The following is a 95,779-nucleotide window of genomic DNA, read 5'->3' on the forward strand; positions in this document are numbered from 1 at the left end:
AGCGGCTGCTGCCGCGTAACTGGTCACGCAGCCGCACCAGTACGGATCCACGACCGGTGAACTCGGCGTGCCGGGGACGTACGTTCCACACCGCGGGCACCGTGCCGGGGAACCGCGGGCCCCCGGGTGCGCCCTGGGCCGCATCGATGGCCTCGGGCCGGTCCAGCGCCGTCAGTACGGCGCCGATGGCCTCCCGTTCGTCCAGCCGCGCGACATCGACGATGCCCCGGCTGTTGAGCGGCATGGTCAGACGTACGTCACTGATCCGCACCGGAACGAGCTGGCGCCGGCTCCCCGAGGGGTCGAGCCCCAGGGCTGACTCCCACAGGCTCCGGGCGCGACGCGAGTTCTGGTAGGCCTGGGAGACGACAGGGACGACGCGGAAGGTGCCGGCGGCTGCCCACTCCGCGTCGTTCCAGGCCGTGTGGGAACTGCGCACGTCCACGGGCATGACGTGGAAACCGGCACGGGTCAGGACGGCCTCCAGCCAGTCCGCCCACATCTGGTCCTCGGCGACATGGGTGAGGACGATGTTGGACGGTGGGACGGGCCTGCGCCGGGTGTAGGCCGCCACGTAGGCCAGCCGTTCCGCTTCGTCCATCGCGGGCAGCGCGGTGACCCGGCCCTCGGTGAGCACCGCGGTCAGCCGTTCGCAGGAGGTGAGCATGGAGCTCGATATGTTCGGCGCGTCACCGAACGTGGCCAGGATCTCCTCATAGGCGTAGAAGGGCCGGTAGGGGATCTCCACCGTGCCCCAGTAGTTGGCCAGTTCGTCGTTGGCCAGACCGCTGGGGAAGCCGGGGAAGCTCTCCCTGGCCAGGGCGCGTCCCGCGTCGGCCTTCTCCTTCTCCCCGTCGTCGATGCGCATGGGCACAGGGAGGATCCGTATGTGCTTGTCGTGGAACCGTTCTTCGATGTCGCGGGCCACGGCGGACGCGCCCTCGATGCTCTGGTCGCTCAGAGTGAAGCAGACCACCAGCACCTGCGGCATCTGGACGGTGCAGATGTCGGCGATGTCGCTCAGGCCGGTCCGGCTGTCGATCAAGGTGAAGTCATAGTGTTTCTGCATGTCGGCCCGCATGGCGTCAAAGAACTGGCCGCCGCCGTAGCGTTCGTAGAAATCGTCCCAGTCCATCCGCCCGACGGTCGAGGAATAGTCCCGGTTGCGGCGACCGGCAGACAGGAAATCGAGGCTCCCACCCCGCTGGAACGCCCAGTTCAGGGAGGTGGCGTGCGGCCTCACGCGAGCGTATTCGCGATGCCATTCCGGATCACGCGCCGCAGGCCTGCGCGCCTCTTCCTGGTATTCGGTGATCAGGTTGATCAGGCCGGGAGTGGCGGCCAGGTCGGAAAGATCGAGAAACGGATGGAAGAACCGGTGCAGGCCGGGGGCTTCGAGGTCCCAGTCGACGGCGAGTACGCGATAGCCGTTCGCGGCGAGAATCCAGGCGGTATTGGCGAGCGCCATGGTGCGGCCGGTACCGCCTTTGTAGGAGTAGAAGGTGACGACGGTGCCGTCACGGTTCTCGGTCATCTGCTGGGTCCTCCCCCTCGGGGGCGTCACCGTCACCGGGATCGCCCGCGTCGTGGCCCGTACCGGTGACGGGTAGAGCGGAATTGCTGGTTCCGTAGCCCACGCCGTCGATCAGCAGTCGCGGCATCGCGCCGCTCGGGCCCTCGGGCGGGAATGTCTCGGCATGGGCGGCGTAGTGCCGCTCCGCGGCCTTCACCGCTCCCGGGAGTTCCTGACTGAAGGCCTCCAGGGTGGGGACACCGCCGCTGTGCGACCGGTGGCCGAACTCCCCCTCGGGCCCTGATTCGAGCACTCCCTCGAGTACGGCTCGGAGGTCGGCCTCCCGGTGTCCGGAGTCGGGGTCATCGCGGTTCCACGGGACCATGACACTGATCCAGGGCCGGCTGTTCTCGCTCAGCCGTCTCAGCAACTCCTGGCGTCGCGGAGTGTCCAGGGCCCACCGGTCCAGAAGCAGCAGGCCAGGAGCCTGGGGCCGCTCGGTGCCGAGCAGCCGCTCCGATTCCGCCTCGAACTCCCCCACCCTCACCTGGTAGTCGAGGTTGCGCACGAGGTCGACGGCGTGATCGGCCAGCGGCCGGGACGATTTGGGGTGGTACGGATTCCAGTCGCGCTGCGCGGGCCCGTAACAGTCCGGCGCACGGCCGGGCGGCAGATCGGAGCGGGAGCAGGCGAGCACGGAGATCTCCATCTGCCTGGCCCTGCCGGGCGGTCCGAAGGCGCTCGGCACCGCGGCATAGTCCTGCTGCGGGTCCCCTTCGGGCATCCGGCTCTGCTCCGCCACCTTCACTATGCGCTTGGCCAGCAGATATACGGCTCTTTCGTACTGGTCCCGCAGATAGCGCAGTTTGATCAGCCCGTAGAAACCCTCGTCGGCGTACTCCTCGCCGAAGGCCGCGTGATTGAACTGCAGCCGTTCCGCCGGCTGCGGCAGCTGCCTGGGCGGTACGGGCACCCAGAGCGCCGGCACGATGCCGGACATCTGGCCGCCGTTGCTGCGGGCCGCCTGGTAGTGGACCGCACGGCTGGAGAACGCGTACCACTCCCGGCCGCACTGCTCGCTCAGGAAATAGCGCGGTGAGTAGAGCGGCACGAAGACCTTGCAGTACGCCAGGGCTTCGGAGAGCCGCTCCTGCCACCCCTCCCCCGGCTGCATCTGCTGATCCAGGAAACCGGCCGGCACCCCGGCGGGCAAGGAGGTCAGTTGCAGAACGTGGGCGCACAGGTCCCGGTAGAATCTTTCGACCCAGAGATTCGGGTCTTTGTCCTTCGGATCGTTCCTGGGTGTATGCGCATAGCTGAGGAAGAAGTACGGTCTCGGCTCATCTCCCTGTGCTCCGGCACCTTCAAGATCCAACGTTTCCCCCGGTCCACGTGTGGGACCTCAGTCTAGGAAGTATCGAATCTTCGATGGAACGGCGGGAACGCGCCTAATTATCGACCCCGCCCCTCCGCTTTCGGTGCGGGGTAATCAATTACTGCCATAACCGTCAATTCCGAAGAGGGATCAAGAACCGAGCCGCGCGGCATGCGCGGGATTGCGAGCCGCCCAGTCGGCACGATGCCGTTCGGCCGAGCCGCGCGCGCGGGCCAGGGCACCGGCGGAGACGTCTTCACCCGCCCACTGCTCGACCGTATGCCGCATTCCGGCCACGAACCGTTCGCCCAGGGGGGTCAGCAGACCCGACCCGGCCAGCACCCCAACGGCTTCGGTCGTCTGCTCGCGCCATCGTGCGAACTGCGCCTCGGCCAGGTGCGCCGCCTTACCCTGCGCGGTGTGCCTGCGCACGCGCCAGAAGTCCGTGACCGCGATATGGGCGTACGTGCCCTGAAGCAGGCCGTCCAGCGGTCGCGGATCGGGGCGCCACGGCGCGTAGAAGAGTCGTCCGCCGTCGACGGGCCGATGCAGATCGAAGCTGTCCAGGACCGCCCCCAGCTTCACGTGCTGGAACTCGTGGACGATCAACAGCGCGAGCAGTTCGGGGGTTTCGGGCCGGGCTGCCCCGATCGCCCCGAAGGCGTCCCGGGAAGCCGCGCTGACATCACTGCCCCCCGGTGCGTGCAGCGGCGTGACGACTCGGAGACCGGCCGACACTCCCGGGGCGTAGCCGGGGAGTTCGTCCTGGATCAGCACCCACGCCTGGGCCAGGTCCTGCGCCCACAGCTTGGCCTCGCCCGCGGAGAGCCGCCCGGCGACCGGCCACTGATGGCGGTCGCGCAGGGGGTCGGTGTCCTCCAGCGCCACGGACCAACCGGGGGGTTCGACCACCCGCACCGGCTGCCAGTGCGGGGTGAGGCCGTCCACCCCTTCCTCGCGGTCGATCCGCACGTGGCGGCCCGCCGCCCGTACCGAGAACCCTTCGGCGTCCGCGGACACTTCGGCGAGTGCGGCGTCCCGGGGCAGGGTCACGGCACCCAGACCGGGCAGGCGGAGCAGCCCTTCCCTCACGGGGACGGCGACGGTGTCGCCGCGCCCGGCCCGCAGTGCGGCGGCGGCGGCGATCTCGGCCAGACCGGCAGCGGCGGACCACTGCGACCCGCCTTCGAGCACGCGCAGAGCCCAGGGCCGCATGTACGGGTGCGCCAGCACCGCGTCCAGTGCCTCGGGCGCTCCGGTGTCGAGGTCGATCAGCAACTCCCACGCCTGCATGGCGGTGCGATCACCGCGCGGGGCACGTTCGCCCACCGCGGCCAGCAGTTCGTGGTTGATCTCGGCCTGCGCAGCCACGAGCCGGTTCACGGTCGCGGCGCTGCCGAAGCCCGAGGCCAGTTCGTCGAGTCCGGCCGCGTCGAGCGGCTCCGTGCCGCTCCCCACCGGTGTCGCCGCCTCCCGGTCACGAATGTTCGTGATCATTTCCATCAGATCGGGACAGAAGACCGAAGGGTTGAGGAAGCCGCTTCCGGTCCGGTAGCGGTGCGCGTAGAGGCCGCCGCCGCAGGAGTTGACCACCGGACAGGCGCGGCACTCGTCACTGAGCTGCTCCAGCCCCTGCTGCCGGGCGAGCATGCCGGGGTGGGCGAGCACCTCGTCCAGGGTGTGGTCGACGAGGTTCATACCGGTGGCGGGAGCGGAGTCGTAGGCCGTCTTGAGACTGTCGGCCTGTTCGAACGTGCCGTCCGTCTCGATGACCACGAGGTCCGCCGGCGCCAGCCCCAAGGACTCGGTGAGGCTGCTCTCACCGCGCAGCGTCCGCAGCACGGAGTCGAAGATCCGCACCGGCACCGGCCTGCCTGCGGCGCTCCATCGCCGGTAGATCACATCGAGCCAGTCCGCATAGGGCGTCAGCGAGCCGTGCGGGCGGGGCGGGGGAACGTCCCAGGTCGCGTGCGGGAGGAGGAAGTCGATGCGCGGCGGGTCGAGGGCCACGAGGGCGTCGTACACGGCGACCGGATCGTTCTCGACATCGATGGTGCAGAGCAGCCCGGCGAAGAGTCTGCGGTAGCCCGGGCGGTTGAGCAGGGAGACGGCGCGCAGGACCTGGGGGTGACTGGTGCGTCCGTCCGCATAGCGGCGATGCCGGTCGTTGGAGGCCCTGTCTCCGTCGAGCGACACCCCGACCTTGATGCCGAGTTCGGCGAAGAGCTCGCAGAACTCCTCGTTGAGCAGGACGCCGTTGGTGTGAATGCGCAGATCCAGCGCGCTGATCCCGTCGAGCGCGCGGGTGAGCTCCTCGGCCGCGCACCGGATCCTCTCCGGCCCCGCAAGCAGTGGCTCCCCACCGTGCAGCACCACGTGGACCACGGGAAGACCATGTGCCAGGGCGTGTTCGGCAATGCGATCCGCCGCCCTGGCCAGGGTCTGCTTCGTCACGGCCCGGGGCCGGCCACGCCAGCTCGTGTCCGCGTGCTCGTACACATAGCAGTGATCGCAGGCGAGATCACAGCGGCTGTGCATCTTCAGCACGAATTGGCTCAAAGAAGGGGGTGGCCGGTCCATGACGGGTATCTGTTCGGCTACTCAGACGGACGACTGAAAGGCTGCGATCACCAACGGACTCGCCCCGGCGTCGGTCGACATGAGCCGACTGATCGATGCGGGCAGGGCCCCGCCGCCCTGGACAGCGGCTCGCTGAGCGAGCGGCACCCGGGGCACGGCCTGGCTGCGGGGAGAGATCCCCGGCCGGACGGCCGCCGAGACGAGTGTAGTTTTCATTTAAGGCCCTTCATGTTGAGGACGTTCATGATCGCCGCTAACCCGGCACGGACAGGGACGCGAGTCCCTGACTTTCCCTATAAATAGGACATAACTCCAGGAATGGCCACTTGGCACGCGGGGCGCCGCGCACCACAAACGCACAGGTCCGCCCCGCGGTTCCGGCCACACCCCCGCACGCCCCCCATCTGGTCTAAGGCATGACCCGCCGACCCCGGACGGGGCCGGGACCGGGGCACACCGGGCCCAGACTCCCGCAGAGCGGGGGCCGGTACCAGGAGATGCACAAAACGCATCGCGGTCCGAGACACGATTCGGTCAGACCCCGAGGCCTTCGACGACGACCGCGCCCGGCAGCGCCGCCAACGCCTTGCCCGGCATGATCAACTTGCCCCGGCGGGTGCCGCTGCCGATCAGGACCCATTCCTCGTCCACCACCGCAGAGTCGATCAACAGCGGCCAGTCGTCCGGGAGTCCGACGGGCGTGATGCCGCCGTACTCCATTCCCGTCTCACCGACCGCCGTGTCCATCGGAGCGAACGAGGCCTTGCGGGCACCGAGGTGCTTGCGGACAGCACCGTTCACATCGACGCGCGAGTGGGACAGGACGAGGCAGGCGGCAAGGGTGACCTCTCCGCCGCGCTTGCCCGCCACCACGACGCAGTTGGCGGACCGGCGCAGCAGTTCGGCCCCGTGATGCGCGACGAAGGCCGCCGTGTCGGCGATCTCCGGATCCGTGTCGACGTGGATGACCTGCTCGGCGGGGACGCCGCCCCAGCCCTCCCGGACCGCTCGGGCGACCGGGGCCGTGAGCAGTTCGAGACGGTCGGCGGCAGGACGGGCATCCTCGAAGGAGCCGATGGGGGCGCGCATGCGCGCAACGCTAACAGCCCCTAATCCTTTGCTGGTTGGGCGTCTCACCTGACGGGCGGGATCGAGACGGCCATGGTGACGGTGACGTGCTCGGAGCCCTCGTTGCGGTAGGCGTGCGGGTGGTGCGCCTCGAAAGTGGCGGAGGTGCCGGCGGGCACGGCGTACCGGGCGCCGTCGACGACCAGGGTGAGGGTGCCCGCGGTGACATGGAGGAGCTCGACGGTGCCTTCGGGGTGCGGGTCGGAGGCGCTGCCCTCGCCGGGCATCAGCGTCCAGGACCAGAGCTCCAGTGGGCCCCGCGCCTCCGTTCCGACCAGCAGGGTGGTGGAACTGCCCGCCTCGGTGGACCACATGCGGACGGCCTGACTCTCGGGGACCAGGCGAACCGGTGCGCCCTGTTCGTAGTCGAGCAGCGTCGTGATGCTGACCCCGAGGGCGTCGGCGAGCTTGACCGTGGTGCCGACGCTGGGGTTGGTGCGGGCCTGCTCGATCTGGATGATCATTCCGCGGCTGACCCCGGCGCGGGTGGCCAGTGCGTCCAGGGTGAAGCCCCGCTCACCGCGCCAGCGCTTGAGATTCCGGGCGAGGGACTGGGTCAGCTGGTCGAGGTCAGTCACGTTCCGTCCAATATTCTGGATAAGAGTCTAAGATATTGCACTACCGTGTGGTGACCCACCCGTTCATCGCACTGTACTGCGAGGCCCGCTCATGACAGCACTGTTCGCCCTGGCCACCAGCCTGCTCTGGGGGCTTGCCGACTTCGGCGGCGGGGTGCTGACCCGGCGTGCGCCCGCCCTCACCGTGGTCGTCGTCTCGCAGGTGGTCGCCGCAGCGGTGCTCGGCGTGATCGTGATCGCGACCGGGGGCTGGAGCGAGGCCGGCGGGCAGCTCTGGTTCGCCGTCGCGGCAGGTGCGGTCGGGCCGGTTGCGATGCTGAGCTTCTACAAGGCCCTGGCGCTCGGCCCGATGGGCGTGGTGTCGCCGCTCGGGTCGCTGGGGGTCGCCGTGCCCGTGAGCATCGGACTGGCCGTCGGCGAACGTCCGGGGCTGCTGCAGTGCGCGGGGGTGGCCGTCGCCGTGGCCGGCATCGTGATGGCGGGCGGGCCGCAGCTGCGCGGGGCACCGGTCCAGCGGCAGGCCGTCCTGCTGACCCTCGTGGCGGCGTTCGGCTTCGGGGCCGTGATGGCCCTCATCGCCGAGGCGTCCACCACGGTGACCGGACTGTTCCTCGCGCTCTTCGTCCAGCGGATCACCAATGTGGCGGTGGGCGGCACGGCGCTGTACGTCTCCGTGCGGCGCGGGGCCCGCGCCCTGCCCGAGGAGGGTGGCGCCTCGGTGGTGCTCGCCGCGTTGCCGGCGCTGACCTTCGTGGGGCTCGCGGACGTCGCGGCCAACGGCACCTACTCGGTCGCCGCCCAGCACGGACCGGTGACTGTCGCGGCCGTGCTGGCCTCGCTCTATCCGGTGGTCACGGCCCTGGCTGCGCGCGGGCTCCTCGGGGAACGGCTGCGCGGGGTGCAGGCAGCGGGAGCCGGGCTGGCGCTGCTGGGCACGGTGCTGCTCGCGACGGGATGACGGCCGCCGGTTCTCGCCCTGGTCCGACGCGACGGTGCGGGCATCAGCCCTCGTCGAGCTCCGCCACGGCCAGCAGCTGTTCCGGGGTCACGCCTGCCGGGATCGGTACCGGTGCCGGTGTCCGCAGAGGCGGCTGCCACCCCTTTTCGGGGTCCCAGCTCCGTACGACACGGGCCGGGGCCCCGGCGACCACCGCGTGGTCGGGCACCTCGCCGCGTACCACCGCGCCCGCGGCCACCACCACGTTGCGGCCGAGCCTGGCGCCCGGAAGGATCACCGCTCCCGTGCCGATCCAGCAGCCCGGGCCGATGGACACCGGCTCCATCCGTGGCCACTGCTTGCCGACCGGCTGCTGCGGGTCGTCGTAGCTGTGGTTGGTCGACGTGATGTAGACGTACGGCCCGCAGTACGTGTCCGAGCCGATCGTCACCGTGGTGTCGGCGACGACGTGGCTGCCGCGGCCCAGCACCACTCCGTCGCCGAGCTTCAGGACGGTGTCGGATCCGAGGTCCAGATCGGGCATGAGCCCCGCCGTCAGGGTGACCTGCTCACCGATGATGCAGTGGGCGCCCAGTTCGATCCACGGTTCGCCGAACACCGTGCCCTGCGGGAAGGCCAGCCGGGTGCCCTCTCCGATCCGGCGGAACCGCAGGCCGCCGGGGTGCGCCGCCGTGACCGCGCCCGTCTCCCGCACCCAGCGCCAGCAGCGGTGGACCGCTCCGGACAGGGCGCGCCGCCGCCAGGCGGTCAGGGAGGAGAACGTGTTTCTGTTCTTCGGCACTCGCACACGGTATAGGCCGGCCCGCGGGCGGTCCCCGCGCCGGCCTGTGATCTTCACCCCACCCGCCCGCGAAGCGGCCGACGCGTCGCATACCGTTTGCCGGGCGGGGCCGTCCGGCGGAGACCGGAGAACCCCACCCCACGGCACCGGAGCACGGGAGGACGCGCGATGGCAGAGCAGGCGTTGATCACGGCCATGGGCGGCAGGGCGCCGGTCATCGACGCGGATGCCTTCACCGCACCGACGTCCGTCGCGATCGGTGAGATCACGATGGCCGCGGGCTCCAGCCTCTGGTACCACGCGGTGCTGCGGGCCGACTGCGGCCCGATCGTCATCGGCGCCGGCTCCAACATCCAGGACAACTGCAGCGTCCACGTCGACCCCGGTTTCCCCGTCACGGTGGGCGAGCGCGTCTCGGTCGGGCACAACGCCGTACTGCACGGCTGCACCATCGAGGACGACGTCCTGGTCGGCATGGGTGCCACCGTGCTCAACGGCGCGCACATCGGTGCCGGTTCGCTGATCGCCGCCCAGGCCCTCGTTCCGCAGGGGTTGCGCGTGCCCCCGGGCTCGCTGGTCGCGGGCGTGCCGGCCAAGGTCAAGCGGCAGCTGACCGAGGAGGAGCTCGAAGGCATCAGGTTCAACGCGGTCGGTTACGTGGAACTGGCCAAGGCGCACCGTCAGGCGTACGAGGACTGAGCGCCGGAGCGGAGGCCGGGGCCCGGCCTCCGCTCGGCCGGCCACCCGGTCGTCGTCAGTCGGCGACCGGGACCGTCTCGGGTTCGGCCGCGGTCCCGGTGGACTGTGCGGCCGCCTTCTTGGCCCGGTTCTTGAGGATCAGCATCGAGGCGAGTCCGATCAGGACCGCGATCGCCAGCCCCAGGTACGAGAACCGCTTGAGCCAGGCCTCGGCGACCACGCCCACCGAGTAGATGACGGCCGTGGTGCCGCCGGCCCAGGCGATGCCGCCGAACACGTTGGCGATCAGGAACTTCCAGTACGGCATGTGCAGAACGCCCGCGAGCGGTCCGGCGAAGATGCGCAGCAGTGCGACGAAACGGCCGAAGAAGACCGCCCACATGCCCCACTTCTGGAACGAGCGCTCCGCCATGGCGATCTGGCTCTCGCCGAAGTGCCGGGGGAACTTCCCCCCGAGCCAGGCGAGCAGCGGCCGTCCGCCCTTGCGGCCGATGGCGTAGCCGATGGAGTCGCCGATCACCGCCCCGGCCGTGGCGCAGGCGCCCAGGATCCACGGATTGATGCCGTCGTGTCCCGCGGCCAGCAGTGCCGCGCTGATCAGCACGATCTCGCCGGGCAGCGGAATGCCCAGGCTCTCCAGCCCGATGACCACGCCCACCAGGACGTACACGCTGATCGCGGGGACGGTCTCCAGCCACTCCTGGATGTGCAACGCCGGTTCCTCCGTAGTGATGTCCTCATCGCCCGCCGGACAACTCCTCGGCGCACGGCGGAAGCCTACCGGTCGGCCCTCTCCGACCCGAAAGAGCGAAGGCCGGCCCGCCCCCGCATGCCCGGACGGGCCGCCCCGCCCCCATCCGGGCGCGGGGCGGCCCGTTTGGAGCATCCGGAGTCAGACGTGGGGGCGCAGTGTCCAGAGCACGGTCATCTCACCGGTCACGGCACCGTCGGCGCGCCGGATCTCGATGTCCACCGGGAACTCGGGGCGCTCCCCCGCGTCGAGTTCGGCGACGACGTCGGCGACGGGACGGCCGAGTGCGGCGGTCGCGGTGACCTCACCCATGGCCAGCTTCCTGTAGGCGATCCGGGCGTCCACGGCGAGCGGGACGGCCCGCGTCAGCTGGTCACCGAACGCGGCCATGACCACGGCCCCGCTCGCCGACTCCGCCAGCGTGAACATGGCGCCGGCATGCGGTCCGCCGACGTGGTTGTGGAAGTCGGCCTGGTCCGGCATGCGGACCACGGCGCGCTCGGCGGTCGACTCCAGGAATTCGAGGTTGAGGGTCCGGACCATCGGGACCGAGGCGGCCACCATGTCGCCCGCGGTCATCTGTTCAGCGTTCATGAACCAGAGGTTACTCACGAGTAGAGATGTTTGGCCACGCCACCGCGGCCGGGCCCCGCGCGCGCCCGCCGCATCCTTCACCGTCCGCTCACGGGGGCGGCCGTAGCCGCCCGGGCAGGGCCCCTCTATCGTTACTCGCCATGTGGCCAGGACAGCAGCCGCCCGGGGGCGAGCAAAACCCGCAGGACCAGAACCAGAACCCGTACCAGCAGCCGGGGTACCAGCAGCCGAACCCCTATCAGCAGCCGGGGTACCAGCAGCCTGGTCCCGAGCAGCAGCCGGGATACGGCTACCCGCAGCAGGGCGGGCCCGGGTACGGCTACCCGCAGCAGGGCCAGCCCGGACACCAGCAGCCCAATCCGTACCAGCAGCCGACCGTCCCGCAGTACGCGGTGTCCGGTCCGCCCGGCGGTCCCCAGCCGGGGAACGACAAGAAGAGGACGACCGTCGTCGCCATCGTCGCGGCGACCGCGGTCGTCGTGGCCGCGGCGGTCACCGGTGTCGTCGTGCTGAACAAGGACGACGACGAGAACGGCAAGAACGTCGCCGACGACAAGAAGTCGTCGGCGCCCGTCAAGCCCTCCGACAGCGCCTCCTCGCCCGAGGCGAACCCGCGCGGCACCGACGGCGACGCCAAGCCGCTGATCGCGGGCTGGAAGGTCGTGACCAACCCCAAGTGGGGCACACAGTTCGACGTGCCCGGCGACTGGGAGGTCGGGTCCCCCGGCACGTTCTCGTACTTCGAGGACGACGCGAAGGGTGACGGCTCGCCGCTCATCGGCTTCTCCGCTCCTGCGGACCTCAAGCAGAAGTGGTGCGTCGACGACGCCGACAAGGACGGCACCAAGGAGAACTACAGCCTCGCCGGCACCGGCACCCGCGGCGCCGAAGGCGCCACGGACGCCGCTCTGAACGCCAGGAACGAGGCGGGCACCTGGGCGTGGGGCGCGTACGCCCAGCACATGCCGAAGAAGACCATCAAGATCAGCAAGGCCAAGCAGTACACCACCAAGTCGGGCCTCACGGGCAGCCTGGTCACCGCCACCGCCCCGAACGTCACCAAGAAGAAGAAGTGTGACAGCGACGGCAAGACCATCGCCTTCACCTTCAAGAACAGCAGCGGCGCCTTCTCCTCCTGGGTGCTGTACGCCGCGGCCGGCGTCGAGGGCGAACTGCCGGACTCGACGGTCCAGAAGATCCTCAGCACGGTACGGCTGGTGAAGATCACCGAGTCCTGACCGGCGGGAATGCATTTGGCACAACGGGGCCACTGCCGCGATAGTCCCTGAGTGACTCACGCAGCCGACCCCGCACCCTCCTCGGACCGCCCCACCCCGGCGGGCCGCAACTACCGGCTGCTGACCGCCGCCGCGATCATCACGGGCCTGGGCACCCATGGCGCGCTGATCGCGGCGGCGTTCGCGGTTCTGCAGTCGGGCGGGGACGGCGGGGACGTCGGCCTGGTGGCCGCCGCCAGGACCGCGCCGCTCGTGCTCTTCCTGCTGATCGGCGGGGCGATAGCCGACCGGCTGCCGCGCCATCGCGTGATGGTCGCGGCCAACGCTCTGAACTGTGTCTCCCAGGCGGCCTTCGCCTGGCTGGTCCTGGCCGGGGAGCCGCAGCTCTGGCAGATGATGCTGCTGACCGCCCTGTGCGGCACCGGGCAGGCGTTCTTCAGCCCCGCGGCCGAGGGCATGCTGATGTCCAGCGTCAGCGGCGAACAGGCCAGCCGAGCCTTCGCCCTCTTCAGGATGTCCATGCAGGGCGCCGCCATCGGCGGCGCGGCGCTCGGCGGCGCCATGATCGCCGCGATGGACCCGGGCTGGGTGCTGGCCGTCGACGCCGCCGCCTTCGCCCTGGCGGGCGGACTGCGCGCCTTCCTGGACGTCAGTCACATCCCCTCCCGCCAACCGGGCGGCGGTCTGCTCGCCGATCTGCGGGACGGCTGGCAGGAGTTCATCGGGCGCACCTGGCTCTGGGCCGTCGTGGCGCAGTTCTCCGTCGTCGTCGCCGCCGTCGGGGCCGCGGAGGCCGTCTACGGGCCGCTGGTCGCCCAGGACGAGCTCGGAGGCGCCCGCCCGTGGGGTTTCGCGCTCGCCGCGTTCGGTGCCGGCACCGTGGCCGGGGGGCTGTTGATGGTGCGGTGGAAGCCGAGACGGCTGCTGCTCGCCGGAACGCTCTGCGTCTTCCCGCTGGCCCTGCCCTCGGCCGGCCTCGCGGTCCCCCTGCCGGTGGAGGGGCTCTGCCTGGTCATGTTCGTCAGCGGGGCGGCCATCGAGGTGTTCGGCGTCTCCTGGATGACGGCCATGCACCAGGAGATCCCGGAGGAGAAGCTGTCCCGGGTCGCGGCGTACGACTGGTTCGGCTCGGTCGCCATGGTGCCGGTCGCCACCGCGCTCGCGGGCCCCGTGGAGTCGATGGTCGGCCGCAGTCAGGCGCTGTGGGGCTGTGCGGGGCTGGTCGTCCTGGTCACCGCCGCGGTGCTGTTCGTGCCGGACGTGCGCAATCTGACCCGGCGGACCACGTCCACCGAGGTGCTGGCCAAGGTCCCGCCGGCGTCAGCCGATGCTGAAGGCGCCGTCGGGCGGCTCGGGTGAGGCGACCGCCTCCTCGTCGCCCACCGGCCGGGCACCCTTGAGGAGCACGGCAACCGCCTTGCCGTACTCGACCCGGGCCGGGAACGCGTCGGCGGCGCAGCGCCGGGTCAGGGCAGCCGTGTCGAAGGGGGACCGCGACGCGACGAGGACCACGTTCCCGAAGCGCCTCCCGCGCAGCACGGCGGGCTCGGCGATCAGTGCCAGCTCCCCGAAGACGGTCGCGAAGGTGGCCAGTTGCGAACGCAGGAATCCGAAGGGCGCCCCGTCCGCCAGGTTGGCCGCGTAGACACCGTCGGCGCGCAGAGCCCGTGCCGCGGCCTGGGCGTAGGGCACGGACGTCAGGTGGGCCGGCACCCGTGAGCCGCCGAAGACATCCGCGATCACCAGGTCCACCGAGCCGGGAGCGGTCTCCTCCAGCCGCCTCCGGGCATCCGCGGCGTGCACCGTGATCCCGCTGTCGTCCGGCAGTGGGAGATGTCCGGTGACGAGGTCCAGCAGGGCGCGGTCCGCCTCGGCTACCTCCTGCCGGGAGCCCGGGCGGGTGGCGGCGACGTAGCGGGGCAGGGTGAGGGCACCGCCGCCGAGGTGCAGGACGTCCAGCGGGGCGCCCGGACCGGCCGCGCAGTCCACGACATGGCCGAGCCGTCGCGCGTACTCGAACTCGAGGTGCTCCGGCGCGTCCAGGTCGACGTACGACTGGGGTGAGTCGTCGACCGTGAGCAGCCAGGCCCGCTCCCGGTCCACGTCGGGGAGCAGCCTGGCAGTGCCGTGGTCCACATCGCGCACGACGGGTATCGACTCGTTCACGCCACCATTGTGCGGCGTGCAGCCGGCCGGTCCCGACCGCGGTCCGCCCCCCGCGGGTGCGGGAGGCGGACCCTGGACCGTCGTACGTGTCAGAGCACCCCGGTGACCGTGCCCGCGCCGACGGTGCGGCCGCCTTCACGGATGGCGAAGCCCAGACCGGACTCCAACGGCACGTCGCGGCCCAGCTCGACGGTCATGGTGACCGTCTCGCCGGGGCGCGCCACGGCCGTCGTACCGAGGTCCACGTCGCCGACGACGTCGGCGGTGCGGATGTAGAACTGCGGCCGGTATCCGGTGGCGACCGGGGTGGTGCGGCCTCCCTCGCGCCCCGACAGGACGTAGACCTGCGCCGTGAAGCGCCGGCTCGGGGTGACGCTGCCGGGCGCGGCCACGACGTGGCCGCGTCGCACCCTGTCGCGCTCGACACCACGCAGGAGCAGCGCGACGTTGTCACCGGCCTCCGCGGACTCCATCGGCTTGCCGAAGGTCTCCAGACCGGTCACGACCGTCTCGATGTCCGCACCGAGCACGGACACCCGGTCGCCGACGCGCACGGTGCCGCGCTCCACGGCGCCGGTGACGACCGTGCCCCGGCCCGTGATGGTCAGGACGTTCTCCACGGACAGGAGGAACGGCGCGTCGGTGTAGCGCACCGGCATCGGTACGTACGTGTCGACGGCGTCGAGCAACGCCTCGACAGCCCCGGTCCAGCGTGGGTCACCCTCCAGCGCCCGCAGGCCCGACACCCGCACGACGGGCACGGTGTCGCCGCCGTACCCGTGCGCGGACAGCAGCTCGCGCACCTCCAGCTCGACCAGGTCGGTCAGCTCGGGGTCACCCGCGTCCGCCTTGTTCAGGGCGACGACGATGTGGTCGACACCCACCTGCCGGGCGAGCAGCACGTGCTCCGCGGTCTGCGGCATGATCCCGTCCAGCGCGGAGACGACGAGGATCGCCCCGTCGAGCTGGGCGGCACCGGTGACCATGTTCTTGATGTAGTCGGCGTGTCCGGGCATGTCGACGTGCGCGTAGTGACGGGTGCCGGTCTCGTACTCGACGTGCGAGATGTTGATGGTGATGCCGCGCTGCGCCTCCTCGGGCGCCCGGTCGATGCGGTCGAACGGGACGAACGTGCCGGTGCCCCGATCGCTGAGGACCTTGGTGATGGCGGCGGTCAGGGTGGTCTTGCCGTGGTCGACGTGGCCCATGGTGCCGATGTTGAGGTGCGGCTTGGTGCGCACGTATGCCGTCTTGGGCATGGTTCGTTCCTTGGATCGCGAAGCTGGAGAGGGGACCCCGGGGCCCGGCCGACCCTCCCCTTGCGGGGTCCGCCGGACAGTCGGGGGAGGGTCAGCTTCGGGCGCCGCCGAGGGGCGCTGCGGCAGCGGTGAACGCTGCTGCGACAACTGCTGCGAGGGGGCTCACGGCAGCCTTCGGCGTGTCCGCGACTGCGGACTGCGCTGCGAGGAAGGCGTACCGGAACATGGCTCGATCATGTCCGACGGCCGTCGGTCCGTCGAACGAATTTCTGCGGGCGGTAAGGGGATTGGGCGCGGCCTCGCCTCAGAGGTGTCTGGTGGCCTCGCGCACGGACAGCGGTGCCAGCCTGTCCCGGGCGTCGTCGACGAAGTCCCGTACGGCCGCCGGGTCCGTCTTGGCGTACTCCCGCAGGCACCAGCCGATCGCCTTGCGGACGAAGAAGTCGGGGTGGTCCGCGCGGCGCAGGCAGTACGCGAAGAGCCGGTGCGCGTCGGTGGCCTCCTTGAACCGGAGCTGGTGCAGCAGCGCGGTGCGGACGATCCAGAGGTCGTCGTCCTCGATCCACTCGTCCATGGTCCGCCGCAGCTCCGGGTCGGCGGCCACCAGCGGTCCCGCGACGTGGGCGGCCAGGGTGTCGACGGTGTCCCACCAGGGCACGGTGGTGACCAGATGACGCAGGACCGGAACGAATCCTGACGAGCAGCGCGCGATGTGGCGGCGCAGGTAGTCGGCGGCGAAGTAGTGGTACTCCCGCTCGGGCAGGGCCCAGCAGCGCAGCGCGACCGCCGTGCAGTCGCTCTCCCGGGGGCGTGCGGTGCCTTCGAGGACGATGCGGGACAGCGCCCGGCGCCGGGGCGTGGGAATGCCGAGGAACGGTGCGACGTGCTTCATGTACGCGGCGGCCGACCGGGCACGTACGGGGTCGGCCGCTGTGGGGTACAGCACGGTCAGCCGCTCCAGCACCGTGCCGGCGAGAACGCTGCGCGGCAGGCCGGCGGATGTTTCGGCGCCCTCCCGAGCCGGTTCGGCTCCATGGCTCATGGCGCTCACATTACGGCGATCAGCTACGCGTTTCGGTTACTCTCCCCGAATGCTCCCCGTCTCCGTCACCCGGCCCGCCGGTGGCCTCGCCGTGCGCTGCACACGGGTGTTGCTGTCGCCCTGGTCCCGGTTCGCCCTGCTCGTGGCGGTGCTGCTGGCCGCCTCCTCGACGATGCTGCTCCTGGAACCGCAGCGGCTCCTCGCCTCGGGCCGGCCCGCCCAGCTGAGCGACGGGGCCGCCGCGGCGGTCCTCTTCGGCCTCGCGTACGGCGTCTGCACGGTGGCCTTCGTACCGAGACCGCTGCTCAATCTCGCCGCCGGTGCGCTGTTCGGCTCTCAGGCGGGACTCGCGGCGGCCCTTGCGGGCACGGTGCTGGGCGCGGGCATCTCGTTCATGCTCGGCCGAGTGCTGGGCCAGGACGCGCTGCGCACGCTGTTGCGCGGACGCTGGATGCGGGCGGCGGACGGCCAGCTGAGCCGGCACGGTTTCCGCTCGATGCTGGCGCTGCGGCTGTTTCCCGGGGTGCCGTTCGCCGCAGCCAATTACTGCGCGGCCGTCTCGCGCATGGGGTACCCGCCGTTCCTCGTCGCGACCGGCCTCGGGTCGATCCCGAACACGGCCGCGTACGTCGTGGCGGGGAGCTCGGCCACCTCTCCGACCTCGCCGGCCTTCCTGGCCGCGATGGGCTTCATCGTGCTGACGGGTGCCGGAGGGGCCGTGGTCGCCTGGCGCAGGCGCCACCGGCTCGGCGCGGAGTGATGCGACGGGCTGCGCGGGGGTAGTCGTCCATCTGTTCATCCGGGGGCGATACGCTGCCCGCGACCGACCGACGATCTCCGGGCCCGGTGCGGCCCTGTCATCGCACGACCGCAATCCGCACGCCGCCGACGGCTCGACGCCGTGGGCCGATGCATGATCACTCCGGGATGGCCCAAGCCCCATGAGCTGGTTCGAATCGTTCGTCCTCGGCCTCGTTCAAGGACTGACCGAGTTCCTGCCGATCTCCTCCAGCGCGCATCTGCGGCTCACCGCGGCATTCGCCGGCTGGCACGATCCTGGCGCGGCCTTCACCGCGATCACCCAGATCGGCACGGAGGCGGCAGTCCTCATCTACTTCCGCAAGGACATCGTCCGCATCGTCTCGGCCTGGTTCAGGTCGCTGACGGACCGTTCGATGCGGGGCGATCACGACGCGCAGATGGGCTGGCTGGTCATCGTCGGCTCGATTCCCATCGGCGTGCTCGGAGTGACGTTCAAGGACCAGATCGAGGGCCCGTTCCGCGATCTGCGGCTGATCGCCACCACCCTGATCGTGATGGGCATCGTCCTCGGCATCGCCGACCGGCTGGCCGCGCGCGACGAGGCCGGCGGCAAGCACCGGGCCGTCAAGGAGCGCAAGTCGCTCAAGGAACTCGGTGTCAAGGACGGCCTGATCTTCGGCTTCTGCCAGGCCATGGCTCTCATCCCGGGTGTCTCCCGGTCGGGAGCGACGATCAGCGGTGGTCTGCTGATGGGGTACACCCGTGAAGCGGCGGCACGTTACTCGTTCCTGCTCGCCATCCCGGCCGTGCTCGCCTCCGGTGTCTTCGAGCTGAAGGACGCGGGCGAGGGGCATGTCTCCTGGGGCCCGACGATCTTCGCGACGTTCATCGCGTTCGGCGTGGGGTACGTGGTCATCGCCTGGTTCATGAAGTTCATCACGACCAAGAGCTTCATGCCGTTCGTGATCTACCGGATCATTCTGGGCATCGTGCTGTTCATCCTGGTGGGTGCCGGGTCCCTGAGCCCGCATGCGGGTGAGTCCGCCGGCTGACCCGCCTCGTGCGCCGGCCGTCAGTGACGGCTGCGCAGAGCCGCATCCAGATCGCGAAGCAGTTCCCCGACGCGCCCTCCACCAGGAGGCGCGGCGGGGTAGCGCGTGAGCACGTCGACGACGGCAGGTGCCGCGCGGCGGCGAGCCCGCTCGATGTGATCAGCGCCGACATCCCGGAGACCGCCCGCCAGAAGCTCGGCCGCTCTCGCCGCGTGGGCCGCTGCCCCCAGGATGTGCTTCACCTGGTGCGCGTCGGCCAGCGGGTGCAGATACGCAGCGGATGCCGCGCACATCGCCGCTCGCGCCGCATCGCCCGCGATCGCACTCTCCGCGTCCCGGGCCGCCCTGTGCGCTGCCCACCCGGTATCTCGCAGTGCCTTCCCGCGCTCGCCCCCGCGGGCGAACCTCCACGCGGCATCGATCGCCTCGCGGGGCCGCGGGTCGGCCGGGTGCGCGCTCTCGAAGAGTTCCAGGACTTCCTGCGCGCTCTCGGCGGAGTATCCGGTGACCTCACGAAGGTCCTGCTTGCTCAGAGTCATCCCGCTGGGTTCGTCGGCCACGGGGTGCATCCTCGTCCAGCACACCGGCATGCCGCCACTGAGTACCTGGCATCGGGCCGGTTCGGTGCACGGCCCGCGAGGCGGTTCACCGGCTCGCGCCCACCGGCGTGGGGAGGAGTACCGCCGTGCCCTCGCCCGGCGCCCGCACCCGAACCGGATGCGGGCGCGCCCGGCTGGGGCCACGCTGGATGTATGGCTACTCCCCCGATCGTGATCCACCGACCGACACCCTCAGGCGCCCGGCTCGTGACCGTGCACATCGCCGGCCGCGAGGAGAGACTCGGGCTCGCGCACAGCGATCACGACGTCATCGTGTTCCTCGCCGACGCAGGCATGGCGGACCCGGCACGGGCCCTCGACACCCCGTCCCTCGTCGAGTGGCAGGGTGCCGCCGCCCACGACTTCGCAGCGGCCTGAGCGCGCCGGGCCGGACGGCCGCGGTTCCCTGCCGCCTGTCTCCCCCGCCCCCACCGAAGTGGGTACGGGGGCAGCGCGGGCCCCTCGATGCGGGTGGGGTCACTCGGTCTCGACGAAGGGCGGAAGATCGGGTTCGACGAACAGCCCCTGGTAGCGCGGTGTCGGCACGGCCTCGACACGGCCCGGGGCCTCGGACGCCGAGCCCGCCGCGCTCTCGTCCGAGCGCCGCTGAACCTGGCGGGGCGGGGTATCAGCCATCGGGTCTCCTGTTACTTCGCAGTTGCTTGTGAGGGCCCCGGGACGCCGTCCGGTCCTCGGAACACGGCGGCGACGGGGTGTGGCACCGTCCCGGCCCCACACCCACCAGGGCACCGGTATCCGACGAGGCCTGCTGAGACTATCCGTTGTCCCGGGCGCCCTTGTCGGCACCGTCGCCCGGTCCGCTCGACTTTCGCCTGCACAGCCGCGTCAGCGGCCGTCGCGGTCCTCCTGCCACTGGGCGTACGGGACGCGGGAGATCTCCCGTACACCCCCGAAGGTGCCCCACTCGTCCTTTCCCAGCCGGGTCAGCGGGTTCAGCGCGGTGACTTCCGGATGCCCGTCCGCCATGACGTCCTCGTCGACCGCGGCATGCACCACCCGGCCGAACACGACGGTGGAGTCACCGAGCAGGACCGTGCTGTGCAGCTCGCACTCCAGCGCGACCGGCGACCCCGCCACACGCGGCGGCTTCACCCGGAGGCTGGGCTCCGGCTCGACGCCCACGGCCTCGAACTCGCTGATGCCGCGCGGAAAGTCGGTCGCCGTGGCGTTGATCTGCTCGAAGAGGTGTTCCGGGGCGAAGTTCACCACGAAGGCACCCGTCGCCTCGATGTTGCGCAGTGTGTCCTTGCGCCCGACCGAGGTGAACTGCACGACGGGCGGGCTGACGCAGGCGATCGTGAAGAAGGAGTGGGGGGCCAGATTGGCCGTCTCGCCGTCCGGGGTGACGGTGGAGACCCACGCGATGGGCCGGGGGACGACCACGGCGGTGAGCAGCCGGTAGAACGTGCCCGTGTCGGTGGCCCCGGGATCGAAGTCGATACGCATGACGCCGAGTATGGCGTCATGCACCCCCTCTCCTACACTTCGGTGTCCCCCGGTCCTCCCGGGCCCTCCGAACCGAACTGCTCGGCCCGCAGGGCGAGGTCCTGGAGGACGTCCGCGGACGAGACGTCCGTCTGCCCCGCGTCGTGCACCTGCGCCAGCATCGCGAACGCCAGGGTGAACGCGCCGACGAGTTGTTCCACCGCGCCGCCGACCTCCCGGCCGACCAGGACCACCACGTCCTCGATCGTGGCGTCCTCGGGGATCGCGATCCGTGGCATCGTCTCGTTGAGGAGGGCGGTCACCACGGTCGAATCGGTGCTGGGGTCGTCACGGTCCGGGTCCTCCTCCAGAAGACGGCGCATCTCGCCCGCTTCGGTGAGGATGCCGATCACACGTTTCACGACTTCGCTCTGCTCCATCCCGCGAGCATAGGCGCAGGCGCACCGGCCGACGAGGACAACAGGCGTCCGCCGTCCGCCGTGCCGGGCCCTCGTACGACGGCTCCCGCGGTGCCTCCCCTGCGGCGGGCGCCGGCCGGCCGTAGCGTACGAGGAAGGTCCGCTCGCGCTGCCGGGCCCGGCAACCCGGGCGGGGGCCCGACGGGTGGCAGGTACACGTACTGGCGCGGGGCGCACACCGACGCATTCAGGAGGCATCCATGACCGGCACCGAGCTTCCCGTGATCGCAGCGGTCGACGGGTCCACGCACAGCAGCGACGCGCTGGACTGGGCGGCCCGTGAGGCGTCCGGGCGGGGGCTCCCCCTGATGGTCGTGCATGTGCGCCTCCTGACCCGGCGCACCGGCCAGGACGCGCAGCAGCGCGAGGCGGAGGAACTCCTCGAGCGGTCCGTACGGCGTGTGAACCGGATCGCTCCCGGGCTGCGCCCCACGACGCTCGCACCGCTCGACTTCCCTTCGGCCGCGCTGGTCTCGCTCAGCCGCGACGCTTCGCTGGTGGTGGTCGGTTCACGCGGGCTGGGCGGGTTCCGCTCCCTGATGCTGGGCTCCAACAGCCTGGCGACCGCCTCGATGGCCAAGTGCCCCGTGGTCGTCATCAACGGCGGGCAGCCGGACGAGGAGCGGGACGAGAGCACTCCGGAGGTCTTCCGGGACGTCGTCGCCGGAGTGGCCGCGGACGAGAGCAGCGAGGGGGTGCTGGCGTTCGCCTTCGAGACAGCGGCGGCCCGGCCCGGTGCGCGGCTGCGGGTCGTACACGGCTGGACCATGTTCTCGTCCATGCTCTCCGGTGGCCCCGTCTTCGACCGGGACGCGGCAGCCGACTCCGCCGAGCGGTCACTCGCCGAGCTGACGGCGGGATGGCGCGAGAAGTATCCACAGGTCGAAGTCACGAAGGAGCCCGTCAACGGCTCCGCGTCGCGCACCCTGGTGACCGCGTCCGCGACCGCGGCCCTCACCGTGATCGGCCGGCGCAAGGGCGGCGAGTCCCTCGGGCTCGGGCTCTCCCCCGTCGCGCAGACGACGCTCACGCATGCGCTCGGACCGGTGGCCGTGGTCCCCTGCTGATCTGATTGCGGCGCCGTCGCCGCCGGCCCCGCGGGGGTCCTCCCCGGCCGGTTCCGGCCGTTCGCGGACCGACGTGGGCGCACGGCCCTTGGCCCCTGACCCCCGTGGGCCCACACTGACCCGATGACGCAGCGCGTGGATCTCTCGACCGTGATGGACCGGCTCTCCATCGATGCAGTGATCACCGGCTACGCGGTGGCGGTGGACGACGGTGCGTGGACGGACTACAGGGCCCTGTTCACCGCGGACGGCCGCGCCGACTACCGCACCGCGGGCGGCATCGAGGGCCCCGCGGCCGAGGTCGCGGACTGGCTCTCCGAAACCATGCTGCTCTTTCCCGTACGGCAGCATCTGATCGTCAACCGGCGCCTGGAGCTTCAGGACCTCGGCGGCTATCCGGGCGACCGCGCCCGGCTGCAGGCCGACTACATGAACCCGATGCGGCTCGTGGGCGGGCCGGAGGGGGAGGCCGGTTCCGCGGACCGGGCGACCACCCCGAACTTCGTCTCCGGCGGGCGTTACGCCTTCGAGCTGCTGCGTACCGACGCCGGCTGGCGGATCCAGTGCGTGACGGTCCACGAGAAGTGGCGGAACCTGTCGGGCGCCCTCACCGCCGGATGATCCGCCGGATGACGCGCCGGGCGAACCGCCCCGTCCGCTTCCGCTGCCCCACACTGGGAACAACAGGGGGAACCGTTGGCGGACGATGCCTGCCCCCTGGCAGGACGAGGAGGGGCGGTATGCCGAGCGGGGCCGTGGGGCGGATGCGGGGCGACCGGATACTCGGCTCACCCCTGTGGCGCGGCGGAGCCGCGCTCCTGGCAGGTGCGTTGCCGGCGCTCGCCTTCCCCGCACCGGGACTGTGGTGGTTCGCGTACGTGGCGCTGGTCCCGTTGCTGCTGCTGATCCGGTCAGCCGGTACGGGGCGCCGGGCGGCGCTCGACAGCTGGCTCGGCGGGACGGGCTACATGCTGGCGGTCCACCACTGGCTCATGCCGAGCCTGCATGTGTTCATCGTGGTGCTGGCGGCCCTGCTCGGTCTGCTGTGGGCCCCGTGGGGGCTGCTGGTCTCCCGGCTCCTCCGTGGGCGGGTGTCCGGCGTGCGGGCCGTGGCGGCCGTGACCGTGGTCCCGTGCGGCTGGTTGATGATCGAGACGGTCCGGTCCTGGGAGGGGCTCGGCGGCCCCTGGGGGCTCCTCGGCGCGAGCCAGTGGCAGGTTCCGCCGGCGCTCAGGCTGGCGTCGGTGGGCGGGGTGTGGCTGGTGAGTCTGCTGGTGGTCGGGGTGAATACGGCGCTCGCCCTGCTGTTCACCGCGCCTTCCGCCCGAGTGCCCGCGGTCGTCGCGCTCGTGGCGGGTGCCGTGGCCGTGGGGGCGGTGTGGGTGTGGGCGCCGCAGCCCGAGCGGGCCGGGACGGTGCGGATCGCCGTCGTGCAGCCCGGTGTCGTCGAAGGCCCCGGCAGCGTGCAGCGACGCCTCGCGCGCAGCGAGGAGCTGACGCGCTCGCTCGCGGGCCGGGACCTCGACCTGGTCGTGTGGGGTGAGAGCAGCGTCGGCGTCGATCCGGCCAGGCGGCCCGATGTCACCGCCCGGCTCGCGGCGCTGTCGCGCCTGGTGGGTGCCGATGTGCTGGTGAACGTGGACGCCCGGCAGACCGACGGGGCGGGCCGGACCGGGATCTTCAAGAGCGCGGTGCTGGTGGGCCCGCAGGGGCTGACCGGGGACCGTTACGACAAGATGCGCCTGGTCCCCTTCGGGGAGTACGTCCCCGCCCGTTCGGCGCTCGGCTGGGCCACTTCGATGGGCAAGGCGGCGGGCGAGGACCGCCTGCGCGGCACGGGCCCGGTGACGATGGCGCCGCCCGGTGCTCACGGCCTGCGCATCGGCCCTTTGGTCTGCTTCGAGTCCGCTTTCCCCGACATGAGCCGGCGGCTGACCCGTGACGGCGCCCTGGTCCTGATCGCGCAGTCGTCCACGTCGTCCTTCCAGCACGGCTGGGCGCCCGGTCAGCATGCCTCGCTGGGGGCGCTGCGGGCCGCCGAGAACGGCCGCCCGATGGTGCACGCCACCCTCACGGGCGTCAGCGCGGTGTACGGCCCGCAGGGGCAGCGCCTCGGGGCTCCGCTCGGTACGGACACGAGCGGGGCGGCGGTGTACGGCGTGCCGCTGGCCCGGGGCACGACGCTGTACGTCCGGCTGGGCGACTGGCCCCTGTACGGCGCGCTGGGCGTGCTGGCCGCCTTCTGTGCCTTCGCGGGCATTCGGGATGTGCGCCCGCGCGAGCGCACGGCGCCGTCGGGGGCGGTGGCCGCGGTGGTCCCGGCAGATGCGGGCTCGGTGGGCTCCGCCCGTACGGCCGAAGAGGAGCCGAGGAAGTCGGCACCCCAGTGAGTCCGGGTCTCAGAGGATGCTGCGGCCCGGCCCGTGCACGGTGACGATGTCGCCCATGGCGTCGACGGTGAGCGCGACCCGTTCGACCTTGCTCGTCACACCCAGGACCAGCCAGACCACGCCCCACAGGAAGCAGGTGAGGGCGGTCAGCACGGCGTGCAGCACGTGGTTCGGCAGCTTGCCCCTGACCATGACGATCTGGGTCTCGGAGCGGGACTCCACACTCCAGCCGCGCGCGATCCGCTGGTTGACCGCCCAGTCGAGGATCAGGGCACGCTGCACGGCGTCGGGCGGCCGCCCGTCCGCCGAGTAGTACCCCGGAGGCGGCTGGAGCGCACCCCAGCCCTCTGGCTCGCGGTGGCGCTTCACGAGGTCACCTCCACGGGCCGGCGGTCCATCCACCCAGCCTGCATCGGGCCCGTACCGCACGCATCCGGAACGTCGCGGTGCGGCCGGGCCGCATGCACTACGCGCAGTCGAGGTCCATCAGGACGCGCTCACACAGCTCGTGCGTCTCCAGGGCGTCCCGGGCGCTGCGCAGCTTTCCGGCCCGGACGGCGTCCAGGAATGACAGGACGCTCTGTTCGATGCCGCGCTGGCGGGCCACCGGTACCCAGTCGCCGCGTCGCCGCAGGCTCGGCTGGCCCTTGTGGTCGATGACTTCGGCGAGGTTGACCACTTCGCGCTTGGAGTCCTGGCCCGAGACCTCGAGCCGCTCCTCGGTCGAGCCGCTGAGGCGGTTCATCGCCCCGACGGCGGTGAAGCCGTCCCCGGAGAGCTGGAGCACGACGTGATGCATCAGGCCGTCGCGGATCCTGCCCCGGACGACCGTGTGCTCGACGGGCCCGGGCACCAGGAACCGCAGGGTGTCGACGACGTGGATGAAGTCGTCGAGGACCATGGTCCTCGGTTCCTCCGGCAGCCCGACCCGGTTCTTCTGCATGAGGATCAGGTCGCGCGGGTGCTCGACGCACTGCGCGTAGCCGGGCGCCACCCGGCGGTTGAAGCCGACCGTGAGCGAGACACCGCGTGCCTCGGCGAGCTCCACCAGGCGCGCGGACTCGGCGAGTTCGTAGGCCAGCGGCTTGTCGACGTAGGTGGGGACACCGGCTTCGAGCAGCCGGCGGGTGATCTCCGGGTGCACGGCCGTCGGTGCGTGTACGAAGGCAGCGTCCAGGCCCTGGGCGAGCAGGGAGTCGAGGTCGGTGTGGCACTGCCCGGCCGGGATGCGGTGCGCGGCGGCAACGGAGGACAGGGTGGCTGGGGTGCGGGTCTGCAGATGCAGTTCGACCCCCGGCAGGGTGGTGAGTACCGGCAGGTACGCCTTCTGCGCAATGTCGCCGAGCCCGATGCAGCCGACCTTCACAGGGTCTCCCTCTCGCTGTTCAGCGCGGCACGTCGCGGGCCTCCTCCGTGGAGGCCGGCCGCGGCCGGGCCTGCGCGTCCTTGGTCCGGGCAGCATACGTGTGCTGCGGCGGCCGCCAGTCGGCGATGCCGTCGAAGGTGCGCAGGACGAGCCCCGGCCCGAGCCGGGAGAGCGTGGACATCACGAAGTCCCTCGCGGCGACGGCGGGGGCGGAGGTCAGCCGCATGAGCCGGGTGACCTGTGCGGCCTTGCGGACGACGGCGGTCGTCCGCGGGAGCCGGTCGGCGGTGTAGCCGGCCAGACCCGCACCGAGGTCCCCGCCCGGTGCCACGTGGTGGGCGAGCACGATCCCGTCCTCGATGGCCTGGTTGCCGCCCTGCCCCAAGGTGGGGGCCATCGCGTGGGCGGAGTCGCCCACGAGGACCGTGCGGCCGCGGTGGAAGGCGGGCAGCGGTTCGGTCATCTGGTACACGTCGTTGCGCAGCACACCCTCGGGCAGGGCGGCTGCGATGATCCCCGGGAGCGGGGCGTGCCAGTCGCCGAAGCGGCGCAGCAGTTCCGCCCGTTCGTCGCCGGCCCGCTCCCCGGCGGGGGCGGCGGCCGCCGCGTACGCGTAGACACGGCCGTCCTTGAGCGGCTGGGTGCCCCAGAGGGCGCCGCGACCCCACGTCTCGTGCGGGGCGAACGGCTCGGGGGGTGCGGAGACGACGACACGCCAGGTGGTGAGACCGGCGTAGGACGGCCCGGGGTGATCCGGGAAGAGCGCGCCGCGTACGGCGGAGTGGATGCCGTCGGCGCCGACGACGAGATCCGCCTCGATCGTCCCGTCCGATGTGCGGATCATGGCCTGCCTGCCCCCTGCGACCCCCGGATCCACGAGGTACGCCTGGCAGTTGGTGCGGATGGCTGTCGCGGGCAGTCCGGCGGCGAGACAGTCGATGAGGGTGGCCCGGTGGACCAGCACGAGCGGGCCGCCGAACCGTTCGGCGGCGGCGGTGCTGTCGGTCCGGGAGAGCCAGCGGCCGTCCGGGCTGCGCATGCCTCCCTCCCCCTGCCAGGCCGCCAGGGCCCTGATGTCGTCGCCGAGCCCGATGACGTCGAGTGCGCGCTGAGCATTGGGGGCGAGGCCGATACCGGCCCCGACGGGCTCCAGCGAAGCGGCCCGCTCCAGGACCGTGACCTGCCAGCCGGAGCGGTGCAGCGCCACCGCTGCCGTGAGGCCACCGATTCCGCTGCCGATGACGACCGCGCGGGGAGTGTCCATGGCTCCTCCTCATCTCTCAGGAACTACGCCTGTAGTGACACGGTGACATTACTACAGGTGTAGTTTCAGCGGTAGGTTGACCCCATGGCCACACGCACCGCCGCCGCCTCCTCACGGGCCGCGCTCATCGCCGACGCCGCACTCGCGCTCCTCGCCGAACGCGGCATGCGCGGACTGACCCACCGCGCCGTGGACGAGCGCGCGGGGCTGCCCCAGGGGTCGACGTCCAATTACGCCCGCACCCGGCAGTCCCTGCTGGAGGCGGCGGTGCGCCGACTGGCCGAACGTGAGGCCCGGGTGCTCGCACCGGGAGATCTTCCGGTGCCCGGCCCGGGGCCCGGCGGCCCCGTGGAAGGCACGCCGGGGCCCGTCGCCGCAGCTGCCGCACCGGGCGAGGGCTCCGGACCGGCCCTGGGCCCCGACGCGCTGATCGCAGGCCTCGCGGCGGCCCTCCACCGCTACCTGACCGGCCACCCCGACCTGCTCGTCTGCCGGTACGAACTCGCCCTGGAGGCCACCCGCCGCCCTGAACTGCGTGCGTTCTACGACGCGACGGGCCGGCAGTTCCGCGAACCGCTGGAGGCCCTGATGGCGGCGGCCGGATCGCCGGAGCCGGGACGGCACACCCTGTCCCTGGTGGCCTGGTGCGAGGGGCTGATGTTCTCGTGCGCGGCGGGTTCCCACCACCGCTCCGTCCCGACCGAGGCGGAGCTGCGCACCGGCTTCGGCGAACTGTTGCGCGGGATGCTGGGCGACCTCTGAGGAACCCCGCCCGGCGACACCCGGGGCGTCGTGCTGACCGGGTCACTCGTGCGGGCCAATCCGGGCTTTCCGACTCCCCCGGCGGCCCGTCCGCACCCCAGAGTTGATCAGGTGCATCGAACCAGAACCACCGTGAAACTCCTGGTCGGCGTGGCTGTCACGGCCCTGTCCGGGTGCGTGTCCGTACAACCGGATCCGAGCGCACCGACGCGCCCGCCGAGCAGTCGGCCGGCGCAGGACCTGGCCCCGCAGATCGTCCGGCCCCCGGTACGCGACACGCTGGAGGCGCTGCCGGATCCGAAGCCCTCGCCCCCGGCTTCCCGCCGGGCGGCTCCGGCGCCCCCGGCAGCGCGCCGCGACGGCCCGCCGCCCCCGCAGCAGCACCGGCCCCGCCCGGCGCGCCCGCAGCCTCGCCGGGCCGCTCCGCCCGCGCCCGCTCCCGCATTGCCGGCGCCGGTCACCGGGGCGGACGTATGTGCGCTCGGCCGGGGCTACGGGCACTGGCCCGCGGGCAGTCCGCAGTCGCGGATCTGCGACGACACCTACGGCCGCTGACGCGACGGCAGGGCGTGGTCCGGCGCCCGGCACCGGCGGGCCACCGGACCTCGCCCTCCCTCGCACGGGCCCCGTCCGCGACGCACCGGTCAGAGCTCCCGCAGCCGCCGCTCCAGCCGCCCGATGGCCGCCCGGACACCGCCTCCGTAGCCGTCGTCCACGCCGTCGTCCGCAAGGACGCCCGACGCCTCTCGGGCCCGGTCCAGATGGATCCGGGCGGCGGCGGGACGCCGGAGCTTCACGTAGTCCGCTGCGAGGTTGAGGTGCAGCGAGGGACGGAAGGCACGTACCGCGAGCGCGTCCCGGTGCCGCGCCGCACCCTCGCCGCTCAGCGTCTGGGCGGCGGAGAGGGCCCGCAGGTCCCAGGCCAGTTCGTCGCCTGGGTCGTCCTGGGTGTCGGCCATGTAGTGGGCGAGGGTGCACCGGTGCAGCGCGTCGCCGCTCTCACCGATCTCCGCCCAGAGCGCACCGAAGCGGTTGCGCGCCTCCTCCCGGTCACCGCCGTGGAGCAACATGATCGCCTGGCCGATTCTGGTCATGACGACGTCCTGCGACGCCTCCTGCTGCTCCGTCACCGCGGTCTCCCTCGCACCTGTCCGCCCACGCCCGGCCGATCGATTTCGGCACACTCGGACCGCTTCCTGATGGATCCCTGCCATATCTTCCGGATCCGTCCGGTTGCAGCCGGTTCGACGCTAGTCGTCGTGGCGGACATTCGCACTCAGGCTCCGGCGCGCCCTCAGCCCAGGTCGGGGATGCGCCAGTCGATGGGCCGGTGCCCCTGCGCCGCGACCGCCTCGTTGATCTGCGTGAACGGGCGCGAGCCGAAAAACTTCTTCGCCGAGAGCGGTGAGGGGTGCGCGCCCTTCACCACCACGTGGCGCTCCTCGTCGATCAGCGGCAGCTTCTTCTGCGCGTAATTGCCCCAGAGCACGAAGACCGCCGGGTCGGGCCGTGCGGCGACGGCACGGATCACGGCGTCGGTGACCTTCTCCCAGCCCTTGCCCTTGTGGGAGTTGGCCTCACCCGCACGCACGGTCAGCACCGCGTTGAGGAGGAGAACACCCTGCTCGGCCCATGGCATCAGATATCCGTTGTCCGGGACCGGCAGGCCGAGCTCCTCCTTCATCTCCTTGTAGATGTTGCGCAGGGAAGGCGGCGTCTTCACACCCGGCCGCACGGAGAAGCACAGACCGTGGCCCTGGCCCTCGCCGTGGTACGGATCCTGGCCGAGGACCAGGACCTTCACCTTGTCGTACGGGGTCGCCTCCAGGGCAGCGAACACCTGCTCCCGGGGCGGATAGACCGGCCCGTCGGCCCGCTCCTTCTCGACGAATTCGGTGAGCTCCCTGAAGTAGGGGCTCGCGAGCTCCTCGCCGAGGACGCCGCGCCAGGACTCGGGCAGCGGGTAGGTGTCGGTCACGTCAACAACCTCCGGTAAGCAATCGGTTCTTGATCCCAGAACCTACCGGGGGCCACTGACAACGGGCTCCGGGGAGCCCTCCGGGGGCCGGGACGCCGGCCCCCGGGGCCCGCTACCAGCTGGCCTTGCGGTACAGCTCCCACATCTGCATGACCGTCTGCGGGTCCAGCGCGCGCTCGCCGCCGCCGATGTCCTCGCCCGCGGCGACGTAGAGCTTGCCCTGCCACAGCGGCAGCAGCCGGACATCGTCGACCAGGATCTTCTGGGCCCGCTCGAACTGCTTGCTGACCGCGCCGCGGTCGCTCTCCTTGCGGGACTGGGGCAGCAGCTCGTTCGTGATCTCGTTCTTCAGGTAGGGCATGCCGGTGACGCTTTCCTTGCCGACAAACGGGGCGATGAAGTTGTCGGGGTCCGGGAAGTCCGGGAACCAGCCTCGGCCGAAGACGGGGTACTCGCCCTTGGTGAAGCCCTCCTGGAAGGTCTTCCAGGGCTTGCTCTTCAGGGTGATCCTGAACAGCCCGGAGGCTTCCAGCTGGCGCTTGAGCTCGGTGAACTCGGGGGCCGTCGAGGATCCGTACCGGTCGGTCGTGAACCAGAACGTCATCGCGACCGGCTCGGTGATGCCCGCGTCGGTGAGGATCTTCCTGGCCTTCTTGCGGTCCGGGTCGCCGAACGTGTCGAAGAAGCTGGTCGCGTGGGCCGCGATGCCCTTGGGGACCATGGAGTAGAGCGGTTCGGCGGTACCCCGGTAGACCTTCGCCACCAGGGCGTCACGGTCCACCAGCTGGGCTATGGCGCGCCGGACGGCCGGGTTCCCGGCTGCCGGGTCCTCCGGGTTGAAGACCAGGAAGCGGATGTCGGCGCCGACCGACTCGACGATCTGCAGGTCGCTGTTCGCTTCCTTGTTGTCCTCGAGGTTCACGACCTCCTCGGCCCCCAGGCCGCGGTACGTGGCATCGATCTCGTTCTTCCTGAGCGCCGCGACCATGGCACCGGACTCCTTGAAGTACCGGATGGTCACCGCGTCGTTCTTGCGATCGGCGAAGCCCTTGTAATCGGGGTTGCGCACCAGCTCGGAACGGTCCCCCTGCTTGTAGCCGTCCAGCAGGTAGGGGCCGGAACCGGTCACCGTGCCGTCGTCGCGGATCTTGTGCTCCGAGTACGCGCTGGGCGCCACCAGCGACATGGCCGGCGTGGCCAGCACGAACGGGAAGGTGGCGTCCGGCTTGCTCAGGTGGAAGATGACGACGTCGTCGCCCTTGGTCTCCACCCGGTCGAGCGAGCCGAGCATGCCCACCGGGCCGCCCTTCACCGCGATGGTCCTGATCCGGTCGATGGAGTACTTCACGGCCTCGGCGTCGAGCTTGTCCCCGTTGGAGAACTTCAGCCCCGCGCGGAGCTCGCAGCGGTAGGCGGTGCTGGTGTTGTCGGTGAACCGGCAGTTGTCCGCGGCGTCCGGCACGGGGCTCGTGCTGCCGGTGGGAAAGCTCACCAGGGTCTGGAACACGTTGCGCATCAGCTCCCAGGAGCCGTCCCAGGCCGCGGCGGGATCAAGGGTCGACGGCGAACTGGTGGTCCCGACCGACAGCTTCTGTTCCACGTCCGAATCGCCGCCGGGGAGCAGACCGCAGCCGGCCAGCAAAGACAGGGAAGCAAGGGCTGCAGCAGCCTGCAGACTGGCCCGGTAGAACACGTGCACGCTCCTCGATCAGCCATGGGTCGGCAGACCATACCGCAGCGCCCCGCCGGGTCAATCCGCTGGTCCGGCGGGGCACTTGAGGCAATCAGGGCCAAACCGGCCCAGGCCGTTCTCAGCTCACGCCGGCATTCAGGAAAATCCCGCCGTCGACCACGAGGGTCTGCCCGGTGATCCAGTCGGACTGGCTCGACGTGAGGAAGGCAGCTGCCCCGCCGATGTCCTCGGGGACACCGAGCCGGCCCAGCGGGTACGCTGCCGCCGCCTCCGCCTCGCGGCCCTCGTACAGGGCCTGGGCGAACCTGGTCTTCACGACCGCGGGTGCGATCGAGTTGACCCGGACGACCGGCGCGAACTCGTGGGCGAGCTGCAGGGTCAGATTGACCATGGCCGCCTTGCTCATGCCGTACGCGCCGATGAAGGGCGAGGCGGAGACACCCGCGACGGAGGCGATGTTGACGATCGCCCCGCCGTTCTCCTTCTGCCACGCCTTCCAGGTCTGCTGGGCGAAGCCGAGCGCCGAGATCACGTTCGTCTCGAAGACCTTGCGGGCCACATCGAGGTCGAGTTCCGCGATCGGCCCGAAGACCGGGTTCGTACCGGCGTTGTTGACCAGGAAGTCGACCCTGCCGAACGCCTCCATCGTGCGCTCGACGGCCGCCGCCTGGTGCGCCTCGTCGTGCGCCTTGCCCGCGACTGCGATGACCCGGTCGGAACCGAGTGCCTCGACGGCCTCCTTCAGCGCGTCCTCGCCACGTCCGGTGATGCACACCCGGTCGCCGCGGGCGACGAGCGCCTCGGCGATGCCGTAGCCGATGCCCCGGCTCGCCCCGGTGATCAGCGCGACCTTGCCACTGTCCTGCACAGTCATGATGTCCGTAGCCCTTCGGGTCAGTTGAGCGGTCCGCCGGCGACGTACATGACCTGGCCCGAGACGAAGCCCGCGTCGTCGCCCGAGAAGAAGGCGATGGCGTTGGCGATGTCCTCGGGGAAGCCGACACGCTGTACCGGGATCTGAGTGGCGGCGGCGGCCTGGAACTCCTCGAAGCCCATGCCGACGCGCTCCGCCGTCTGCGCGGTCATCTCGGTGACGATGAATCCCGGAGCCACGGCGTTGGCCGTGATGCCGAACTTGCCGAGCTCCTTGGCGAGCGTCTTGGTGAAGCCCTGCAGACCCGCCTTGACGGCGGCGTAGTTGGCCTGGCCGCGGTTGCCGAGGGCCGAGGAGGAGGACAGCGAGACGATCCGGCCGAACTTGGCGTCCACCATGTGCTTCTGGACGGCCTTGGCCATCAGGAACGCGCCCTTGAGGTGCACGTTCATCACGATGTCCCAGTCGGACTCGCTCATCTTGAAGAGCAGGTTGTCGCGGAGCACGCCCGCGTTGTTGACGAGGATCGTCGGGGCACCGAGCTCGGCGGCGACCCGGGCGACAGCGGCCTCCACCTGGGCGCTGTCCGACACGTCGCAGCCGACGGCGAGGGCGCGGCCGCCCGCGGCGGTGATCTTCTCGACGGTGTCCTTGCAGGCCGCCTCGTCGAGGTCGAGTACGGCGACGGCGCGGCCCTCGGCCGCCAGGCGGACCGCGGTGGCGGCACCGATGCCCCGTGCGGCTCCCGTCACGATGGCTACGCGCTGCTCGGTGGTGGACATGCTTGGCTCTCCTCGCCCTTGGGTCGCGGCTCAGCGGACGTCGGGACCGTTCCCGCGCGTCATGCCCGCGGGAACGTTCGCGATAACTGAGCAACCGCTTAGTACCTTCAGCAGACGAGACGCTAGAAGCCCTGGCACCCGGTGTCAACGGCCCACGGACGCAGCGGCGCATGTCACACCGGACGGCGCCGTCCCCGCGGCGGACGGGGGCGGCGCCGCAGCGGCCCGTATCAGCGCACCAGCAGGTCGAGAAGCCGTTCGACCTCGGCGGCGGGGTCCGTGGTGAGACCGCTGTGCACCGGGCTCGGCTGGATGACGGTCGAGCGCGGCGCGATGAGCCAGCGGAAGCGTCGGCCTGCGTCGTCCCCCGCCGCCTGCCCCGCGTCCGTACCGCCGCGGCAGACGCCCTCGACGGCGTGCAGGGCGGCCCGCACGCCGGTCACGTCGGCGCCGGGGTCCAGGGCCCGGAGCTTGCCCTCGTCGAGTTCGGTGCGGGCGGCGACGAACCCCTTGGCGCGGCAGTAGACCACCACCCCTGCGTTGAAGAACTCACCGCGCTGGACCCGTGGCACCACACGCAGGAGGGCGTACTCGAAGACATCGCGCTTGCTCACGGCCGGCCGCCCTTCTCGCTGTTCTCGTCGTCGTGCCGCGGGGCGAGGCGCTCGGAGAGCCATCCCGGGGCCTGTGAGGGCTTGGAAGCGGTCGGCGCGTCCAGGGTGATCCGCTCGTGGATCGTGGCGGCGCGCGGCAGCAGCGCCTCCACGTAGGCGCGCCGCAGCTGGTCGGTCGACTCGAAGCCCGGCTCGTCCACCAGCCACTCGTCCGGCACGTCTGCCGCGACCTCGGTGAGCAGTTCCCTGGTGACCAGCGGGGCGAGTTCGGCCGCGGCCGCCGCGATGTCGGGGGCGAACGGCGCGAGCGCGTGGTCGGACGCGTTGTACGGCTTGGCTGCGGACGCCTGGACACCCGGCCAGTTGTGGTGCCAGATCATGGTGGCGCCGTGGTCGATGAGCCACAGGTCGCCGTGCCAGATCAGCATGTTCGGGTTGCGCCAGGAGCGGTCGACGTTGTTGATCAGCGCATCGAACCAGACGACGCGTCCGGCCTCACGGGGATCCACCTCGTAGGCGAGCGCGTCGAACCCGAGGGAGCCGGGCAGGAAGTCCATCCCCAGGTTGAGCCCGCCGCTGGCTTTGAGCAGCTCCTGCACCTCCTGGTCGGGTTCGGCGAGACCGATCACCGGGTCCAGCTGGATCTGCACGAGATCGGGCACGCGCAGCCCGAGCCGCCGCCCGAGCTGTCCGCAGATCACCTCCGCGACGAGCGTCTTGCGGCCCTGTCCGGCTCCGGTGAACTTCATGACGTACGTACCCAGGTCGTCGGCCTCGACGATCCCGGGGAGCGAGCCGCCCTCACGCAGGGGCGTGACATAGCGGGTCGCGGTGACTTCTGTCAGCATTTCGCCAGGCTATACGGCGCCGCTTCCTGCAGTTCCATGACCGGCGCCGGGGCGATGGAACCGGCGGGAGCACTCCGCGGCTCGACCCACCCGGGGCGCGGCGGCCCGTCGGCTCGACCGAGCCGCTCACCCGCATCCTCCACGCCACCTCCCGCCCCCGCCTGCCGCCCTCGCCGCACACCGGGCCGGCTGCGCACCGTTCAGGAGGCGCCGTACACCGGCTGCGGGATCACGGCCGCGGCCAGCAGACCGGTCACCGCCTCGCCGGCCTCGGCCGGGGTCCAGCGGGCGCCCTTGTCGGCGGTGGGGCCGGGCCGCCAGCCCTCCATCACCGTGATCCGTCCGGCCTCGGTCTCGAAGACGCGGCCGCTCACCCCGGCGGACGCGGCGGAACCCAGCCATACGACGAGCGGCGAGACGTTCTCCGGCGCCATCGCGTCGAATGCCCCCTCCCCGGGGGCCGCCATCGTCTCGGCGAAGGCGGCCTCGGTCATCCGGGTCCTGGCGGCCGGGGCGATCGCGTTGACCTGGACGCCGTAGCGGCCCATCTCGGCGGCGGCCACCAGGGTCAGCCCCACGATGCCCGCCTTGGCGGCCGCGTAGTTGCCCTGGCCGACACTGCCCAGCAGCCCTGCCCCGGAAGCGGTGTTGACGACCCGGGCCGACGGCGTCCGGCCGGCCTTCGCCTCGGCACGCCAGTACGCCGCCGCGTGCTTGAGCGGCAGGAAGTGCCCCTTGAGGTGGACACGCATCACCGCGTCCCAGTCGTCCTCGTCCAGGTTGACCAGCATCCGGTCACGGAGGAATCCGGCGTTGTTGACGAGCGTGTCGAGCCGGCCGAAGGAGTCGAGCGCGGTGGCGACGAGGGAGGCAGCGCCCTCGGAGGTGGCGACGTCTGCGTGGTGGGCGACCGCCTCGCCCCCGGCCGCCCGGATCTCCGTCACGACCTGCTGGGCGGGGCCGGCGCCCGGGCCCGAGCCGTCGAGGCCCACCCCCAGGTCGTTGACGACGACTTTCGCGCCCTCGGCGGCGAGGGCCAGGGCGTGCGCACGGCCGAGTCCACGGCCGGCGCCGGTGACGACGGCGACGCGTCCGGCACACAGGGCGGTCGGTGAGGTCATGGCGAGTGTCCTTTCGAGGGGCGGGAGCAACGAGCGATGTGTGGGGGCGCCGGTAGCGCCGAGTGTCATGACGCCCTCCCGCGCCGTTCGTATCGCTGCTACCTTTTGGACCTAACAAACGTTTGGTGGAAAGGTAGCTGATCCGCTCATGGGTGTCTCCACCTCCGTCCCCCGCGAGGGCGTCGCTCTCGTCACGGTGGACTTCCCTCCGGTCAACGCCCTGCCCGTACAGGGCTGGTACGACCTGGCAGCGGCGGTGCGCGCCGCCGGGGCCGACCCGGACATCCGCTGCGTGGTGCTCACCTCCCAGGGACGTGGCTTCAATGCGGGCGTGGACATCAAGGAGATGCAGCGCGCCGAGGGGCCCGAGGCCCTGATCGGCGCCAACCGGGGCTGCTTCGAGGCGTTCGCGGCGGTCTACGAGTGCGAGGTCCCGGTCGTCGCCGCCGTGCACGGCTTCTGCCTGGGCGGCGGCATCGGCCTGGTCGGCAACGCGGACGTGATCGTGGCAGCCGAGGACGCGACCTTCGGCCTGCCGGAGCTGGACCGCGGCGCGCTCGGCGCTGCCACGCACCTGGCGCGGCTGGTGCCGCAGCACCTGATGCGGACCCTCTACTACACCTCGCGCACCGTGACGGCGGAGGAACTGCACCGGCACGGCTCGGTGTTCGGCGTCGTGCCGCGCGAGGGGCTGACCGGGGCCGCCCTGGACCTGGCCGGGGAGATCGCCACGAAGAACGGCGTTCTGATCCGGCTGGCCAAGGCCGCCATCAACGGCATCGACCCCGTCGACGTACGCCGCAGCTACCGCTTCGAGCAGGGCTTCACCTTCGAGGCCAACCTCAGCGGCGTCGCCGGCCGGGTGCGCGACACCTTCGGCACGGACAAGGAGCAGCGGTCGTGACACAGGACAAGACGATGGCGGCCGACGACGTCGTCGGCCGGCTGGAGAGCGGCATGACGGTCGGCATCGGCGGCTGGGGTTCGCGCCGCAAGCCGATGGCACTGGTGCGGGCGCTCCTGCGCTCCGGCATCACCGACCTGACCGTGGTGTCGTACGGCGGCCCCGACGTGGGGCTGCTCGCGGCGGCCGGGAAGATCCGCAAGCTGGTCGCGGCCTTCGGGACGCTCGACTCGATCCCGCTGGAGCCGCACTTCACGGCGGCCCGGCAGCGCGGCGCCTTCGAGATGGTCGAGATGGACGAGGCGATGATGATGTGGGGCCTGACGGCGGGCGCACAGCGACTGCCGTTCATGCCGGTACGCGCCGGCCTCGGCTCGGACCTGATGGAGGTCAACCCGGCCCTGCGGACGGTCACGTCGCCGTACGAGGACGGGGAGAAGCTGGTCGCCGCTCCGGCGCTGCGGCTGGACGCCGCTCTGGTCCACCTCAACCGCTGCGATGTGCAGGGCAACGGCCAGTACCTGGGCCCCGACCCGTACTTCGACGATCTGTTCTGCGAGGCGGCCGATCAGGGATTCGTCTCCTGCGAGCGGATCGTGGAGACGGCCGACCTGCTGAAGGAGCACGGACCGCAGACGCTGCTGATCAAGCGGATGTTCGTGGACGGTGTCGTCGAGACACCCAACGGGGCGCATTTCACCTCCTGCGCACCCGACCACGACCGGGACGAGGCCTTCCAGCGCGCCTACGTCCGGGCCGCCCGCGATCCCGAGGCCTGGCCCGCCTTCGTCGAGCGGTTCCTGTCCGGGGACGAGGCCGCCTACCAGGCCGCCGTCACCGCGTTCCACCAGGAGGAAGCATGAGCGGCACCGGGACCACCGGCATCGGGTCGGCGAGCCGCGCCGAGTACTGCGTGGTGGCGTGCGCCGAGGCGTGGCGGGGCGCGGGCGAGGTCCTCGCCAGCCCCATGGGCACCGTCCCGGCCATCGGGGCACGCCTGGCGAGGCTCACCTTCTCTCCCGAACTGCTGCTGACCGACGGGGAGGCGCTCCTGATGAGCGACACCCCGGCGGTGGGGGTGAGGCCGGGGAGCGTCGAGGGCTGGCTGCCGTATCGCCAGCACCTGACGCTCACCGCCACGGGACGCCGGCACGTGATGATGGGCGCCAGCCAGATCGACCGGCACGGCAACCAGAACATCTCCTGTATCGGCGACTGGGCCAGGCCCACCCGCCAACTGCTCGGGGTGCGCGGCGCCCCCGTCAACACCCTCAACAACCCTACGAGTTACTGGGTGCCCAAGCACTCTTCGCGGGTGTTCGTGGAGCACGTCGACATGGTCAGCGGCGTCGGGTACGACCGTGCGGCAGTGGCCGGTCCCTCGGCCACCCGCTACCACCGCATCCCCGAAGTCGTGAGCAATCTGGGCGTCTTCGACTTCGAGACCCCCGACCGCACGATGCGGCTGCGCTCCCTGCACCCCGGTGTGAGCGTCCAGCAGGTCACCGAGGCCACCGGTTTCACCCTCGCCGTGCCCGGCGAGGTGCCGTTCACCCGGGAGCCCACGGAGGACGAACTCCGCCTCATCCGCGAGGTCATCGACCCCAGGGGGCTCCGCGAACGCGAGGTCCCGGCGTGAGCGGGCCTGTGCCGTTTACGACCGCGCTCACCGAGCTGACCGGGGTGCGCTACCCGATCGTGCAGACCGGCATGGGCTGGGTGGCCGGCCCCCGGCTGGTGTCGGCCTCCGCGAACGCGGGGGCGCTCGGCATCCTGGCCTCCGCGACGATGACGGCCGGGCAGCTCCGCGCGGCGGTCCGCGAGGTCAAGTCCCGTACGGACGAGCCGTTCGGCGTCAACCTCCGGGCGGACGCGGGCGACGCGGGCGAGCGGGTCCGGATCATCATCGCCGAAGGGGTACGGGTGGCGTCCTTCGCGCTCGCCCCCTCCAAGGATCTGATCGCCCGCCTCAAGGACGCCGGCGTCGTCGTCATCCCGTCCATCGGCGCCCGCCGGCACGCGGAGAAGGTCGCGGCATGGGGAGCCGACGCGGTGATGGTGCAGGGCGGCGAGGGCGGCGGCCACACAGGCGACGTGGCCACGAGCGTGCTGCTCCCCCAGGTGGTGGACGCCGTCGGCATACCGGTGATCGCCGCGGGCGGCTTCCACGACGGCCGCGGACTGGTCGCCGCGCTCGCCTACGGAGCGGCCGGGATCGGCATGGGCACGCGGTTCCTGCTCACCTCCGACAGCCCTGTCCCCGAGGCGGTGAAGGCGAAGTACCTGGCCGCCACGGTCAAGGACGTCACGGTGACGGACCAGTTGGACGGCCTGCCGCACCGCATGCTGCGTACCGCCATGGTCGACTCGCTGGAGCGCTCGGGTCGCGCCACCTCCCTGCTGCGGGCGCTGCGGCACGCCTCGGCCTTCCGGAAGGAATCCGGTACGAGCTGGCCCCAGCTGGTCCGCGACGGCGTGGCGATGAAGCACGGCAAGGAGCTCACCTGGAGCCAGGTACTGCTGGCCGCCAATACCCCCATGCTCCTGAAGGCTTCGCTGGTCGAGGGGCGTACGGACATCGGGGTGATGGCCTCGGGGCAGGTGGCTGGGCTGATCGACGATCTGCCGTCCTGCACGGAGCTGGTCGAGCGGATCATGGACGAGGCGCGGGCGGCGCTGAAGTCGCTGCCGGGGGCGGACTGACGTTCCTGGTGTACGTGGGTGGAGTGGGCGGTCCGAATCCGCGGGCCGCTCCACCGCGAGGCAATGGATGAGGTCATGCACGCCCCTGCGCCATGGTCCGGCACACCCGGACACCGCAGCGGGACGCACCCCGGAGGCGTGCACGCCCGTGAGCGCCCGTCCGGACCCGGCGCGACCGGTTCGTGGCGTGCGTCGGCCGGTGCTGGGCCGGGCGGGACACGGACGACGACGCCCGCGCACCGGGCTCGACGGCCGGACCCCGGGCTTCCGCGACGCCTTCGGCATCAGGCCCAGGGTGCGAACGGCGGCGGGGCGGGGGCGGGGCCAAGGGTGGTGGTGCCCGGTTCGGCGCGGTGTCCGAGGCCGGTCCGGTAGGCGTTCAGTGCCGCTTCCGTGCGGCCCTCGCGGCGCAGCAGGTCCCCGAGCAGCCGGCAGATGTCGGCGAGGTCTCCGGCGGCTCCCGTCTGTTCGAGCAGGGAGAGCGCGGTGGCGTAGTGCAGTTCGGCCGCCTCGACGTTGCCGGCCTCCTCGGCGATCAGCCCGAGGAGCCGGCGCGCGCCACCGGCGTGCAACGCCCCGCGGCCCGGTTTGAGCCCGGCCAGCAGGCTCTCCAGCAGCTCCGCGGCCTCCCCCGACTTCCCGCTCCGGCGAAGGACGTCGGCGAGTTCGACCTCCACCTGTGAGACGTACAGGGCCGCCCGCTTGGACACCAGCATCGAACGCGCGGTGCGCAGTTCCGCCTCCGCCTGCGCCAGGTCGTCGTGCTGGGCGCAGACGTATCCCCGCATCCAGTGGCAGTGAGCCAGTTCGGTACGGATCTGGAGCTGCTGATACAGCTCGGTGGCCCGCGCCAGGGAGGCCTGTGCGGCGTCGGCCTTGCCTTCGGCGAGCAGGGTACGGGCCACTGTCCGGTGCATCGTGGCGACCAGGGCGGGGTCGGACACCTGCGACACGAGGGCGAGGGCGAGTTCGGCGGCCTGCGCGGCGCGGGCGTGGGCGCCCATGTCCATGTACGGGGCGATCGAGGCCGTGTAGAGCTGGAGCAGGGCGCCCGGGTCGTGCAGCCCGGACGTGTTCAGCTCGTCGATCGCGCTTTCCAGCAGGTAGCACGCGTAGCGGAGTTCACCGGCCAGGTAGTGGGCGACCGACCTGCCCCGGACCGCCCGCGCCCGGGCGGGGAGCGGCTCGTGGGCCAGCGCGTGTTCGGCCGCCTCGAAACGGGCCAGGGCTTCCGCCGGTTCGCCCGTCTCCAGCGCGCATTCCCCGAGGCCCACGAGTGCCGCCGCCCGTTCCGGGGCGAGCCCGTACTCCTCGGCCCGGCCGAGGATCTGTTCATAGGCGGCCCGCGCGTCGGCGGCGTCCTCGGCGGCCAGTATCCGCTGGGCGTCGGCCAGTTCCATCCGGAGCGCCGTGATGAGGTGGGCGGGCCTGCCGGTGGTGAGTTCCTCGAGGCCGACGCCGAGCCGTTCGGCGATGTGCCGGAGGGCGGCTTCGGAGGGCCGCACCTTGCCGGCTTCCAGGGTGGAGACGTACGCGGCGGTGTAGGCGGGCTCGGCGAGTTGCCGCTGCGTCAGTTCGCGCGCCTTGCGGAGCCGCTTCACCCGGCGGCCGATCGCAGCCGCTGTCTCCTGCTCCTGCGGCTGTTCCCGGTTCGGCCGGTCGGGAGCTTCGCCGTCGGCCGTGCGCTGCGGTTCGCCGGTCGCCCTGCTGATTCCCACCATGGCTGCCCCTCGTCCTGCGTCTGCCGGTGGTCACCGGCTGGATCATTCTGCGTTCGGGACACCGTCGCGGACACCGCAGGGCCGCGCCCCCCGCTCCCCCGAGGCCTGCGGGACTGTTGCCAACGGATCGTCGCCAGCCTAGGTTGTGCGGGCAGTTAAGCATATTTACATGGCCGCTTTACTTCACTTCCGGCTGGACAGCAGAGCGAGGCTTGGCATGCGCACATCCAGAGCAGCCGCTATATCCGTGGGCGTCGCGCTCACCGCCATCATGGGGGCGGCTCTCGCCACTCCCGCCGTCGCAATGGACCCGGAGCCCGCCCAGGAACCGGGTGTCACCGTGGAGTACTTCCCCGAGCCCGGCGGCGAGGGCCGACGGACCGAGGTGCCCGTCAACACGCCTGCGGTGAGCGGTCGTTCCGCCGCCCGGAGCGCGGCGCCCTCCGTGGAGACGACGGACGGAGAGGTCGGGAAGCTGTCGGTGACCGGCCCCTCGGCCGACCGGCTCGACGTGGTGATCGTCGGCGACGGCTACACCGCCGACCAGCAGGACGCCTTCCACACCGCGGCGGCCTCGAAGTGGGCGGACATCACAGGCATCGAGCCCTACTCGAGTTACCAGGGCCTGATGAACGTGTGGACCGTCGACGCGGTGTCGGCCGAGTCCGGCATCACCGGCGACCCCACCGCCGACGTCACCAAGGACACCGCCCTCGGCAGCTACTTCTGGTGCTCGCAGACCGAGCGCCTGATCTGCGCCGACATCGACAAGGTCGCCTCCTACGCCGCCAAGGCCCCCGAGGCCGACCTGGTCATCGTCGTCTCCAACTCCACCAAGTACGGCGGCGCCGGCTACTCGGGCCTCGAGGCGGAGGGCTACCCGTTCGACGGCGTCTCGACCCTCTCCTCGGACAACGCGCAGTCGAGCATGATCGCCGCCCACGAGATCGCCCACTCGGTCGGGCTCCTGGCGGACGAGTACACCTACGACAGCTACGGCACCTGGTCGGGTGGCGAGCTCCCCGACATCAACTCCAGCACCTTCACCGCGCAGCAGATGGCCGCCGACCGGACCAAGTGGTACCGCTGGCTGGGCGAGACCGACCCCACGGGCGGCACCGTCGGTACGTACGAGGGCAGCAGCTACTACCCGTTCGGGATCTACCGCCCTACGTCCAACTCCCTCATGCGCGCCCTGAACATCAGCGAGTTCAACCTGCCCGGTCGCGAGGCCATGATCGCCGGCTTCTACCGCGAGGCCAACGCACTGAGCAGCAAGGCCGGCACGCGAAGCGCGATCCTCAGGACGAGCCGCATCAAGGTCTCCCAGGCCGAGCTGACCGGCCTGGCCGCGCCGGAGCTGCGCTGGTACGTCGACGGCGTCCAGGTGGAGCGGGCGCGGGGTCTCACCAGCGTCCTCCCCGCCGCGCTGGGCGTTCGCGCGGACGGCAGGACGCACACCGTCACGGTCGAGTCCCGGGACCGGACCGATTCGGTCCGCGACCCGCTGGTCCGGGCCGAGGCGACGGAGCGCCTGACCTGGACGGTCAAGGCCTCAGGGCGCCAGGCCCCCAAGCACCACTGACGGCCTGCCGGCGCCGCACCCGCCCTCCCTCGCAGCCCGGGCGGGTGCGGCGCCGGGGTGACAGGCGTCCGGCAGCGCGATCCGGGCGAACGGCGGGTCGAAAAGGCCCGCACCTACCCGGAATTATGGCTTCCATCACAGCGCCCGCACATACGTTCTGGTCAGATCAGCGGATGCTCGGTCTCCTCCTGCGCCGCCTGCCCTTCTGGGTCCGCGAGCCCGTATTCATCCTGGTCGGGTCCGTTTTCGGGGTACGCATCATGTATCTCGCCTTCCATGATCACTCCTGGGTCGAGGCCGGCATCGGCCTGGCCTTCCTCGTCGGCACCGCGTTTCGCATCCGGACGGTGGTCCGTACGCTGCGCGCACGCCGGAGCCGGACGGTCGCCGCGGTCGACGCACCGGCCGACGCGATGCCGCAGCAGCAGCCCGGAGTGGGGTCGGCACCGTCGAGGAAGGAGCCCAACGCCTGGGGGCAGGCCTTCGCGGCCGTGGCCGTGTTCGGGGCACTCGCAGCCGCCCTGTGGGTGGTTCCTGACATGACGTCGGGCGACAACGGCATCCCGGAGCCCGCCTCCTGCTCGGACAGCGAACACGAAAAGCTGTCGCAGGCGTATGCCGGGACGCCTAAGGCCGTGACCGGTGACGAACTGTGCACGGCGCTCAACCGGCCCGACCTGCCAGAGATCCTCGGAAGGCCTGACGAGTTGGCGACCACGGCTTACGGCACCAGCGGCACCGCACCCTTGACCGGGGGAAAGATCGCCCAGCCGGAAGCCGAGGTCCAGTTCGCCACGTACACCGTGCACTTCTCGGCGACGTACAACCAGCTGTCGATCGCCCAGTACGTGAAGATGCTGAAGACCGGAGGCGAGGAGTTCAAGACCCACGAGGTCCTGGGGCGGCCCGCGGTCTTCTCCTCGGATCACACCATGCAGTTCGACCTCAGCCGCAAGAGCGGACCTGTCGAGGAAGGCCCCCTGGCCAGGACGCTGTCCGTCGCCTTCGACCGGCAGGACGAGGGCGGCTATTACGACATCACCGTATGGAGCAGCTTCACTTCGCCCCCCGCCGACAGCCTGCTCCTCGACATCGCGAAGGAGGTTCTCCCTGCGCTCCCGGACCGGACTGCTCGATGAGACGTCGCCCCACCGGTGGCGCGCGTCACCGACGACCGCGACAGAGCGAGGCCGGCGGTCCTGAACCCGCCGAAGCCGCTGCCGGGCCGGGCACCCCGCGGCGCCGCGACCGGGTGGCATGGCGGGCTACCGGAGGGGGAGGTCGGCCCCGCGTTCGTGCGGGGGCCGGGGGCCGTCGAGCCGTCTGTCGGCTTCCGCGATGTTGATGTCATTGATGCTCGCCTCGCGGCGCCGCATGAGGCCCTGCTCGTCGAACTCCCACAGCTCGTTGCCGTAACTGCGCCACCACCGGCCTTCCGCATCGCGCCACTCGTACTGGAAACGGACGGCGATGCGGTTCTCCTGGAACGCCCAGAGGCTCTTGCGGAGCGCGTAGTCCAGTTCCCGCTGCCACTTGCGCGTCAGGAAGTCGACGATCTCCTCGCGCCCGTTGACGAACGTGTCCCGGTTCCGCCAGACCGAGTCCGGCGTGTAGGCCAGTGCCACCCGTCGGGGATCGCGGGAGTTCCACGCGTCCTCGGCGGCCTGGACCTTCTGCAGGGCCGTCTCCCGCGTGAACGGCGGGTAGGGCGGTCGATCCTCCGACATTGCTGCCTCCTCGGACTGAGAACGCTCGTTCCCCATCGATGGCGACTAAGGTAGGGAACGCACGTTCTCGATGTCAAGGAGTCTCGGATGCCGGCCCCCCTCACCCCGGAGCGAAGCCGCCTGGATCGCGAAGCGCTGCTCGACGCGGCCGAGAAGCTCTTCTACGAGCGGGGCATCCAAGCTGTTGGAATGGACGCGGTGCGCACGGCATCCGGTCTGCCGCTGAAGCGGATCTACCGGTTCTTCCCGGCGAAGGAGGACCTCGTCGTGGCCGTGCTCCGGCGTCGTGACCAACGGTGGAGGGGGGACCTCGCCGCCCATGTGGAGCAGGCCCACGACCCCCGGGAGCGCGTACTCGCGGTCTTCGACTGGCTTGCCGAGTGGTTCTCCGAGCCGGGTTTCCGCGGATGCGCCTGGATCAACGCCCACGGTGAACTCGGCCCGTCGTCCGAGGCGGTGCTCAGCGAGGTCCGGTCGCACAAGCGGGCGTTTCATGCCCAGGTCACCGCGTGGGTCGACGCCACCGGCGTGCCGGTGGCCGAACCGGTCTTCCTCCTCGCCGAAGGAGCCGTCGTGACGGCGGGCATCAGCGGCGACCCGGCCCCGGCCCGCCACGCCCGGTCAGCCGCCGCGGCTCTGCTCGGGGCGCCCTGACGCCCCGCCGCGGGTGGTGATGGTCGGTTCGGCGCGGTGGCCGGGCCCGTTCCGGCAGGCCTGCACGTGCCCCCGGTGGCGACGCAGCAGAGTGTCAGAGCTTCTCCGTCAGCAGCGCGTGAATCGTCGCGATGAACGGGTCCGTCCGGTGCACCCGCCGGGTGCACATCGCCGCCACCGCGGTGCCGGTGTCCGGCTGGAAGCCGAGGAACATCTGCTGTCCGAGCGTGGCTCCCGCGTGGAAGCAGACCGGTCCGCGCGGTGACGGATGGCGGAACCAGGTGAGCGTGTGCGTGTGCGCGTGTCCCGGTCCACGGCGCAGCAGGGGGCGCCGTACGTCCGCGAACGCAGCGGTCAGCGAGCGTGTGGGCGCGGCGGCTGCCGGGAGGTGTGCCTCCAGGAAGGTGAGCAGGTCCGGGGGTGTCGCCCGGACCGCTCCGGCCGCGAGGAAACCGCCGACGTCCAGCGCGGGCAGCGGTGTGCCGTCGCGCCGGTGCCCCACCGCGTCGCCGGCCGGCGGCCCGGGCCGCAGTCGTGTGCCGTGCAGGCCGAGCGGGTCCAGGACCTCCTGCTGGAGGAGCGTCTCCCAGGGCGTGCCGGTGGCGGCGGCCAGGGTGTGGCCGAGCACGGAGACGGCGAAGTTCGAGTAGCGCCAGCGGGTGCCCGGCCGGTGGCGCGGACTGGCGCGCAGGAACGCCCGGACGAGGCGGTCGGCGGGGTAGCGGCTGTACGGCGCCGTCGACCACCGGGGCAGCGCCTGCGGATAGAAGTCGGCCGGCAGCGCGGGGAGGCCGGAGGTGTGGGTGATCAGATGGCGCAGGGTGATCGCGCGGACGGCGGGGTGCACCGGATGCCCGGGGGCCAGCAGTTCGGCCGCCGCGTCCTCGTACCGCACACGTCCCGCCGCGACGAGAGCGGCCAGGAGCAGCCCGGTGAAGGGCTTGGACGCGGAACCGAGCTCGTAGCGGGGTGCGTCGCCCGGCCGCATGCCCGCGTCGAGCCGGTAGGTGCGCCGGCCCCGGTGGCTGAGCGCGATCACGAGGCCGGGTGCGTCGATGGTGCGGGCGGCATCGGTCAGCAACTGGGCCCGCTCGCCGTCGCCCTGGGCCTGCCGGTCGGGCGAGGTCCGGCGGACCTCCTGCGGGGCCGTCACGCGGGGGCCGGGGCAGTGAGGTCCGACAGGGCGCGGGACAGGGCCAGCGCCGAGGCGAACGCCGCCACCAGCGTGGGGTGGTAGACGAGGTCGAAGACGGACTCCTCGTCACCTTCCGGCATTCCGCCCATCACCGGCATCGCTCCGTCCGGCTGCTGGGCCGCGGCGAAGCCCTCCCAGGCCGCCGGGTCGAGGGTCGGCTCCGGGAGGCAGGCGTCCACGACGAGCAGTTCGCCCAGCAGGTCCCAGCGACCGAGGTCGAGCCAGTCGTCGAGCCACACCGGCAGCCAGAGGGCGAGGTAGTCCGCCACGTCGGCGGGCAGCCCGGCCGGGTCGGCGCCCCAGTCGGTCAGATGGAAGACCGTGTGGGTGATGTCGTAGCCGATGTTTCCCTCGACCGTCCAGGGCTCGGGCCGCCGCGACAGCCAGGTGCGCCGGTACGCCTCGTCGAGCGGCACGCTCGGCTCCAGCCCGAAGCGGCGTTCCATGGCGCTGAGTCCGAGCCGGCGCACCGGCACGACCTCCAGCGCGCCCCAACTGCTCAGCCGGTGGTTCAGCCGGACGGCCGCCTCCAGGGACGGCTCCCGGAACCCGAGCTCCCGGAACGGTACGTAGACCTCCATCGGTACGGGACAGAGCGGTTCGCGCCGCTGGCCGTCGAGGAGGCGGCCCCCTGATCCCAGCAGTTCGTGCCAGGCGTGGTCGAGGAGCTTGCGTGCCAGGGCGGCCTGCCGGGAGCCGGCGACCCCTTCTCGGAAGATGACCTTGCTGATGAGTGCCAGTTCACCGAGCGGCTTGAACCGGTCCAGGACCCCCACCTCGGGAGGCGGGTCGTCGTCCAGCCGGAACCCCGACCGGTGGTCGTACAGCCACCCCAGGGCCCGCGCGCCGACGTCATGGATCTGCTGGATGCCGCTCATGCGGCAACTCCCTTCGTGCGGCTGGTCCGGAGGCCGGTGCGGCTCATCCGGCGGACCCGGCCTCGTCCGCCGCGTCGGCGTCCGCCCGGTGCGCGGTGAGCCGGTTGAGGCACAGCGCGGCGGCGAACGCGGTCACCAGGGTGGAGTGGTAACAGGCGAGAAAGGGGTACGGGTCCGGCTCGGCGCAGGCATCGCCCCCCTCGCCCACTCGTCCTGCCTCTCCCGCCCCGCCGGTCTGCGGCGTGTCATCTGCCTGCGACGTCCGCGCGGGGCCCTCTCCCCACGGAGTCCGCGCCGGGGCGACCGTGGGGCCGGTCTCCGGTACGGCACCGCTCGGGGCCTGCGCGGTGGCGAGCGCGGGCCAGGCCGCGTCCAGCAGGTCCGTGGGCGGCGGCCCGGGCAGGGCTGCCGTGACCGCGAGCAGTTCGCCCGTCAGATCCCATTGCCGGCTCTCCAGACAGCCGTCGATCCAGGGCGGCAGCCAGGCCCGCAGATAGGCGTCGATGTCGGCGGGCATCCGCTCGGGGAGACAGCACCAGTCGGTGATGTGGAAGACGGTGTGGGTCAGCGCGTAGCCGGAAGGCCCCTCGAACATCCATGGTTCGCACAGCCCGCCCAGCCAGGTACGCGCGAGCACCTCGCCGGCGTCGGCGTGCGGGGCGGTGCCGACCCGCCGCTCGGAGTTGATGAGTCCCAGCTCCCGGTTGGCGTGCTGCTCGGTGTGGGCCCAGCCCCTGGTCGCGGAGAGGGTGCCGGCCAGGGCCTCGAAGCCCTCGTTGCGCAGTCCGTGCCCGGCGAAGGCGGCGTAGATCTCGTACGGGTACGCGGCGAAGGGCTCACCTCGCAGCAGTTCCAGGAGCAGGTCGCCCGCGTGCACCTGGTCCCACGCGAACGTGATGAGTTCTCCGGCCGTCCGGTGTTCGGGGGTGCCCGGGGCGGTGCTGCGGCGAATGGTGGTGCAGAGCTGGGCCAGTTCGCCGAGGGGTTTGAGGGTGTGGTTGACCTTGGTGTGCGGCTCCAGCACGTCCGGGGGGAGGACGAAGCCGGAACGGTGGGCGTCGGCCCAGCCGAGTGCCTTGCGCAGTACGGCGGGCAGGACGGTCAACGCCGCGCCCGCCCCGACGCCGGGTGCGGTGCCCACCGATGCCGTCACCGCGCCCGCCCCTCGGCCATGAGCCGGGCTGCCCGTACGTGCAGGGCGACCCGGGGGTCCGCGCCGCCCATGAGCTCGACGAAGTCGAGTCCGCGGTCCAGGCCCAGGCTGTCGGGCCGGCCGTCCAGCGCGGCCAGCCAGCGGCCGGTGCCCGCCGCCTGGAGCCAGTTGCGCCGCCGCACCGCGCGGACGAACCCCCGGGACAGATCCACGACCCGATGGGCGGCGGCCCGGTGCACGGCCGACGAGGCGGCGGGGACGGCGAGCGGGGCCAGCACGGAGAGCTGATGAGTGAAGGCCTGCCAGGGGGCTCCTTCGAGCCATGCCGCATTCGGCTCGTCGGCACCGGGTGCGGTGGCCGGTGGCATTCCGGGGGTGACGGGGGCCGGTGCCGTCCGGTGCAGGGCGGACATCATGCCCCAGTGGCTCCAGACCGCGGCGTCGGAGGCGTCGGCCCGGGGCGGGAACTCCCGCACGGCACGGAGGAGCACGGCGATGTCCCCCGGATGCGGACTGCGCCCGTACAGCACGCTGGGCAGAAGCAGATCGGCTCCGATGACGCGTACCGCGGCGATTCCCGTCCGGTTGTCCTCGTCGATTCCGGCCGCGCCGCAAACCGTGGCGAGGTGGTCCCCGCTCCGAAGAGCGAGGACCACCTCTGTTGCCAGGTCATGCACGGCACCCGCGAGGGGGGACGGAGCATGTGACTGGTCCATGTGCTACCGACTAGCCCTTCTTCGGGCGGGGGGTCGGAGGCGAGAGCAGCAGTGCGGAGCCGCCTCCGAGGAGCGCGAGGTACGCGCACTCGCGGGAGTCGCGGTAGAATCCTTCGGCCTCGCCGGGGTTGAGCGCCTCGTCGAGGTCCAGCTCGATGTCGGTGGCAGTGGTCTCTGTGGTGTACATGGGTGTTGCCCCGTCCTGTGGGAAATTGAGGGGGGTTGCCGTACGTTTCGAGTGGAATGCATGGAATGCAGATCCGCAAACGAAAGAGGCTGGTCAGGGCGTTTTCCCATTCAATTGAATGATGAATTCAATACCTCACCACAAGGCGCTGAACTGGGGCGACGCCTATTTCACTCACCGAAATGGGGGGTAGTGCGCGGGGCGCATCCAGCGTGTGAGGTGCGCATCCGGACCATCGATCGCCGCTCCCCGAAGGGGTGCGCGAGACGTCGCCGCAATTCCTCTCGTCGACAGCGGCATCGCACGGGAACCAGGAGGGACGGCTTCCTCGCAGGCAGCCCCGGCGTCGCGCACCGATCGCGGGTCCGCCTGCCGGGCGAGGCATTCGTTCCGGGCAGGCAGATCCCAGGACTCAGAGGCGCTCGATGACGGTCACGTTGGCCTGGCCGCCTCCCTCACACATGGTCTGCAGGCCGTACCGGCCGCCGGTGCGCTCCAGTTCGTGCAGCAGGGTCGTCATCAGCTTGGCGCCGGTGGCGCCCAGCGGATGGCCGAGAGCGATGGCGCCGCCGTTGACGTTGACCCTGTCCGGGTCGGCGCCGGTCTCCTTCAGCCAGGCGAGGACGACCGGTGCGAACGCCTCGTTGATCTCGACCAGGTCCATGTCTCCGATGGACATCCCGGCCTTCTTCAGCGCGTACGCCGTCGCCGGAATGGGCGCCGACAGCATGCGGATCGGGTCCTCGCCTCGCACGGAGAGGTGGTGGATGCGGGCGCGTGGGGTCAGGCCGTGTTCCGCGACCGCCCGTTCGGAGGCGATGAGAAGCGCCGAGGCTCCGTCGGACACCTGCGAGGAGACGCCTGCGGTCAGCCGGCCGCCCTCGACGACCGCCTTGAGGCCGGCCATCTTCTCCAGTGAGGTGTCACGGCGCGGCCCCTCGTCCACCGTCACGCCCCCGTAGGCAACGATCTCCCGGGCGAACCGGCCCTCGTCGATGGCGCGCAGCGCCCGCCGGTGCGACCGGAGAGCGAAGTGCTCCATGTCCTCCCGGGAGATGCCCCACTTCTCCGCGATGAGTTCGGCGCCGTGGAACTGGTTGACGGGAGCGTCGCCGTAGCGGGCGCGCCAGCCCTCGGAGCCTGCGTACGGGCCGTCCGTCAGTCCCAGGGGTTCGGCGGCCTGGCGACTGGCGTAGGCGATGGGGACCATCGACATGTTCTGGGTGCCGCCCGCGACGACCAGGTCCTGGGTGCCGGACATGACGCCCTGGGCGGCGAAGTGGACGGCCTGCTGGGAGGAGCCGCACTGCCGGTCGACCGTGGTACCCGGTACCTCCTCGGGAAGGCCCGCGGCGAGCCAGGCGGTGCGGGCGATGTCCCCGGCCTGCGGGCCGACGGTGTCGAGGCAGCCGAACACGACGTCCTCCACCGCTGCCGGGTCGATCCCGCTGCGCTCGACCAACGCCTTGATGACGTGGGCCCCGAGGTCGGCGGGATGCACGGCGGACAGCCCGCCCTTGCGCCGGCCGACCGGGGTGCGTACCGCTTCGACGATGTAGGCCTCGGCCATGTCTGCTCCTTCGTACGGGACATGAGGGCGTATCAGGTGGGCGTGGTGATGCCCGCGAGGACCATGGACAGGTACTGGCGGCGAACACCTCGGCGGCGGTCGCCAGGAGTTCGGCGCGACGCTCGGCGGCGGCGTTCCCGGCGATGGCGTTCACGCCCTCTGGCTGCTGACGGACACGGTCTCCCCCGTCATGTACGAGGAATAGCCGCTGGCCAGGAAGACGATGACGTTGGCGATCTCCCAGGGTTCCGCGTACCGGCCGAAGGCCTCGCGCTCGGTGAGCTCGGCGAGCAGTTCCGGGGTGGTGACCTTCACCAGGTGCGGATGCATCGCCAGACTCGGGGCGACCGCGTTGACGCGTACCCCGAAGTCCGCCGCCTCCAGGGCGGCGCAGCGGGTGAGGGCCATGACACCGGCCTTCGCGGCGGCGTAGTGGGCCTGGCCGCGCTGGGCGCGCCAGCCGGTCACGGACGCGTTGTTGACGACGACGCCGCCGGTGCCACGGTCCTTGAAGCGGCGCAGGGCGGTGCGGGTGCAGCGGAAGGTGCCGTTGAGAGTGACGTCGAGGACCTTTGCCCACTGGTCGTCGGTCATGTCGACGAGGTCGGCGGTGCCGCCGAGACCTGCGTTGTTGACGACGATGTCGAGGCCGCCGTGGCGTTCGCAGGCAACGGCGAACAGGGCGTCGACCTGCTGCTGGGCGGTGACATCGCAGGGCAGTGCGGAGACGTTGTCCGCACCGAACTCCTCGGCGAGGGCTGCGGCGCTCTCCTTGAGGCGGCGTTCGTGAGCGTCTCCGATGACGATCCGGGCGCCCTCCTCGAGGAACTTGCGGGCCGTTGCTCCACCGATGCCGGCGCCCGCGGCGGCGGTGATCACGGCGGTGCGTCCGGCCAGGAGGGAGTGGCCCGGTACATAGGGCGGTTGCCGGGTCACGGGCGGATCTCCTTGGGCAGGCCGAGGACGCGCTCGGCGATGATGTTGCGCTGGATCTCGTTGGATCCGGCGTAGATGGTGTCGGAGCGGGAGAAGAGGAACAGCCGCTGCCAGTCGTCGAGTTCGTAGGGCGCCCCGGGGGCTGCCATACCACCGGCGCCCAGGACGCTCATGGCGAGTTCGCCGAGCTCACGGTGCCAGGTGGCCCAGAAGATCTTCCCGATGGACGCCTCGGGGCCGGGTGCGCCCGCCGCCGCACCGTCGAGCATGCGCAGGGCGTTGAACCGGATGGTCTCCAGCCCCGTCCAGGCGCGGGCGAGGCGGTCGCGGATCAGCGGATCGTCCGCGGCGCCGTTGCTGCGGGCCAGGGCGACGAGTGATTCCAGTTCGCGCCGGAAGCCGACCTGCTGTCCGAGGGTGGAGACGCCGCGTTCGAAGCCGAGTGTGCCCATGGCCACCCGCCAGCCGTCGCCGGGTTCCCCGACGACGTGTGTGTTGCGGGTGCGGGCGCCGTCGAAGAAGACCTCGTTGAATTCGGAGGTGCCGGTCAGTTGCTGGATCGGCCGGATCTCCACGCCCGGCTGGTCGAGCGGGACCAGCAGACAGGACAGGCCCGCGTGGCGGATGGAGCCCGCCTCGGTGCGGGCGAGGACGAAGCACCAGTGGGCGTCGTGAGCGAGTGACGTCCAGATCTTCTGCCCGGTGACCACCCAGTCCTCGCCGTCCCGCTCGGCCCGGGTCCGTACGTTCGCCAGGTCGGAGCCGGCGTCCGGCTCGCTGTAGCCCTGACACCACAGCTCCTCGACGGCGACGATCGGCGGCAGGAAGCGGGCCTGCTGCTCGGGCGTGCCGAACGCCACCAGGGTCGGCCCGAGCAGTTGCTCCCCGATGTGGTTGACCCGTGCCGGGGCGTCGGCCAGGGCGTACTCCTCATGGAAGGCGACCTGTTGCTCGATGGTCGCGCCCCGGCCTCCGTGCTCCTTCGGCCAGCCCACGCAGGTCCATCCCTCGGCCGCCATGTGCCGTTCCCAGGCGAGCCGTTCGGCGAAGGCCTCGTGCTCGCGACCGGGTCCGCCGCGGCCGCGAAGGCCCGCGAAGGCGCCGGTGAGGCCGGCGGCCAGCCAGCCGCGGATCTCGGCGCGGAACTCCTCGACGCTGCTCATGGGCGTACGTTAATCTACCAAACACTTGTTAGGGAAGGAGGGGCCGATGTCCCCTGCCCACGACGAACCGGTGCGCTACGGGAAGCGGGGCCCTGGCGGGACGGTGACCATGGACCGGCCCGACCACCGCAACGCACAGTTCGGCCTGCACCATCCGGCACACGCGCACAACGCCGAGGCCGCGCCGGACGCGCTCGGAGGCATGGACATCCGGGCGACGACGAAGGCGGGCGCCTGATGGACCTCGACTTCGACGCGTCCGACGAGGCATTCCGTACCGAGGCGCGCGAGTGGCTGGCCATTCACGTCCCGGCCGCTCCCCTGCCGTCCCTGGAGACCGCGGAGGGTTTCGCCGCGCACCGGGACTGGGAGGCCGCCCTGGCCGCCGACCGCTGGTCGGTGGTCTCCTGGCCCGAGGAGTTCGGCGGGCGCGGGAGTTCCCTGCTGCGCTGGATGATCTTCGAGGAGGAGTACTACGCGGCCGGGGCTCCCGGCCGGGTCAGCCAGAACGGCATCAGTCTGCTGGCCCCGACCCTCTTCGAGCACGGCACCGCCGAGCAGCGGGCCCGCGCCCTGCCCGCGATGGCGCGCGGCGAGGTCATCTGGGCGCAGGCGTGGTCCGAGCCGGAGTCCGGCTCCGATCTTGCCTCGCTGAAGTCGGCGGCCGTACGGACGGAGGGCGGCTGGCTGATCAGCGGACAGAAGACCTGGTCCTCCCGCGCAGCCTTCGCCGACCGGGCCTTCGGACTGTTCCGCAGCGATCCCGGCGCGGACCGGCCGCACCGCGGGCTCACCTACCTAATGTTCCCGCTCGACGCCGAGGGCGTGACCGTACGGCCCATCGGGCGGCTCGACGGGAAGCCCGCCTTCGCCGAACTCTTCCTGGACGAGGTGTTCGTACCGGACGAGGACGTCATCGGCGAGCCCGGTCAGGGCTGGCGGGTCGCGATGAGCACCACGGGCGACGAGCGCGGGCTCACCCTGCGCAGCCCGGGCCGTTTCACGGCCGCCGCGGACCGGCTGACCGCCCTGTGGCGGGAGTACGGGGACCCGGCTGACACGGCCATGCGCGACCGGGTCGCCGACGCGGTGATCGGGGCGCGCGCCTACCGCCTGTTCTCCTACGCGGGAGTCTCCCGGATCCTGCACGGCGAGGGCGGTCCCGCCGGGGCCGCCTCCAGCCTCAACAAGATCTACTGGTCCGAGCTGGACATCGCGCTGCACGAGACGGCGCTCGACCTGCTCGGCCCCTACGGCGAACTCGCCGACCACGCGACGGAAGCCCCGGGCCTCGGCAGCTGGTCCGAGGGCTACACCTTCTCGCTGGCCGGTCCCCTCTACGCGGGCACCAACGAGATCCAGCGCGACATCGTCGCCGAGCGGCTGCTCGGCCTGCCGAAGGGGCGCCGCTGATGCGTTTCCTCCTGGACGCGGGGCAGCGGGACCTCGCCCGTTCACTCGACGCTCTGCTCACCTCCTGCGACACCCCGGCCCTCGTACGGTCATGGGCGGCCGGCGACCACGGTCCGGGGCGTGCCGTCTGGGTGCGGCTGGCCGAGGTCGGTGTGTTCGCCCTTGCGGTCCCTGAGCAGCACGAGGGGTTCGGCCCGCTGCCCCTCGAACTGTCCCTCGCCTTCGAGGCGCTGGGGCGCCACGCCGTCCCGGGGCCACTGGTGGAGACGGTTGCCGCGGCTGCTCTGCTGGACCGGCTCGGCGACGACCGCGTCGCCGCCGGGAGGCTGCCCGGTATCGCCTCGGGCAAGTCGGTCGTCTCTCTCGGAGTGGCCTCCCTCGGCCCGTACGTCCTGGACGCCGACGCGGCGGACGCGGTGTTCGTGGTGGACGGCGACACCCTGCGCATCGCGAGCGGAACGGGGACCGTACAGCCTTCGGCGGATCCCGCGCGACGACTGTCACGGCCGGCGGGCGGGACGGTCCTCGCCCAAGGCCCGGCGGTGGCCGCCGCCGCCGCGTACGCGGCGGATGTGGCCGCGCTCGCCACGGCGGCCCAGGCACTCGGGGTCGGCCGGGCGCTGCTCGCCCGCACCGTCGCATACGTCACGCAGCGCACCCAGTTCGGGGTGGCGATCGGCTCGTTCCAGGCGGTCAAGCACCGGCTGGCCGACACCCTGCTGGCCCTGGAGTTCGCCGGCCCGCTGGTGCACGGCGCCGCGGTCTCGCTCGCCGCCGACGACGAGGGGGCGGGCCGCGACATCGCCGCGGCCAAGGTCACCGCGGGCGAGGCCGCGTACGCGGCGGCGCGCACGGCCCTCCAACTGCACGGTGCCGTGGGCTACACCGACGAGCTCGACCTGTCGCTGTGGATCCGCAAGGCCCGTCCCCTGCGTGACGCCTGGGGCACCCCGGCCGCATGCCGGGCCCGCGTCATGGGAGCGGCCCGATGAGACTCACGCAGGAGCAGGAAGAGCTGCGGTCGGCCGTACGGGCCCTGTTGACGCAGCATCACCATTACTCCGCCTGGGCTCCGTTGACCACACAGATCGGTGCGGCCGGTCTGGCCGTCCCCGAGGAGTACGGCGGGGCCGGCGGCGGCGCCCGCGATGTCCATGTGCTGATGGAGGAGCTGGGCCGGAGCCTGAGCCCGCTGCCGTGTCTGGGCTCCTCGGTGCTCACGGTGGGGGCGTTGCTGGCCACCGGTGACAGGGAGGCGTGCGGGCGGCTGCTGCCGGGACTCGCCGCGGGCACGTCGGTGGGCACCCTGGCCTGGGCCGAGCAGGGTTCATGGGACCCGGAGGCGATACGCACCGAGGCGGTGCCGTCCTTTGGAGGCGGCCATCTGATCACCGGGGCCAAGGAGTACGTACTGGACCGGCCCGGCGGCGTCGACGTACTGCTCGTCGCGGCCCGAACAGCCCACGGGGTGTCGCTCTTCGAGGTGGCTCCCGACGCCGCCGGGGTGCGGTGCGAGCCCGTCGTGACCATGGACGAGACCCGGGCCCAGGCCCGGTGGCTGCTGGACGGTGCCGAGGGGCGTCCACTGGGCGTGGCCGGCGACGGCGGACGACACCTGGAGCACGTGCGGGACCTGGCGTGCACGGCCCTCGCAGCGGAGCAGGTGGGCGCGGCGGAGCGCTGTCTGGAGCTCACCGTCGAACACGCCAGGAACCGGGTCCAGTTCGGGCGGCCCATCGGCTCGTTCCAGGCGGTCAAGCACCGGCTGGCGGACGCCTACGTCCTGGTGGAGTCGGCACGTTCGGCGGCTCTCGGTGCCGCGTTCGCCGCCGACGAGGATCCGGTCGCGCTGCCGCGCGCCGCCGCCGTCGCGAAGTCCGTCTGCTCCGAGGCGTTCTCGGCGGTGGCCGGCGAGATGATCCAGCTGCACGGCGGGATCGGTATCACCTGGGAGCACGACGCGCACCGCTACTTCAAGCGGGCGCACGGGGCGGGCGAGCTGTTCGGGCCGCCCGCCCGCCATCGGGCGCGGCTCGCCGCCGGACTCGGCCTGACCACCCACTGAGCAGTTCCGGCAGACGGACAGAGAGGGGCCCGGCGCATGGACATCGGCAGCCCGTTGGACTTCACGGGGCACGTGGCGCTGGTCACGGGCGGCACCAGGGGAATCGGTGCCGCCATCGCCGGGGCGTTCCTGGGTGCCGGGGCGGACGTCGTCGTCTGCGGCCGCAACGCCCCGGAGACACTGCCCGCGGCCGGGGGCCGCCGGGCGGTGTTCCTCCCGGCCGATGTGCGCGACCCCGCGGCGGCGTCCTCGTTGGTGGAGGCCGCGGTGGAACGCTTCGGCCGGCTCGACGTGCTCGTCAACAATGCGGGCGGCTCCCCGGACGCGGACTCGGCCACCGTCTCGCCGCGTTTCGTGGAGAAGGTCATCGCGCTCAATCTGCTCGCGCCCTTCTACGTGGCACAGGCCGCGTTCCGCGTCATGCGGGCCCAGGACGGTGGCGGTTCGGTCATCAACATCGGCAGCGTCTCCGGCCAGGACCCGCAGCCGGGCACCGCTGCCTACACGGCCGCCAAGGCCGGGCTGCTGGCCCTCACCAAGGCGCTGGCCCTGGAGTGGGCACCGGCGGTCCGGGTCAACCACATCACCACGGGGCTGATCCGCACCGACAGCGCGGCGGGGGTCTACGGCGCGGACGGCGGGGCGTCGGTGGCGGGCACCATCCCCATGGGACGGATGGCGGTCCCCGACGATGTCGCCCACGCCTGTCTGTTCCTCGCGGGCGGTCTGTCCGGATACGTCAACGGGGCGGACCTGGCGGTGCACGGGGGCGGGGAGTTCCCGGCCCGCTTTCTGGCGGCGAAGGCGGCCGGCGGGCCGGGGTGACAGCTGCGGGACGTGAGGGGGCCTGGGCGGGTCCGGCGTCTCCCGCAGTCGGTGAAGAGCCAGGCGCCACCTCTTTTGAACACGCGCGCCAACGGCGACAGACGGACCACGGGTAAAGAATTTTGCCCATGGTGCAAAATTGCATAGCATGCACCTTCATGAGTGCCGACGATCCATCCCTCGGGCTGCGCGAGCGCAAGAAGCGCGCGACACGCGACGCCCTTGCCGACGTGGCGCTGCGCATGGCCGCGGACCGCGGGATCGAGAACGTGACCGTGGAAGCGGTCACCGACGCGGTCGGTGTCTCCGTGCGTACGTTCTTCAACTACTTCCCGTGCCTGGACGACGCGCTCACCCGGCCCGGCCATGAGAACGCCGAACGGACCCGCCGGGCCGTGCTCAACGCCCCGGAGCACCTCACGGCACTCGAAGCCCTCAGCGAGGCGCTCGCCCAGGAACTCGCCCAGATCGAGGAGGACCACGAGCGCTGGGAACTCCAAATGGCGGTTCTCGGGAAGAGCCCTTCGTTGCTCCCGGGATTCCTGGCCGCCCAGGGCGCCGACGAGCGCGCTCTGATCGCCGTCCTGGCCGAGCGTCTGGGCCAGGATCCCGAGACCGACCTCCAGCCCCGGCTGCTCGCTCACGTGGCGATCGCCGCCGTGCGCGCCACCGTCGAGGTCTGGGCGGCCTCGGGCCGCACCCGTACGTTCCAGAGCCTCTACCGCGAGGCCTTCGCCGCACTGGCCGGGGGCCTGAAGTCCTGAAGGCCCACGTCACCGCGGCCTCACCCGTCACCGCAGAAGCACAACCGCACGACCAGTCACCACAGAACCAGTCACCAGAGAATGAGGAACGTCAGCCGATGACCGCTGCCGTCACACCCGAAGCCGGTACCCCCGGCGCGCCCGAGGAGGCCGCGCCCGGCATGACCCGCCGCCAGATACTCCAGGCCATGTCCGGCCTGATGGCCGGAATGTTCGTGGCCATCCTGGCCTCCACCGTGGTCTCCAACGCCCTGCCCAGGATCATTTCCGACCTGAACGGCAGCCAGTCCTCGTACACCTGGGTCGTCACGGCCGAACTCCTCGCCATGACGGCGACGGTCCCGATCTGGGGCAAGCTGTCCGACCTCTACGACAAGAAGCTGCTCATCCAGCTCTCACTGTCGATGTTCGTGGTCGGTTCGCTCGTCGCCGGCTTCTCGCACAGCGTCGGGCTGCTCATCGTGAGCCGCGTCGTGCAGGGCATCGGCGCGGGCGGCCTCACCGCACTCGCCCAGGTCGTCATGGCGGCGATCATCCCGCCGCGTGAACTCGGCCGCTACTCCGGCATCTTCGGCGCCGTGTTCGCCGTGGGCACCGTCGCGGGACCGCTCATCGGCGGCGTGCTCGTGGACACCTCCTGGCTGGGCTGGCGCTGGTGCTTCTTCATCGGTGTGCCGTTCGCGCTGCTCGCCATCGTGCTGCTCCAGCTGACCCTGAAGCTGCCCACGGTCCGCAGGGAAGTGAAGATCGACTACGTCGGCGCCGTCCTCATCATGAGCGGGGTCAGCGCGCTGCTGCTGTGGGTGACCCTCGCCGGCAACCAGTTCGACTGGGCGTCGTGGCAGACCGCCGCACTCGTCACCGGCGGAGTGGTCCTGCTGGCCACCGCGGTCCTGGTCGAGTCCAAGGTCCAGGAACCGATCATCCCGCTGACCATCTTCCGTAACCGCACGGTGGCGCTGACGACGGTCGCGAGCCTCCTGGTCGGCGTCGCCATGTTCGGCGGCACGGTGTTCCTTTCGCAGTACTTCCAGATCTCGCTCGGCAAGACGCCGACCGTCGCGGGCCTGATGAGCCTGCCGATGATCCTGGGTCTGATGGTCTCCACGACCGTCGCCGGGCAGATCATCTCCTCCCGCGGCAAGTGGAAGGGCTTCCTGATCGCGGGCGGCATCATCATGACGGCGGGCATGGGCCTGCTGTCCACGATCGGCGCCGACTCCTCGTTCGGCATTCTCAGCCTCTACATGGTCGTGCTCGGCGTCGGCGTCGGCATGCTGATGCAGAACCTGGTGCTGGCCGCCCAGAACGACGTGCCCGCCTCGGAGCTCGGTGCGGCGACATCGGTGCTCTCGTTCTTCCGCAGCCTCGGCGGCGCGATCGGTACGAGCGCGCTGGGTGCGGTGCTGGGCCACCGGGTGGCCCAGGAGATGGAGAAGGGCTTCGGCGGAGCTGCGGACAACGGGGGCGCCGGGGACGGCGTTCCCGACCTCAGCACCCTTCCCGAGCCGGCCCGGCAGGTGGTCGAGCACGCGTACGGCGTCGCGACCGCGGACGTCTTCCTGATCGGCGCCCCCTTCGCGCTCCTCGCCCTGGTCGCGGTGCTGTTCATCAAGGAGAAGCCGCTCAGGACGCAGAGCGGTATGGAGCGGCTCGCGGAGGAGAGCGCCGCGGCGGCCAAGTCCGCCGCCGCACCGACGCACTGACAGCTGGTCATCGGGTCCCGGAGCCCCGCATCGCACGCGCCTGCCGCGTGCCGGTGCGGGGCTCCGCCGTGATCTCGCCGACGCACGCAGGACTGCCGCCCTCCAGCGGCCGAGCCTTGCATCATATGAGGCCGGACCGGGATGGATCGAGCGGATTTCCACCTGCCATGGTGTCGCCATGACTCCCCCCTCCGAACCGCCCTTCGACGCGCCCGCGACCGCCGCGGAGCGCTTCCCGCTCCAGTTCGCCCGCACCCGGCGCTTCTCACTCGGCGTGCCCCGGCAGTTCACCGTCTCCCCCGACGGCGAACGCGTGCTGTTCGTCCGGACCACCTCGGGCACCGACCCGGTGAGCAGGCTCTGGCTGTACGACAACGGTGCGGAACGGCTCCTCGCCGATCCCCTCGGTCCCGGCTTCGCCGACGACGCGCCGGGTGAGACGCCGCCCGAGGAGACGGCCCGGCGGGAACGGGCCCGTGTGACCACCTCGGGGGTGGTGTCCTACGCCACCGACGACCCCGCCCTGCTGGTTGCCTTCGCGCTCCAGGGCGTGCTCTGGGTGGTGCGCACGGACGGCGGCGCCCCGCGCCGGGTCGCCACGGCCGGGCCGGTCGTCGATCCTCGCCCCTCGCCCGACGGCTCCCTGATCGCGTACGTGTCCCAGGGCGCGCTGCGGACCGTACGGGTGGACGGGACCGGGGACCGGCCGCTTGCCGAACCGGAGGACGAGAACGTGACGTACGGGCTGTCCGACTACGTGTCGCAGGAGTCGATCGGGCGCTCGCGCGGCTACTGGTGGTCGCCCCGCGGCGACGCGCTCCTGGTCGCCCGGGTGGACACGACGGAGGTCCACAAGCGTTACATCGCCGACCCCTCGGACCCCGGGCGGCCGCCCCGCGTGGTGTCGTATCCGGCCGCCGGGACGGCGAACGCGAAGGTGTCCCTGCACCTGATTCGGGTCGGTGGGGAGCGGATCGGCGTCCACCTGCCCGAGGAGGCCGGCGAGGAACACCCCGAAGGCGTGTGGACGGACCGGGCGTTCGAGTACGTGGTGGCAGCCGGCTGGGACGGCCACGGGCCACTCGTCTCCGTCCAGACGCGGGACCAGCGCTCGGTGCACGTCCTGGAGGTGGACGAGACGTCGGGCGCGACCCGCACCTCGCACCGGGCCCACGACCGCGCCTGGGTCTCCCTGCGTCCGGGCACCCCGCTGCGTCTCGGCTCCGGAGCGCTCGTCGTCGCCGCACGGCCGGGCGGCGACACCCAGGGGCTCGACATCGGCGGGGCCGTCACACCGCCGGGCCTGGAGGTGCGCGAGGTGATAGGCGCGGCGGACGGGCGGGTGTTCTTCACGGCGGGCGAGGAGCCGACCGAGATCCACGTCTGGTCGTCCGCCCCGGGCGGCGGCCCTGACGCGGCCCCCGTACGCGTCAGCGGCACACCGGGTGTGCACACGGCGGCGGTCGGCGGCCCGACGGTGGTCCTCGACAGCAGGACACCGGACGGCCATACGGTGACGGTGCACCGCGCCGGCATGCCGGAGGGCCGCATCGCGGTCCTGGCGGAGGAACCGCTCGTCACCCCGCGACCGCTGGCCCTGCGCCTGGGGAAGCGGGAACTGCGCAGCAGGCTCTACCTGCCTTCCTGGCACCGGCCGGGCGATGCTCCGCTGCCGGTACTGCTCAGCCCCTACGCCGGCCACGGCATGCAGGTCGTCCTGGAGGTGCGGACCTGGTGGACCGCGGTCGCCCAGTGGTTCGCCGAGCAGGGGTTCGCGGTGCTGGTCACCGATGGACGGGGCACGCCGGGGCGCGGCGAGGAGTGGGAGAAGTCGGTGTACGGCGACCGGCTGACGGCCGTCCTGGAGGACCAGACCGACGCGTTGCACGCTGCGGCCGCCCGGCACCCGGACCTCGACCTGACGAGGGTGGCGATGCGGGGATGGTCGTTCAGCGGGTATCTGGCGGCGGCGGCCGTACTGCGGCACCCGGAGGTCTTCCACGCGGCCGTGGCGGGCGCGGCCCCCGCCGACCGGCGGCTCTACGACACCCATTGGGAGGAACGTTTCCTGGGCCACCCGGACGTGCAGCCCGAGAACTACACCCGCAATTCGCTCCTGGACGAGGCGGCGGGGCTGACCCGGCCGCTCATGCTCGTGCACGGTCTTGCCGATGACAATGTGGCCGTGGCGCACACGCTGCGGCTCTCCGCAGCGCTGCTCGCCGCGGGCAGGCCGCACACGGTTCTGCCGTTGTCGGGCGCCGGCCACCTGGTCGGCCAGGAGCGGACCGCGAGCAGTCTGTTGCTGCTGGAGCGGGACTTCCTGAGGAAGTCCCTGGAGCTTTGAACACAGATCACCGGCTGCGCGTACCCCTGGACGAAGCGTCGGAGCCGAGAACACCGCCGGAAGGAAATGCCAGCATGAGCGCATCGCAGGACCACGAGGCCCGCATCGGACGCCGGACCGTCGTCACAGCGGCCGGCGCCGTGTCGGTGGCCGCCGTTCTGACCGCGTGCGGCGGTTCGAAGGAGGCGGCGGGTTCCGGTGTCGTCGAGCAGTCCGACGACGGCGGGGACGGCGGGGGTCCCGTCCTCGCGAAGACCGCCGACATCCCGGAGGGCGGCGGCAAGATCTTCGCGGAACAGGGGGTCGTGGTGACGCAGCCCGCGGCCGGTGAGTTCAAGGCGTTCTCGTCCAAGTGCACCCACGCGGGATGCGCGGTGTCGAGCGTCTCCGACGGGGCCATCAACTGCCCTTGTCACGGGAGCAAGTTCGACGTGGCGACGGGCGCCGTGAAAACCGGTCCGGCCACCACGCCGCTGCCCGCAGCCAAGATCACGGTCCAGGGCGATTCGATCAGCCTGGCGTCGTAGCGCCCCGCCCGCCCTGCCGTCTCCCGGACCGGGGGCTCAGCCAGCAGCCGAGCAGATCGTCGGTCGAGGTCACCGTGGCGACCAGGGCGAGGGTGTTGCGGATCATCGCGGGGGTGTAGTCGGCGGGCACCCCCGCGATGGCATCGGACGGCACCACCGCGGTGTACCCGAGGTTCACCGCGTCGAACACCGCGTTGGGAATGGCCACGTTCGCCGATACGCCGCTGACGACCAGGGTGCGGCAGCCCAGGTTACGGAGCAGGGCGTCCACGTCCGTACCCGCTATCGGCGAAAGCCCGTGCAGCCGGCGGACGACGAGGTCCTGGTCCGCCACCTCGATCGGCTCGGCGATCCGTACCGCCGTGCTGCCGGAGTGCTGCTGCACGGGAAGCCGCCCCGCGGCGCGGAAGAGACGGGCGTTGCTGTTGGCCCCGCGGCCGTCCGGCCGGCGTTCGGCCACCGCGTGCAGCACCTGGACGCCCGCCTCGTGGGCGGCCGAGACCAGCCGTGCGACATTGCGCAGGGCCCCGGAGGACCTGGCTGCCTCGGCCAGTTCGGGCAGCGCGCTGCCGGGGCCCACCACACCTTGCTGGCATTCCACCGTCAGCAGGACGGTGGTGGCGGGATCGGTCTGTTCGGCTAGCTGTTCCCTGGTCGGCACGTCTGCCCCTCTCGGTGACGGATCGGGCGCGCGAGGCTAACCTCCATTGCGTGATGAGGGAAGAGGCCTCATGATTCCTGACACCTAGTCAGCCAATCGGAGGAGGGTTCCCATGGCCGTCAGTCAGCGGCGGGGCCGCCGGATCATGATGACGGACGAGGAGCGCGACGCCTACCTCGCCGCACAGCGGACCTGCCGGGTCGCCACCGTCGGCGGGGACGGCCGCCCGCACGTCGGTGCGCTCTGGTTCTGCTGGGACGGGACCTCGTTGTGGCTCTACTCCATCACGCGGAGCCTGCGCTGGGCACAGCTGAGCCAGGACCCGAGGGTTTCCGTGGTCGTCGACGACGGGGTGGAGTACGGGGAGCTGCGCGGGGTCGAGCTCTCGGGCGAGGCCGTCTTCGTCGGCGAGGCGCCGCGGACAGGCGAGCCCTGTCCGGAACTCACGGCTCCCGAGCGGCTGTTCGCGGCGAAGTACTTCGGCATGGAGACGATGCCGCACGACGGCCGGCACGCCTGGATGCGGCTCACACCGGATGCCGTCACCTCCTGGGACTTCGGCAAACTGGCCGGCCCGGCCGGCACGTGAGCCCCGAGGGCTAGGCCTCCCCCAACGGATCGTCCAGCTCCCGCCCGGCCGCCCGGAGCGCGGCGACCGCCGCCCTGATCGACGGACGCCGGTCCGCGTCCGCCCGCCACACCGCGTGGACGTGCCGTCGCATCTTCTGCCGCACGGGAACCAGCCGCACCCCGTCGGGCACCGGCCCGCGCCCCAGCCGGGGTGCCACGCACACTCCCATTCCTGCTGCGATCAGGGCGAGTTGGGTGTGGTGCTCACCGGCGAGGTGCGCGATGCGTGGTTCGATCCCCTTGGAGCGGAGAGTGAACATCAGCCAGTCGTAACAGAACTCGCCCTCGGGCCACGACACCCAGTCGTCGTCGGCGAAGTCCTCCAGGTCGACCGCTTCGCGCTCCGCCAGCCGGTGACCGGCCGGCATGGCGATGTCCGGTGCGTCGTCGAGCAGTTGCGCGCGGGCGAGGCCGCCCGGAACCGGCAGCCGCTTGTTGCTCCAGTCCAGCACCACGGCGAGATCGATGTCGCCCCTGAGCACGGCACGGAGCCCGTCCTCGGGCTCCAGCTCCTGTGTGCGCACCCGCAGTTCCGGATGGCCGGCGCGCAGGGCGAGGAGCGTGGCCGGGAAGAGCCCGCGCGCCGCGGTGGGAAATGCGCCCAGCCGGATCTCGCCCACCACTTCGCCCCGCTGGGCCTCGATGTCGGACTGGGCGAGCTCGACCTGGGAGAGGATCCGGGCCGCGTGGTCGGCGAGCAGCCGCCCCGCGTCGGTGAGCCGGATCCCGCGGCCGTTCCTGGCCACGAGCTGCTGGCCGACTTCCCGCTCCAGCTTCGCCATCTGCTGGGAGACGGCGGACGTCGTGACGTGCAGCCCCTCGGCGGCACCGCTGACCGAACCGAGCCTGGCCAGGGCATCGAGGGTACGCAGACGCTCCAGGTTCAACATGTAAGCAATACTACGCGGACGCCCACACAAAGTCTCACTTGTGCTACGAGATAACTTTCGTCATCGTTGACCTCATGAGCGCACCGCCCGCCCCGGGAAGCCCGACCGCCGCGACCCCGGAAGCCGGGCAGACCGCACCGGCTTCCCCTCCCACCGGACCCGCCGGGCCCGGCGTCCGCCCCGCGCTGGACTGGCGACTGCGCTTCGCGGCACTCTCCCTCATCTGGGGCTTCAGCTTCCTCCTGATCAAGGTGGGAACCGACGGTTACGCGCCGTTCCAGGTCACGCTCGGCCGGCTCCTGTCGGGGACCGCCGTGCTGGCGGTGGCCATCGCGGTGAAGCGGGAGCGGCTGCCGCGCACCTCCCGCACCTGGGGCCACCTGGCCGTCGCCGCCTTCTTCCTCAACGCCCTGCCGTTCTCCCTGTTCGCCTATGCGGAACTGACCATCCCGTCGACCCTGGCCGGCATCTGCAACGCGACCTCACCCCTGTGGGGCATGGCGCTGTCCCTCGTCGCTCTCTCCGAGGACCGCCCGACCCGCCGCCGCGTCGCCGGTCTCGGTCTCGGCTTCCTCGGCGTACTGACCGTCCTGGGAGCGTGGCAGGGCTTCACCGGTCTCGACTTCAGCGGTACGGCGATGGCGCTCCTGGCCTCTCTCAGCTATCCCGTCGGCTGGATCTACGTCCGGCGGACCCTGGCGGGCAGCGACTCTTCCGCTCTCTCCCTCACCGGCAGCCAGCTCTTCCTCGGTACGGTGCAACTCGCTCTGGTCACACCGCTGTTCACCTCGTCACCGGACAGCTTTCCGCTGTGGCCCACCCTGGCCGTCGTCGCCCTCGGGGCGCTGGGCACGGGTCTCGCCGTGCTGCTCCAGTACGGCCTGGTCACCGAGGTCGGCCCGACGACCGCGCAGATGGTCACCTACTTCATCCCGGTGATCGCCACCGCTGCCGGAGTCGCCGTGCTCGGCGAGCAGTTGAGCTGGAACACCCCGGTCGGCGCCCTCGTCGTCCTGGCGGGCGCCGCGCTGACCCAGAGCAGACCCCGCGCCGCCGCAGCGCCGGCCCTGCCGCAACCCGCTCCACCGGGACCGCGACGCCGCGAGTCGTCGTAGGTCATCCGTAGCTCAGCGGCGCGGGGGGCCCAGCCGCTGCCGCGACGGCGTCCGCGAGCGGCCCGATGTCGGCGTCGGTGAGCGGCGAGACGGTGAGCCGGATCCCCTGGGGCGCGGACATCCGGAAGCGGGCTCCGGGCGCGACCGCCCAGCCCGCGTGCAGCAGCACCGCCACGGCCCCCGTCTCGTCACTCACGGGGACCCACACATTCATCCCGCTGCGTCCGTGCGCCTCTACGCCCCGGTCCGCCAAGGCCCGGACGAGCGCGTCCCGGCGGCGGGCGTACGACCGGGCCACCTCGCGGGTGTCGACCGCGCCCGTCGTCCACAGGTGCACCACCGCCCGTTGGAGCAGCCGGCTGACCCAACCCGGCCCGAGCCGCTGGCGGCCCGAGACCCGGTCGGCGGTGACCACGTCCCCGGTCAGCACGGCGACCCGCAGGTCCGGCCCGTACGCCTTGGCGACCGACCGCACGAACGCCCAGCGGTCCGTGGCACCGGCCAGGGGGTACAGCGGCAGGTCGACGATGGCGTGCCCGTGGTCGTCCTCGATCAGGAGCACGCCCCGGTATCCGGCGAGGACCGCCCGCAGCTCGGCCGCGCGGCCCGCACCGATCGCCGCCCCGGTCGGATTCTGCGCCCGGTCGGTGACGACGGCCGCACGCGCCCCCGCCCTGAGCGCCGCGTCCAGGGCGTCCGGCAGGGGCCCGTCGTCGTCGACCGCGACGGGGACCGGGCGCATACCCAGGGCCGGGACGAGATCCAGCAGGCCACCCCAGCCCGGGTCCTCGACCGCCACCGCGTCACCGGGTCTGAGGTGGGCGACCAGCACCCTTTCGATCGCGTCCAGCGAGCCCGAGGTGGCGATCACCGGACCGGCGGGAACGCCGTCCGCGTCGAACCCGGCGCGCGCCAGGGCGGCGAACTCCGGGTCGACGGGCTCCTGCGCATACATCCCCGGCGCCCCCGCGTACGCCTCGGTGACCGAGGCGAAGGCCTCCCCCAGCGCGGGCAGCAGCGCCGGATCGGGATTGCCCTCCCCCAGGTCCCGCACACCGGGCGGAGCGTCCACCCGCACCGACCCGCGCGCGGTGCTCGCGGGCCGCGGCCGCACCCTGCTGCCCCTGCGCCCGGCCGTCTCGATCACGCCCCGCTCCCGCAGGGTCCGGTAGGCGGCCGCCACCGTGTTGGGGTTCACCTCCAGCCGATTCGCCAACTCCCGCATGGGAGGCAGCACCTGCCCGGGCACCAGCTCACCCGAACCGACGGCCCGCTCCACGCTGGCGGCAATTTCCGATGCACGCCGCCCACTGATCCGATACTCTCCTAGCACAAAACACATTATGCACTAGTGCAATGGAGTACGCAATGCCGGAGACCGAACCCCAGCAGACCACGGCCCCGGACGCCGCAGCCGCCTACGCCCCGACCGGACGCACGGTCCCGACCCGCTCCCGCGACCGGGCCTCCTACGACCGGGAACAGGTCCACTCGATACTTGACGAGGCCTACGTATGCCACCTCGGCTTCGTCCGGGACGGCGCACCTGTCGTCCTTCCGACGCTCTTCGGCCGGGTCGGCGAGCGCCTCTACGTCCACGGCTCGACCGGCTCCCGCCCGCTGCGGACGGCGGGCGGGAGCGACGAGGGACTGGCCGTCTGTCTGACGGTGACCCATGTCGACGGGCTGGTGCTGGCCCGTTCCGCCTTCCACCACTCGCTCAACTACCGTTCCGTGGTCGTCCACGGAACGGCGCACACCGTGACCGACCCCGAGGAGCGGCGCCTCGCCCTCGACGCGATCGTGGAGCAGGCCGTGCCCGGGCGGTCCCAGGACTCCCGGCCCGCCGACGAGAAGGAACTGGCCGCCACCGCAGTGATCCGACTGGACCTGCGGGAGGTCTCCGCCAAGATCCGCACCGGCGGCCCGAACGACGACGAACGGGATCTCGCACTGCCGTACTGGTCCGGCGTCGTCCCCCTCACCCGCGGTCACGCCGAGCCGGTTCCGGCGGACGACCTCGATCCTGCGATCGCCGTCCCGGAGTACCTGAACGCACTCTGAACGGACCCGGGGCGGAGCCGCGCAGCGGCCCCGCCCCGCCCGGTCACGCCGGGACTGCCGCCTCCCGGCGGGCATGCGCCGCGCCTCGTGCCTCGGCGACGGCCAGCCCCACCACCGCCGTGAGCAGCAGCATCGTCCCGGCCACTGTGGCCGGTGTGAGCTGCTCATGGAGCACGCCGACGGCGATGACCGCCGCGCTCACCGGTTCGAGCAGCATGATCACCGACACCGTGGCGGCCCGCACCACCGCGGCGCCCGCGAAGTAGAGCGCGTAGGCGAGGGCGGTGGGGATCGCCGCGACGTACACGAGCAGGGTCACCACCAGGGCCACGTGCTCCGTCCGCGGGACGAGTCCCTCTCCTGCCGCCAGCGGCAGGAGCAGGACCGCGGCGATCGCGAAGGCCCAGGCACTGGTGGCGAGCGGGTCCGCGCCGTCTCCGTCCCGGCCGAGCCATCGGGTGAGCAGGGTGATGGCGGCATAGCCGGCCGCGGAGAGCAGGGCGAGCGCGACCCCGGCGGGCCGTACCGTGGCCGCATCGCCTCCGAGCACCAGTACCGCGAGACCGGTCAGCGCTCCGGCGACCGCGACGAGTCCGCCCAGCCCCAGGCGCTCCCCCAACGTCAGCCGGGCCCCGACGGCGATGAGGACCGGGCCCGCGCCGAGGGTGACCACGGTGCCGACCGCGAGCCCGGTGGTCTGTACGGCGGCGAAGTACGCGGTCTGGAAGACGGTCAGGCCGGCACCGGTGCCCACGACGCGCAGCAGCCGTCGGCACCCGGACTCGGCGACGGGGGCCGCCCGGCCGGGCCGCAGCGCGAGCGCGGCGAGCAGGAGCACGAGGCCGCCCGCACAGCGCCAGAACGACAGGGCGAGGGGACCGAGATCGCCGGCCTCGAAGAGCAGCGAGGCGGCGGCACCGGCCGTGCCCCAGGCCAGTCCGGCGACGATCAGATAGCAGAGGCTCCGCCCGACGGGCAGGCCGGAAGCAGGGTTCGACACGTGACTTCTCCAGAGGAAGACAGGAAAGTGGTCGCTCGGCTCCGCACGCGGGCAGCGACGAACCGCTCGGGGACTGCCCGAGCCCGGTCTTCGTCAGGTGTGGCTGCCCGCGCTAGACGGCAGGCGGCGGAAGCACGGTCAAACGCATGATCGTCACCCTAGAAGGCGCCGCGGCCCGCAGGCAACTCCCCCTCGGCCGCCACCCGCTCCCCGCCCGGACCTGACGCGACGGGCCCGGAGGGCGCCTTGGGCGTCGACGACTGCGCGATGAAGGCACCGGCCAGCACGAGCGCGCCACCGATGAGCTGCGGTGCCGCCAGATGCTCCCCGAGCAGCACCCACGCCAGCACGGTGGCGATGACGGCCTCCAGGCAGGCGACGACGCCCGCCACCGCCGGCGACAGCAGCCTCACCGAGATCACGCCGGTCACGTACGCGATGACGGTGGCGAGCAGCACGATCCAGACGAGGAGGAGCCAGGCGGGTACATCCGTGCCGTTCATGGCGGTGTCGCCGCCGAGCGCGGACCAGTCCATACCCCACGGCCGCGCCACGACGGTGAGCACGGCGGTCCCGATGAGCAGTCCGTAGGCGATGACGCCGACGGGATCCGGTGGCGATGCGCCGTCGGCCACGTCGGCACTCCCCTGATCGGACAGGACGAAGTAGCCGACCTGGCAGCAGGCCGCGCCGAGGGCGAGCAGCAGCCCGAAGGCGTCGAAGCTCAGACCGGACCACACCTCGACCACACAGGCCAGGCCTCCGACCGCGAGGGCGACTCCGACGGCGGCCGCCCGAGTCACCTGACGGCGCTGAACGAAGCGCACCCAGCCGAGGACCAGCGCCGGCGCCAGGTACTCGACGAGCAGCGCGACACCCACCGGGATACGGGAAATGGCGGCGAAGTAGCAGGCCTGGACGCCCGCGACGGCGAGGAGCCCGAATCCCAGCAGCAGTACGGGACGGCTGCGGACCAGCTCCCGGTGACGCCAGGCCACGGGCAGCATGACGAGCGCGGCGCCCGCCACCCGGAGCCACACGACGTGGAGCGGGTCGAGGCCCGCCTCGATGAGTGGCTTGGCCGCCACTCCGGAACCACCGAATGCGAAGGCCGAGGCGAGGGCGAGTCCCAGGCCGGCGCTTCTCCCCTGAGACGCGTGCATCGGCACATCATGACAGCCGGCGTCAGGAGCGTCACCCCTGTGACACCTGACGCGGGTAACACTCTGATGTCTTTGACGCCCCTGACAGGAACAGCGGGGGCGGCCCGCATCGTCTGCCCCGTGCCGCGGTCCCGCGATCCGGGCGCTCCGACTGCCGGCGTGGTGCCCGGACGAGGGCACAGGCACCATCGGTCTTCGCCGTCCGGAACGAGCCGGCCGGGTGCGGGCCGAGACGCCCGGCCCGAGGTATGCAGGTCCGGCGGTCATCCCTGGCCGGACGCCTCCGCGATCCGGTCCATGAGCAACGCCGCGTCGACGCCCGCCCGCTCCAGCACCTCGACGGCCCGGCTCTCGCGGTCCGCGGTCAGCGCCGCGAGCAGGTCGAGGCCGTCGGCCCGGTCCCGTCCGCACGACCCGGCCCGACGGGACGCACCTGCCATGGCGGATGCCGCGGAGGGCGACCACCCCTCGGCGTCCGCGTCCGTCAACTCCGAAGTCGCGCCCGAATCCTCCACCGCGCCCTGCCAGCGGAGCCCGTATCCGATGCTGCGCTGGACGAGATAGCCGAGCACCCTGGCCACCTGGGGGCCGCCGCCGAACGCCGTACGGACCGCAGGGTCCGACTCGACGAGCGAATGCAGCAGATGAGCCGTGTCGATCTGCCGGTCACCGTCACGCAGGGCACGCCGGCGCGCACTCGTCACCACGGCGGCCAGCTCGTCGTCGAGGCAGGCGTCGAACTCAGCACGGTGGTTCGGTGCGGGCTGCTGAGGGATCCGCGGGGTCCGGTTCTGCACACTTCCACCCCACCAGCCCTCATCGGCCGGAGCGTCCCCGGGGAGTCCCATTACCGCGTCCCACCCGAGGTGGGCACAGAGGAGCGGGGCCTCCTCCTTACGGATGAGATCGCGCCGTTCCGAGGCCGGGTTCACGTAAACCGCGCGCGCCGCCTTGCCTCGCGCTCCCGGAGCAACCGGAAGCCTCCCCGCACACGTCTCACAGGCCGGAGCACCATGACGGCGGCGGGAGGGGGTCCCGGAGGGTGAGCTGGCTCGTCTCGCTGTCGGCCCTCGACGGGCGCGACTACGTCTACCGGGTGCACGCGCCGTCGGACGCGCTGCGTGCGGATCTCTTCTGGGCAGCGTTCCACTGCCACGACGACGGACCGCATCCGCGCGCCTCCGATCGGTTCGACGCCGCCCTGATCTGGCGGACCGGAACCGATTCAGTAGATCTGACGCTTCATCAGTATTGAATGTTCTCTCCTGTGCGGCTACGTTCCGCGACACCGTAACCCGTCGAGAAGGGGTGGTCGCATGGCCGAAGTCAGTGCAGAGACGCGCATCGAAGCACCGGCCGGCAAGGTCTGGGCCCAGCTGACCGACTTCAGCACGTACGGGGAGTGGAACGCCACCCACACCAGCTTCCCCAAGGGGGGTCCGGCCACCCTCGAACTCGAGGGCACCTACGAGGAGAACATGAAGCTCATGGGGTTCCCCGCCGAGGTGACCTGGATGGTGTCGGAACTGGAGGACGGCCGACTGCTGACAACGACGGGGAAGGGTCCGATGGGCGTCAATCTGAAGATGAGCTACGTACTGACGCCCGACGGGGACGCCACCACGATCCGCATCGACGGCGAATTCACGGGCGCAGCGGTCTCCCTGATGGCCGGCAAGCTGAAGGACTCGGCCACCGCGGCCCTCATCGAGTCCCTGCGCAAGCTGGACGGACTGATCGTCGCCTGAACACCCGCACCACGGCTGCCGCGCACCGCGCACGAGCCGGCAACACGGGTCCTGACGGGCCGCCTCGGGCGGCAACGACCATGAGGCCGCACACGAGGGGGCGACGAGACGTCGCCCCCTCGCCGCCTTGGCGGAACCCTGCCCCGTCAAACCCCCCGGCCTCTTCGCTCAGCTCGTCGAGAGCAGGGAGCGGACCCACGACCGAAGACCTCGCCCGACGCCGGTTCCGGGCGTCGCCGACCGTCCGACTCAGCGCCGAACACCTCTCCTCACAGCGCGAGTTGAGGATGGATGCCGTTACAGCGGGCCCGGAAGAGCGCCCGGCGCCGGCCGCTCCGGCAGCAACCAGCCGGCCATCGCCCGCAGCTCGCCGTCCACGATCCCGGCCATCCACGGCCCACACGTGGCACCCAGCCCGCATCTCCGACAGCCTGCCACCACACACTCGAGCCACAGGCCTTGGCCCACGGTCCCGCCCGAGCTCCCGACTCCGAACGAGCACGCGTCCGCGCGGCTGCACGTTGCTCCGAATACCTCACCGCAGCTCCCGAGCCGTCGGGCAGCTCGACCACCGCGGCCGGACACCCCCAAGGAGCGCGACTTCGGCCGGGAGCGCCGCACGGTTCCTTCCGGGGCCCGCCGGGCTCGCGCGCCCGGCTGCCGGGGGGCATGGGGAGTACGGGCCGAGCCGCCTGCCGACCCAGCCGATCCTTACAGAGAGTGAAGACGACCCAATCATCACAGGCGGGATCCCCTTCAGAGCCCATACGGCGCCTCCACCACGAACCCCTTTCGGCTACTCAGGGTATTCGTCGGTGCTTCGAGGGTGTTGAACCACACTTCTTCGCCGACTCATGTCATCTCTTAGGCGATCGCCCGATCAGTATGACAATCATCCCGGCTCGAAGGAGTTCAGCATGCGCATTTCCGCTTCCACCCGTTCCCGCGGTGTCCGCGCGGGTGCCGCCGTCGCCGCAGCGGTGGCCGTCGCCGGTGCCGCCCTGGCCGGTGCCTCCACCGCCTACGCCGCGCCGGGCGACAGCGGTGACATCGACATCCGTCCGGGCGGCTGGAACTCCCATGGCGGCAACGGCGTCGAGGTGTGCAAGTTCGTCCTCTCCGCCAGCAACTTCGGTGACCTGAGGGCTGTTCCGTGGACGATCACCGTGCAGCCGCCGTCCACTCCCCCGGGCGACACGCTGCAGAGCACCCTTCCGCTCGTGAACGGCTCGGCGCGCAGTGAGGAGTACCTGCTCCCGGAGGGCACGTACCAGCTGGTGTGGCTCGCCGGGGCGGTCGCGAAGGACAAGACCTTCCTCGTCGACTGCTCCAAGCCCACCACCAACGGCAGCCGCGCGGACGGCGCCGCCCAGGGCGCGTCCGCCGCAGGTGCCGACACGGCGTACGAGCGTCCGTCCGGCGGGGTGCCCGCCGGCGGCGGCGGCGTACCGGACATGGAGAGCGTCGGCTCCGAGACCGACTCGAACATGGGGACCACCGCCGCGCTGGCGGCAGGAGCAGTCGGAGCAGCAGGGCTGATCATGGTCCGCCGAACCGCACGCCGCCGTGCCCGTCACGAGGCATAGGGCCCGCAGCAGAAGGCGGCGGGGGCCCAGTCGCGCGTGTCGTCTCACGATGACTCTGTGCGTGTTCTCCACGGTGGTGACCGGCATCGTCTCGATGTGCTCGGGTTCGTCCGACGACTCGTCGGTCACCACCACCGGCGACGCCGCGGGGGGCGGCGACCGCCCGGCCCCGCGGGCTTCGCACCCACCCCTGGTGCGCTCACGCCCGGTGAAGCTCTCCGTACCCGCCATCTTCATCGAGGCCCCGGTCACCGGCCTGGGGCTCGACAAGAAGGGGCACCTCGGTGCCCCGCCCCTGAGCAGGCCGAGGGTGGTGGGCTGGTACCAGAAGGGCCCTTCACCGGGCGAGGCGGGGACCTCGCTGATCGTCGGCCACCGCGACACCGAGACAGGGCCTGCGATCTTCCTCAACCTCAACGCGCTGCACCGGGGCGACACGGTGAAGGTGGCCCGGGCCGACCGGGTCACCGCGGTCTTCACCGTTGACGAGGTCAAGACCTACACGAAGGACAAGTTTCCGGACGACAAGGTCTACGGGACCACCAACCGTCCGGAGCTCAGGCTCATGACGTGCGGTGGGCGGTTCAGCAAGAAGGACGGCTACTCGGCCAACGTCGTCGTCTTCGCCCATCTGACGTCATTGAAGAAGCAGGCGGCCTGAGGACCGCCCTGACAAGGAAGTGGCCGGTACCTCGGGGGCGAGGTACCGGCCTTCCGTGTTGTTCCCCGGACGACGGGACGACGAGACGCGAGCCCGCGCCGGGCTCGGCGCCGCGGTGCGCCCGCGTGTCCCGATCAGGCTCCGTCGACAGGGTCCGCGGAATCCGTCGATGAGCGCCCTCGCCCATGTCTCCCGACACTGACCCGGCTCTCACCTCAGTGTTCGTCGGCAAGGATGAGGTAGAGCTTCTTCCGGGCGTCGTTGATCACCGTCAGCGCCTTCTCGCGCTGCTCGGCCGAACCGGTCTTCCAGACCTGGCCGAACGCCTCCATCATGCCGAAACCGGCCTGCCGGACCTCGTTGAGGCTCTCCCAGTCGACTCCGCGCCCGGCTTCCTCCCAGGGCGCGTCGGCCCCCGACTCCGCCTCGGTGCGACCGGCGTCGGTGAGCGTGAACAACTTCTTGCCGCCCTCGCTCGCACTGACGATCAGCCCTTCGTCCTCCAGCAGCTGAAGGGTCGGGTAGACCGAGCCCGGGCTGGGCCGCCAGGCCCCTCCGCTGCGCTCGCCGATCTCCTGGATCATTTCGTACCCGTGCATCGGCCGGTCCTTCAACAGGGCGAGGATCGACGCGCGTACGTCGCCGCGGCGCGCCCTGCCCCGGCCGCCACCGCGGCCGCGCCCTCCGCCGAAGGGTCCGCCACCGAACGGCGGGCCGAACTGGCCGAAGGCCGCACGGCGCCCCTCGAAATCGCCACGCTCGTGACCGGGGCCGCAGGGGCCGTGTCCGTGCTCATGTCCATGTGAACGCATGACCGTACTTCCTCTCGCATAGAACGTTGACGCATCGCTGTACTGTCGCGATGCGTCAACGATATATCGGAATCGATCGCCTGACAAACCCCTCGGTCCGGATTTCCGAGCCACCGACCCCGAATTGGCCTTGGCCTGCGGCTTCGCCCCGCCCCTACCGTCGGATCATGAGGATTCGTATCGTCGACGCGTTCACCGACCGCCCCTTCTCCGGCAACCCCGCAGGTGTGCTGCTCCTGGGCCCCGAGGGCTTCCCCGATGACATCCGCCTCCAGCAGATCGCCACCGAGCTGAACCTCTCCGAGACCGCGTTCGCCCACCCGCTGCCACCAGGAGGCCCGGCCGACTGGGCGCTGCGCTGGTTCACCCCTTCCACCGAGGTCGACATGTGCGGCCACGCCACCCTTGCCACCGCGCACGTGCTGCACACCACCTCGACCGCGAGCGGCACGGTGCGCTTCACCGCACGGTGCGGAATCCTCACCTCGACCACGGCCCGGGACGGCTCGATCACACTCGACTTCCCGACCGCCCCCCTGACCCCCGAAGCCGCGCCGGCCGGACTGGCCGCCGCCCTCGGCGCGGAGCCCGTATCCGTGCACGACACGGGCCCGCACATCGGCGACCTGCTCGTGGAACTGGCCGACGAGAGGGCGGTACGGGGGCTCTCACCGGACTTCGTGGCGCTGGCCGCCCATTCGCGGCGCGGCGTCATCGCGACTGCGGCCGCCGCCTCGCCGGACTGCGGCTACGACTTCGTCTCCCGCGGCTTCTTCCCCGCCGTGGGCATCGACGAGGATCCGGTGACGGGCAGCGCCCACACCGCCCTCGCACCGTTCTGGTCGGCCCGGCTCGGCCGCACCGAACTGACCGGCCTTCAGGCGTCCGCCCGGTCGGGACTGGTCCGCACCTCGCTGCGCGACGCCCGCACCCTGCTGACAGGCAGTGCGGTGACGGTCGTGGACGGCGAACTGCTCGTCGCCCTGTGACGAGGGCGTACAACAGGAGGGGGCGCGCGGCCGGCACCGCGCACCCCCTCTTGCCTTGTGTCCTCCTCCGGCCTCACGGGGTCGGCAGCCAGCCCACCTTCCCGGCGAGCAGCGCGTAACCGACGAACGCGCCGATGTCGAGCAGGGCATGAGCGGCGACCAGCGGCCCCACCCGCTGCCAACGGCGGTACAGCAGCACGAAGACGACGCCCATCACCATGTTGCCGATGAAGCCACCGATCCCCTGGTAGAGGTGGTACGAGCCACGCAGGACCGAACTGGCCACCAGCGCGGCCATCGGGCTCCACCCCAACTGCCCGAGGCGGCGCAGCAGATACCCGACGACGATCACTTCCTCCACCACGGAGTTCTGGACCGCCGACAGAATGAGGACGGGGAACTTCCACCACACGTCGGGCAGCGACTCGGGGACGACCGTGAGGTTGAAACCGGCGGCCCTGGCCACGAGGTAGAAGGCCAGACCCGCACTGCCGATGGCCGCCGCCACCAACGTCCCGCGCCCCAGGTCGGACCAAGGCCTGGTCCGGTCGAAGCCGATGACCCGCAGCCCGGTGCCCTCCCGGATCAGCAGATGCGCCACGAGGGCGACCGGAACCAGCGCCGTCGTGATTCCGAAGAGCTGCCAGGCCAGATCCAGCCATGGGCGCCCAGGCGCGTAGGAGCTGTTGAGAGTGGCCGCCTGATCCTTCAAACCCCCTGGTTTGGTCAGGGATCCGACAAAACTGATCAGGGCTGACAGGCCACTCGCACCCAGCGAGAGGGCCAGCACCAACACCGTCTCGGACCGCAGAATCCGTTGTGAGACGGCCTCTTGAGGAAAAGAATCAGCCACACGCCCCGCCTCCACCTGTACACCTGCCCTCAGTTGTGCATTCACGTCTCATGCCGCTCCCCGCCCCGCTAGGGTCTCGAATGCAGGTACGAAGATCATGCGCGACAGGCCGGGGGACGGGCACCATTGCCGATGGTGTGGTCCCCCTTTTCCTTGTTCATCCTCAAGGAGGGGCACCACCGACATGGGACGTCACAGCTTGCCGGACGACTACGCCGCGGACGGAAGCGGGGCCCGTCCACCGCGTCGCCGTCGCACCGTAGCCATCGCCACCATGCTCGTACTCGCCGTGGCCGCGGGAACGGCCGTCGCGGCACAGGGCGGCCTGTTGTCGTTCTCGGAGTCCTGCGAGGACACCGCCGTCCACCTGTCCATGATGACCTCACCGGACATCGCCCCCGCCGTGCGTGCCGTCGCCGACAAGGCGCGCAAGGACAATCTGAGATCTGACGGCCACTGCGTGGACGTGGACGTGGTGGCCCGGGACTCGTACAAGGTCGCGGACGCGCTCGCCCGTGGCACGCGTGCACCGGATTACCAGATGTGGCTCCCCGACTCCGATCTCTGGCTGAACCGGGCGAAGGGCCTGGGGGACGCCGTCCCGATCACCCCGGGCGATTCCGTCGCCTCCTCGCCCGTCACCCTCGCCATGGTGCCCGCCGCGGCCAAGAGCCTCGGCTGGCCCGAGAAGAAGTACTCCTGGGCCGAACTGACCGCTGCTGCCATGGAGTCGGACAAGGTGCGTCTGGGCTCGGCCGATCCCGCACGCAGCGCCACCGGCCTCCTGGCGCTCACGAGCATCGGGATCTCCTCCGACAAGCTGGGCGGGGACAGCGACACGAGGGCTGCGGCCACCGCCAAACTGCTGGCCCAGCGGATGTCGGACGGTGACACCCAGGTCGTCGAGACACTGCCCCAGGACAGCTCCGGCGCCGAACAGGGAAATCAGGCACGCAATCAGGCGGTGCTTCTCTCCGAACAGGCGGCGTTCGCCCACAACGCCGAGTCGACGGAGGGCGGCAAGCTCGACCTCTTCTACCCGAAGGACGGCGCTCCGCTCCTCAACTACCCGTTCACCCTGGTCAACGAGGAGGAGCAGACGACGGACGAGAGCCGCGCCGCACTGCGGTTCATGACCCTGCTGTCCGAGGACGCCGCCCAGCGCACGCTGCAGGATCACGGCTTCCGGACCGTCGACGGCACGGCGGACGAGGACCTGGTCGCCTCGGCCGGCGGCAAATCGCCCCAGCCGTACGCCACATCGCCGGGCGCCGCCCCCTCGGACGAGACGCTCCAGGAGACGCTCGGCATGTGGACGATCACCGTGCAGAGCGCACGGCTCACCACCGTCGTCGACGCCTCGGGGTCGATGGCCACGATCGTGCCGGGCCGCAACCAGTCCCGGATGGACGTCACCAAGGCGTCCCTGATCCAGGCTCTCAACCAGTTCACCCCGAACGACGAGATCGGCCTCTGGGAGTTCGCCACCACGCTCGACGGCGACAAGGACTACCGCAGGCTGGTGGAGACCGGCCGCCTCGGCGACCCGGCCAAGGGCGGCGGCACACACCGCGACAAGCTCGCCGCGGCGTTTGCCGCACTGAAGCCTGTGCCCGACGGGGCCACGGGTCTGTACGACACCGCGCTGGCCGCCTACAAGGAGGGGCAGCGCACGTATGTGAAGGGCAAGTTCAACGCCGTCGTGATCCTGACCGACGGCTCCAACCAGGACGACCGCTCCATCACGCGCTCCGCCCTGATAGCCGAGCTCAAGAGGATCACCGACCCGGAGCGGCCGGTTCCGCTGCTCGCCATCGCCGTCGGCCCCGACGCCGACCGCGAAGAGGTGAACGAGATAGCGAAGGTGACCGGTGGCGGCGGCTATCAGGTCAGCGACCCGGCGGAGATCCAGGCCGTGATCCTGCAGGCCGTCATGACCGCGGGACAGAGCGGTGGCGCAGCCGGGGAGTAGGGCCCCCGCCGTCGGACGTACGGCCGCACCGGCCGGAGCGGGCCCGCGGGCGGACGCCCGCGTCCATGGGCCCGGGCCACCCGGCGCCCCGGCGCGTCCGGACCCCGGCCGCGGCCCGGCCCGCTCTCACCGGGCGGGAAGGTCCACCGGCCAGGTGTGCACGGGCTCACCCGCCTGCATCAGTTCGGCGTACCGCCGGGTCATGGCGGCAAGCGCCTCGGCCCGCCCCAGCCCGGCCTCCCGCGCCCGGTGGTAGGTGTCGGCCTGCCAGGACGCCCCGTTCGTCCGCCGCTTGCACCGCTCCTCGATGATCCCCAGGTAGTGGTCCCGGTCCGCGGGCTCGATGTTCCAGGCATCGAGACCCGAGGCGGCCAGCGGCAGGAGTTCGTCCCGTACGAGCTTGACGGCGGGCACCCGGGTCAGCCCGCCGGAGCGGCCGGGCCGGGGCCAGAGCAGCTCGGCGTCGATGCCCCGGCGGCAGGCGGTCTCGAAGTTCTCGGCTGCGGCGGTGAACGGCATCCTGGTCCACACCGGGCGGGACTCCTCGGCGAGTGCTCGTACGAGTCCGTAGTAGAGCGCGGTGTTGGCGATCACATCGGCGACGGTGGGACCCGCGGGGAGCACCCGGTTCTCCACCCGCAGGTGCGGTACGCCGTCCGCCAGCCCGTACACCGGGCGGTTCCACCGGTACACCGTGCCGTTGTGCAGGACGAGTTCCTGCAGCCCGGGCACCCCTCCCTCGTCGAGGACCCGCAGGGGATCCTCCTCGTCGCAGATGGGCAGCAGCGGGGGGAAGTAGCGGAGGTTCTCCTCGAAGAGCTCGTAGGCCGAGTCGGCCCACCGCTCACCGAACCAGGTCCTCGGCCGCACCCCTTGGTTCTGGAGTTCGGGCGGCCTGGTGTCCGTGGCCTGCTGGAAGAGCGGCGGCCGCGACTCGCGCCACAGCTCCCGGCCGAACAGGAAGGGGGAGTTCGCTCCCAGGGCGACCTGCACCGCCGCGACCGCCTGGGCAGCGTTCCATACGTCGGCGAAGCGTTCCGGGGTCACTTGCAGGTGGAGCTGCACCGAGGTGCAGGCCGCTTCCGGGGTGATCGACCCGGAGGTGCAGACCAGTCGCTCGACACCTTCGATATCCAGGACGAAATCCTCTCCGCGCGCCGCCACCATTTGATCGTTCAGCAGCGCGTAGCGGTCCACATCGGAGAGGTTGGACCGGACCATGTCCTCCCGCCCGAGGGTGGGGAGTATTCCGATCATCATGATCCCGGCATCGAGCTCGGCTGCCTTCCGGTCGGCATATCCGAGACCGGTCCGCAACTCTTCGGCCAGTTGATCGAGAACACGGCCTGAAAGGTTGTGTGGAACTATGTTCACTTCGAGATTGAACATCCCCAGTTCCGTCTGGAAATCGCGGCTGGCGATACGATCCAGAACCTGTCCATTCAGCATCTTCGGCATACCGTCGGCACCGGCCAGATTCAGCTCGATCTCCATGCCCATGAGGTTGCGCGGCCGGTCGAACCTCCTCTCCGCCAGGAGTCTCCCCAGCCCCTCCAGGCACTGGTGGAGCTTCCTCCGGTACCTCTGCCGGTCGGACAGGTCAAAGGCGCCCGCAACGACCTTCTCCCCCATCGAAGCATCCCTCCTCGAGTGGGCAGCCCGCGGCCCAGGCCGCTCGCATCACGATCGATAATGCCCAGGCGGGGAGATCCATAACGTCCCGCGCACGCCGCACACCCGCTAATCTGATGGCTGAGGCCCGGGGCACATTCACTCGGCATGACGCAGCGCGCAGATTTTCCTGCCGGCACACGGGGAATGCACCGGCACGTTTCAGCCTACCGCTGTGCGGGAAAAACCCGAGGCGGTGGCTGCGCCGCTCGCGTCGAATCAGCATAATCTCCGCATAATTAGGTCCGGATACCGCCTTGCCGGCAATAGCCGTGGCGGCTAGTGGAAACACCGCGTGAACACGTGTCGTATAAACTCCGCGGACGAGGCAGAGAGTTGACGCACCGGCCCAGTCACCGGCCTCCTCTGGCCCCGCACGCCGACAGCGCCGTCTGCACCCGCCCACGCTCCACCGTGTCTCCGAAGTGAGAGGCGACCCACTATGCCGTTGCATGTACCCCCGGCTCCCGCGCCCGCTCTGCGCAGCGTTCTCGCGGCGCTCGGCTCACCGACCGCGGTCCGCGAGGCCCGCACCCCCGCTCTGCGGTCCGTCCAGGGACCGCTGAGCCCCGAGCACCCGCTCCCCGTCCACGTACTGGACCGAATCGGCCGGGGCGCACTCGGCCCCACGACCCGGCTCGTCGGATGGCGCTTCCTGATCCGCAGTACCGAGCGGGCCGTCGCCGCGGCGGAGACGATGCTCACCCCGGACGGCTGGGCCTTCTCGCACTTCTTCGAGGGCCCGTACATCGCCTCGACCGAACTGGCCCTTCGCCAGGCGGAGGCCGCGGCAACGCCCTACCAGCCGAGGCTGCTGTCCATTCCCGAGCTCTACATGCTGGCGCTGTGGCTGCACGGGGACGTCGGGGCCGACGCGTCCGGCGGGTCCCCCGCCCCGGCCGATCTGCTGGTACCGCTGGCTCCCGCCCCACCGGGTATCGCGGCACACCGTCCGCACCGGGTCGCTGATCTGCTCCCCGTGATCACCACCCGAATCACACCCGGCCCCGGCCCCCTGCTCGGTTCGCCCGCCTGAGCCCGGCTCCCCCGCTTGATGGCACTGTGCCCGCCCCCGGATGCGGGGGCGGGCACAGTGCCATCAAGCGGGGGGCGCTTGTGCCCATCCGGACTAGCCCCATCCGGCCACCCCGAACCACCCGAAGTGACAGTGCAGTTGTGTTGAACCGTCCGGGCGGGTGATGCGTCATGAGAGGAGAAGAAGCTCTGCTGCGAAATCCCTGCGGATTGACGTGCGTGGGGCAACACTGGGACCGGACCGATCGATACGGGGGCGGCCATGAACACCTCTTCAAGCCGCAGGACACTCAACTCAACGCAGCGAAAGAACCCAGCCATGTGTCAGCACCAGCCAGCCTGCCCGACAGCCGACTCAGCCGACCGGGAAGCCGCCCGCCTGGTGGCGCACCACCCGGAACAGGGCTGGAGCCTGCTGTGCAACGGCGTCCTGCTCTTCGAGGACACCGGTGAGCTGCTTCCGGACGGGCAGATCATCGCCCCGCACCGGCCGCTGGGAACGGGCCGGGTGGTGAAGGCGGCCTGAACGGTCGTAGGAAAAAAGGGGCCGGCCCGGAGAGTTCTCCGCACCGGCCCCCACGCGTGTCCGCGTCACGCCCTGTGATTCGGCGTCAGTTGTCGTACTCCTCCAGCGGCGGGCAGGAGCAGACGAGGTTGCGGTCACCGAACGCACCGTCGATCCTGCGCACCGGCGGCCAGTACTTGTCGGCGGCCGAGACCCCGGCCGGGAAGACGGCGACCTCGCGACTGTAGCCGTGCTCCCATTCGCCGCCCAGTGCGGCTGCCGTGTGCGGGGCGTTGCCCAGCGGGTTGTCGTCGGCGCTCCACTCGCCCGATGCCACCTTCTCGATCTCGCCGCGAATGGCGATCATCGTGTCGCAGAACCGGTCCAGCTCCGCGAGGTCCTCGCTCTCGGTCGGTTCGATCATGAGCGTCCCCGCCACGGGGAACGACATGGTCGGCGAGTGGAAGCCGTAGTCGATGAGCCGCTTGGCGACGTCGTCGATGCTGACGCCGGTCGCCCTGGAGATGGGCCGCAGGTCCACGATGCACTCGTGCGCGACCAGTCCCGCCGGGCCGTTGTACAGGATCGGGTAGTGCGGCTCCAGCCGCTTGGCGATGTAGTTGGCCGCGAGTACGGCGACCTGCGTCGCACGCTTGAGGCCCTCGCCGCCCATCAGGCGTACGTAGGCCCAGGAGATCGGAAGAATTCCGGCCGAGCCCCACGGGGCGGCCGAGATCGGTCCGACACCGCTCTCCGGCCCGGCGGCGGGCTGCAGCGGGTGGTTCGGGAGGTACGGCGCCAGGTGCGCCCGCACACCGACGGGACCCACGCCGGGACCGCCGCCCCCGTGCGGGATGCAGAAGGTCTTGTGCAGGTTCAGGTGCGAGACGTCGCCGCCGAAGTGGCCCGGCTTGGCCAGACCGACCAGCGCGTTGAGGTTGGCCCCGTCGACGTACACCTGACCGCCGGCATCGTGCACCTCGGCGCAGATGTCGGCGACGTGCTCCTCGAACACACCGTGGGTGGACGGGTAAGTGATCATGAGAACGGCGAGTTCTTCGCGGTGCTTCTCGATCTTGGCGCGGAGGTCCTCGATGTCGACCTCGCCGTCGTCGGCGGTCTTCACCACGACGACCTTCATGCCGGCCATCACGGCGCTGGCGGCGTTGGTTCCGTGGGCGGAGGACGGAATCAGACAGACGGTCCGGCCCTCGTCACCGTTGGCGCGGTGGTACGCGCGCACGGCCAGCAGTCCCGCGAACTCGCCCTGCGATCCGGCATTCGGCTGGATGGAGACCGCGTCGTAGCCGGTGACCTCCGCGAGGCGCTCCTCCAGCTCACGGATGAGGGTCAGGAAACCCTCGGCCTGTTCGGCCGGCGCGAACGGGTGCAGTGCGCCGAACTCGGGCCAGGTGATCGACTCCATCTCGGCCGTCGCGTTGAGCTTCATGGTGCAGGAGCCGAGCGGGATCATGCCACGGTCCAGCGCGTAGTCACGGTCCGCGAGCTTGCGCAGGTAGCGCAGCATCGCGGTCTCGGAGCGGTACTGGTGGAAGACGGGGTGGGTCAGGATCGCGTCGGTGCGCAGCAGCCCCTCGGGCAGTGCGTCGGCAGTCGTGGCGTCCAGGGCCTCGACGTCGCCCTCGGCGCCGAAGGCGGCCCAGACGGCCGCGATCTGGGCGCGGGTCGTGGTCTCGTCGCACGCGAGCGAGACCAGGTCGCCGTCGACGAGGCGCAGGTTGACGCCACGCTCGCGGGCGTCGGCGACGACCGCGGCAGCCCTGCCCGGCACCCGGACCGTGAGGGTGTCGAAGAAGGCACCGGTCACCACGTCGACACCGGCGGCCCGCAGGCCGCCGGCCAGGATCGCCGCGTAGCGGTGGGTGCGCCGCGCGATCGTCCGCAGACCGTCCGGGCCGTGGTAGACGGCGTACATGCCCGCCATCACGGCGAGCAGCACCTGAGCGGTGCAGATGTTGCTGGTGGCCTTCTCGCGGCGGATGTGCTGCTCACGGGTCTGCAGGGCCAGGCGGTACGCCTTGTTGCCGTCCGCGTCCACGGAGACACCGACGAGGCGGCCCGGGAGGCTGCGGGCGAACTTCTCGCGTACGGCCATGAAGCCGGCGTGCGGCCCGCCGAAGCCCATCGGCACCCCGAAGCGCTGCGTGGTCCCGACGGCGATGTCCGCGCCGAGGTCGCCGGGGGACGTGAGCAGGGTGAGGGCGAGCAGATCGGCGGCCACGGTGACGATCGCGCCGAGCTCGTGGGCCTGCGCGATGACGGGCTCGATGTCCCGTACGGCTCCGGAGGCGCCCGGGTACTGCAGCAGCACGCCGAAGACGCCGCGCTCGGCGATCCGGGCCGGGATGCCGTCGGTGAGGTCGGCGACGACTACCTCGACCCCGGTCGGCTCGGCACGGGTCTCGATGACGGCCACCGTCTGCGGCAGGGTCTCCGCGTCGACCAGGAACACGCCCTGCTTGACCTTGCCGACCCGCCGGGCCAGCGCCATGGCCTCGGCGGCGGCCGTGCCCTCGTCGAGCAGCGAGGCGCCGGAGGTGGGCAGCCCGGTGAGCTCGGCCACCATCGTCTGGAAGTTGAGGAGGGCCTCGAGACGGCCCTGGGAGATCTCGGGCTGGTAAGGCGTGTAGGCCGTGTACCAGGCGGGGTTCTCCATCACGTTGCGGAGGATCACCGGTGGGGTGAACGTGCCGTAGTAGCCGAGCCCGATCATCGGGGCCAGGACCTGGTTGCGGTCGGCGAGCAGGCGCAGCTCCGCAAGGACCTCGGCCTCGGTCCGGGCGGCCGGGAGCCGCAGGGCCTCGGCACTCTTGATCACATCGGGCACCGCGGCGGCGGTGAGCTCGTCGAGCGAGCCGTAACCGACCTGGGCGAGCATCTTCGCCTGAGCCTCGGCATCGGGACCGATGTGGCGCTGCTCGAACGGGATGCCCTGTTCGAGCTGGGAGAGCGAAGTGCGGCGGGGGGTCATGATGGAGGCCTCCTGGTCTGTCACGACCTGCGAGGGGCACCACGGCGCGGGGTGCCCGAACGGCCTCCCCCTCTGTCATCTCAACCTGAGAGCTTCACCGGTGCCCGCGGGGCGCACCGGCTTTCACCGTCGGTGAGGGAGAGCTCCGGCCCGGCCGTGGCCGTGCGGAACCCGCCCTGCTTTCCAGAGTGACCTCGTCCGTGCGGTACGGGGGCCTGAGAGATTCCGGGGAGGATTTGCTCCTTCGGCGCCTTCCGGATTGTCTCCGGAGGACTCTCCCGCACGGGGTCAGCAGCCATTGCCAGCGTACCAGCGGGGTATGCGAGGGAGATCTCGAGTGGCCGACACCACGGATCTGCACTTCTGTAGTGCCTGTGGAGTAGCCGTGACCCGTGGGAGGGACCGTGCAGACCGACATCGATCCGCGCAGCCTGATCGGCCGCAAGGCGTTCGACCGCAAGGGCACCAAGATCGGAACCGTGGACGAGGTGTACCTCGACGACGCGACCGGTGTGCCCGAATGGGCGGCCGTGCGCACCGGACTGTTCAGCCGGGACGCATTCGTCCCGCTGGAGCCCAGCGAATTCGTCGCGGACACGCTGCGCGTCCCCTTCGACCGCGCCCTGATCAAGGACGCACCCGACTTCGGGGTAGGACGCCATCTCTCGCCGGAACAGGAGCTTCAGCTCTACCGGCACTACGGTCTGGACTCGGTGCCGGGCGAGAGCGCCCCGGACCGCGATTTCGGCAGGCTGGCGGGCCAGGACGAGTAGTCCACCGGGTTCCGCACGAGCGGCAGCGGATCGGCCGGCTGCAGTTCCGGATCGTCGATCCGGAACGTGCGGACCCGGCCGGGTTCCGATTCCGGTTCCTCGAAGCGCACCGTCACCCGCCCGACACCGCTCCCCTGCACCCAGCCGTGCCCATAGGTGTCATGGCGTACGTCGTGACCGGCCGGCCAGCGCCGCGCGGCAAGCTGCTCCGCAGTCTCCTGTGCGGGTTCCCCGTCCTGCGGTCCTGCCTCGTCCGCCACGGGGTGCGCGCCCGGCTCGACGGCCTCCGGGAGCTCGGCGCCCAGCCGCTCCCCCGCTGCCTGGGCGAACAGATCCTCCTGGGTGAAGTCGGCGAGCCCGGTGACGCCGACACCGAGCAGGCGCACCCCCCCGGTCGTGTCCACGGCCTCCAGGAGCCGCGCAGCCGCCTCTCTGACGACCCTGGGGTCGTCCGTGGGCCCACGGAGCGTCTCGGAGCGGGTGAGGGTCGAGAAGTCGTAGCGCCGCACTTTGAGGACGACCGTGCGTCCTGACCGCCCGGCGGCCCTCAGCCGGTGGACGCAGCGGTCGGCCAGCCGCTCCACCTCGGTGCGCACCCGGACCCGGTCGTGGAGGTCCGTGTCGAAGGTGTCCTCGACCGAGACCGACTTGGCGTCGCGCTCGGCGACCACCGGCCGGTCGTCGTAGCCGGACGCCATGCGGTGCAGGGAACTGCCGTGCGCCTTGCCCAGCAGCCGTACGAGCTCCGCCTCACCCGCTTCCGCGAGGTCACTGATCGTGGTCATACCGGCGCGGCGCAGATGGTCCGCGGTGGCCGGGCCGACGCCGGGCAGCGTGCGTACCGGCATGGGCGCGAGCAGCGCGCGCTCCGTGCCCGGCTCTATCAGCAGGATCCCGTTGGGCTTGGCCTCCTCGGAGGCGATCTTCGCCAGCATCTTGGAGCCCGCGAGCCCCACGGAGCCACTGAGCCCCGTGACCGCCTCGATCGCCTCGCGCAGCTGCTCGCCGATCTCCATGGCCGAGGCGGTGTCGTCCGCTGTCCCGCCCGCTTCCAGGTCGACGAAGGCCTCGTCGAGGCTGAGCGGCTCCACAAGGGGTGAGAGGCGGCCCAGCAGCTCCATGACCTGGTCGCTCACGGTCCGGTAGAGCGTGAAGCGCGGCACCAGGTAGGCCGCGTTCGGAGCCAGCCTCCTGGCCTGTGCCATCGGCATCGCCGAGTGCACCCCGAATCGCCGCGCCTCGTAGGAGGCGGTCGCGACGACACCCCGGGGGCCGAGGCCGCCCACCACGACGGGCTTCCCGCGCAGGCTCGGTTTCGCCGCCTGCTCCGCTGACGCGTAGAAGGCATCCATGTCCAGATGCAGGATGGTGGGCGCGGCTCTCACATCAATCGATGGTGCCCTACGGCACTGACAGTCGCCCCGTGACAGCGACCGGGCCCCGGCTCCCCGAGGCGCGGCCGCGCTCCCACTCGGTCAGCCCGCCCGGTTGCGACGCCGGGCGAGCTCATCGGCGGGGTTGTTCCCGATCAGTGTCTCGCCGGTGTCCACACGCTCCCCGTGCAACTGCGACAGCGCGGCGTCCACGTCCCGCCACACCACCCCGACGGCGATGCCGAAGACCCCCTGGCCCCCTTGGAGCAGCTCGACGACCTCAGCGGGCGAGGAGCATTCGTACACGGTGGCTCCGTCACTCATCAGCGTCATGCGCTCGAGATCCTGGAAGCCGCGTGCCCGAAGGTGGTGCACCGTCGTGCGGATGTTCTGAAGGGCGACCCCGGTATCGAGGAACCGCTTCACGATCTTCAGCAGGACGACGTCCCGGAAGCTGTAGAGCCGCTGCGTACCGGACCCGTAGGCCGGACGCACGCTCGGTTCCACCAGGCCCGTGCGGGCCCAGTAGTCCAGTTGCCGGTAGGTGATCCCCGCCGCCGCGCATGCCGTCGGCCCGCGGTAGCCGATCTCGTCGGCCGATTTCACGCCGTCCCCCGCCACTGCATCCGGCGCAACCGGTTGCCTGATGGTGTGGCCGGCTGTACTCCCCTGCTGCGGATACGGCCCACCCGCTGCCGTACCGTCGCCGCTGCTTCTCACGCCGACCTCCGTCCTTGACCTGCCCACTCGAAGGTAGGCAGTCACCCGGGGTGCGTCAACGATCGCCACACTCGGCACGCCGAGTGATAATCACCCTGAGGGTGGTTTCCCGTGACTGACAAACGGGAAAGGCTTGTCGGATGCGCTGGCGGGGCCCCCTTGGGACGTCACTGACTGTTCGTACCGAAGTCCTCCGGCGAGATCTGGTCGAGGAATTCGCGGAACTTCTCCACCTCGTCCTCCTGCTCGTCGGGAATCGCGATTCCCGCGTCGTCGAGCACCCCGTCACTGCCGTAGATCGGCGTGCCGGTGCGCAGGGCGAGCGCTATGGCATCGGAAGGCCGCGCGCTCACCTCGACTCCACTGGCGAAGACCAGCTCCGCGTAGAAGACCCCTTCTCGCAGATCCGTGATCCGGACCTCGGTGAGCTCCTGGCCGACGGCCTCGAGCACATCCTTGAAGAGATCATGGGTCAGCGGCCTGGCCGGAGCCATGCCCTGCTGAGCGAAGGCGATCGCAGTCGCCTCACCAGGACCGATCCAAATGGGGAGGTACCGGTCGCCTCCCACTTCACGCAGGAGCACGATCGGTTGGTTGGAGGGCATTTCCACCCGGACACCCACAACGTCGAGCTCGTTCACACAGCAACCCTAGGACGTGCTCGGCAGGTTTGGGTAGTCGGGCCCCGCCGGGATCAGTGGAGACGGATGTGCAGAGCGCTCTGGACGAGGGCCGAGTGCAGCCGTACGGAGAGCTCGGCGAGCTCCTTCGCGGTGGCCTCGGCATGCGCTCTGGTCTGCGGATTCCGGTGCCGGCGCAAGGGTGCGACGACCTGCTCGATCAGCCCGGCCTCACGGTCTGCGGCCGCTCGCATCGCACGCAGATGACGCGGTTCCAGACCGAATCGCCCCAGATCCGCCACAAGCCTGGCGATGGTGACCGTCTCGGCGTCGTAGCCGCCCCCCGCCGACGGGGCGACCAGACCGTAAGACTCCCAGGCATCGAGGTCACTCTCGGTCACCTCCGCGGCGGCGAGGAGCTCGGCTCGGCCGATGCGGGCAGCGGTGGCCCGTCCGGGCCCGCCCGTCCAGGTGCCGTCGGCCGGGTCCGCCTCACCGCCCGGCGCGGGCAGGGGCGCCTGCTCACCTCGGGCGAGGGCGTCCAGGTGCTCACGGATGACTTTCAGCGGAAGATAGTGGTCCCGCTGCATCCGCAGGACCTGAGCCAGCCGCTCGACGTCGTCAGGACGGAACTTCCGGTATCCGGACGGGGTCCTCTGCGGCTCGACGAGTCCCTCGGCCTCCAGAAAACGGATCTTGGAGATGGTGACCTCGGGGAACTCGTCCCGCAGCTGCAGGAGCACCGTGCCGATGCTCATCGGGCGGTCGTCGCCGGTGGCGGTGCCGTGTCCGGCACCGCCCGTCGGTGTTCTCAGCATGGACCTTCCTGGGGGTCCCCCCGACGGAGTCCGGGGGCGGGTCAGATGCCGCGCTGGCTCGCGTAGAAGACCAGCCGGTACTTGCCGATCTGCACTTCGTCACCGTTGGAAAGCGCGACGGAGTCGATGCGCTCACGGTTGACGTAGGTGCCGTTGAGACTGCCCACATCGCCCACGGTGAAGCTGCCGTCGGGGCTGCGACGGAACTCCACGTGACGACGCGAAACCGTCACGTCGTCGAGGAAGATGTCGCTCTGCGGATGGCGGCCGGCCGTGGTCAGCTCGCTGTCCAGGAGGAAACGGCTGCCCGAGTTGGGCCCCCGCCGCACCACCAGGAGCGCCGAACCGAGCGGCAGGGCGTCCACGGCAGCCTGAGCCTCGGGCGAGAGCGACGGCACGGACGTCTGTCCGGTCGCCTCCGCCTCGTAGGCCTCCAGGCCCGAGATGGAGATGGTCGACGTCGTCTCCGAGGGCCGCTCGGGAACCCCGCCCCGCAGCGGCGCACCGCAGTTGGAGCAGAAACGGCTGGCCTCGGCATTGCGGTGCCCGCACCTCGTACAGACCGGCATGGACGAAGCCTCCTGCCTCGGGGCGAACCCTCCACCCGTACTCGAGGTTGACGGATCCCCGAAACCTATGCGGCCGGGACCGGCCGGGTCAACAGACGACGCGCCGGAACCACCCGAATTGTCACCCCCCTGACCTGCCACCTGATCGCGGAAGAGAGGGCGCTCGCCGCCCTGCTCCTCGCTCTGGCCATGGCGCGGTGCGCGATGGCGTGCAGCTTCATCGCGAGCGCTCTTGCCGAACAACTTCCCAAACAACTTCACGGGCGATTCCCCTTGACCGAAACAGACCCGCCCGTGGGGCAGGACGAACCCTGAATGAACACACCTGCCGACCCGGACATCTTCACAACGTCCGTATCCACTCGACAGTTTCCACCACGCACCGCCATTACGATGCGCCGACCCCCCGCAACCTTCTGCCCGAGTCTCCCGGCGCCCACACGGCCCGGGTTCACTGGGTCGACGACCGAGCGTAGTCAGGCCGCTCCGCCGGTCGCAAGGCGTCGACGACGATGTCGTCGGACTGCGCCACATGCACGGTGGCCTGCTCCTTCTCCAGCGTCTGCACCACACCGCCGGGAATGTTCAGCGCCGGTTCCAGATCCTGCGGCTTGCCGATGACCTTGAAGACGTACGGAGCGGAGATCTTACGGTCGTCGACCTTGACGGCACCTCCGTCCCCGGAGAAGTACGTATTGGCCACCACGCGCACGCCGTTGACCTCGATCGCCTCGGCGCCCGCCGCCCGGAGCTCCTGGAGTGCGTCGAGCAGCATGTCTGCCTGCACCGCGTCACCGGGATCGTTGACCGTGAGCGTGATCCCGGGGCCGTGCACCGCCACCGTACCCGCGAGGATGCCGAGTTGGCGCTCCTTCTCGACCGTCTGCTTCCGCGCCTCTTCCGCCTGGTCGGAACTGTTCTCCAGCTCCGTGCGCTGGTCGACGAGACGCTGCTTCTCGTCCTCGAGTCGCTGCGTACGGTCGTCCACCTCGTCGAGGATGCGGACCAGATCCTCCTGGCGGGCCCCGCGCAGTGCGCTGTTGTCGCTGTTCGACCGCACCTGGATGGCAAGCCCCAGGCCGAGGACGAACAGCAGCACCGCGACGATGAGTTGGGCGCGGGTGACCCGGGGCGGCCAGATGCCGGCCATCAGCCGCTGGCGCCCGGTCAGCTGCTCGGGAGCCTGCTCCGGCCGCTCGCCGGGTTCGTCACGCTCGCCGTTGAATGCGTCGTTGCTCATCGGCGTCAGGCCCGGAAGACGTGGCGGCGGATCGCGGCGGCGTTGGAGAAGATCCGGATCCCGAGGACGACGACCACTCCGGTGGAGAGCTGCGCTCCCACACCGAGCTTGTCGCCCAGGAAGACGATCAGCGCCGCCACGACCACGTTCGAGAGGAACGAGACCACGAAGACCTTGTCGACGAAGATGCCGTCGAGCATGGCCCTCAGACCACCGAAGACGGCGTCAAGAGCGGCTACGACCGCGATCGGAAGGTAGGGCTCGACCACCGCCGGCACTTCGGGCCGGACCAACAGTCCGACCACGACTCCCACGATCAGGCCCAGTACGGCGATCACGATGTGCCCTTCCCTGTGTCTGCCGCACCACTGCCGGTGTCTGCGGCCTTATATGGCTCTGCTGTCCGTACGATCAGGCTCGGGGCGGCCGGGAGGCTCACCTTCTCCTGGACCGAGATACTGGTCCGGATGTCGAAGGTGTCCTTCAGCGCCTGCAGGTACTGGCCGTCAGCACTGTCCTGGAAGGCGGCGGCGAGCTTCTTCCCGTCCCCCACCGCGAGCACCGTGTACGGCGGCACGAGCGGCTTGTTGTCGACCAGTATGGCGTCGCCCGCGGCACGGATCGCCGACAGGGCGGTCAGACGCTGTCCGTTGATGGCGATCGCTTCGGCGCCCGACTGCCACAGACCGTTGACGACTCGCTGCATGTCCCGGTCGCGGACGCGCCCCGTGTCGGAGAAGCCGCTGCTCTCGCGCGGCCCGCCACCGCCCTGATCCGTGTCCTTCGCGTCGTCGACGACGAGTTTCACCCCGGGACCCTGCACCGGTGTCGCCCCTGAGAGCAGCGCCACCAGTTCGGCCTGGTCGCCGCCGTGCTCCTCCAACGCCTTGCGCTGACGCCGCCCCACGTCGTCGCGGATCTCTTCGACCTGCGATTCGAGGGTGTCGGCTGCCGACGTCTCCGCGTCGATCCGGTCGATGAGCTCTTCGCGTTCCTTGGCCAGGACGGGCGCGGCCACGCGCGCCTGCGCCGCACCGAGCGTCACGACAAGCGCTGCCAGCACCAGACACGCCGCGAAGCCGAGCTTCGCCTTGAGCGTCCGGGGCATCCCCGAACGCCCGTCCGCCTTGCGACGCGCCGACGCCTCGGCGTACCCGTCGTCGAGGCTGTGGTCCATCACGTTGGTCAGCAGCGACATGGACGCGTCGGGGCGCGGGGGCGACGAGGCGGTCGTACTCCGATCGGGGGGCTGCTGCGACATGCCGCACATCGTCGCATGTCGCAGCGGCTGCCACCGAATGGCCCCACCGTTGCGCAGCAAGCGGCCGGGCGGCTCCCTCAGCCGAGCCGCGCATACCGAACCGGGGCCGGGGGCCGGGAAGGCGCCCTGCGCCCGCCCCGGCCCCCGGTCAACTCACTGACCTGCGCTGTCGACGATCGCAGACCATTCGTCCAGGAGCGCCTGGGCAGAGGCGTCGTCCGGCCCTTCCGCCCACAGATGGGTAACGGCCTCTGCCCTGTCCGGCAGCACCATCACCCATCGCCCGTCCGCCTCGACGACCCGCACACCGTCCGTGGTGTCGACGTCGCGGTCCCCCGCGGCCTCGACCACACGCCGCATCACGAGTCCCTTGACTGCCCACGGGGTCGCCAGATCGCGCCGCAGCACATGGGCGCGCGGGATACGAGCGTCGATCTGGCTGAGTGTGAGCTGCGTCCTCGCCACCAGTCCGATGAGCCGTACGAATGCGGCGGCGCCGTCGAAGACGCTGCTGAATTCGGGAACGATGAACCCGCCGCGTCCGTCTCCACCGAAGATGGTGCCTTCCTCCCGCCCGACCCGGGTCAGATCGTCGGGCGACGTCATGGTCCACTCCACCTGGGTGCCGTGGTACGCCGCCACCTGCTCGGCGACACGGGTGGTCGTGACGGGGAGCGCCACCCGGCCGCTGCGGCGTTCCGCCGCGACGAGGTCCAGCATGACCAGCAGGGCCCGGTCGTCTTCCACGATGCGGCCCCGCTCATCGACCAGTGAGAGCCGTTCGCCGACCGGGTCGAACCGGACGCCGAATGCGGCCCTCGCCGACGAGACGATCTCCCCGAGCCGTACCAGTCCGGACCGCCGGGTCTCGGCCGACTCGGTCGGCCGGGACTCGTCGAGGCCGGGGTTGATGGTCAGCGCATCCACACCGAGCCGCCCCAGCAGGCTGGGAAGCACCAGGCCCGCGCTGCCGTTGGAGGCATCGACGACGACCTTGAGCCCGGCGTCGGAGATCCCTGCGGTGTCCACGTTCCGCAACAGGGAACCCGTGTACGAGTCGAAGACGCTCGACGGGAAGTGGAGGTCTCCGATCTCGCCCGGGAAGGCCCGGCGATACTCCTGCCGGGCGTAGACACGGTCCAGCTTTCGCTGCTGCGCCTGGGAGAGGTCCGCTCCCCGCTCGTCGAAGAACATGATGTCGACGGAGTCGGGCACCCCCGGCGACGTACGGATCATGATGCCGCCGGCGCTGCCGCGTGCGGTCTGCTGGCGTGCCACCGGCAGCGGCACGTTCTCGAGGTCCCGGACGTCGATGGCGCTGGCCTGGAGCGCCGAGATGACCGCGCGCTTGAGTGCCCGGGCGCCACGGGAGTGGTCACGCGCGGTGGTGACCGTGGAGCCCTTCTTGAGCGTTGTCGCATACGCACCGGCGAGCCTGACCGCCAGTTCCGGCGTGATCTCGACGTTCAGGATCCCGGAGACCCCTCGCGCGCCGAAGAGGTGGGCCTGTCCCCGCGACTCCCAGATCACCGAGGTGTTGACGAACGCGCCGGCCTCGATGGTCTTGAAGGGGTAGACACGGACATTGCCCTGGATGATCGATTCCTCGCCGACGAGGCATTCGTCGCCGATGACCGCGCCGTCCTCGATCCGGGCCGCTCGCATGATGTCGGTGTTTTTGCCGATCACGCAGCCGCGCAGGTTGCTGTGATCTCCGATGTACACGTTGTCGTGCACCACGGCCTTATGGAGGAAGGCGCCGCTCTTCACCACGACGTTCGATCCGATGACCGTGTGCTCCCGGATCTCCACCCCCGCCTCGACCTTGGCGTAATCGCCGATGTAGAGGGGCCCCCGGAGCACCGCGTCGGGGTGCACCTCGGCACCCTCGGCCACCCAGACGCCCGGAGAGATCTCGAAGCCGTCGATCTCGACGTCGACCTTACGTTCGAGCACGTCCGCCTGGGCCTTCACGTAGCTCTCGTGCGTGCCGACGTCCTCCCAGTAGCCCTCGGCGACATAGCCGTAGATGGGCTTGCCTTCCTTCATCAGCTGCGGGAAGACGTCGCCGGACCAGTCCACGGAGACATCGGCCTCGACGTAGTTGAACACCTCGGGTTCCATGACATAGATGCCCGTATTGACGGTGTCCGAGAAGACCTGGCCCCAGGTCGGCTTCTCCAGGAAGCGTTCGACCTGACCCGCTTCGTCCACAATGGTGATACCGAACTCGAGGGGATTCGGCACCCGGGTGAGGCAGACCGTGACCAGCCCGCCCTTTTCCTTGTGGAAGGCGATGAGATCGGTGAGGTCGAAGTCGGTGAGCGCGTCACCGGAAATCACGAGGAAGGTGTCGTCCTTCAATGCCTCTTCGGCATTTTTCACACTGCCCGCGGTACCGAGCGGTTTCTCCTCGTTCGCGTAGCTGAGCTCCATCCCGAGCTCTTCGCCGTCTCCGAAGTAGTTCTTCACCAGCGAGGCCAGGAATTGGACGGTCACGACCGTCTCGTTGAGCCCGTGCCGTTTGAGCAGGCGAAGCACATGCTCCATGATGGGCCGATTGGCTACGGGCAGTAGCGGCTTGGGCATGCTTGAGGTCATGGGGCGAAGGCGAGTGCCTTCACCACCTGCCATAACGACGGCCTTCATGTCGGAAACGTCCTCCTCGAAGAGACGGTCAAGCCGACTTCGCCCGTCTGGGCACCATCTGTGTCATCAGCCGCGGGCCGGCCACGTTGCACGGCACCACATCAACGAGCTCAATCGGCTACTGCATCCGCCTTGACCAGCCGGCGGACCTGAACCACATAGAGGATCCCTGCCCACCAGTAGAGCGTTGTACCCCACCCTGCGAACGCCCATCCGAAAACAGTGGCCAGCGATGCCAGCCAACCACTTCCGTCACTGAGCAGCAACAAGGGAAATGCGTACATGAGGTTGAACGTGGCCGCCTTCCCCAGGAAGTTCACCTGGGGGGGCGGATAGCCGTGACGGCGCAGGATTCCCACCATCACGAGAAGCATCAGTTCACGAGCGAGGAGCGCGGCGGTGAGCCACAGCGGAAGGATCTCCCGCCAGGTCAGACCGACGAGCGTGGAAAGAATGTAGAGACGGTCGGCAGCCGGGTCAAGCAGCCGTCCGAGGCTGCTGATCTGGTTCCAGCGACGTGCGAGCTTACCGTCGAGGTAGTCGCTCACACCGCTGAACATCAGGACCAGCAGCGCCCAGCCGTCGCTCTGGGGCCCACCGAACTCGGGACGGAGAATCAGCCACAGGAAGACGGGTACGCCAACGAGGCGAGCCATGCTGAGGATGTTGGGGATGGTGAGTACCCGGTCCGTCTGAACGCGAGTCTCCTGGACCTCCACCCGGGGGCCTCCTGTGAAGAACGTGCCAATGATGCCCCCTGACCCTACCCTCAGCCCTCGCCGGCATGTGCACAGGGGTGTCGGGACTGGCGGGGTAAACGCAGAAAAGCCCCGTGCCACAAGGGCACGGGGCTTAACTATCAAAAGGAGTTCGGCGGCGTCCTACTCTCCCACAGGGTCCCCCCTGCAGTA

Annotated in this window: 96 protein-coding genes and 1 riboswitch (1 of these 97 running past the window's edge); of the genes, 40 read left to right on the top strand and 56 right to left on the bottom strand. The window is 71.0% G+C overall.

Going from position 1 to position 95,779, the window contains the following annotated elements:
- The 5 genes from fxsT to ABZ434_RS12720 all read right to left on the bottom strand — a co-directional run.
- Window positions 1–1,534: the 5' portion of an FxSxx-COOH system tetratricopeptide repeat protein gene (gene fxsT / locus ABZ434_RS12700; protein WP_359134761.1), read on the bottom strand. It extends 2,426 nt beyond the left edge of the window; only the first 1,534 of its 3,960 coding nucleotides appear in the window; the start codon lies at window positions 1,532–1,534; its stop codon lies off the left edge, out of view.
- Window positions 1,518–2,888, bottom strand: a complete 1,371-nt coding sequence (locus tag ABZ434_RS12705; RefSeq protein ID WP_359134763.1) for a TIR-like protein FxsC — start codon at window positions 2,886–2,888, stop codon at window positions 1,518–1,520. The genes fxsT and ABZ434_RS12705 overlap by 17 nt, the downstream gene beginning before the upstream one ends.
- Window positions 2,889–3,038: 150 nt before the next feature.
- A complete protein-coding gene (locus ABZ434_RS12710) occupies window positions 3,039–5,468 on the bottom strand; it encodes an FxsB family cyclophane-forming radical SAM/SPASM peptide maturase (protein WP_359134765.1) in 2,430 nt (809 codons plus the stop codon).
- 534 nt (window positions 5,469–6,002) lie between these two features.
- A complete protein-coding gene (locus ABZ434_RS12715; RefSeq protein WP_359134767.1) occupies window positions 6,003–6,557 on the bottom strand; it encodes a YbaK/EbsC family protein in 555 nt (184 codons plus the stop codon).
- Window positions 6,558–6,601: 44 nt separating this feature from the next.
- Window positions 6,602–7,174 (bottom strand): XRE family transcriptional regulator, encoded by a 573-nt coding sequence (locus ABZ434_RS12720; RefSeq protein WP_359134769.1) that lies wholly within the window; start codon window positions 7,172–7,174, stop codon window positions 6,602–6,604.
- Window positions 7,175–7,265: 91 nt separating this feature from the next.
- Between ABZ434_RS12720 and ABZ434_RS12725 the strand changes: the two genes are divergently transcribed.
- Entirely contained in the window at window positions 7,266–8,132 is an 867-nt protein-coding gene (locus ABZ434_RS12725; protein ID WP_359134771.1) for an EamA family transporter, read from the top strand.
- Between the two features lie 43 nt (window positions 8,133–8,175).
- On the opposite strand, the gene ABZ434_RS12730 is transcribed toward ABZ434_RS12725, so the two are convergent.
- On the bottom strand, window positions 8,176–8,913 hold the full coding sequence (locus tag ABZ434_RS12730; RefSeq protein ID WP_359134773.1) for an acyltransferase: 738 nt from the start codon (window positions 8,911–8,913) through the stop codon (window positions 8,176–8,178).
- A gap of 168 nt (window positions 8,914–9,081) precedes the next feature.
- Here ABZ434_RS12730 and ABZ434_RS12735 point away from each other — a divergent pair, with 168 nt between their 5' ends.
- The gene (locus tag ABZ434_RS12735) at window positions 9,082–9,612 is read left to right on the top strand and encodes a gamma carbonic anhydrase family protein (RefSeq protein WP_359134775.1); all 531 of its coding nucleotides are present in this window, start codon (window positions 9,082–9,084) and stop codon (window positions 9,610–9,612) included.
- Window positions 9,613–9,667: 55 nt separating this feature from the next.
- On the opposite strand, the gene ABZ434_RS12740 is transcribed toward ABZ434_RS12735, so the two are convergent.
- Window positions 9,668–10,324, bottom strand: a complete 657-nt coding sequence (locus ABZ434_RS12740) for a DedA family protein (protein WP_359134777.1) — start codon at window positions 10,322–10,324, stop codon at window positions 9,668–9,670.
- Between the two features lie 180 nt (window positions 10,325–10,504).
- The gene (locus ABZ434_RS12745; protein WP_359134933.1) at window positions 10,505–10,942 is read right to left on the bottom strand and encodes a DUF4442 domain-containing protein; all 438 of its coding nucleotides are present in this window, start codon (window positions 10,940–10,942) and stop codon (window positions 10,505–10,507) included.
- 155 nt (window positions 10,943–11,097) lie between these two features.
- Between ABZ434_RS12745 and ABZ434_RS12750 the strand changes: the two genes are divergently transcribed.
- Window positions 11,098–12,195 (top strand): hypothetical protein, encoded by a 1,098-nt coding sequence (locus ABZ434_RS12750; RefSeq protein ID WP_359134779.1) that lies wholly within the window; start codon window positions 11,098–11,100, stop codon window positions 12,193–12,195.
- Window positions 12,196–12,246: 51 nt separating this feature from the next.
- Entirely contained in the window at window positions 12,247–13,554 is a 1,308-nt protein-coding gene (locus ABZ434_RS12755) for an MFS transporter (protein WP_359134781.1), read from the top strand.
- On the opposite strand, the gene ABZ434_RS12760 is transcribed toward ABZ434_RS12755, so the two are convergent.
- The 3 genes from ABZ434_RS12760 to ABZ434_RS12770 all read right to left on the bottom strand — a co-directional run bounded on the left by ABZ434_RS12760 (window position 13,516) and on the right by ABZ434_RS12770 (window position 16,662).
- Window positions 13,516–14,361 (bottom strand): fused MFS/spermidine synthase, encoded by an 846-nt coding sequence (locus ABZ434_RS12760; protein WP_359134783.1) that lies wholly within the window; start codon window positions 14,359–14,361, stop codon window positions 13,516–13,518. The genes ABZ434_RS12755 and ABZ434_RS12760 overlap by 39 nt on opposite strands.
- Before the next feature lie 89 nt (window positions 14,362–14,450).
- On the bottom strand, window positions 14,451–15,620 hold the full coding sequence (tuf, locus tag ABZ434_RS12765; RefSeq protein ID WP_359134785.1) for an elongation factor Tu: 1,170 nt from the start codon (window positions 15,618–15,620) through the stop codon (window positions 14,451–14,453).
- A 304-nt stretch (window positions 15,621–15,924) separates the two neighbouring features.
- Window positions 15,925–16,662, bottom strand: coding sequence for a DNA alkylation repair protein (locus ABZ434_RS12770; RefSeq protein ID WP_359134787.1), 738 nt, complete (start codon window positions 16,660–16,662; stop codon window positions 15,925–15,927).
- Between the two features lie 49 nt (window positions 16,663–16,711).
- Between ABZ434_RS12770 and ABZ434_RS12775 the strand changes: the two genes are divergently transcribed.
- Entirely contained in the window at window positions 16,712–17,422 is a 711-nt protein-coding gene (locus ABZ434_RS12775) for a TVP38/TMEM64 family protein (protein ID WP_359134789.1), read from the top strand.
- A 181-nt stretch (window positions 17,423–17,603) separates the two neighbouring features.
- Window positions 17,604–18,476: an undecaprenyl-diphosphate phosphatase gene (locus tag ABZ434_RS12780; protein ID WP_359134791.1), complete on the top strand. Its 873-nt coding sequence runs from the start codon at window positions 17,604–17,606 to the stop codon at window positions 18,474–18,476.
- A gap of 20 nt (window positions 18,477–18,496) precedes the next feature.
- Here the strand turns inward: ABZ434_RS12780 and ABZ434_RS12785 are convergent, their stop codons facing one another.
- Entirely contained in the window at window positions 18,497–19,036 is a 540-nt protein-coding gene (locus tag ABZ434_RS12785; protein ID WP_359134793.1) for a putative immunity protein, read from the bottom strand.
- 192 nt (window positions 19,037–19,228) lie between these two features.
- Between ABZ434_RS12785 and ABZ434_RS12790 the strand changes: the two genes are divergently transcribed.
- Window positions 19,229–19,453 carry a hypothetical protein gene (locus ABZ434_RS12790; RefSeq protein WP_136326307.1) on the top strand — a complete coding sequence of 75 codons (225 nt, stop codon included), beginning with the start codon at window positions 19,229–19,231 and terminating at the stop codon, window positions 19,451–19,453.
- A 99-nt stretch (window positions 19,454–19,552) separates the two neighbouring features.
- On the opposite strand, the gene ABZ434_RS12795 is transcribed toward ABZ434_RS12790, so the two are convergent.
- The 3 genes from ABZ434_RS12795 to ABZ434_RS12805 all read right to left on the bottom strand — a co-directional run bounded on the left by ABZ434_RS12795 (window position 19,553) and on the right by ABZ434_RS12805 (window position 20,961).
- Entirely contained in the window at window positions 19,553–19,711 is a 159-nt protein-coding gene (locus tag ABZ434_RS12795) for a hypothetical protein (protein ID WP_326734887.1), read from the bottom strand.
- A 210-nt stretch (window positions 19,712–19,921) separates the two neighbouring features.
- Window positions 19,922–20,542, bottom strand: a complete 621-nt coding sequence (locus ABZ434_RS12800) for a flavin reductase family protein (RefSeq protein WP_359134795.1) — start codon at window positions 20,540–20,542, stop codon at window positions 19,922–19,924.
- Window positions 20,543–20,574: 32 nt separating this feature from the next.
- Window positions 20,575–20,961 carry a hypothetical protein gene (locus ABZ434_RS12805; RefSeq protein ID WP_359134797.1) on the bottom strand — a complete coding sequence of 129 codons (387 nt, stop codon included), beginning with the start codon at window positions 20,959–20,961 and terminating at the stop codon, window positions 20,575–20,577.
- 239 nt (window positions 20,962–21,200) lie between these two features.
- Between ABZ434_RS12805 and ABZ434_RS12810 the strand changes: the two genes are divergently transcribed.
- From ABZ434_RS12810 to lnt, 3 genes are all read left to right on the top strand, one after another.
- On the top strand, window positions 21,201–22,067 hold the full coding sequence (locus tag ABZ434_RS12810) for a universal stress protein (RefSeq protein WP_359134799.1): 867 nt from the start codon (window positions 21,201–21,203) through the stop codon (window positions 22,065–22,067).
- Window positions 22,068–22,190: 123 nt separating this feature from the next.
- Complete coding sequence (locus ABZ434_RS12815; protein WP_359134801.1) at window positions 22,191–22,688, top strand: nuclear transport factor 2 family protein; 498 nt, start codon at window positions 22,191–22,193, stop codon at window positions 22,686–22,688.
- A gap of 143 nt (window positions 22,689–22,831) precedes the next feature.
- Entirely contained in the window at window positions 22,832–24,457 is a 1,626-nt protein-coding gene (gene lnt, locus ABZ434_RS12820; protein WP_359134935.1) for an apolipoprotein N-acyltransferase, read from the top strand.
- A gap of 9 nt (window positions 24,458–24,466) precedes the next feature.
- Here the strand turns inward: lnt and ABZ434_RS12825 are convergent, their stop codons facing one another.
- The 3 genes from ABZ434_RS12825 to ABZ434_RS12835 form a co-directional block, all read right to left on the bottom strand.
- On the bottom strand, window positions 24,467–24,826 hold the full coding sequence (locus ABZ434_RS12825) for a hypothetical protein (protein WP_359134803.1): 360 nt from the start codon (window positions 24,824–24,826) through the stop codon (window positions 24,467–24,469).
- 97 nt (window positions 24,827–24,923) lie between these two features.
- Window positions 24,924–25,823: a Gfo/Idh/MocA family oxidoreductase gene (locus ABZ434_RS12830; RefSeq protein ID WP_359134805.1), complete on the bottom strand. Its 900-nt coding sequence runs from the start codon at window positions 25,821–25,823 to the stop codon at window positions 24,924–24,926.
- Window positions 25,824–25,842: 19 nt separating this feature from the next.
- On the bottom strand, window positions 25,843–27,087 hold the full coding sequence (locus ABZ434_RS12835) for an FAD-dependent monooxygenase (protein ID WP_359134807.1): 1,245 nt from the start codon (window positions 27,085–27,087) through the stop codon (window positions 25,843–25,845).
- Between the two features lie 84 nt (window positions 27,088–27,171).
- Between ABZ434_RS12835 and ABZ434_RS12840 the strand changes: the two genes are divergently transcribed.
- Both ABZ434_RS12840 and ABZ434_RS12845 read left to right on the top strand, forming a co-directional pair.
- Window positions 27,172–27,849, top strand: coding sequence for a TetR family transcriptional regulator (locus tag ABZ434_RS12840; RefSeq protein WP_359134809.1), 678 nt, complete (start codon window positions 27,172–27,174; stop codon window positions 27,847–27,849).
- 111 nt (window positions 27,850–27,960) lie between these two features.
- A complete protein-coding gene (locus ABZ434_RS12845) occupies window positions 27,961–28,404 on the top strand; it encodes a hypothetical protein (protein WP_359134810.1) in 444 nt (147 codons plus the stop codon).
- A gap of 89 nt (window positions 28,405–28,493) precedes the next feature.
- On the opposite strand, the gene ABZ434_RS12850 is transcribed toward ABZ434_RS12845, so the two are convergent.
- From ABZ434_RS12850 to ABZ434_RS12885, 8 genes are all read right to left on the bottom strand, one after another.
- Window positions 28,494–28,979 (bottom strand): hypothetical protein, encoded by a 486-nt coding sequence (locus ABZ434_RS12850; RefSeq protein ID WP_359134811.1) that lies wholly within the window; start codon window positions 28,977–28,979, stop codon window positions 28,494–28,496.
- Window positions 28,980–29,143: 164 nt separating this feature from the next.
- Window positions 29,144–29,827, bottom strand: coding sequence for a uracil-DNA glycosylase (locus ABZ434_RS12855; RefSeq protein WP_359134813.1), 684 nt, complete (start codon window positions 29,825–29,827; stop codon window positions 29,144–29,146).
- Between the two features lie 112 nt (window positions 29,828–29,939).
- A complete protein-coding gene (locus ABZ434_RS12860; protein WP_359134815.1) occupies window positions 29,940–31,520 on the bottom strand; it encodes an ABC transporter substrate-binding protein in 1,581 nt (526 codons plus the stop codon).
- 118 nt (window positions 31,521–31,638) lie between these two features.
- A complete protein-coding gene (locus tag ABZ434_RS12865) occupies window positions 31,639–32,394 on the bottom strand; it encodes an SDR family oxidoreductase (protein WP_359134817.1) in 756 nt (251 codons plus the stop codon).
- A 20-nt stretch (window positions 32,395–32,414) separates the two neighbouring features.
- Window positions 32,415–33,176 carry a 3-oxoacyl-ACP reductase FabG gene (gene fabG, locus ABZ434_RS12870; RefSeq protein ID WP_219567929.1) on the bottom strand — a complete coding sequence of 254 codons (762 nt, stop codon included), beginning with the start codon at window positions 33,174–33,176 and terminating at the stop codon, window positions 32,415–32,417.
- A 230-nt stretch (window positions 33,177–33,406) separates the two neighbouring features.
- Window positions 33,407–33,790 (bottom strand): DUF3037 domain-containing protein, encoded by a 384-nt coding sequence (locus ABZ434_RS12875; RefSeq protein WP_359134819.1) that lies wholly within the window; start codon window positions 33,788–33,790, stop codon window positions 33,407–33,409.
- Window positions 33,787–34,638 carry a HipA family kinase gene (locus tag ABZ434_RS12880; RefSeq protein ID WP_359134820.1) on the bottom strand — a complete coding sequence of 284 codons (852 nt, stop codon included), beginning with the start codon at window positions 34,636–34,638 and terminating at the stop codon, window positions 33,787–33,789. The genes ABZ434_RS12875 and ABZ434_RS12880 overlap by 4 nt, the downstream gene beginning before the upstream one ends.
- Window positions 34,639–34,838: 200 nt before the next feature.
- Window positions 34,839–35,759: an SDR family oxidoreductase gene (locus tag ABZ434_RS12885; protein ID WP_359134822.1), complete on the bottom strand. Its 921-nt coding sequence runs from the start codon at window positions 35,757–35,759 to the stop codon at window positions 34,839–34,841.
- A gap of 148 nt (window positions 35,760–35,907) precedes the next feature.
- Between ABZ434_RS12885 and ABZ434_RS12890 the strand changes: the two genes are divergently transcribed.
- Genes ABZ434_RS12890 through ABZ434_RS12905 form a run of 4 tightly spaced genes read left to right on the top strand, consistent with a single transcriptional unit; the run spans window position 35,908 to window position 39,366 of the window.
- Window positions 35,908–36,663 carry an enoyl-CoA hydratase family protein gene (locus tag ABZ434_RS12890; RefSeq protein ID WP_359134824.1) on the top strand — a complete coding sequence of 252 codons (756 nt, stop codon included), beginning with the start codon at window positions 35,908–35,910 and terminating at the stop codon, window positions 36,661–36,663.
- A 14-nt stretch (window positions 36,664–36,677) separates the two neighbouring features.
- A complete protein-coding gene (locus tag ABZ434_RS12895; RefSeq protein ID WP_359134937.1) occupies window positions 36,678–37,526 on the top strand; it encodes a CoA-transferase in 849 nt (282 codons plus the stop codon).
- Window positions 37,523–38,302, top strand: coding sequence for a CoA-transferase (locus tag ABZ434_RS12900; protein WP_359134826.1), 780 nt, complete (start codon window positions 37,523–37,525; stop codon window positions 38,300–38,302). The genes ABZ434_RS12895 and ABZ434_RS12900 overlap by 4 nt, the downstream gene beginning before the upstream one ends.
- 8 nt (window positions 38,303–38,310) lie before the next feature.
- Window positions 38,311–39,366, top strand: coding sequence for a nitronate monooxygenase (locus ABZ434_RS12905; RefSeq protein ID WP_359134828.1), 1,056 nt, complete (start codon window positions 38,311–38,313; stop codon window positions 39,364–39,366).
- 284 nt (window positions 39,367–39,650) lie between these two features.
- On the opposite strand, the gene ABZ434_RS12910 is transcribed toward ABZ434_RS12905, so the two are convergent.
- Window positions 39,651–41,084 carry a helix-turn-helix domain-containing protein gene (locus ABZ434_RS12910; protein ID WP_359134939.1) on the bottom strand — a complete coding sequence of 478 codons (1,434 nt, stop codon included), beginning with the start codon at window positions 41,082–41,084 and terminating at the stop codon, window positions 39,651–39,653.
- A gap of 250 nt (window positions 41,085–41,334) precedes the next feature.
- Here ABZ434_RS12910 and ABZ434_RS12915 point away from each other — a divergent pair, with 250 nt between their 5' ends.
- Together ABZ434_RS12915 and ABZ434_RS12920 are read left to right on the top strand one after the other, a co-directional pair.
- Window positions 41,335–42,672, top strand: coding sequence for a M64 family metallopeptidase (locus ABZ434_RS12915; RefSeq protein ID WP_359134830.1), 1,338 nt, complete (start codon window positions 41,335–41,337; stop codon window positions 42,670–42,672).
- Window positions 42,673–42,845: 173 nt separating this feature from the next.
- Window positions 42,846–43,811: a DUF6215 domain-containing protein gene (locus tag ABZ434_RS12920; protein WP_359134832.1), complete on the top strand. Its 966-nt coding sequence runs from the start codon at window positions 42,846–42,848 to the stop codon at window positions 43,809–43,811.
- Window positions 43,812–43,937: 126 nt separating this feature from the next.
- Here ABZ434_RS12920 and ABZ434_RS12925 read toward each other — a convergent pair whose 3' ends face one another.
- Complete coding sequence (locus ABZ434_RS12925) at window positions 43,938–44,399, bottom strand: nuclear transport factor 2 family protein (protein WP_359134834.1); 462 nt, start codon at window positions 44,397–44,399, stop codon at window positions 43,938–43,940.
- Between the two features lie 87 nt (window positions 44,400–44,486).
- Between ABZ434_RS12925 and ABZ434_RS12930 the strand changes: the two genes are divergently transcribed.
- Window positions 44,487–45,053, top strand: a complete 567-nt coding sequence (locus tag ABZ434_RS12930) for a TetR/AcrR family transcriptional regulator (RefSeq protein ID WP_359134836.1) — start codon at window positions 44,487–44,489, stop codon at window positions 45,051–45,053.
- A 94-nt stretch (window positions 45,054–45,147) separates the two neighbouring features.
- Here ABZ434_RS12930 and ABZ434_RS12935 read toward each other — a convergent pair whose 3' ends face one another.
- The 8 genes from ABZ434_RS12935 to ABZ434_RS12970 all read right to left on the bottom strand — a co-directional run bounded on the left by ABZ434_RS12935 (window position 45,148) and on the right by ABZ434_RS12970 (window position 52,851).
- The gene (locus ABZ434_RS12935) at window positions 45,148–46,134 is read right to left on the bottom strand and encodes a serine hydrolase domain-containing protein (protein WP_359134940.1); all 987 of its coding nucleotides are present in this window, start codon (window positions 46,132–46,134) and stop codon (window positions 45,148–45,150) included.
- A gap of 68 nt (window positions 46,135–46,202) precedes the next feature.
- Entirely contained in the window at window positions 46,203–47,126 is a 924-nt protein-coding gene (locus ABZ434_RS12940) for a hypothetical protein (RefSeq protein ID WP_359134838.1), read from the bottom strand.
- Between the two features lie 43 nt (window positions 47,127–47,169).
- The gene (locus tag ABZ434_RS12945; RefSeq protein ID WP_359134840.1) at window positions 47,170–48,279 is read right to left on the bottom strand and encodes a hypothetical protein; all 1,110 of its coding nucleotides are present in this window, start codon (window positions 48,277–48,279) and stop codon (window positions 47,170–47,172) included.
- Entirely contained in the window at window positions 48,276–48,995 is a 720-nt protein-coding gene (locus ABZ434_RS12950) for a hypothetical protein (protein WP_359134842.1), read from the bottom strand. The genes ABZ434_RS12945 and ABZ434_RS12950 overlap by 4 nt, the downstream gene beginning before the upstream one ends.
- Before the next feature lie 10 nt (window positions 48,996–49,005).
- A complete protein-coding gene (locus tag ABZ434_RS12955; protein ID WP_219569054.1) occupies window positions 49,006–49,182 on the bottom strand; it encodes a hypothetical protein in 177 nt (58 codons plus the stop codon).
- 412 nt (window positions 49,183–49,594) lie between these two features.
- Window positions 49,595–50,752, bottom strand: coding sequence for an acetyl-CoA C-acetyltransferase (locus ABZ434_RS12960; RefSeq protein WP_359134844.1), 1,158 nt, complete (start codon window positions 50,750–50,752; stop codon window positions 49,595–49,597).
- A gap of 150 nt (window positions 50,753–50,902) precedes the next feature.
- The gene (locus ABZ434_RS12965; protein WP_359134846.1) at window positions 50,903–51,688 is read right to left on the bottom strand and encodes an SDR family oxidoreductase; all 786 of its coding nucleotides are present in this window, start codon (window positions 51,686–51,688) and stop codon (window positions 50,903–50,905) included.
- A complete protein-coding gene (locus ABZ434_RS12970) occupies window positions 51,685–52,851 on the bottom strand; it encodes an acyl-CoA dehydrogenase family protein (RefSeq protein WP_359134847.1) in 1,167 nt (388 codons plus the stop codon). The genes ABZ434_RS12965 and ABZ434_RS12970 overlap by 4 nt, the downstream gene beginning before the upstream one ends.
- Before the next feature lie 46 nt (window positions 52,852–52,897).
- Between ABZ434_RS12970 and ABZ434_RS12975 the strand changes: the two genes are divergently transcribed.
- The 9 genes from ABZ434_RS12975 to ABZ434_RS13015 all read left to right on the top strand — a co-directional run bounded on the left by ABZ434_RS12975 (window position 52,898) and on the right by ABZ434_RS13015 (window position 62,498).
- Complete coding sequence (locus tag ABZ434_RS12975; protein ID WP_359134848.1) at window positions 52,898–53,089, top strand: hypothetical protein; 192 nt, start codon at window positions 52,898–52,900, stop codon at window positions 53,087–53,089.
- Window positions 53,089–54,264 carry an acyl-CoA dehydrogenase family protein gene (locus ABZ434_RS12980; RefSeq protein ID WP_359134850.1) on the top strand — a complete coding sequence of 392 codons (1,176 nt, stop codon included), beginning with the start codon at window positions 53,089–53,091 and terminating at the stop codon, window positions 54,262–54,264. The genes ABZ434_RS12975 and ABZ434_RS12980 overlap by 1 nt, the downstream gene beginning before the upstream one ends.
- On the top strand, window positions 54,264–55,256 hold the full coding sequence (locus ABZ434_RS12985) for an acyl-CoA dehydrogenase (protein WP_359134852.1): 993 nt from the start codon (window positions 54,264–54,266) through the stop codon (window positions 55,254–55,256). The genes ABZ434_RS12980 and ABZ434_RS12985 overlap by 1 nt, the downstream gene beginning before the upstream one ends.
- Window positions 55,253–56,329: an acyl-CoA dehydrogenase family protein gene (locus ABZ434_RS12990; protein WP_359134854.1), complete on the top strand. Its 1,077-nt coding sequence runs from the start codon at window positions 55,253–55,255 to the stop codon at window positions 56,327–56,329. Before ABZ434_RS12985 ends, ABZ434_RS12990 begins: the two co-directional genes overlap by 4 nt.
- Window positions 56,330–56,365: 36 nt before the next feature.
- A complete protein-coding gene (locus tag ABZ434_RS12995; RefSeq protein ID WP_359134856.1) occupies window positions 56,366–57,154 on the top strand; it encodes an SDR family oxidoreductase in 789 nt (262 codons plus the stop codon).
- A 158-nt stretch (window positions 57,155–57,312) separates the two neighbouring features.
- Window positions 57,313–57,918, top strand: a complete 606-nt coding sequence (locus ABZ434_RS13000; protein ID WP_359134858.1) for a TetR family transcriptional regulator — start codon at window positions 57,313–57,315, stop codon at window positions 57,916–57,918.
- A 98-nt stretch (window positions 57,919–58,016) separates the two neighbouring features.
- The gene (locus ABZ434_RS13005; RefSeq protein ID WP_359134860.1) at window positions 58,017–59,624 is read left to right on the top strand and encodes an MDR family MFS transporter; all 1,608 of its coding nucleotides are present in this window, start codon (window positions 58,017–58,019) and stop codon (window positions 59,622–59,624) included.
- 178 nt (window positions 59,625–59,802) lie between these two features.
- Window positions 59,803–61,971, top strand: coding sequence for a prolyl oligopeptidase family serine peptidase (locus ABZ434_RS13010; protein WP_359134862.1), 2,169 nt, complete (start codon window positions 59,803–59,805; stop codon window positions 61,969–61,971).
- 74 nt (window positions 61,972–62,045) lie between these two features.
- The gene (locus tag ABZ434_RS13015; RefSeq protein WP_359134864.1) at window positions 62,046–62,498 is read left to right on the top strand and encodes a Rieske (2Fe-2S) protein; all 453 of its coding nucleotides are present in this window, start codon (window positions 62,046–62,048) and stop codon (window positions 62,496–62,498) included.
- Here ABZ434_RS13015 and ABZ434_RS13020 read toward each other — a convergent pair.
- Window positions 62,482–63,159 carry a cysteine hydrolase gene (locus tag ABZ434_RS13020; RefSeq protein WP_359134866.1) on the bottom strand — a complete coding sequence of 226 codons (678 nt, stop codon included), beginning with the start codon at window positions 63,157–63,159 and terminating at the stop codon, window positions 62,482–62,484. The two genes, ABZ434_RS13015 and ABZ434_RS13020, sit on opposite strands and share 17 nt — an antisense overlap.
- A 112-nt stretch (window positions 63,160–63,271) precedes the next feature.
- Between ABZ434_RS13020 and ABZ434_RS13025 the strand changes: the two genes are divergently transcribed.
- Window positions 63,272–63,748, top strand: coding sequence for a pyridoxamine 5'-phosphate oxidase family protein (locus ABZ434_RS13025; protein WP_359134868.1), 477 nt, complete (start codon window positions 63,272–63,274; stop codon window positions 63,746–63,748).
- Window positions 63,749–63,758: 10 nt separating this feature from the next.
- Here ABZ434_RS13025 and ABZ434_RS13030 read toward each other — a convergent pair whose 3' ends face one another.
- Window positions 63,759–64,679 carry a LysR family transcriptional regulator gene (locus ABZ434_RS13030; RefSeq protein ID WP_359134870.1) on the bottom strand — a complete coding sequence of 307 codons (921 nt, stop codon included), beginning with the start codon at window positions 64,677–64,679 and terminating at the stop codon, window positions 63,759–63,761.
- A 38-nt stretch (window positions 64,680–64,717) separates the two neighbouring features.
- On the opposite strand from ABZ434_RS13030, the gene ABZ434_RS13035 reads away from it, so the two are divergent.
- Window positions 64,718–65,794 carry a DMT family transporter gene (locus ABZ434_RS13035; protein WP_359134872.1) on the top strand — a complete coding sequence of 359 codons (1,077 nt, stop codon included), beginning with the start codon at window positions 64,718–64,720 and terminating at the stop codon, window positions 65,792–65,794.
- 1 nt (window position 65,795) lies between these two features.
- Here ABZ434_RS13035 and ABZ434_RS13040 read toward each other — a convergent pair whose 3' ends face one another.
- Window positions 65,796–67,127: an aminotransferase class I/II-fold pyridoxal phosphate-dependent enzyme gene (locus ABZ434_RS13040; RefSeq protein ID WP_359134874.1), complete on the bottom strand. Its 1,332-nt coding sequence runs from the start codon at window positions 67,125–67,127 to the stop codon at window positions 65,796–65,798.
- Window positions 67,128–67,162: 35 nt separating this feature from the next.
- Between ABZ434_RS13040 and ABZ434_RS13045 the strand changes: the two genes are divergently transcribed.
- A complete protein-coding gene (locus ABZ434_RS13045; RefSeq protein ID WP_359134876.1) occupies window positions 67,163–67,858 on the top strand; it encodes a pyridoxamine 5'-phosphate oxidase family protein in 696 nt (231 codons plus the stop codon).
- A 43-nt stretch (window positions 67,859–67,901) separates the two neighbouring features.
- On the opposite strand, the gene ABZ434_RS13050 is transcribed toward ABZ434_RS13045, so the two are convergent.
- The 3 genes from ABZ434_RS13050 to ABZ434_RS13060 all read right to left on the bottom strand — a co-directional run bounded on the left by ABZ434_RS13050 (window position 67,902) and on the right by ABZ434_RS13060 (window position 70,818).
- A complete protein-coding gene (locus tag ABZ434_RS13050) occupies window positions 67,902–68,858 on the bottom strand; it encodes an EamA family transporter (protein ID WP_359134878.1) in 957 nt (318 codons plus the stop codon).
- Window positions 68,859–69,016: 158 nt separating this feature from the next.
- Window positions 69,017–70,021: an EamA family transporter gene (locus ABZ434_RS13055; RefSeq protein WP_359134880.1), complete on the bottom strand. Its 1,005-nt coding sequence runs from the start codon at window positions 70,019–70,021 to the stop codon at window positions 69,017–69,019.
- Window positions 70,022–70,284: 263 nt separating this feature from the next.
- A complete protein-coding gene (locus ABZ434_RS13060) occupies window positions 70,285–70,818 on the bottom strand; it encodes a Clp protease N-terminal domain-containing protein (protein ID WP_359134882.1) in 534 nt (177 codons plus the stop codon).
- Between the two features lie 245 nt (window positions 70,819–71,063).
- Here ABZ434_RS13060 and ABZ434_RS13065 point away from each other — a divergent pair, with 245 nt between their 5' ends.
- From ABZ434_RS13065 to ABZ434_RS13080, 4 genes are all read left to right on the top strand, one after another.
- The gene (locus tag ABZ434_RS13065) at window positions 71,064–71,276 is read left to right on the top strand and encodes a hypothetical protein (protein WP_359134884.1); all 213 of its coding nucleotides are present in this window, start codon (window positions 71,064–71,066) and stop codon (window positions 71,274–71,276) included.
- Window positions 71,277–71,337: 61 nt separating this feature from the next.
- Entirely contained in the window at window positions 71,338–71,769 is a 432-nt protein-coding gene (locus ABZ434_RS13070) for an SRPBCC family protein (RefSeq protein WP_359134886.1), read from the top strand.
- A gap of 917 nt (window positions 71,770–72,686) precedes the next feature.
- Entirely contained in the window at window positions 72,687–73,355 is a 669-nt protein-coding gene (locus ABZ434_RS13075) for a hypothetical protein (RefSeq protein WP_359134888.1), read from the top strand.
- Window positions 73,356–73,404: 49 nt separating this feature from the next.
- Window positions 73,405–74,016 (top strand): class F sortase, encoded by a 612-nt coding sequence (locus ABZ434_RS13080; RefSeq protein ID WP_359134890.1) that lies wholly within the window; start codon window positions 73,405–73,407, stop codon window positions 74,014–74,016.
- A gap of 215 nt (window positions 74,017–74,231) precedes the next feature.
- Here ABZ434_RS13080 and ABZ434_RS13085 read toward each other — a convergent pair whose 3' ends face one another.
- A complete protein-coding gene (locus ABZ434_RS13085) occupies window positions 74,232–74,828 on the bottom strand; it encodes a PadR family transcriptional regulator (RefSeq protein WP_359134892.1) in 597 nt (198 codons plus the stop codon).
- Window positions 74,829–74,995: 167 nt separating this feature from the next.
- Here ABZ434_RS13085 and ABZ434_RS13090 point away from each other — a divergent pair, with 167 nt between their 5' ends.
- Entirely contained in the window at window positions 74,996–75,817 is an 822-nt protein-coding gene (locus tag ABZ434_RS13090; protein WP_359134893.1) for a PhzF family phenazine biosynthesis isomerase, read from the top strand.
- Between the two features lie 73 nt (window positions 75,818–75,890).
- Here the strand turns inward: ABZ434_RS13090 and ABZ434_RS13095 are convergent, their stop codons facing one another.
- A complete protein-coding gene (locus ABZ434_RS13095; RefSeq protein WP_359134895.1) occupies window positions 75,891–76,670 on the bottom strand; it encodes a CPBP family intramembrane glutamic endopeptidase in 780 nt (259 codons plus the stop codon).
- Window positions 76,671–76,854: 184 nt separating this feature from the next.
- On the opposite strand from ABZ434_RS13095, the gene ABZ434_RS13100 reads away from it, so the two are divergent.
- Window positions 76,855–78,642, top strand: coding sequence for a substrate-binding and VWA domain-containing protein (locus ABZ434_RS13100; protein WP_359134897.1), 1,788 nt, complete (start codon window positions 76,855–76,857; stop codon window positions 78,640–78,642).
- A 126-nt stretch (window positions 78,643–78,768) separates the two neighbouring features.
- On the opposite strand, the gene ABZ434_RS13105 is transcribed toward ABZ434_RS13100, so the two are convergent.
- The gene (locus tag ABZ434_RS13105) at window positions 78,769–80,274 is read right to left on the bottom strand and encodes a glutamate-cysteine ligase family protein (protein ID WP_359134899.1); all 1,506 of its coding nucleotides are present in this window, start codon (window positions 80,272–80,274) and stop codon (window positions 78,769–78,771) included.
- Between the two features lie 481 nt (window positions 80,275–80,755).
- Here ABZ434_RS13105 and ABZ434_RS13110 point away from each other — a divergent pair, with 481 nt between their 5' ends.
- Together ABZ434_RS13110 and ABZ434_RS13115 are read left to right on the top strand one after the other, a co-directional pair.
- Window positions 80,756–81,349 (top strand): hypothetical protein, encoded by a 594-nt coding sequence (locus tag ABZ434_RS13110; protein WP_359134901.1) that lies wholly within the window; start codon window positions 80,756–80,758, stop codon window positions 81,347–81,349.
- Window positions 81,350–81,667: 318 nt separating this feature from the next.
- Complete coding sequence (locus tag ABZ434_RS13115) at window positions 81,668–81,874, top strand: DUF5999 family protein (protein WP_148015119.1); 207 nt, start codon at window positions 81,668–81,670, stop codon at window positions 81,872–81,874.
- A gap of 85 nt (window positions 81,875–81,959) precedes the next feature.
- Here ABZ434_RS13115 and gcvP read toward each other — a convergent pair whose 3' ends face one another.
- The gene (gene gcvP, locus ABZ434_RS13120; protein WP_359134904.1) at window positions 81,960–84,845 is read right to left on the bottom strand and encodes an aminomethyl-transferring glycine dehydrogenase; all 2,886 of its coding nucleotides are present in this window, start codon (window positions 84,843–84,845) and stop codon (window positions 81,960–81,962) included.
- Window positions 84,846–85,038: 193 nt separating this feature from the next.
- Window positions 85,039–85,136: riboswitch (glycine riboswitch) on the bottom strand.
- Between the two features lie 113 nt (window positions 85,137–85,249).
- Here gcvP and ABZ434_RS13125 point away from each other — a divergent pair.
- Window positions 85,250–85,618: a PRC-barrel domain-containing protein gene (locus tag ABZ434_RS13125; protein ID WP_359134906.1), complete on the top strand. Its 369-nt coding sequence runs from the start codon at window positions 85,250–85,252 to the stop codon at window positions 85,616–85,618.
- Here the strand turns inward: ABZ434_RS13125 and ABZ434_RS13130 are convergent.
- From ABZ434_RS13130 to ABZ434_RS13175, 10 genes are all read right to left on the bottom strand, one after another.
- Window positions 85,543–87,003 (bottom strand): DNA polymerase IV, encoded by a 1,461-nt coding sequence (locus ABZ434_RS13130; protein WP_359134908.1) that lies wholly within the window; start codon window positions 87,001–87,003, stop codon window positions 85,543–85,545. The genes ABZ434_RS13125 and ABZ434_RS13130 overlap by 76 nt on opposite strands.
- A gap of 90 nt (window positions 87,004–87,093) precedes the next feature.
- Window positions 87,094–87,711 carry a MerR family transcriptional regulator gene (locus ABZ434_RS13135; protein WP_359134910.1) on the bottom strand — a complete coding sequence of 206 codons (618 nt, stop codon included), beginning with the start codon at window positions 87,709–87,711 and terminating at the stop codon, window positions 87,094–87,096.
- Window positions 87,712–87,878: 167 nt separating this feature from the next.
- Window positions 87,879–88,352: a bifunctional nuclease family protein gene (locus tag ABZ434_RS13140; RefSeq protein WP_006123076.1), complete on the bottom strand. Its 474-nt coding sequence runs from the start codon at window positions 88,350–88,352 to the stop codon at window positions 87,879–87,881.
- 53 nt (window positions 88,353–88,405) lie between these two features.
- A complete protein-coding gene (locus tag ABZ434_RS13145; protein ID WP_359134912.1) occupies window positions 88,406–89,149 on the bottom strand; it encodes a MerR family transcriptional regulator in 744 nt (247 codons plus the stop codon).
- A gap of 41 nt (window positions 89,150–89,190) precedes the next feature.
- Window positions 89,191–89,979 carry an FHA domain-containing protein gene (locus ABZ434_RS13150; RefSeq protein WP_359134914.1) on the bottom strand — a complete coding sequence of 263 codons (789 nt, stop codon included), beginning with the start codon at window positions 89,977–89,979 and terminating at the stop codon, window positions 89,191–89,193.
- 190 nt (window positions 89,980–90,169) lie between these two features.
- Window positions 90,170–90,868, bottom strand: a complete 699-nt coding sequence (locus ABZ434_RS13155) for a DUF881 domain-containing protein (RefSeq protein WP_359134942.1) — start codon at window positions 90,866–90,868, stop codon at window positions 90,170–90,172.
- Between the two features lie 95 nt (window positions 90,869–90,963).
- Entirely contained in the window at window positions 90,964–91,296 is a 333-nt protein-coding gene (locus tag ABZ434_RS13160) for a small basic family protein (RefSeq protein WP_015032176.1), read from the bottom strand.
- Window positions 91,293–92,219, bottom strand: a complete 927-nt coding sequence (locus tag ABZ434_RS13165) for a DUF881 domain-containing protein (RefSeq protein ID WP_359134917.1) — start codon at window positions 92,217–92,219, stop codon at window positions 91,293–91,295. Before ABZ434_RS13165 ends, ABZ434_RS13160 begins: the two co-directional genes overlap by 4 nt.
- 153 nt (window positions 92,220–92,372) lie before the next feature.
- Window positions 92,373–94,868 carry a mannose-1-phosphate guanyltransferase gene (locus ABZ434_RS13170; protein ID WP_359134919.1) on the bottom strand — a complete coding sequence of 832 codons (2,496 nt, stop codon included), beginning with the start codon at window positions 94,866–94,868 and terminating at the stop codon, window positions 92,373–92,375.
- 110 nt (window positions 94,869–94,978) lie between these two features.
- On the bottom strand, window positions 94,979–95,587 hold the full coding sequence (locus tag ABZ434_RS13175; RefSeq protein WP_266776362.1) for a CDP-alcohol phosphatidyltransferase family protein: 609 nt from the start codon (window positions 95,585–95,587) through the stop codon (window positions 94,979–94,981).
- Window positions 95,588–95,779: the final 192 nt, after the last annotated feature.

Source organism: Streptomyces sp. NPDC005761 (assembly GCF_040630635.1).
Taxonomy (GTDB): Bacteria; Actinomycetota; Actinomycetes; order Streptomycetales; family Streptomycetaceae; genus Streptomyces.

Excerpts from the sequence above, each read along its gene's own strand:
- ABZ434_RS12805 (WP_359134797.1), bottom strand. The coding sequence starts at position 20,961 with ATGGAGCAGAGCGAAGTCGTGAAACGTGTGATCGGCATCCTCACCGAA.
- ABZ434_RS12990 (WP_359134854.1), top strand. The coding sequence starts at position 55,253 with ATGAGACTCACGCAGGAGCAGGAAGAGCTGCGGTCGGCCGTACGGGCC.
- ABZ434_RS12745 (WP_359134933.1), bottom strand. The coding sequence starts at position 10,942 with ATGACCGCGGGCGACATGGTGGCCGCCTCGGTCCCGATGGTCCGGACC.
- ABZ434_RS13170 (WP_359134919.1), bottom strand. The coding sequence starts at position 94,868 with ATGAAGGCCGTCGTTATGGCAGGTGGTGAAGGCACTCGCCTTCGCCCC.
- ABZ434_RS12970 (WP_359134847.1), bottom strand. The coding sequence starts at position 52,851 with ATGAGCAGCGTCGAGGAGTTCCGCGCCGAGATCCGCGGCTGGCTGGCC.
- ABZ434_RS12735 (WP_359134775.1), top strand. The coding sequence starts at position 9,082 with ATGGCAGAGCAGGCGTTGATCACGGCCATGGGCGGCAGGGCGCCGGTC.
- ABZ434_RS12975 (WP_359134848.1), top strand. The coding sequence starts at position 52,898 with ATGTCCCCTGCCCACGACGAACCGGTGCGCTACGGGAAGCGGGGCCCT.
- ABZ434_RS12955 (WP_219569054.1), bottom strand. The coding sequence starts at position 49,182 with ATGTACACCACAGAGACCACTGCCACCGACATCGAGCTGGACCTCGAC.
- ABZ434_RS12790 (WP_136326307.1), top strand. The coding sequence starts at position 19,229 with ATGGCTACTCCCCCGATCGTGATCCACCGACCGACACCCTCAGGCGCC.
- ABZ434_RS13165 (WP_359134917.1), bottom strand. The coding sequence starts at position 92,219 with ATGTCGCAGCAGCCCCCCGATCGGAGTACGACCGCCTCGTCGCCCCCG.
- ABZ434_RS13145 (WP_359134912.1), bottom strand. The coding sequence starts at position 89,149 with ATGCTGAGAACACCGACGGGCGGTGCCGGACACGGCACCGCCACCGGC.
- ABZ434_RS12780 (WP_359134791.1), top strand. The coding sequence starts at position 17,604 with ATGAGCTGGTTCGAATCGTTCGTCCTCGGCCTCGTTCAAGGACTGACC.
- ABZ434_RS12810 (WP_359134799.1), top strand. The coding sequence starts at position 21,201 with ATGACCGGCACCGAGCTTCCCGTGATCGCAGCGGTCGACGGGTCCACG.
- ABZ434_RS12775 (WP_359134789.1), top strand. The coding sequence starts at position 16,712 with ATGCTCCCCGTCTCCGTCACCCGGCCCGCCGGTGGCCTCGCCGTGCGC.
- ABZ434_RS12900 (WP_359134826.1), top strand. The coding sequence starts at position 37,523 with ATGAGCGGCACCGGGACCACCGGCATCGGGTCGGCGAGCCGCGCCGAG.
- tuf (WP_359134785.1), bottom strand. The coding sequence starts at position 15,620 with ATGCCCAAGACGGCATACGTGCGCACCAAGCCGCACCTCAACATCGGC.
- ABZ434_RS13070 (WP_359134886.1), top strand. The coding sequence starts at position 71,338 with ATGGCCGAAGTCAGTGCAGAGACGCGCATCGAAGCACCGGCCGGCAAG.
- ABZ434_RS13010 (WP_359134862.1), top strand. The coding sequence starts at position 59,803 with ATGACTCCCCCCTCCGAACCGCCCTTCGACGCGCCCGCGACCGCCGCG.
- ABZ434_RS12725 (WP_359134771.1), top strand. The coding sequence starts at position 7,266 with ATGACAGCACTGTTCGCCCTGGCCACCAGCCTGCTCTGGGGGCTTGCC.
- ABZ434_RS13155 (WP_359134942.1), bottom strand. The coding sequence starts at position 90,868 with ATGGCCGGCATCTGGCCGCCCCGGGTCACCCGCGCCCAACTCATCGTC.
- ABZ434_RS12800 (WP_359134795.1), bottom strand. The coding sequence starts at position 20,542 with ATGCGTATCGACTTCGATCCCGGGGCCACCGACACGGGCACGTTCTAC.
- ABZ434_RS12750 (WP_359134779.1), top strand. The coding sequence starts at position 11,098 with ATGTGGCCAGGACAGCAGCCGCCCGGGGGCGAGCAAAACCCGCAGGAC.
- ABZ434_RS13000 (WP_359134858.1), top strand. The coding sequence starts at position 57,313 with ATGAGTGCCGACGATCCATCCCTCGGGCTGCGCGAGCGCAAGAAGCGC.
- lnt (WP_359134935.1), top strand. The coding sequence starts at position 22,832 with ATGCGGGGCGACCGGATACTCGGCTCACCCCTGTGGCGCGGCGGAGCC.
- ABZ434_RS13085 (WP_359134892.1), bottom strand. The coding sequence starts at position 74,828 with ATGCGTTCACATGGACATGAGCACGGACACGGCCCCTGCGGCCCCGGT.
- ABZ434_RS12980 (WP_359134850.1), top strand. The coding sequence starts at position 53,089 with ATGGACCTCGACTTCGACGCGTCCGACGAGGCATTCCGTACCGAGGCG.
- ABZ434_RS12885 (WP_359134822.1), bottom strand. The coding sequence starts at position 35,759 with ATGACCTCACCGACCGCCCTGTGTGCCGGACGCGTCGCCGTCGTCACC.
- ABZ434_RS13105 (WP_359134899.1), bottom strand. The coding sequence starts at position 80,274 with ATGGGGGAGAAGGTCGTTGCGGGCGCCTTTGACCTGTCCGACCGGCAG.
- ABZ434_RS13090 (WP_359134893.1), top strand. The coding sequence starts at position 74,996 with ATGAGGATTCGTATCGTCGACGCGTTCACCGACCGCCCCTTCTCCGGC.
- ABZ434_RS13075 (WP_359134888.1), top strand. The coding sequence starts at position 72,687 with ATGCGCATTTCCGCTTCCACCCGTTCCCGCGGTGTCCGCGCGGGTGCC.
- ABZ434_RS13005 (WP_359134860.1), top strand. The coding sequence starts at position 58,017 with ATGACCGCTGCCGTCACACCCGAAGCCGGTACCCCCGGCGCGCCCGAG.
- ABZ434_RS12795 (WP_326734887.1), bottom strand. The coding sequence starts at position 19,711 with ATGGCTGATACCCCGCCCCGCCAGGTTCAGCGGCGCTCGGACGAGAGC.
- ABZ434_RS12815 (WP_359134801.1), top strand. The coding sequence starts at position 22,191 with ATGACGCAGCGCGTGGATCTCTCGACCGTGATGGACCGGCTCTCCATC.
- ABZ434_RS13015 (WP_359134864.1), top strand. The coding sequence starts at position 62,046 with ATGAGCGCATCGCAGGACCACGAGGCCCGCATCGGACGCCGGACCGTC.
- ABZ434_RS12770 (WP_359134787.1), bottom strand. The coding sequence starts at position 16,662 with ATGAGCCATGGAGCCGAACCGGCTCGGGAGGGCGCCGAAACATCCGCC.
- ABZ434_RS12840 (WP_359134809.1), top strand. The coding sequence starts at position 27,172 with ATGGCCACACGCACCGCCGCCGCCTCCTCACGGGCCGCGCTCATCGCC.
- ABZ434_RS13115 (WP_148015119.1), top strand. The coding sequence starts at position 81,668 with ATGTGTCAGCACCAGCCAGCCTGCCCGACAGCCGACTCAGCCGACCGG.
- ABZ434_RS13055 (WP_359134880.1), bottom strand. The coding sequence starts at position 70,021 with ATGCACGCGTCTCAGGGGAGAAGCGCCGGCCTGGGACTCGCCCTCGCC.
- ABZ434_RS12715 (WP_359134767.1), bottom strand. The coding sequence starts at position 6,557 with ATGCGCGCCCCCATCGGCTCCTTCGAGGATGCCCGTCCTGCCGCCGAC.
- ABZ434_RS12890 (WP_359134824.1), top strand. The coding sequence starts at position 35,908 with ATGGGTGTCTCCACCTCCGTCCCCCGCGAGGGCGTCGCTCTCGTCACG.
- ABZ434_RS12950 (WP_359134842.1), bottom strand. The coding sequence starts at position 48,995 with ATGGACCAGTCACATGCTCCGTCCCCCCTCGCGGGTGCCGTGCATGAC.
- ABZ434_RS12985 (WP_359134852.1), top strand. The coding sequence starts at position 54,264 with ATGCGTTTCCTCCTGGACGCGGGGCAGCGGGACCTCGCCCGTTCACTC.
- ABZ434_RS12710 (WP_359134765.1), bottom strand. The coding sequence starts at position 5,468 with ATGGACCGGCCACCCCCTTCTTTGAGCCAATTCGTGCTGAAGATGCAC.
- ABZ434_RS13030 (WP_359134870.1), bottom strand. The coding sequence starts at position 64,679 with ATGTTGAACCTGGAGCGTCTGCGTACCCTCGATGCCCTGGCCAGGCTC.
- gcvP (WP_359134904.1), bottom strand. The coding sequence starts at position 84,845 with ATGACCCCCCGCCGCACTTCGCTCTCCCAGCTCGAACAGGGCATCCCG.
- ABZ434_RS12930 (WP_359134836.1), top strand. The coding sequence starts at position 44,487 with ATGCCGGCCCCCCTCACCCCGGAGCGAAGCCGCCTGGATCGCGAAGCG.
- ABZ434_RS12865 (WP_359134817.1), bottom strand. The coding sequence starts at position 32,394 with ATGACTGTGCAGGACAGTGGCAAGGTCGCGCTGATCACCGGGGCGAGC.
- ABZ434_RS12920 (WP_359134832.1), top strand. The coding sequence starts at position 42,846 with ATGCTCGGTCTCCTCCTGCGCCGCCTGCCCTTCTGGGTCCGCGAGCCC.
- ABZ434_RS13100 (WP_359134897.1), top strand. The coding sequence starts at position 76,855 with ATGGGACGTCACAGCTTGCCGGACGACTACGCCGCGGACGGAAGCGGG.
- ABZ434_RS12895 (WP_359134937.1), top strand. The coding sequence starts at position 36,678 with ATGGCGGCCGACGACGTCGTCGGCCGGCTGGAGAGCGGCATGACGGTC.
- ABZ434_RS13080 (WP_359134890.1), top strand. The coding sequence starts at position 73,405 with ATGACTCTGTGCGTGTTCTCCACGGTGGTGACCGGCATCGTCTCGATG.
- ABZ434_RS13025 (WP_359134868.1), top strand. The coding sequence starts at position 63,272 with ATGGCCGTCAGTCAGCGGCGGGGCCGCCGGATCATGATGACGGACGAG.
- ABZ434_RS12880 (WP_359134820.1), bottom strand. The coding sequence starts at position 34,638 with ATGCTGACAGAAGTCACCGCGACCCGCTATGTCACGCCCCTGCGTGAG.
- ABZ434_RS12940 (WP_359134838.1), bottom strand. The coding sequence starts at position 47,126 with ATGAGCGGCATCCAGCAGATCCATGACGTCGGCGCGCGGGCCCTGGGG.
- fabG (WP_219567929.1), bottom strand. The coding sequence starts at position 33,176 with ATGTCCACCACCGAGCAGCGCGTAGCCATCGTGACGGGAGCCGCACGG.
- ABZ434_RS13110 (WP_359134901.1), top strand. The coding sequence starts at position 80,756 with ATGCCGTTGCATGTACCCCCGGCTCCCGCGCCCGCTCTGCGCAGCGTT.
- ABZ434_RS12960 (WP_359134844.1), bottom strand. The coding sequence starts at position 50,752 with ATGGCCGAGGCCTACATCGTCGAAGCGGTACGCACCCCGGTCGGCCGG.
- ABZ434_RS12835 (WP_359134807.1), bottom strand. The coding sequence starts at position 27,087 with ATGGACACTCCCCGCGCGGTCGTCATCGGCAGCGGAATCGGTGGCCTC.
- ABZ434_RS12925 (WP_359134834.1), bottom strand. The coding sequence starts at position 44,399 with ATGTCGGAGGATCGACCGCCCTACCCGCCGTTCACGCGGGAGACGGCC.
- ABZ434_RS12995 (WP_359134856.1), top strand. The coding sequence starts at position 56,366 with ATGGACATCGGCAGCCCGTTGGACTTCACGGGGCACGTGGCGCTGGTC.
- ABZ434_RS13045 (WP_359134876.1), top strand. The coding sequence starts at position 67,163 with ATGCCGGAGACCGAACCCCAGCAGACCACGGCCCCGGACGCCGCAGCC.